At 69.4% G+C, this 83,246-nt stretch carries 70 protein-coding genes and 5 pseudogenes; 46 read left to right on the forward strand and 29 right to left on the reverse strand.

Annotation, left to right across the window (positions count from 1 at the left end; translation table 11 throughout):
- Positions 1-95: 95 nt before the first annotated feature.
- From ACZ7OO_RS32910 to ACZ7OO_RS32920, 3 genes are all read right to left on the reverse strand, one after another.
- Positions 96-527, reverse strand: a complete 432-nt coding sequence (locus ACZ7OO_RS32910) for a universal stress protein (protein WP_471510420.1) — start codon at positions 525-527, stop codon at positions 96-98.
- A 295-nt stretch (positions 528-822) separates the two neighbouring features.
- On the reverse strand, positions 823-2,352 hold the full coding sequence (glpK, locus tag ACZ7OO_RS32915) for a glycerol kinase GlpK (protein ID WP_471510422.1): 1,530 nt from the start codon (positions 2,350-2,352) through the stop codon (positions 823-825).
- 45 nt (positions 2,353-2,397) lie between these two features.
- Positions 2,398-3,165: an IclR family transcriptional regulator gene (locus ACZ7OO_RS32920; protein WP_471510424.1), complete on the reverse strand. Its 768-nt coding sequence runs from the start codon at positions 3,163-3,165 to the stop codon at positions 2,398-2,400.
- A gap of 197 nt (positions 3,166-3,362) precedes the next feature.
- On the opposite strand from ACZ7OO_RS32920, the gene ACZ7OO_RS32925 reads away from it, so the two are divergent.
- Positions 3,363-3,797 (forward strand): ATP-binding protein, encoded by a 435-nt coding sequence (locus tag ACZ7OO_RS32925; RefSeq protein ID WP_471510426.1) that lies wholly within the window; start codon positions 3,363-3,365, stop codon positions 3,795-3,797.
- Here ACZ7OO_RS32925 and ACZ7OO_RS32930 read toward each other — a convergent pair.
- Together ACZ7OO_RS32930 and ACZ7OO_RS32935 are read right to left on the reverse strand one after the other, a co-directional pair.
- On the reverse strand, positions 3,794-4,975 hold the full coding sequence (locus ACZ7OO_RS32930) for a PP2C family protein-serine/threonine phosphatase (RefSeq protein ID WP_471510428.1): 1,182 nt from the start codon (positions 4,973-4,975) through the stop codon (positions 3,794-3,796). The two genes, ACZ7OO_RS32925 and ACZ7OO_RS32930, sit on opposite strands and share 4 nt — an antisense overlap.
- 98 nt (positions 4,976-5,073) lie before the next feature.
- Positions 5,074-5,832 carry an IclR family transcriptional regulator gene (locus tag ACZ7OO_RS32935; protein ID WP_471510430.1) on the reverse strand — a complete coding sequence of 253 codons (759 nt, stop codon included), beginning with the start codon at positions 5,830-5,832 and terminating at the stop codon, positions 5,074-5,076.
- A gap of 433 nt (positions 5,833-6,265) precedes the next feature.
- On the opposite strand from ACZ7OO_RS32935, the gene ACZ7OO_RS32940 reads away from it, so the two are divergent.
- The 4 genes from ACZ7OO_RS32940 (at position 6,266) to ACZ7OO_RS32955 (ending at position 13,492) form a co-directional block, all read left to right on the forward strand.
- Positions 6,266-6,970 carry a VanZ family protein gene (locus tag ACZ7OO_RS32940; RefSeq protein ID WP_471510432.1) on the forward strand — a complete coding sequence of 235 codons (705 nt, stop codon included), beginning with the start codon at positions 6,266-6,268 and terminating at the stop codon, positions 6,968-6,970.
- A gap of 68 nt (positions 6,971-7,038) precedes the next feature.
- Positions 7,039-7,713 (forward strand): response regulator transcription factor, encoded by a 675-nt coding sequence (locus ACZ7OO_RS32945; protein ID WP_471510433.1) that lies wholly within the window; start codon positions 7,039-7,041, stop codon positions 7,711-7,713.
- Positions 7,706-9,010: a sensor histidine kinase gene (locus ACZ7OO_RS32950; RefSeq protein WP_471510435.1), complete on the forward strand. Its 1,305-nt coding sequence runs from the start codon at positions 7,706-7,708 to the stop codon at positions 9,008-9,010. Before ACZ7OO_RS32945 ends, ACZ7OO_RS32950 begins: the two co-directional genes overlap by 8 nt.
- 399 nt (positions 9,011-9,409) lie before the next feature.
- Positions 9,410-13,492, forward strand: coding sequence for a beta-galactosidase (locus ACZ7OO_RS32955; RefSeq protein WP_471510437.1), 4,083 nt, complete (start codon positions 9,410-9,412; stop codon positions 13,490-13,492).
- A gap of 169 nt (positions 13,493-13,661) precedes the next feature.
- On the opposite strand, the pseudogene ACZ7OO_RS32960 reads toward ACZ7OO_RS32955, so the two are convergent.
- Positions 13,662-13,900: pseudogene (locus tag ACZ7OO_RS32960) on the reverse strand (helix-turn-helix domain-containing protein); the annotation flags it as partial.
- 311 nt (positions 13,901-14,211) lie between these two features.
- Between ACZ7OO_RS32960 and ACZ7OO_RS32965 the strand changes: the two are divergent.
- The 7 genes from ACZ7OO_RS32965 to ACZ7OO_RS32995 all read left to right on the forward strand — a co-directional run bounded on the left by ACZ7OO_RS32965 (position 14,212) and on the right by ACZ7OO_RS32995 (position 21,573).
- Positions 14,212-14,520 carry an ABC transporter ATP-binding protein gene (locus ACZ7OO_RS32965; protein WP_471510439.1) on the forward strand — a complete coding sequence of 103 codons (309 nt, stop codon included), beginning with the start codon at positions 14,212-14,214 and terminating at the stop codon, positions 14,518-14,520.
- A complete protein-coding gene (locus ACZ7OO_RS32970; protein ID WP_471510441.1) occupies positions 14,517-16,526 on the forward strand; it encodes a CocE/NonD family hydrolase in 2,010 nt (669 codons plus the stop codon). Before ACZ7OO_RS32965 ends, ACZ7OO_RS32970 begins: the two co-directional genes overlap by 4 nt.
- Complete coding sequence (locus ACZ7OO_RS32975; RefSeq protein ID WP_471510443.1) at positions 16,523-17,191, forward strand: TetR/AcrR family transcriptional regulator; 669 nt, start codon at positions 16,523-16,525, stop codon at positions 17,189-17,191. Before ACZ7OO_RS32970 ends, ACZ7OO_RS32975 begins: the two co-directional genes overlap by 4 nt.
- A gap of 463 nt (positions 17,192-17,654) precedes the next feature.
- Entirely contained in the window at positions 17,655-19,133 is a 1,479-nt protein-coding gene (locus tag ACZ7OO_RS32980) for a glutamate-cysteine ligase family protein (RefSeq protein WP_471510445.1), read from the forward strand.
- A gap of 153 nt (positions 19,134-19,286) precedes the next feature.
- Positions 19,287-20,513 carry an aminotransferase class V-fold PLP-dependent enzyme gene (locus ACZ7OO_RS32985; protein WP_471510447.1) on the forward strand — a complete coding sequence of 409 codons (1,227 nt, stop codon included), beginning with the start codon at positions 19,287-19,289 and terminating at the stop codon, positions 20,511-20,513.
- Positions 20,514-20,906 carry a hypothetical protein gene (locus ACZ7OO_RS32990; protein ID WP_471510449.1) on the forward strand — a complete coding sequence of 131 codons (393 nt, stop codon included), beginning with the start codon at positions 20,514-20,516 and terminating at the stop codon, positions 20,904-20,906.
- Between the two features lie 16 nt (positions 20,907-20,922).
- Complete coding sequence (locus ACZ7OO_RS32995) at positions 20,923-21,573, forward strand: DUF4097 family beta strand repeat-containing protein (protein ID WP_471510451.1); 651 nt, start codon at positions 20,923-20,925, stop codon at positions 21,571-21,573.
- Between the two features lie 72 nt (positions 21,574-21,645).
- Here ACZ7OO_RS32995 and secY read toward each other — a convergent pair whose 3' ends face one another.
- The 4 genes from secY to ACZ7OO_RS33015 form a co-directional block, all read right to left on the reverse strand.
- A complete protein-coding gene (secY, locus tag ACZ7OO_RS33000; protein ID WP_471510452.1) occupies positions 21,646-22,959 on the reverse strand; it encodes a preprotein translocase subunit SecY in 1,314 nt (437 codons plus the stop codon).
- A 453-nt stretch (positions 22,960-23,412) separates the two neighbouring features.
- The gene (fmdA, locus tag ACZ7OO_RS33005) at positions 23,413-24,663 is read right to left on the reverse strand and encodes a formamidase (protein WP_471510454.1); all 1,251 of its coding nucleotides are present in this window, start codon (positions 24,661-24,663) and stop codon (positions 23,413-23,415) included.
- A gap of 26 nt (positions 24,664-24,689) precedes the next feature.
- On the reverse strand, positions 24,690-25,334 hold the full coding sequence (locus ACZ7OO_RS33010; RefSeq protein ID WP_471510456.1) for an AmiS/UreI family transporter: 645 nt from the start codon (positions 25,332-25,334) through the stop codon (positions 24,690-24,692).
- 180 nt (positions 25,335-25,514) lie between these two features.
- Positions 25,515-25,793, reverse strand: a complete 279-nt coding sequence (locus tag ACZ7OO_RS33015) for an FmdB family zinc ribbon protein (protein WP_471510458.1) — start codon at positions 25,791-25,793, stop codon at positions 25,515-25,517.
- Positions 25,794-26,249: 456 nt separating this feature from the next.
- Between ACZ7OO_RS33015 and crcB (ACZ7OO_RS33020) the strand changes: the two genes are divergently transcribed.
- The 5 genes from crcB (ACZ7OO_RS33020) (at position 26,250) to ACZ7OO_RS33040 (ending at position 29,551) form a co-directional block, all read left to right on the forward strand.
- A complete protein-coding gene (crcB, locus tag ACZ7OO_RS33020; RefSeq protein ID WP_471510460.1) occupies positions 26,250-26,702 on the forward strand; it encodes a fluoride efflux transporter CrcB in 453 nt (150 codons plus the stop codon).
- The gene (locus ACZ7OO_RS33025; RefSeq protein WP_471510462.1) at positions 26,699-27,046 is read left to right on the forward strand and encodes a DUF190 domain-containing protein; all 348 of its coding nucleotides are present in this window, start codon (positions 26,699-26,701) and stop codon (positions 27,044-27,046) included. Before crcB (ACZ7OO_RS33020) ends, ACZ7OO_RS33025 begins: the two co-directional genes overlap by 4 nt.
- On the forward strand, positions 27,043-27,417 hold the full coding sequence (crcB, locus tag ACZ7OO_RS33030; RefSeq protein ID WP_471510464.1) for a fluoride efflux transporter CrcB: 375 nt from the start codon (positions 27,043-27,045) through the stop codon (positions 27,415-27,417). Before ACZ7OO_RS33025 ends, crcB (ACZ7OO_RS33030) begins: the two co-directional genes overlap by 4 nt.
- A 279-nt stretch (positions 27,418-27,696) precedes the next feature.
- Positions 27,697-28,860, forward strand: coding sequence for an NAD-dependent formate dehydrogenase (locus tag ACZ7OO_RS33035; RefSeq protein ID WP_471510466.1), 1,164 nt, complete (start codon positions 27,697-27,699; stop codon positions 28,858-28,860).
- A 361-nt stretch (positions 28,861-29,221) separates the two neighbouring features.
- Entirely contained in the window at positions 29,222-29,551 is a 330-nt protein-coding gene (locus ACZ7OO_RS33040) for a hypothetical protein (protein WP_471510468.1), read from the forward strand.
- 375 nt (positions 29,552-29,926) lie between these two features.
- Here ACZ7OO_RS33040 and ACZ7OO_RS33045 read toward each other — a convergent pair whose 3' ends face one another.
- A complete protein-coding gene (locus tag ACZ7OO_RS33045) occupies positions 29,927-30,760 on the reverse strand; it encodes a PIG-L family deacetylase (RefSeq protein WP_471510470.1) in 834 nt (277 codons plus the stop codon).
- Between the two features lie 491 nt (positions 30,761-31,251).
- Between ACZ7OO_RS33045 and ACZ7OO_RS33050 the strand changes: the two genes are divergently transcribed.
- Positions 31,252-31,593, forward strand: a complete 342-nt coding sequence (locus ACZ7OO_RS33050; RefSeq protein WP_471510552.1) for a hypothetical protein — start codon at positions 31,252-31,254, stop codon at positions 31,591-31,593.
- Between the two features lie 512 nt (positions 31,594-32,105).
- On the opposite strand, the gene ACZ7OO_RS33055 is transcribed toward ACZ7OO_RS33050, so the two are convergent.
- A complete protein-coding gene (locus tag ACZ7OO_RS33055; protein WP_471510472.1) occupies positions 32,106-32,414 on the reverse strand; it encodes a helix-turn-helix transcriptional regulator in 309 nt (102 codons plus the stop codon).
- A gap of 1,308 nt (positions 32,415-33,722) precedes the next feature.
- On the opposite strand from ACZ7OO_RS33055, the gene ACZ7OO_RS33060 reads away from it, so the two are divergent.
- From ACZ7OO_RS33060 to ACZ7OO_RS33075, 4 genes are all read left to right on the forward strand, one after another.
- Positions 33,723-34,745 (forward strand): hypothetical protein, encoded by a 1,023-nt coding sequence (locus tag ACZ7OO_RS33060; protein WP_471510474.1) that lies wholly within the window; start codon positions 33,723-33,725, stop codon positions 34,743-34,745.
- A gap of 414 nt (positions 34,746-35,159) precedes the next feature.
- Positions 35,160-36,482, forward strand: a complete 1,323-nt coding sequence (locus ACZ7OO_RS33065) for an MFS transporter (protein ID WP_471510476.1) — start codon at positions 35,160-35,162, stop codon at positions 36,480-36,482.
- A gap of 873 nt (positions 36,483-37,355) precedes the next feature.
- Complete coding sequence (locus tag ACZ7OO_RS33070) at positions 37,356-38,549, forward strand: PP2C family protein-serine/threonine phosphatase (RefSeq protein ID WP_471510554.1); 1,194 nt, start codon at positions 37,356-37,358, stop codon at positions 38,547-38,549.
- Between the two features lie 545 nt (positions 38,550-39,094).
- Entirely contained in the window at positions 39,095-40,159 is a 1,065-nt protein-coding gene (locus ACZ7OO_RS33075) for a YihY/virulence factor BrkB family protein (RefSeq protein WP_471510478.1), read from the forward strand.
- A gap of 772 nt (positions 40,160-40,931) precedes the next feature.
- Here ACZ7OO_RS33075 and ACZ7OO_RS33080 read toward each other — a convergent pair.
- On the reverse strand, positions 40,932-41,087 hold the full coding sequence (locus tag ACZ7OO_RS33080) for a DUF6131 family protein (RefSeq protein WP_393354719.1): 156 nt from the start codon (positions 41,085-41,087) through the stop codon (positions 40,932-40,934).
- Between the two features lie 282 nt (positions 41,088-41,369).
- Between ACZ7OO_RS33080 and ACZ7OO_RS33085 the strand changes: the two genes are divergently transcribed.
- The 6 genes from ACZ7OO_RS33085 (at position 41,370) to ACZ7OO_RS33110 (ending at position 44,693) form a co-directional block, all read left to right on the forward strand.
- Complete coding sequence (locus ACZ7OO_RS33085) at positions 41,370-41,765, forward strand: phage holin family protein (protein WP_471510555.1); 396 nt, start codon at positions 41,370-41,372, stop codon at positions 41,763-41,765.
- Complete coding sequence (locus ACZ7OO_RS33090) at positions 41,762-42,244, forward strand: DUF3618 domain-containing protein (protein ID WP_471510480.1); 483 nt, start codon at positions 41,762-41,764, stop codon at positions 42,242-42,244. Before ACZ7OO_RS33085 ends, ACZ7OO_RS33090 begins: the two co-directional genes overlap by 4 nt.
- 5 nt (positions 42,245-42,249) lie before the next feature.
- On the forward strand, positions 42,250-42,516 hold the full coding sequence (locus ACZ7OO_RS33095; protein WP_471510482.1) for a DUF4235 domain-containing protein: 267 nt from the start codon (positions 42,250-42,252) through the stop codon (positions 42,514-42,516).
- A 1,012-nt stretch (positions 42,517-43,528) separates the two neighbouring features.
- Positions 43,529-44,002 carry a GNAT family N-acetyltransferase gene (locus ACZ7OO_RS33100; protein ID WP_471510557.1) on the forward strand — a complete coding sequence of 158 codons (474 nt, stop codon included), beginning with the start codon at positions 43,529-43,531 and terminating at the stop codon, positions 44,000-44,002.
- A gap of 102 nt (positions 44,003-44,104) precedes the next feature.
- Entirely contained in the window at positions 44,105-44,371 is a 267-nt protein-coding gene (locus ACZ7OO_RS33105) for a hypothetical protein (protein ID WP_471510484.1), read from the forward strand.
- 25 nt (positions 44,372-44,396) lie between these two features.
- A complete protein-coding gene (locus ACZ7OO_RS33110) occupies positions 44,397-44,693 on the forward strand; it encodes a cytochrome P450 (RefSeq protein ID WP_471510486.1) in 297 nt (98 codons plus the stop codon).
- A gap of 188 nt (positions 44,694-44,881) precedes the next feature.
- On the opposite strand, the gene ACZ7OO_RS33115 is transcribed toward ACZ7OO_RS33110, so the two are convergent.
- Positions 44,882-46,588, reverse strand: coding sequence for an MFS transporter (locus ACZ7OO_RS33115; RefSeq protein ID WP_471510488.1), 1,707 nt, complete (start codon positions 46,586-46,588; stop codon positions 44,882-44,884).
- Positions 46,589-47,078: 490 nt separating this feature from the next.
- Between ACZ7OO_RS33115 and ACZ7OO_RS33120 the strand changes: the two genes are divergently transcribed.
- Positions 47,079-47,228: a hypothetical protein gene (locus ACZ7OO_RS33120; RefSeq protein WP_471510490.1), complete on the forward strand. Its 150-nt coding sequence runs from the start codon at positions 47,079-47,081 to the stop codon at positions 47,226-47,228.
- Here ACZ7OO_RS33120 and ACZ7OO_RS33125 read toward each other — a convergent pair.
- The 3 genes from ACZ7OO_RS33125 to ACZ7OO_RS33135 form a co-directional block, all read right to left on the reverse strand.
- A complete protein-coding gene (locus ACZ7OO_RS33125; protein ID WP_471510492.1) occupies positions 47,225-48,265 on the reverse strand; it encodes a LacI family DNA-binding transcriptional regulator in 1,041 nt (346 codons plus the stop codon). The genes ACZ7OO_RS33120 and ACZ7OO_RS33125 overlap by 4 nt on opposite strands.
- Positions 48,266-48,348: 83 nt before the next feature.
- Positions 48,349-50,109, reverse strand: coding sequence for a discoidin domain-containing protein (locus ACZ7OO_RS33130; RefSeq protein ID WP_471510494.1), 1,761 nt, complete (start codon positions 50,107-50,109; stop codon positions 48,349-48,351).
- Between the two features lie 11 nt (positions 50,110-50,120).
- A complete protein-coding gene (locus ACZ7OO_RS33135; RefSeq protein WP_471510495.1) occupies positions 50,121-51,215 on the reverse strand; it encodes a DUF1996 domain-containing protein in 1,095 nt (364 codons plus the stop codon).
- Between the two features lie 757 nt (positions 51,216-51,972).
- On the opposite strand from ACZ7OO_RS33135, the pseudogene ACZ7OO_RS33140 reads away from it, so the two are divergent.
- Positions 51,973-52,522 (forward strand): annotated as a pseudogene (locus ACZ7OO_RS33140) (RNA-guided endonuclease TnpB family protein); the annotation flags it as partial.
- Positions 52,523-52,580: 58 nt separating this feature from the next.
- Here ACZ7OO_RS33140 and ACZ7OO_RS33145 read toward each other — a convergent pair.
- Together ACZ7OO_RS33145 and ACZ7OO_RS33150 are read right to left on the reverse strand one after the other, a co-directional pair.
- The gene (locus tag ACZ7OO_RS33145) at positions 52,581-55,805 is read right to left on the reverse strand and encodes a TIM-barrel domain-containing protein (protein ID WP_471510497.1); all 3,225 of its coding nucleotides are present in this window, start codon (positions 55,803-55,805) and stop codon (positions 52,581-52,583) included.
- Positions 55,806-56,210: 405 nt separating this feature from the next.
- Positions 56,211-57,224: a LacI family DNA-binding transcriptional regulator gene (locus ACZ7OO_RS33150; protein ID WP_471510499.1), complete on the reverse strand. Its 1,014-nt coding sequence runs from the start codon at positions 57,222-57,224 to the stop codon at positions 56,211-56,213.
- Positions 57,225-57,382: 158 nt separating this feature from the next.
- Here ACZ7OO_RS33150 and ACZ7OO_RS33155 point away from each other — a divergent pair, with 158 nt between their 5' ends.
- From ACZ7OO_RS33155 to ACZ7OO_RS33165, 3 genes are all read left to right on the forward strand, one after another.
- Positions 57,383-59,986, forward strand: a complete 2,604-nt coding sequence (locus ACZ7OO_RS33155; RefSeq protein WP_471510501.1) for a PA14 domain-containing protein — start codon at positions 57,383-57,385, stop codon at positions 59,984-59,986.
- Positions 59,987-60,821: 835 nt separating this feature from the next.
- The gene (locus ACZ7OO_RS33160) at positions 60,822-62,489 is read left to right on the forward strand and encodes a tetratricopeptide repeat protein (protein ID WP_471510503.1); all 1,668 of its coding nucleotides are present in this window, start codon (positions 60,822-60,824) and stop codon (positions 62,487-62,489) included.
- Positions 62,480-63,601, forward strand: coding sequence for a protein kinase domain-containing protein (locus ACZ7OO_RS33165; protein ID WP_471510505.1), 1,122 nt, complete (start codon positions 62,480-62,482; stop codon positions 63,599-63,601). Before ACZ7OO_RS33160 ends, ACZ7OO_RS33165 begins: the two co-directional genes overlap by 10 nt.
- Before the next feature lie 377 nt (positions 63,602-63,978).
- Here ACZ7OO_RS33165 and ACZ7OO_RS33170 read toward each other — a convergent pair whose 3' ends face one another.
- Positions 63,979-64,602 carry an NADPH-dependent F420 reductase gene (locus tag ACZ7OO_RS33170; RefSeq protein WP_471510507.1) on the reverse strand — a complete coding sequence of 208 codons (624 nt, stop codon included), beginning with the start codon at positions 64,600-64,602 and terminating at the stop codon, positions 63,979-63,981.
- Positions 64,603-64,635: 33 nt separating this feature from the next.
- Positions 64,636-65,370: an SDR family NAD(P)-dependent oxidoreductase gene (locus tag ACZ7OO_RS33175; protein WP_471510509.1), complete on the reverse strand. Its 735-nt coding sequence runs from the start codon at positions 65,368-65,370 to the stop codon at positions 64,636-64,638.
- Between the two features lie 145 nt (positions 65,371-65,515).
- Here ACZ7OO_RS33175 and ACZ7OO_RS33180 point away from each other — a divergent pair, with 145 nt between their 5' ends.
- The 3 genes from ACZ7OO_RS33180 to ACZ7OO_RS33190 are packed head-to-tail and all read left to right on the forward strand — an operon-like array spanning position 65,516 to position 67,532.
- Complete coding sequence (locus tag ACZ7OO_RS33180; protein ID WP_471510511.1) at positions 65,516-66,127, forward strand: TetR/AcrR family transcriptional regulator; 612 nt, start codon at positions 65,516-65,518, stop codon at positions 66,125-66,127.
- Positions 66,124-66,558 carry a hypothetical protein gene (locus tag ACZ7OO_RS33185; RefSeq protein WP_471510513.1) on the forward strand — a complete coding sequence of 145 codons (435 nt, stop codon included), beginning with the start codon at positions 66,124-66,126 and terminating at the stop codon, positions 66,556-66,558. Before ACZ7OO_RS33180 ends, ACZ7OO_RS33185 begins: the two co-directional genes overlap by 4 nt.
- Entirely contained in the window at positions 66,555-67,532 is a 978-nt protein-coding gene (locus ACZ7OO_RS33190; RefSeq protein WP_471510515.1) for an L-threonylcarbamoyladenylate synthase, read from the forward strand. The genes ACZ7OO_RS33185 and ACZ7OO_RS33190 overlap by 4 nt, the downstream gene beginning before the upstream one ends.
- Positions 67,533-67,578: 46 nt before the next feature.
- Here ACZ7OO_RS33190 and ACZ7OO_RS33195 read toward each other — a convergent pair whose 3' ends face one another.
- Positions 67,579-68,220: a carbonic anhydrase gene (locus ACZ7OO_RS33195; protein ID WP_471510517.1), complete on the reverse strand. Its 642-nt coding sequence runs from the start codon at positions 68,218-68,220 to the stop codon at positions 67,579-67,581.
- A 158-nt stretch (positions 68,221-68,378) separates the two neighbouring features.
- Here ACZ7OO_RS33195 and ACZ7OO_RS33200 point away from each other — a divergent pair, with 158 nt between their 5' ends.
- Complete coding sequence (locus ACZ7OO_RS33200) at positions 68,379-68,639, forward strand: PAS domain-containing protein (RefSeq protein ID WP_471510519.1); 261 nt, start codon at positions 68,379-68,381, stop codon at positions 68,637-68,639.
- A gap of 1,088 nt (positions 68,640-69,727) precedes the next feature.
- Here the strand turns inward: ACZ7OO_RS33200 and ACZ7OO_RS33205 are convergent.
- The gene (locus ACZ7OO_RS33205; protein ID WP_471510521.1) at positions 69,728-70,645 is read right to left on the reverse strand and encodes a helix-turn-helix transcriptional regulator; all 918 of its coding nucleotides are present in this window, start codon (positions 70,643-70,645) and stop codon (positions 69,728-69,730) included.
- Between the two features lie 226 nt (positions 70,646-70,871).
- On the opposite strand from ACZ7OO_RS33205, the gene ACZ7OO_RS33210 reads away from it, so the two are divergent.
- From ACZ7OO_RS33210 to ACZ7OO_RS33235, 6 genes and pseudogenes are all read left to right on the forward strand, one after another.
- Positions 70,872-71,198: a carboxymuconolactone decarboxylase family protein gene (locus ACZ7OO_RS33210; protein WP_471510522.1), complete on the forward strand. Its 327-nt coding sequence runs from the start codon at positions 70,872-70,874 to the stop codon at positions 71,196-71,198.
- A gap of 72 nt (positions 71,199-71,270) precedes the next feature.
- A complete protein-coding gene (locus ACZ7OO_RS33215; protein WP_471510524.1) occupies positions 71,271-71,675 on the forward strand; it encodes a (R)-mandelonitrile lyase in 405 nt (134 codons plus the stop codon).
- A 69-nt stretch (positions 71,676-71,744) separates the two neighbouring features.
- Positions 71,745-72,762: pseudogene (locus ACZ7OO_RS33220) on the forward strand (zinc-dependent alcohol dehydrogenase family protein).
- 50 nt (positions 72,763-72,812) lie between these two features.
- On the forward strand, positions 72,813-73,580 hold the full coding sequence (locus ACZ7OO_RS33225; protein ID WP_471510526.1) for a glucose 1-dehydrogenase: 768 nt from the start codon (positions 72,813-72,815) through the stop codon (positions 73,578-73,580).
- A gap of 76 nt (positions 73,581-73,656) precedes the next feature.
- On the forward strand, positions 73,657-74,031 hold the full coding sequence (locus ACZ7OO_RS33230) for a DUF2255 family protein (RefSeq protein ID WP_471510527.1): 375 nt from the start codon (positions 73,657-73,659) through the stop codon (positions 74,029-74,031).
- Between the two features lie 63 nt (positions 74,032-74,094).
- The gene (locus tag ACZ7OO_RS33235) at positions 74,095-75,066 is read left to right on the forward strand and encodes an aldo/keto reductase (RefSeq protein ID WP_471510529.1); all 972 of its coding nucleotides are present in this window, start codon (positions 74,095-74,097) and stop codon (positions 75,064-75,066) included.
- Between the two features lie 363 nt (positions 75,067-75,429).
- Here the strand turns inward: ACZ7OO_RS33235 and ACZ7OO_RS33240 are convergent, their stop codons facing one another.
- The 3 genes and pseudogenes from ACZ7OO_RS33240 to ACZ7OO_RS33250 all read right to left on the reverse strand — a co-directional run.
- Entirely contained in the window at positions 75,430-76,404 is a 975-nt protein-coding gene (locus ACZ7OO_RS33240) for an SMP-30/gluconolactonase/LRE family protein (protein ID WP_471510531.1), read from the reverse strand.
- Between the two features lie 183 nt (positions 76,405-76,587).
- On the reverse strand, positions 76,588-77,487 hold the full coding sequence (locus ACZ7OO_RS33245) for a helix-turn-helix domain-containing protein (protein WP_471510533.1): 900 nt from the start codon (positions 77,485-77,487) through the stop codon (positions 76,588-76,590).
- Between the two features lie 398 nt (positions 77,488-77,885).
- A pseudogene (locus ACZ7OO_RS33250) lies at positions 77,886-78,146 on the reverse strand (NF041680 family putative transposase); the annotation flags it as partial.
- Positions 78,147-78,659: 513 nt separating this feature from the next.
- On the opposite strand from ACZ7OO_RS33250, the gene ACZ7OO_RS33255 reads away from it, so the two are divergent.
- Together ACZ7OO_RS33255 and ACZ7OO_RS33260 are read left to right on the forward strand one after the other, a co-directional pair.
- Positions 78,660-79,358 (forward strand): hypothetical protein, encoded by a 699-nt coding sequence (locus ACZ7OO_RS33255; RefSeq protein WP_471510535.1) that lies wholly within the window; start codon positions 78,660-78,662, stop codon positions 79,356-79,358.
- Positions 79,355-79,639, forward strand: coding sequence for a hypothetical protein (locus tag ACZ7OO_RS33260; RefSeq protein WP_471510537.1), 285 nt, complete (start codon positions 79,355-79,357; stop codon positions 79,637-79,639). Before ACZ7OO_RS33255 ends, ACZ7OO_RS33260 begins: the two co-directional genes overlap by 4 nt.
- A 332-nt stretch (positions 79,640-79,971) precedes the next feature.
- Here ACZ7OO_RS33260 and ACZ7OO_RS33265 read toward each other — a convergent pair whose 3' ends face one another.
- The 3 genes and pseudogenes from ACZ7OO_RS33265 to ACZ7OO_RS33275 form a co-directional block, all read right to left on the reverse strand.
- Positions 79,972-80,463, reverse strand: coding sequence for a JmjC domain-containing protein (locus ACZ7OO_RS33265; protein ID WP_471510539.1), 492 nt, complete (start codon positions 80,461-80,463; stop codon positions 79,972-79,974).
- Positions 80,424-80,597, reverse strand: a complete 174-nt coding sequence (locus ACZ7OO_RS33270; RefSeq protein ID WP_471510540.1) for a hypothetical protein — start codon at positions 80,595-80,597, stop codon at positions 80,424-80,426. Before ACZ7OO_RS33270 ends, ACZ7OO_RS33265 begins: the two co-directional genes overlap by 40 nt.
- Positions 80,598-80,667: 70 nt before the next feature.
- A pseudogene (locus tag ACZ7OO_RS33275) lies at positions 80,668-80,846 on the reverse strand (ALF repeat-containing protein); the annotation flags it as partial.
- A 232-nt stretch (positions 80,847-81,078) separates the two neighbouring features.
- Here ACZ7OO_RS33275 and ACZ7OO_RS33280 point away from each other — a divergent pair.
- Positions 81,079-82,677, forward strand: coding sequence for an RICIN domain-containing protein (locus ACZ7OO_RS33280; RefSeq protein ID WP_471510542.1), 1,599 nt, complete (start codon positions 81,079-81,081; stop codon positions 82,675-82,677).
- The last annotated feature ends 569 nt before the right edge of the window (positions 82,678-83,246 follow it).

Genomic DNA, 83,246 nt, shown 5'->3' on the forward strand with positions numbered 1-83,246 from the left:
GCTAGGCATCTTTTGGGGTCACCCCCCCCCCCGTGCCTAGATCCTTCTTCGCTTCCCCACCCCCACCCCCCATCCCCCCCGGGGCTCATGTCAGGTCAGCCCTGGTCCTGGCTCTCCGGGGCGAGCAGGATGGCGGTGTGGGTGTGGTGTGCGACCGCATCGCTGACCCGTGGGTCGAACAGTGCCTGAGCGGCGCTGCGGTGGTGCGGGCTCAGCACGATGAGATCGGCGCCGAACTCCTCGGCGGTCTCGGCGATGGCGGCCGCGACCTGGGTGGTGAGCCCCCTCAGGAGGGTTCCCTCGGCCTTGACGCCCTCGTCCCGGAGGGCGGCGAGCGCCTCGTCGAGAACGGCGTGGGCCTCGGTGTCCTCCTCCAGCGGGACGATCGCCGCGGTGGAGGCGGCGGAGGCGATGACATGGACGACGCGGACCTCGGCGTTCGTCAGCTGGGCCAGCTCGCCCGCCAGCCGTACGGCGGAGCGGCGGGCGGGGCTGGGATCGACGGCGACGAGGATGCGCTGGAACACGGACACTCTTCTTCCCCTTTCGGGGCGCGGAAGGTCGACTCGCTGGTCGGGACGCCGGGTGTCGGCGTGACGGGTCGGCGCGTCCGGCGCCGAACGAGTTCTTCCGCCCCCACGATGTGATCATCTCACCACTCGCGGGCGCGGGGGACAGCGGTCCATGTAACAGCCACTGAACTGCGCGAAGCCGACCGGTGCCGGGCGGGCGGCGTCAGGGCATGGTGAGGTCGATGGCGCGGTCGAGGGCTTGGGTCGTCGCAGAACCCCACAGCGACGGCAGCAGGGCCACGACCGCCGGTCACGGCGGGCCCGAGCCGGCAGATCGCGGCGGGCGGGCCCACCCCAGGGACCGTTCGACGGCCCGCTGCCAGTCGGCGTACTCCGCCTCCCGCAGGTCGGGGTCCATGTCGGGCAGCCACTGCGCGGCCCGGTGCCAGTTGCGGCGCAGCACTTCCAGGTCCGGCCAGTAGCCCGCGGCCAGCCCGGCCGCGTAGGCCGCGCCGAGGGAGACCGTCTCGGCGACCATGGGCCGTACCACGGGCACGTCGAGTACGTCGGCCACGAACTGCATGAGCAGGTTGTCCGAGGTCATGCCCCCGTCCACCTTGAGTTGCCGCAGGGAGACCGAGGAATCGGCGTTCATGGCGTCGACGACCTCACGTGTCTGCCATGCGGTGGCCTCCAGGACGGCGCGTGCCAGGTGTCCCTTGGTGATGTACGAGGTGAGGCCGACGATGACCCCACGCGCGTCGCTGCGCCAGCGCGGCGCGAACAGACCTGAGAAGGCGGGGACGATATAACAGCCGCCGTTGTCCTCGACCGTCCGTGCCAGGGTCTCGATCTCCGGCGCGCTGCTGATCAGCCCCAGGCGGTCACGGAACCACTGGACGAGTGCGCCGGTGACGGCGATCGACCCTTCCAGGGCGTAGGCCGGCCGTTGGTCCCCGACCTTGTAGGCGACGGTGGTGAGCAGCCCGTGCCGGGACCGCACGATGTCGCTGCCGGTGTTGAGCAGCAGGAAGCTTCCCGTACCGTACGTACACTTCGCCTCGCCAGGGGAGAAGCAGGTCTGGCCGAAGAGCGCGGCCTGCTGGTCGCCGAGCGTGGCCGTGATGGCGACACCCGGGAACAGTGAGCGCGCTTCGCCGTACGTTTCGGCGGAAGGCCTGATCTCGGGCAGCATCGAGCGGGGCACCCCGAAGAAGGACAGCAGCTCTTCGTCCCAGGTGAGCGTGCGGATGTTCATCAGCATCGTGCGACTGGCATTGGTGGGGTCGGTGATGTGCAGGCCGCCGTCGGCTCCTCCGGTGAGGTTCCAGATCAGCCAGCTCTCCATCGTCCCGAACAGCACCTCGCCGTCCGCGGCGCGCTGCCTCAGACCCTTGACGTGGTCGAACAGCCAGCGGATCTTCAACGCCGAGAAGTAGGTCGACGGCGGCAGACCGCACCGTTCCAGGAAGAACTCCTCGCCGGGCCGCTGCCTGAGTTCCTCCACCAGCGACGCCGTGCGGGTGTCCTGCCAGACGAGCGCCCGGCCGAGCGGCGCCCCGGACCGCCGGTCCCAGAGCACGGTCGTCTCGCGCTGGTTGGCCAGGCCGATGGCGGCGATCTGTCCCGTGTCGACACCGGCGTCGGACAGCGCCTCGGGCCCGACGCGCCGTAGGTTCTGCCAGATCTCGACGGCGTCGTGCTCGACCCAGCCGGGCCTGGGGAAGTGCTGCTGGTGCTCCTTCTGCGCGACCGAGACCAGTCGGCCACGGTGGTCGAACAGAATGCATCGGGTCGAGTTGGTGCCCTGATCGATGGACATTACATACCGTTCAGCCATGATCGGGTCTGCCTTCCGACGGGTCGACGTGGCGGCCGGCCTGGCCTACCAGCGGGCGGCTCCCAGATCTCTGGAGATCGCCCGGGCGGCCTCACGGATCAGGGTGATCAGACTCTGCCGGGGGCGGCCCTGGCCGTCGCAGATCCGCTCGACCGGCCCGGACAGCCCGATGGCACCGACGACGAGGCCGCCGTGCCCCCGGATCGGTGCGGCGAGCCCGGCCTCGCCCATGGTCATCTCCTGGATCTCGGCGGCCCAGCCGAGTTCCCGGACCTCGGCGAGCGCTCGGGTGAGCTGCTCGCGATCGGCGAGGGTGTGCCGGGTGTACGCCTCCAGTTCCGGATTCCTGGCGGGCTCGATCGTCGCGGTCCCGTAGGCCAGCAGTACCTTGCCGAGCGAGGAGGCGTGCAGGGGCAGCAGCGAGCCCACATCCAGCGTCTGGAAGGTGTCGTCCGGCCGGAAGACGTGGTGGACGACGAGCACCCTGCCTTCCAGAGGTGTCCCCAGACGAACCGCTTCCCCGCTGCGGGCGGCGAGCGCGTCGGCCCAGTTGAGGGAGCGCGAGCGCAGTTCGTTGACGTCCAGGTAGCTCGTGCCGAGGCGCAGCAGGGCGGCACCGAGCTGGTACTTCCCGGTCGCCGCGTCCTGCTCGACGAAGTCGACGTGCTGGAGCGTACGCAAAATGCCGTGGGCTGTGCCCTTGGCCAGGCCGAGCGAGGCCGCCACCTCGCCGAGCCCCAGTCGGCGGGGGCCACCGGCGAGCAGGCGCAGAATCGCCGCCGCCCGTTCGATCGACTGGACTGGGCCGGCCATGAAGCGAGCCTATTACCGCCACGGACGCTTCGCTTCACGTGCGGACGGCCGCCGCGGAGTCGTAGGAGAAGTTCTGCGTTCGGTAATGCCGACCGTCATTCATTGACCGCCCCGTTTTGAGTCCATAACTTGCAATGAGGCCGGAATGCGTGGAGACGTGGCGCCGGACCGGTAGCACGGACCACCGGGAGAGACCAATGGCGGTACAGCTGAAGGCGCCCCTTCGGGCGGCATACGAACACGTGTGTCCGGTGCCGCCCGTTGCCGGGGCCGTTTCGGCCGTACGACGACGGGCGGCGGCGGAGCTCGCCGACTGGAACGTGTCTTCGGAGATCGTCGAGGACGCGCTGCTCGTCGTGTCGGAGCTGGTGACCAACGCGATCATCCACGCCTGCCCTCCGGCAGTGCTGCGGTTGTCCTGGATGCCCGGTGACGGCGCCGGCGTCCTGCGCGTCGAGGTCACCGACGCGGGACCCGCGCTCTCGGTGGGTCGGTGCCCCGCCGGGATCGACCCGGACGAGCACGGCCGGGGCGAGACGATCGTCCATGCCCTGGCGACGCGTCATGGGATACGTGTCCACCCCGGCGGGGTCACCCGGTGGGCGGAACTCGACGCGGGACAGCGCCTCTAGAGCACGGCCTGTGCCGGGGACGGCACCGATACCAGCTCGTCCGTGGTGAGCTTCCGGAGCAGAAGCAGGGCGGCGTCGTCGTGCAGCCGGCCGCCGACGTGCGCCAGCAGCTCGTCATGGAGCGCGGTGAGCGTGCGTGCCGGGTCGTCGGACACATGGCGGGCGACGCCCTCGGCCAGCGGATAGAACTCGCGGGCGTGATCGCGGGCCTCGGTGACCCCGTCGGTGTAGAGCAGCAGCTGTTCTCCCGCCCTGAAGGACAGGTGCTGAAGGCGGGGCGCCTGCCCCGAAAGGGCGCGCAGCCCGAGAGGCGGCGCGTGACGAGTGGGCTCCACCGGCCTGACGTCTCCGGAAGCGGTTATCAGCAGCGGAGGCGCGTGTCCGCAGTTCACGACCTCCAAGTGGCCCGACCGGGGGCATCCGGCGACCACGGCGGTGACGAAGTCGTCCGGACCGAGGTTGCGGGCCAGGCTGCGCTCGATCCTGCCGACCACTGCCAGCAGGTCGGGCTCGTCGTAGGCGGCCTCGCGGAACACCCCGAGTACCAGTGCGGCGGTTCCGACGGCGGGCAGCCCTTTGCCGCGCACGTCGCCGACCATCAGCCTGACGCCGTACGGGGTGGGGACCAAGGCGTACAGGTCGCCGCCGATCCGTGCCTCGGCCGCCGCGGCGCTGTAGCGGACGGCCACCTGGAACGGGCCGACGGTCTCCGGGACGGGCTGGAGCAGCGCGTGCTGGGCGGCCTCGGCGACCGAACGTACGGCCGCGAGTACGCGCTCTCGACGGCGGCGCAGCCCGCTGGCCAGCGCGCTCGCCGCGGTGACGGCCATCAGGGCGGACAGTACGGCCGCCAGTTCACCGGCGGGAACGCCCTGCTCGTGCACCAGCCTCGCGCCCAGTGCCGCGGCGAGGAGGCCGACGCCGAGCACACCGCGCGGCCCGCTGGTGGCGGCGGCCAGCGCAGGTCCGGCCGCCATCAGGTGCAGCCAGAGCATCCCCGCCCCGCCGGTGATGTCGACGACTACGACGCCGGCGACGACCAGAACCGGCAGCAAGGACAGTCCTGGGGCCGGGTGCCCGGCGGCACGCCGGCGCGCCGGCCCCCAGGCACCGGGCATCCGGTTCCCGAACAGCCGCCTCGACGAGTGATCGCCGTCATGGTGTGGGGCCTGGCTCATGTCTCGCCGCAGTCCTTGCCTGTACGGAGGTGTGCACCCGGAATGTCCGTTTCATCAAGCAAACGGGTTGGGCGTGGGCAGCCACAAGGAGCGGAATTTCAGATAGTGAGCGAGAGGCTTCTGGTCACACGGCTCGCGGTGGGGAGCAGGTGCGTCAGGATGTCCCCCAACTGTGCCTGCCGTTCCACCGGCAAGGAGACTCCGAGCGAGCCGAGCGTGTCCCCACTGTAGACGGGTACCGCGACGCACACCGTGCCGAGCGCGTACTCCTCCAGATCCGTGACGGCCGGTGCCAGGGGAGACGACTCGATCCTGCGCAGCAGCTCCGGAACACTGGTGATCGTGCGCGGTGTGAGATCGGCGAGGTGGTGTCTGGACAGATAGTCCCGGCGGGCATCCACGTCCAGCTCACGCAGCACGGACTTGCCCAGGGCAGTGGCATGTCCGGCGTCCTCGAACCCCACCCACAGATCCACCCGCGGCGTACGGGGGCCGTTCACGATCTCGGCGACCCGGATCTCACCGTCCTCGTAGAACGTGAGGTAGGCGGCAGCGGACAGCTCGTCCCGCAGGGCGGCGAGCGCCGGGCGGACACGGCTGAGCAGAGTCTGCGCGTGGCCCGCGGAGTGCAGGGACTTCACTTTGTCGCCCAGGACGAAGCCGCCGTCGTCCAGTTTCCGCACGTATCCGTCGTGCACCAGCGTGCGCAGCAGGTGGTATGCGGTGGCCAGGGGCAGCTCGGTCTCGCGTGCCAGTTGTTTCGCCGGCGCGCCGTTCTCGTGCGCACTCACCGCCTCCAGCAGGCGCAGGGCCCGCTGCACGGAGGTGATGAGAGTGGGGCCGTCCTGAGCGCCCATGCGACCAGAGTGCCCCGGCTACGGAACACGGGCAAGGCCAGGCCGCTCAGGTGCCCGTGTTGTCGCTTTCCCCGGCGGCGGTTGCGGGCACCGTGCCCGTCAGCCCATGGCGTCCGGTTCCTCCTCGTGGGCCGCGTCGGCGCGGCCGGCGAGGTGCCGGCGGATCCGTACGGCGTCCTCCGGCAAGAACTGGGGCAACGGCGTTCACCAGGCCATGCTCGGTATCGGCCGACTTCACGGCCCGGGGCAGATGTGGGGGCATGACGGCGAGCTCGTCCCGGATGCTCGGCGATGCGATGTTCACGGATCTCCGGAGGCGGGACCGTCTCACTGCCGGCTCGCCTCAGTTCCTTGGTGCCGGGGAATCCGTGTATCACGGGCGTATCGAAAATCGCATACGGTGCCGCAACGGCCCTCGGTCTCTCATGGGGGCATGAACCATGACGCATCCTTGGCGGCACCGTCCCGCCGCACGCGCAGGGTCGTCCTCCTGGCCCTGGCGATTCTCGGCGTGGCGAGCGCCGTGTTCGTCCTGCGGCGGCCGCTCATGATGTCCGCCCCGATGTGCATGGCCGGGCGGTGGCACGGCTGCTACGACACGTTCAACGGTGTGGTGTTCATGATGTTGGTCGCGCTGCCGTTGGCCGCGCTGGTGGCGTGGGCGCTGGCGTGCCTTCGGCGTGCCGCCGGCGTCACATCGGCGTGGCGGATGTCGCTGGCCGAGGTGGGCATGGTGTACGGGACGGTGCCGCTCCTGTGGTTGACCATGATGCCGGGCGGCGAGGCCGGCACCGCTCCCGCCCGGGTGAGCCTGGTACCGCTTCGGGACCTGGTCACCATGGGGCCGGTCGGGATCGTGGGCAATCTGCTGATCTTCGCGGCGCTGGGGTTCTTCGCTCCGATGCGGTTCGCGGCGCCGGCGTCCGTGCCGCGGATCCTGGCGCTCGGGGCGGGCTGCTCGGTCCTGGTCGAGACCGCACAGTACGTCCTGCGCCTTGACCGGGTGTCCTCCGTGGACGACGTACTGGTCAACGCCGCCGGCGCCGTACTGGCGGGGCTGGCGTCGCGCCGCTGGTGGCGCACTACGGCAAAAGCGCCGTCGGACCGGTCTCGCCCCGCGCCGGCACCGGCAGGCTGAGTCGTATGTCCGGTGTGTGCACGTCGTTGCATACGTCGGCGACATGTTCTGCTGTTTAGGCTCCGGACATGCGCGTACTGATCGTGGAGGACGAGCCCTACCTGGCCGAAGCCGTCCGTGACGGCCTCCGGCTGGAAGCGATCGCCGCCGACATCGCCGGCGACGGCGACTCCGCCCTGGAACTGCTCAGCGTCAACTCCTACGACATCGCGGTCCTCGACCGTGACATCCCGGGCCCCTCCGGCGACGAGGTCGCCCGGCGCATCGTCGCCTCCGGCAGCGGCATCCCGATCCTCATGCTCACCGCCGCCGACCGGATCGACGACAAGGCCTCCGGGTTCGGGCTCGGCGCCGACGACTACCTCACCAAACCGTTCGAGCTGCGGGAGCTCGTTCTGCGGCTGAGGGCGCTCGACCGCAGACGCGCGTACGCCCGGCCCCCGGTCCGTGAGATCGCGGACCTGCGGCTCGACCCCTTCCGCCGGGAGGTCTTCCGCGACGGCCGCTACGTCGCGCTCACGCGCAAACAGTTCGCCGTCCTTGAAGTCCTCGTCGCCGCCGAGGGCGGGGTCGTCAGCGCCGAAGAACTGCTGGAACGGGCCTGGGACGAGAACGCCGACCCCCTCACCAACGCCGTGCGCATCACCGTCTCCGCACTGCGCAAACGGCTCGGCGAGCCATGGCTCATCGCCACGGTGCCCGGCGTCGGCTACCGAATCGACACCGGCACTACGCATGCGTAGACGCCCAGGGCTCAGCGCCCGGATGAAACTCACCCTCAGCTATGCCGGATTCCTCGCCGGCGCCGGCGCCCTCCTGCTGGCCGTGGTGTGGGTGTTCCTGCTGCGCTACGTGCCCGACAACTCCCAGGGCCTTCTCGGGGTCTCGCCCAACCGCTATCTCCTGGTGCACACCTTCGCCCCCGCTGCGGCCGCGGCGATGCTCTTTCTGCTCCTCTGCGGCCTCGCCGGGGGATGGCTCCTCGCCGGCCGGATGCTCGCACCACTCACACAGATCACGGATGCGGCACGGAAGGCCGGGAACGGCTCGCTGTCCCACCGGATCCGTATGAAGGGCCGCCAGGACGAATTCCGCGAACTCTCCGACACGTTCGACTCGATGCTCCAGCAACTCGAGTCCCACGTCGCCGAGCAGCAGAGGTTCGCCGCGAACGCCTCCCACGAACTGCGCACGCCGCTGGCGATCTCGCGGACGCTTCTCGACGTGGCCCGCAAGGACCCCACCCGGGACCGGGGCGAACTCATCGAACGCCTGCACGCTGTCAATACGCGGGCGATCGACCTCACCGAGGCCCTCCTGCTGCTCAGCCGCGGCGACCGTGGAAACTTCACCCGCGAGAGCGTCGACCTCTCCCTCATCGCCGAGGGAACCGCCGAAACGCTGCTTCCCCTCGCCGAACAGCGCCGGATCACGCTCGACGTCACCGGCGGGGCGGCCCGTACCAGCGGCTCCGCGGAACTCCTGCTGCGGATGGTGACGAACCTCGTCCAGAACGCCATCGTCCACAATCTCCCCGCCGGCGGCACCGTGACGGTCCACACCGAGGCGCACGGCGGCATGAGCGTGCTGCGGGTCGAGAACACGGGCCGTCGGCTCCCACCCGAACTGGTACCGACCCTCACCGAACCCTTCCAGCGCGGAACGGAACGCGTACGCACCGACGAACACGCCGGCGTCGGACTCGGCCTGGCCATCGTGCACAGCGTCGTCCGCGCCCACCACGGAACCCTCGACCTCGTCCCCCGACCCGACGGGGGTCTCCTCGTCACCGTCCGGCTTCCCGGCACGCCGTGGGCATCGTCCTCGCGCGCGGCGTTGGGCGGCCAGGGCGCACGGGCGGGGCGCAGCCGGGGCGGGGGCGCCCAACCGGCCGACGGTCCCGCCTGCACTGCCGGCGGATCTCCCGGCTCAGCCCTTGATCGATCCAGCAGCAGCGCGGCCATCGCCCACCAGGTGGCCACGTTGAAGCCGTGCACCGCAACCCGTCGAACGGGGTCTGCCGAAGCGCACTTGGCGTGACATGGGGAACGTTCCGGGCGCAAAGCGTACGGTTCGGCTGACGCCCCGAGGCCGGCGCGCAGGGGGTGTTACGGCTGTGCGTCGGCCAGACCTTGCACCTGCTCCTCCCCGCCGGAAGCGGGGCGGCGTCTTTCCTTGGGCCACCAACGCATCGCCAGCCGTCGAAGGACACCAGCAGCGATCATTCAGCGGCCAGTACTTGTCGCCCGCCCCATTGTGTTGGACCTTGTGTCCCCCTACTGTTCGGCTTTGCCTGAGTCTGTTCGATGCTGATTGCTCAGGCGGATGGAGGCCGCAGTGCGGGGTAGTTGGATCCGTTCGGAGGTCGCGAGACCTGGTCGCCGTCGGTGGGGGAGGGGGATCCTCGCGACGGCCGCGACCATCGCTCTGGCCGTGGGCATGACCGCGCCCGCCGCGGCGCGGGACGCCGGCAGGCAGACACCCGCCGCCGCACGCGCCGCCACACCTGCCGTGAGTCCCCAGGCGCACACCGTGAGTCTCGACGGCTACTCGTTCCTCGTCGACGGCCGGCGCACCTACCTGTGGTCCGGCGAGTTCCACTACTTCCGGCTGCCGAGTCAGGACCTGTGGCGCGACATCTTCCAGAAGATGAAAGCCGCCGGGTTCAACAGCACGTCGCTGTACTTTGACTGGGGATACCACTCGCCCAAGCCAGGTGTGTACGACTTCAGCGGGGTGCGGGACGTCGACAAGCTCCTTGACATGGCCCAGGAGGCCGGCCTCTACGTCATCGCCCGCCCGGCGCCGTACATCAACGCGGAGGTGGACAGCGGGGGCCTGCCCGGCTGGATGACCACCAAGGCCGGGCACAACCGCAGTGACGACTCGCGGTTCCTGAAGTACGCGGACGAGTGGCTGACCCGGATCGACCGGATCATCGCCCGCCACCAACTGACCAACGGCACCGGGTCGGTCATCGCCTACCAGGTCGAGAACGAGTACTACAACGGCTCGGCCGCCGGCCGCTCCTACATGCAGCACCTGGAGGACAAGGCCCGCGCCGACGGCATCACGGTACCGCTGACCGGCAACAACAACGGCACCTTCAACTCCGGCACCGGCGCCCTGGACGTCGACGGTCCGGACTCCTACCCCCAGGGCTTCGACTGCTCGAACCCCTCGAAGTGGAACGGCGTCCCCGACATCAGCTACGACCACCCGGCCGGAAAGCCGCTGTACTCGCCGGAGTTCCAGGGCGGCGCCTTCGACCCCTGGGGCGGACCGGGCTACGACAAGTGCGCCCAGCTGATCAACGACCAGTTCGCCGACGTCTTCTACAAACAGAACATCGCCGTCGGCACCACCGCGCAGAGCTTCTACATGACCTACGGCGGCACCAACTGGGGCTGGCTAGGCATGCCCGAGAACTACACCTCGTACGACTACGGGGCCGCGATCCGCGAGACACGCCAGCTCGATCCGAAGTACTACGAGGACAAGCTGATCGGGTACTTCACACAGTCGGTCGCTCCGCTGACCGAGACCGAGGCGATCAGAGCGACACCGCCGGACGACTCCGCCGTCGTCGACACCGCCCGGATGAACCCCGACACGAAGACGCAGTTCCACGTTCTGCGGCACGGGAACTCCACGTCCACGGCCGTCGACAGGACCCATGTCTCGCTGGACTTCAACGCCCAGCCGTCCGCGGACACCACCTACACCTGGGACGACCCCGACTCCGCGCTGCAGTACACCGGTTCGTGGTCGCACGTGGCCGACCAGAGCTACACCGGCGGCGACTACAAGCACACCGAGTCCTTCTCCAACAAGGCCGGCGACTCGGTCACCGTCCCCTTCGACGGTACCGCGATCCGCTGGATCGGCTCGAAGACGAACAACCACGGCTACGCCGATGTCTACCTCGACGGCACCAAGGCCGCGACGGTCGACGACTCCGGCAGCGAGAACCAGGCGGTGCTCTTCCAGAAGACCGGCCTGGCACCCGGCGCACACACACTGAAGATCGTCGTCGACGGGAACCACGGTTCGGGGTCCACGGACAACTACGTGGCCATCGACGCCGTCGACGTGCCGACGACCGCAGCCGCGGAGCCGACCTACCCGGTGGTGCCGCAGCAGCCGGGCACGGCTATCACGCTCGACGGACGCGACTCGCACGTGATCGTGGCGAACTACCGGCTCGGGGACGCGCAGTTGCAGTACTCCACCTCGGAGATCATGACCAGCGCGACGATCGGCGACCGGGACGTCGCCGTGCTCTACGGCGACCAGGGCAGCGACGGCGAGACCGTCCTTCGCTACGCGTCCAGGCCCACCGTGGTCACCACCGGCGGCACGGTCACCACCACCTGGGACGCGGCCACCGGTGACCTGCGGCTGAACTACACCCACAAGGGCCTGATCCGGGTCAGCATCAGCGGCGGAGGGAAGCGCCCTCTAATGCTGCTCGTCGGCGACAAGGACACGGCGAAGACCTTTTGGCGTCAGGACACCGCGACCGGCCCGGTGCTCGTGCGCGGCAGCCATCTGCTGCGGACGGCGACCAGCCGGGACGGCGGCCGCACCGTGGCGCTCACCGGCGACAACGCCGACGACAAGCACATCGAGGTGTTCGCCTCGGCCGCCCATGTCACCTGGAACGGCAGGACACTGGGTACCGAGGCGACCGACACGGGGAGCCTGACCGGCACCATCCCGGTGGCCGCCCCGATACACCTGCCGGCGCTGACGAACTGGAAGCACGCCGGGGAATCCCCCGAAGCGGCGCCCGGCTTCGACGACTCCAGCTGGCAGGTGGCCGACAAGGCGACCACCAACAGCGTCTCCGGCGCAGACTCGCTGCCCGTGCTCTACGCGGACGACTACGGATTCCACACCGGCAACACCTGGTACCGCGGCCGCTTCCGCGCCACCGGCAAGGAGACCGGCATCCACCTGGTCTCCGACTCCGGCGGAGCCGCGCAGGCGTTCTCCGCCTGGCTCAACGGCACCTTCCTGGGCAGCTCCACCACGGGCAGCGCCGACTTCACCTTTCCGGCCGGCGCGGTGAAGTCCGGGGGCGACAACGTCATCTCGGTGCTCACCGTGAACATGGGGCACGAGGAGGACTACAACTCCACCAACGGCAACAAGACCGCGCGCGGCCTGACCAGCGCCTCCCTCGTCGGGGCGCCGCTGACCTCCGTCACCTGGCGGCTGCAGGGCGTACGCGGCGGCGAGGACCTGCAGGACAGCGTGCGCGGCCCGCTCTCGACGGGCGGCCTGTACGGCGAGCGGGCCGGCTGGTCCCTGCCCGGCTACCCCGACGGCGACTGGGACCGGGTGACCCTGCCGACGACCGACACCCGTCCCGGGGTCTCCTGGTACCGCACCGACGTCAGCCTGGACCTGCCACACGGTCAGGACACCTCGCTGGGGCTGACCTTCACCGACGACCCGGCACGCAAGTACCGTGCCACGATCTTCGTGAACGGCTGGCAGGTCGGCAACTACGTCAACTACCTCGGTCCGCAGAAGACCTTCCCGGTCCCCGACGGGATCCTGAACCCGAACGGCCACAACAGCATCGCCATCGCCGTGTGGAACCTGGACGGCAGCACCGGCGGCCTCGGCAACGTCTCACTCACCGACTACGGCAGCTACGCCTCGCCCCTGCGCGTCGCGCAGAACGACAGCCCGCGCTACGACGCCCGGACCTACGCGATGCCGAAGCGCCCGGGAACGGACGTCACCCTGGACGTGCCGGACACCGCCCAGCCCGGACAGGCCTTCACGGCCCGGGCGACGGTGCGGGTGCCGGAAAACCGGCCGACCGCCTCCCGGCTGACGGCGTCGCTCGCCGCGCCCGACGGCTGGAGCGTGACTGCCACGAGCCCCACATCGGTCGACCGCCTGCGATCCGGCACGTCGGCCACCTTCACCTGGCAGGTCCAGCCGCCGGCCGGGACGCTGCCGTCCGCCTCGGCGCTCACCGCCACGGTCCGCTACCGGCAGAGCGGGCGGCAGGCCACCGGCGGCGACGAGCGCATCGTCGGAGGGATCCCGCCGGCTCCGCCGGCCGGGAAGAGCGAGGTGAGCGACCTGTCGTTCCTGTCGTCCACCAACGGGTGGGGCCCGGTGGAGCGTGACAGCAGCGTCGGCGAGCAGGCCGCCGGCGACGGCCGCCCGATCACCATCGCCGGGGTCGGCCACGCCAAGGGCCTGGGCACCAACTCCGTCAGCGACGTCGAACTCTATCTCGCGGGAAAGTGCTCGCGGTTGACGGCGGACGTCGGTGTCGACGACGAGACGGGCGGGGCGGGCACGGTGACGTTCTCCGTGATCGCCGACGGCAGAACCCTTGTGACCACGCCGACGATCCGCGGCAAACAGGCCGCCGTGCCGGTCGACGTCGACGTCAGCGGTGCCCAGGTGATCGACCTCAAGGTCGGTGACGCGGGCGACGGCAACGGAAACGACCACGGAGACTGGGGGACACCGACACTGACGTGCGGCTAGGCCGTACCCGTCACTTGGCCTGGGCGGCCGGACCGCGTCGGGGCCGGCCGCCAGTGAACTCGTCCATGGCCTTCTTCGCCCAGGGCACGTAAGCCGCGTAGGGCGCCGGAATCAGTTCGTCCAGGGGGGTGCCGTTCGTCGCCCGGGCGGGGTCCGCTCCCCGGTCTGCTCAGGGCAGGACGCTCGCGGCCGCCCGGTTGGGGCCGCGCAGTCGCGCGGCGTCCCGGCTCGGGGCGCGCCGAACTGGCGGCGGTACTCCCGGCTGAACTGCGAGGCATTGTCGTAGCCGACGCGCTGGCCGACGCCGGTGACGTCGCCGGGGTGGGTGGCCGGCAGCAGCCGGGCCTCCTGGAGCCTGATCTGCTTCTGGAACTGGATGGGGCTCATCGCCGTCACCGCCTGGAAGTCGCCGACGGCAGGTAGCGGCGCACGGCACGGCACAGCGGGAACCTGCCTTGACTCCGTAGGGCACGGCAGGTCCGGCGGTCACCTCGTGCCCTGTGTCCAGATGTCACATGACGTGCTCTCCGACGTAGTGGGGTGAGCCGTCCCGCTGTTCCGCCGGGGGAGGGGGATGGGCGCCCGCCGGCCGGTCCCGTGGCGGGCTGACGACGAAGACGCACCTCGTCTCCGCTGCCGCGAACGCCCCGGCAGGCAGCCGTGTCCGATCCTGCCGCCCACAAAGCCGCAACCTCGTCGAACATCCTTCACACGACGGCATGGACGCGCCGGCCCGCACCGGCGGGTTCACCCGCGGTGGCACTCCGCGACCGCCACGCGACCGGCACGGAGTCGTCGTCGAGGAAGGCCCCACGGAGACCGTCTTCGACGCGCCCGGCCACCCCTACACCCGCCGGCTGATGGCGGCCGCCCTCGAACCCGACCCCGACGCACCGCCCCTGACCGACGACGCCCCGGACTGGGCGGACGCCGCCGAGGCGGACGACATCTGGACGGACCTCGGCGACGGCCATCGCGTCCGCCGCTGGCAACCCGTCAACGCCCTCGTGGCCGAAGGAGTTTCGTGAAGTACCGCGACCAGTTCGAGCGCCAGGTCGTCCACGAGGACCTCTGGATCCCCACCCGAGACGGCCGCACCCGGCTGCACGCCCGCGTCTGGCGGCCCGTGGACGCCGGGTCCGACCCCGTGCCCGCGCTGCTCGAATACCTCCCGTACCGCAAGAGCGACTGGACCGCACCCCGTGACGCCCAGCGCCACCCCTGGTACGCCGGACACGGCTACGCCTCCGTCCGCGTCGACATCCGCGGCCACGGCGACAGCGAGGGCACTCCCGGCGACGAGTACGACGCACAGGAACTCGCGGACGGCGTCGACGTCGTCAACTGGCTTGCCGCACAGCCCTGGTGCACCGGCAAGGTCGGCATGTTCGGCATCTCCTGGGGCGGCTTCAACGCCCTCCAAACAGCGGCCCTCGCCCCCGAGCCGCTCAAGGCGATCGTCACCGTCTGCTCCACGGACGACCGCTACGACAACGACGTCCACTACACCGGCGGCGCCGTCCTCGGCATCGACATGCTCGCCTGGGCCGGCACCATGCTCGCCTTCGCCTCCCGGCCCCCGGAACCGGCGAACGTCGGCACCGACCGCTGGCTGCCCATGTGGCGCGAGCGCCTCGACGCCCTCGAACCCCTCCTGCACACCTGGCTCGACCACCAGCAGCGCGACACCTACTGGAAGCACGGCAGCGTCTGCGAGGACTACACCGCCATCGACGCCGCCGTCCTCGCGGTCGGCGGCTGGCACGACCCCTACCGTGACACCGTGCTGCGCCTGGTCGAGCACCTCCCCGCCGACCGGGTGCGCGGACTGATCGGCCCCTGGTCCCACCAGTACCCCGACCGCGGGCTGCCGCCCGGCCCGGCGATCGGCTTCCTCCAGGAGACCCTGCGCTGGTGGGACCACCACCTCAAGGACACCGACACCGGGGTGATGCGCGAACCGCTGCTGCGCGCCTGGATCAACGACCCGGTCCCGCCCGCCACTTCGTACGACACGATGCCGGGCCGCTGGGTGGGGGAGACCGACTGGCCCTCCCCGAAGGTGACATGGACCGAGCGCGCCCTGGCACCCGGCACCCGTACCCCGGTCCTCGTCCGTTCCCCGCAGCACACCGGCCTCGACGCCGGCCGGTTCTTCCCCTTCGGCAACGCCGGCGACCTGCCGCCCGACCAGCGCGAGGAGGACGGCCGTTCGGTGTGCTTCGACTCCGAACCCCTCGCGGAGCGAGCCGAGATCCTCGGCCGGCCGCGCGTCCGGCTGCGCCTGGACAGCGCCACCCCGCGCGCCCACGTGATCGTCCGGCTGTGCGACGTCGCTTCCGACGGTTCCTCGACGCTGGTCACCCGCGGTGTGCTCAACCTGCTGAGCAGGCATGGCCGCGACAAGGCGGTCGAGTGGACCCCCGGGACGTACGAGGACGTCGAGGTCGAACTCACCGGCATCGGCTACGCCTTCCCGCCCGGCCACCGGGTCCGGGTCGCCGTCTCCGACGCGTACTGGCCGTGGGTGTGGCCGCACGGCGAGCGCGGCGAGCTGCGGGTCGTACCCGCCGACAGCGCCGTACTCCTGCCCGTGCGAGCGGCCGTCGAGGAAACGCCGATCGTCTTCGAGGAACCGGAACAGGCGCCACCGCTGCCGGTCACCTACGACCAGCCCGCCGAGCCGCGACCCGAACGGCTCGTCACGCACGACGTCGCGGCGGGGGAGTGGACCCTGGAGGTCGACCCCAACTACGGCGGATCACGGACGTACCCGGACGGGCTCCGCTACGAGGAGAGCGCCCGGGAGACGTACCGCATCCGCGGCGACGACCCGCTGTCCGCGAGCGCCGTGTCCAAGTGGCGGATCCGGCTGCGGCGCGGCGACGGCTACGACGCTGAGATCATGACGCGGACGGAGCTGCGCGCCACGGCCGCGGACTTCGTCATGGACAGCCGTATCGAGGCACGGGCGAACGGAGAGACAGTGGTCAAGCGCTCCTGGCACCACACCAGCGCGAGGACGTCGGGATGACCGCCGCGAAGCCACAGCGCCCCATGAAGGCCCCGCGCCGTGCCGTGGCCGCCGCCGACCGCACCCGTCAGCCCACCGAGGTCCGCCGCCGGCTGATCGTCGAGGCGGCCGTCCCGCTGATCGCAGAGCGCGGCTACGCCTCGGTGGGCGTCCGGGACGTGGCCTCGGCGGCCGGGGTCTCCGTCGGGACGGTCACCTATCACTTCGGCAGCGTCCAGGAGATCCTGTCCGAGGCCATGGTGCTGCACATCGAGCGGTACTACGCGGCGCTCAGCGAGGCCGCCGAGCAGGCCGGCAGTGGTGCCGAGGCGCTGCGGCTGCTCGTCGACGCGCTCTTCACCGAGGACACCGACCGGCACTGGCGGATGTGGTTCGACTACTGGAACGCCGGTGACCCCGACACCGACGAGGCGTTCGCCCGTGGCCAGGCCCAGCGCTACGCGGCCTGGCACCAGCAGATCCGTGCCCTGGCCGAACGGGGTGTCGCCGACGGGGAGTTCGCCGCCGACGACCTCGACGGCTTCACCGTCCGCTTCGCCGCGCTGGCCGACGGCCTCGCTCTCCAACGGCTGCGCCAGTCGCCGCCGCTCAGCACCCAGGACGCCCGCCGGCATCTGAACCGGCTGGTGGAGACCGAACTGGTCGTCCGCCCCGACCGCGACTGAGGTCCACGGCCGTTTCGACGGGCCCTGTTCAGGACGCGTCCGGAGGGCCGTCGGGTCGTGGTCCGGACGGTTGCGCGAGGTTCCGGCGCGCCGGACCGAGCGGACGATGTCCGGGGGGCAGACGCCTCGGGCCGAAGGGCGGCGTCCAGGGCGACGCCGTCGAGCCAGACGGCCCTCGGGGACCCCGGTCCGTACGCGCGGAGATCGCCTCCTCCACCGGCGACGGGGAACATCCGCGGGGGCTGCCGTTCCAGCCCGGCCCCCACCCCCCGGCTCGGTAGAACCACCGATCCACGACGTTCTTGGCATGCGCAGGCTGAAAGGCGGCCGGAGCTCGGCTGGTCACTCTGCGCCTCCCCGCCGAGCGCACCCCGTGAGCCGGCGGCTCGGCGACTGTCCGGGACACCCGGGAAGTGCGACGCTGGGACGGCAGGTATCCGCCGAGGGGACTCGGGAGGGCCCGATGGGACGTGATGTGCCGGCCCGGGTGTTCACACGCGAGGACCGGCGCCGGTACCGCGAGAAGATGCACACCTGTCTCGACGTACTGGCGCAGATGCTGCGCGGGACGGGCTTCGAGAGCGAGCGCCCCCAGGTCGGCCTGGAGATCGAGCTCAACCTGGTGGACGACGACGGGCTGCCGGCGATGCGGAACACCGAGGTACTGCGAGCGATCGCCGACCCCGCCTGGTCGAGCGAGCTCGGCCGCTTCAACCTCGAGATCGACATCCCGCCCCGGCAGCTGACCTCCGGCGGCCCCGGCGCCTGGGAGCAGACGATCCGCGACGCGCTCAACCACGCGGAGGACCGCGCCGCGACGGTGGGCGCCCACCTGATCATGATCGGCATCCTGCCGACGCTGGGGGAACCGGACGTGGGCGAGAAAGCCCTGTCCGGTGATCCGCGCTACCGGCTGCTGAACGAGCAGATCTTCGCGGCGCGCGGCGAGGACCTGCGGATCGGGCTGGAGGGCGTGGAGCGCCTTTCGATGTACGCCGACGTGATCACCCCGGAGGCCGCCTGCACCAGCACCCAGTTCCATCTGCAGGTGGCCCCCAAGGACTTCGCGGACTACTGGAACGCGGCCCAGGCGGTCGCGGGCGTGCAGATCGCCCTCGCCGCCAACTCGCCCTTCCTCTTCGGCAAGGAACTGTGGCGCGAGACCCGCATCCCCTTGTTCGAGCAGGCCACCGACACCCGTCCCGAGGAGATCAAGGCCCAGGGCGTACGGCCGCGGGTGTGGTTCGGGGAGCGGTGGATCACCAGTGTCTTCGACCTGTTCGAGGAGAACGTGCGCTACTTCCCGGCGCTCCTGCCCCTGTGCGACGACGAGGACCCGCAGCAGGCCCTCGACGCCGGTGAAGTGCCACAGCTCGGGGAACTCACCCTGCACAACGGCACGATCTACCGCTGGAACCGCCCCGTCTACGCCGTCACCGGCAGCGGGCCACACCTGCGCATCGAGAACCGCGTCCTGCCCGCCGGCCCCACCGTGGCCGACACCATCGCCAACGGCGCCTTCTACTACGGCCTGACGCGCGCCCTCGTGGACGAGGACCGTCCGGTGTGGTCACGGATGTCCTTCGCGGTCGCCGGGGAGAACCTGCACGCGGCGGCCCGTGACGGCATCGACGCCCGTCTGTACTGGCCGGGGGTGGGCGAGGTACCGGTCACGGAACTTGTGCTGAGACGCCTGCTGCCGCTGGCACACCGGGGCCTGGAGCTGGCCGGCCTGGACGCCTCCTGGCGCGAGCCCATGCTGGGCATCATCGAGCAGCGCTGCGTGAACGCCCGCAACGGCGCCCTGTGGCAGGCGGAGACGGTCCACCACCTGGAGCGGACCGGCACCTCCGACCGCCGGGAGGCGCTGCGGCGGATGACCACCACGTACATGGACTACATGCACCTCAACGCGGCGGCACACACATGGCCCGTGGAGTGAACGCATCAACAGGCTGAGCAGGCGGTCCGCAGTTCCCCGCGCCCGCCTCGGCCTCACTGACGTCAGGGTCCCACCGTCGACCCGGCCCAGGGAGCACGGTCACCGTCGTGTCAGGATGCCGAGTGATCGCCGTGCTCCCGGAGGCTTCCTGACGTGAATGAGACCGAGGTGGCCGTCGCGCCGCACCCCCTGATGCTGGCCGACGGCGGACCCGCCGCCGACGCATGGTCCCTGGACCCGGCGCTGAAACACCTGAACCACGGCTCGTTCGGCGCCGTTCCGCTGGTGGCGCAGGAGCGGCAGGCCGAGCTGCGCACCGAGATGGAGCGCGCCCCGGTGGTGTGGTTCCCGGAACTGCCGGGGCGGCTCGCCGCCACCCGCGTCGAGCTGGCCGACTTCCTGTGCGTCGACGCCGGTGACCTCGCCCTGGTGCCCAACGCCAGTGCCGGCGCCAGTGTGGTCTACGCCGCGCTCGGACGCCGCCGTGGCGGGGAGATCGTCGTCACCGACCACGGCTACGGGGCCGTCACCATGGGAGCCGAAAGGCTGGCACGCCGCTGGGGCGGCCGGGTGCGCACGGCACGGGTACCGCTCGGCGCGGGCGAGGACGAGGCGTACGAGGCCGTGGCCGCCGAGATCGGCGAGGCCACCGACCTCGTCGTGGTCGACCAGATCACCTCGGCGACCGCACGCAGGCTGCCGGTCGAGCGGATCGGCGCGGAGGCACGCCGGCGGGGCATACCGATGCTCGTGGACGGCGCTCACGCGCCGGGTCTGCTCGCCACACCGCTCGCCGACGCGACGTACGACTTCTGGACCGGCAACCTCCACAAATGGGGCTGCGCCCCGCGTGGCACCGCGGTCCTGGTCGCCCGCGGGCCCCTGCGGGACCGGCTCCACCCGCTGATCGACTCATGGGGCGCCCAGGAACCGTACCCCGACCGCTTCGACCAGCAGGGCACCCTCGACGCCACCTCCTACCTCGCCGCTCCCACGTCCCTCGACTTCGTCGAGCACACCTGGGGCTGGTCCGCCGCCCGCCGGTACATGGACCGGCTGGCGGACTACGCCGCCCACGTCATCGGCGCCGCCTTCACCCGGCTCACCGGTGACGACAGCCGGGTCGACGTCGGGATGCCCGTCCCCGGCATGCGCCTGGTTCGGCTGCCCGACGGTCTCGGGCGCAGCCGGATCGAGGCCGACGCGCTCCGCGACCGAGTGGCCCGCGAACTCGCCGTCGAGGCGGCCTTCACCAGTTTCGACGGCATGGGCTGTCTGCGCGTGTCCGCCCACGTCTACAACACCCCGGCCGACTACGAGTACTTCGCCGAGATGTGCGTCCCCGTACTCGGCGACTGGGCCCGGGAGCAGCACCGCTGAGTGACCACCACCAAGGAGGCGACCGTCGTCGGGGGCGTCACCGGTTACGACGCCGTCCGCGTCAGCGGCGCCACCGAGACCACCACGGATGCCGCCTCCACCACCCACGGCGTCACCGAGACCACCACGGATGCCGCCTCCACCACCCACCGCGTCACCGTGATGGGCCTGACCGCCGAGACCGCGTACACCTTCGCCGTCTACGCCCGTCACCACTGCCATGACAGCGCCCGGGCCGGGCATCCGACAGTGCATGAAGAGGATGCCTGCGAGGCGGCTGCGAGGTCTGGCCGTGGTGCTTTCCGTGCTCCCGCTCGCCGCCGTGGCATGCGGCGGCGACGACGGCGGTGCTCATGGAGGTCCCGAGTCGGCCGGAGCTCTCTCCGCCGGTGACACCGGAAGGCACCTGGTGATCACGACCGACAACGGTCTGCGACTGCGGGCAACCGACGGCCAGGTGGCGGTCGTCGACGACGGGGTGAGACGCCACTGGTCGCACCACGACGACACCTGGACGCTGGACCTGTCGTGCGACGACCGGACCGGCCAGGACGGATCCTGCCCCCGTATGCCGCGCGTGGAGGTCCCCGACGGTATGAGCGTCACCGTGACGGCACGCAACGCGGGGATCGATGTCGCCGGTGCGGCGGACGCGTTGGACCTGACGACCGTCAACGGCGACGTGACGGTGACCCGCTCAGGACGGGGCGACGGCTCCGTGCGACTGACGACCCGCAACGGCTCGGTACGCACTGTGGCGCTCGAAGCGGGCCGGCTCCACGCGGCAACCGTCAACGGCGACGTGCTCCTCGACTGCGTGACCTCACCGTCGGGCGTCACCGCGACCACGACGAACGGTTCGGTCGACGTCACCGTGCCCTCCGACGCGCCCGCCTACCGTGTCGACGCGACCACGGACAACGGTGCTACCACCGTGACCGTTCCCACGACGAAGGACGACGCCGGCCACGACCGCACCATGACCACGGCGCTGATCGGTTCGGGGCCGCCCATGTCGGCTCCTTCGGCGACGGAACGACTGAAGTCGCAGCTCGGATGATGCTCTGTGCCGACATCACCGGCTATGTCCGTCGTCGTGATGCCAGCAGGCCCCCGGCCCCGGCGCCCGGGGTCAGCGGAGGAAGCCCTCGTAGTTGCGCTGCTGGAGCTGGCTCTCGATCTGCTTCACGGTCTCCAGGCCGACACCCACGATGATCAGGATGCTGGTACCGCCGAACGGGAAGTTCTGACTCGCCCCGAACCCGACCAGCGCGATGGTGGGGACGAGGGCGATCACCCCCAGATACAGCGAACCCGGCCAGGTGATCCGGTTGAGCACGTACGACAGGTATGTCGCGGTAGGCCGCCCGGCCCGGATGCCCGGGATGAAGCCGCCGTACTGCTTCATGTTGTCCGCGACATCCTCCGGGTTGAAGGAGATGGAGACGTAGAAGAACGCGAAGAACACGATGAGCAGGAAGTAGAGCGCGATGTAGATCGGATGGTCGCCCTTGGTCAGGTTCTGGGTGATCCACCGTTTCCAGACGGAGTCCCCGCCCGAGAACTGTGCGACCAGGGCCGGGATGGAAAGCAGCGAGGAGGCGAAGATGACCGGGATCACGCCTGCCTGGTTCACCTTCACGGGGATGTAGGTCGAGGTGCCGCCGTAGGACCGGCGGCCGATCATGCGCTTGGCGTACTGGACCGGGATCCGCCGCTGGGCCTGCTCGACGAACACGACCAGGCCGACCATGGCGAGGCCGACGAGGATGACGGCGCCGAACTCGATCCAGCCGCCCGCCAGGGTGCCCTGCTTCTTGATGGCCCACAGCGCGGACGGGAAGGAAGCGGCGATCGAGATGAACATCAGGATCGACATGCCGTTGCCGATACCGCGGTCGGTGATCAGCTCACCGAGCCACATGACGACGGCTGTGCCCGCGGTCATGCAGATCACCATCGTGACGGTGGTGAAGACCGACCGGTTGGGAATGATGCTGGAGGCGACCGTGCAGCCGGAGAAGAGGGCGCCGCTGCGGGCGGTGGCGACGAGGCCGGTGCCCTGCAGGACGGCGAGGGCCACCGTCAGGTAACGGGTGTACTGGGTGATCTTCGCCGTGCCGGCCTGGCCCTCCTTCTTCAGCGCTTCCAGACGCGGGATGACCACGGTCAGCAGCTGAAGGATGATGCTGGCGGTGATGTACGGCAGGATGCCGAGCGCGAAGATCGTGATCTGCAGCAGCGCGCCCCCACTGAAGAGGTTGACCAGTCCGAACAGCCCCTGGTTGCCGGAGGCCTCGCCCACACAGGCCTGGACGGCTTTGTAGTTGACGCCGGGGATCGGGACGTGGGTACCGAGCCGGTAGACCACGATCATGCCCAGCGTGAAGAGCAGCTTCTTGCGCAGGTCGGGCGTCTTGAAGGCGTGGATGAACGCGGTGAGCACGGTGCCTCCTGAAACCCTGCGCGCGTGGGCCGTCGGGGTCGGCTATGAGGACAGAACATCGATACGACGGCGGGCGCTGCCGTCCTGATCGATTCGGGCCACAGATGAATGACTCTGCATCCGTTGCTCCACACCCCGTTCAACGGGAATTGCGGCAGACGTGTTGCTATGTCACTTTATGCTGGCTCTGGCCACTTCCTGCGGTAACGCACTAAGTGTGACGCCAGAGGAGGTCGGGACCGGCCTGGCCGGCGGCGCAGCCGACGCTGCTGGTACTGATGGCCCCGATCGTCCCGTGGGCTGACGGTGACCGCCGCACCGCCGTCCCCGTCGAGCGCCAGGACGACCGGGACCACGATGCTGGACTGGCCGCTGCAACGCCCGTCTCGCCCGCCTCGCCGACGCGGCGGGCCCGCGCAGCCGACGGAACTGCGCGGGCCGGGGGTGTGCGTTTCAGGCACCGGCCAACGCGCACTGGCCGCGGTCGGCCTTCGCCGGACCGGCTGTGCTCGGCCGGACCTCGAAATCGAACATGGCGGTGGGTACGTACAGCGAGCAGCACGCGTTGGGGATGTCGACGATGCCGCTGATACGTCCCTCTATGGGGGAGGAGCCGAGCAGCAGGTAGGCCTGCTCTCCGCTGTAGCCGAACTTCTTGAAGTACTCGACGGCGTTCAAGCAGGCCCGGCGGTAGGCCAGCGTGGCGTCCAAGTAGTAGTTCGTGTCCGTGTCGTGGTCGACGGAGATCCCGATAAAGGTGAGGAACTCCGTGTACCTCGGCTCGACATTGCCCGGAATGAAGACAGGGTTGGTGGAGATGCCGTATGTCTCCATGCCGCCCTTGATCAGGTCGACGTGGAAGTCGATGAAGCCGCCCATCTCGATGGCGCCGCAGAATGTGATCTCTCCATCGCCCTGACTGAAGTGCAGGTCGCCTCCGGAGAGCTTCGCGTCCTTGACGTGTACGGGGTAGAAGACCCTCGATCCCCGGGTGAAGTTCTTGATGTCGTGGTTGCCTCCGTTTTCGCGGGCCGGCACCGTGCGTGCGCCTTCCTCGGCGATGCGCCGTGCGAGGTCTCCGGTGGCCGTGCCGGCGAGCGCGTTGGTGGCGTCCGGCGGTACGGCGAGCGGCGGGACGCGGTTCGGATCCGTGTCGATCAGTGCCTTCTCGCGGGCGTTCCAGCGGGCGAGCATTTCGGCGGACGGGGCGGTGCCGAACAGTCCGGGGTGGGTGATTCCGGTGAAGCGGATGCCGGGCAGGTGGCGGGAGACTGCCTGTTGGCCGTGGAAGTCCCATATCGCCTTGTAGGCGTCCGGGAAGTAGTCGGTCAGGAAGCCTCCGCCGTTGGCCTTGGCGAAGATGCCGGTGTAGCCCCAGCCCTGGCCCGCCGCGTCCCCGGTCTGCTGGGGCACGGGACCGAGGTCGAGGATGTCGACGACGAGCAGGTCGCCGGGTTCCGCGCCCTCCACGCCTATCGGGCCGCTGAGCATGTGGGGGATGGTCAGGTCGATGTCACGTACGTCGTCGGCGGTGTCGTTGTTGCCGACCTGGCAGTCGGTCCAGTCACGGCACTCCATACGGAACTCCGATCCTGGCTTCACCATGGCGGCTATGGGGACGTCCGGGTGCCACCTGTTGTGTCCGGGAACGTCTTGGTCACGCATGGACTTGCTGTGGTCCACTTTGAAGAGAACTTCGGGCATGACAACTTTCCTCGTTTCTGATCCGGTCAGGACGTTGTGCCCGTGCCTCCGGTCGATCCGGTCGATCCGGTCGTGGCCGGCTGCCGCGATTTCCTGGTGAGCGGCCACAGCGCCGCGAATACGACGACACCGAAGGCGCCCAGGGCGATCGCGATCTCCGTGGTGTGCTTCCAGTAGCCGGAAAGCAGCAGCGCCGCGGGAATGACACCGGTGACCCAGCCTTCGATCGCCGTCACCCAGCCCACATACGCGGACAGGCCTGTCTTCTTGAGACCGAGCAGCAGGAAGAACAGGAACCACAGGAAGGCCCAGTAGAGCCAGATGACTCCGAACGGGTAGTCCTTGAAGAGGTGGAAATTGGCGAACGAATACCCTAGGGCGACGATGGCCACGAAGAGGGAGTAGTAGCCGACGCAGATGGCGTCGATGTCGGCGAGCAGGACAATTCCCACATACAGATAGGTGAATCCGAACAGGTAAATCCCGGATGCCGCCAGAATCTTCATGGGGTCGTTGCCGGCCGTGAAAATGAGGTAGGTCGGCGTCAGTACCTGCAGCCCACCGACGAAGAGGTTGAACACTGCTGCGGACTTGGCATCGACCTTCTTCAGCAGCAACAGCCCGTTCACGAACAGAACGGCACCGACGAAGAGCAGTCCCACATTTGCCATGGGACGCACCTCCTAAGTCCGCGGGGGGAAAGGCGGCTTCGCGCCGCCTCCGGCCGTCGACGAATTGCGTCTCGACTCCCGGCCGGCCTGGCACGATGCGCATCCCTCGCACCGCTACGGGAACGACATCCTTGTTCGGACGTCGGCTCAGGAGACGTTCTGCCTTGTCGACCACCGCCCTCAGGGACGCGGCAACCGCGAGAGCGCGGGATGCACGTGCCGTTCCACCCTGCCGCGTGGTGGCACATCGGAAACTACTTCCGGTGCCTCACTGGCCTGCTCTTCCCGAGCATGGAGAGCGGCCACCCCGTGGGACGTCCGAGGGAAACCGGGCGAGGAGTACACACGTCTCGCAGTGCCTGCACAGACAGGGCAGCCGTGCGCCGTCGGCGCCGTCCCGAGCGCCAACTTCACATCAAAAGGTCCACAGCGGCTGCATAGATATTCATAGGTTGTCATCAGCAGCCTCCCTGCCGGGTGGGTGCTGGCCAAGCCCGGTCATCTGCGGCACCCCCAAAAAGGGGCGCACCAGAGAGTTTTTGCTTCCTCTCTTCCAGGAGACGTCTCGCGAATCCACGTGTCAAGTCGTTGCACTACGTGGCACGGATCTTCCGGTCTGTCATGTCTCACACAGGCGGGCAACTCGTAATTCAATATGGGGGAGCCGTATAGCCGCCGCAGAAACCGATCCCGAGAGAACTGGCACGACCTGCCCCGACAGCCGGCGCACTACGTCGCGGCCCACGTGACCGCCATCTGCCGCACTGTCCGCCCCAAGGCTTAGGGTGGGACCCATCAGTAGAGCGGCCGGATGACGGTGCAGAGCAAGCCCTGCAGGGCAGATGGTGTGGCGTCGTCTGGAACGGACGACGTGGGTGACCCTTCCCTTCCACGAAGCATTCCCTGGCGACCGCAATGGTGGAAAGTCCCGCAGTGGTAGAAGCGCGGCTGCGCCGGGACGCCCGGCGCCGGCAATATGTGCTTGCCGTGATCGCCGCGGGAGGGGCAATAGGCGCTTGCGCCCGGTATGCGGCGGCATTGCTGTGGCCGACAGGCAAGGCGGACTTCCCGTGGACGACGCTGTGCGTGAACGCCGTGGGTTGTCTGATCATCGGCGCGTTCGTGGTGGCGATCACTGAGGTGTGGGCGGTGCACCCGTTGCTGCGCCCGTTCTTCGGCACCGGGGTCCTTGGGGGCTTCACGACCTTTTCCACGTACTGCGTCGACATCGAGCGTCTGGTGCGGGAGCAGAGGGCCGGCCTCGCCTTGGCGTACCTGGTTGCGACCGTCGTCGTAGCGATGGTCGCCGTGAAGATCGGCGTGGTCGGCGCACGCCGGGTCGTCATGGTCATGAGGGGATCGAGATGAGACTCACTGGACGCGCGCTGCGCATGACCATTTTCGTGGACGACAGCGACACTTGGCATCACAAGCCCCTGTTCACGGAGATTGTGCACCGTGCCCACGCGGCCGGGCTGGCCGGGGCGACGGTGTTCCGAGGTGTGGAGGGGTTCGGGGCGTCTTCGGTCGTTCACACGACCCGGTTGCTCTCCATGGCCGACGACCTGCCGGCTGCGGTCGTCATCGTCGATCAGGAGGAGCGGATCCGCTCCTTCGTGGCTCAGTTGGCCGAGTTGCACATCGAGGGCCTGGTCATCGTGGAAGACGTCGAGGTGGTCCACTACCAGGGCCGGGAGGGCGTGAGCACATGAGGTTCCTGCTCGTCGCACTCGGCGGCGCCGTCGGCGCCCCCTTGCGGTACCTCATCGACCAGACGGTCCAGGCCCGCCACGCCACCACCTTTCCATGGGGCACCTTCGCAGCCAACGTCACCGGGTCGCTGATCCTGGGCACGCTGACCGGGGCGGCCATGGCCTCGGCCGCCTCGCGGGATGTGCAGCTCCTTCTGGGCACCGGCTTCTGTGGCGCCCTGACCACCTACTCCACGTTCTCCTACGAGACCTTGGGTCTGGCCGAGGCCGGAGCGCGGTTTCTCGCGGCGGCCAACGTGGTCGCCTCGGTAATCGCCGGGCTCGGGTCCGTTTTCGTCGGACTGGCCGTCGCACAGGCTGTGTTCGGATAGTCGGCATCACCGGGATGCGAGACAGTGTCGAGACCCCTCTTCAAGCCCATACACCGCCCTGCGGCCTGCTGTGGTCGTCCGCGATGCATGGCCGTGACTCGATTTCCTTGGGTCTGAAGACCCTCATACCTATCCAGTTGCTACCGGCCGCATTTCGCGTGGGGTGCAGCGCCGAACTACGACGGGGATTGCAGCTCCGGCGAACGGTCGACTAAAATTGCGAGATCATCGGTACTCGGCCGGTTTACCGGACTGTGGCCTCACCGATGGAGGACGGCCATGGCAAAGATCCTTGCGGTGCTCTACCCCGACCCCGTGGGCGGTTACCCTCCGAACTACGCCCGCGACGAGATTCCCAGCATCACCGGCTATCCGGGCGGACAGACCGCGCCGACCCCGCAAGCCATAGATTTCACCCCGGGACAACTCCTCGGTTGCGTCTCGGGAGAACTCGGACTGCGCAGGTTCCTGGAGGACCGAGGCGATACCTATGTGGTGACCAGCGACAAGGAAGCGCCCGACTCCACCCTGGACCGCGAGTTGCCCGACGCCGACGTGGTGATCTCGCAGCCCTTCTGGCCTGCTTATCTGACCCCGGAGCGGATAGCAGCGGCTCCCCGGCTCAAACTCGCGATCACCGCGGGGATCGGGTCGGACCACGTCGACCTGCCGAGCGCCATCGCCCACGGCATGACAGTGGCGGAGGTGACCTACAGCAACAGCATCAGCGTGTCCGAACACACAGTCATGCAGATTCTCGACCTGGTGCACAACTTCGTGCCCGCCCACGAGTGGGTGACCACCAAGCAGGGCTGGAACATCGCGGACAGCGTCTCGCGCGCCTACGACATCGAGGGCATGGAGGTCGGTGTCCTCGGCTCCGGCCGCATCGGCCAGGCGGTACTGCGCCGCCTCAAGCCGTTCGACGTCCACCTGCACTACCACGACGTGCACCGCCTGCCCAAGGAGGTCGAGGAGGAGCTGGAAGTCACCTGGCACCCCGACGTGCGTTCGCTGGCCTCCGCAGTCGACGTGCTGTCGATCCACACTCCGCTGCATCCGCAGACGCGGAACCTCTTCGACGAGGACCTGCTCGGCGTCATGAAGCGCGGCTCGTACATCGTCAACACCGCACGCGCGCTCATCGTCGACCGGGACGCCGTGGTGCAGGCGCTCAACAGCGGACAACTGGCCGGTTACGCAGGTGACGTCTGGTATCCCCAGCCGCCACCGCCGGACCACCCGTGGCGCACCATGCCGAACGAGGCGATGACGCCCCATGTCTCCGGTTCGACCCTCTCGGCGCAGGCCCGCTACGCGGCCGGTACCCGAGAGATCCTGGAGTGCTGGTTCGACGGGCGCCCCATCCGCCCGGAGTACCTGATCGTCGACGGCGGCGGCCTTGCCGGGACGGGAGCGCGCTCCTACACAGTCGCCGGATAACGAATAACACCCGGCGGACAAGTAACCAGCAGAAGACTCATAGGAAGATCCACCAGCTGAATGAGCGGTGGGTCTTCCTCATATGCCATCGCTGCTTGAGGACACACCTGCTGTGAGCCGATTCACCCCAAACTCACTGGACGAGTTCAACCAATACCTTTAGCGTCCTTGAACAGAGTGATTTTTCCCTGTGCGAAGGCGCCGGCGCCGCGCATACTGTCCCGCACATAACCAAGGTGTACGCCGGGAAGGTGGATCAGTGAGCAGCATCGACGCCGTATGGGTACGAGGCGTGAACGGCATTCAATTGCATCACGTGACCGACCTTCAGGATGCCGGCAGGTTTTTGGGTAACGCAGCAATGGCACTCCGGGCCGCACACGTAAGGACTGGCGCCGACCAGTACTCCGACATCGCCGCCGAGCTCAAGAGCTTGGTGGAGCGAGTGCGGGAGTTGGAGGACGCGGCGCGGTCGAACATGCACGACCTGCACTCCACCGACCCCGAGCGGTTCGCCCGCTGCAGGGACGGACACGAGCCGTGGCCCGGCGAGATCCCGGCAGGATTCATCCCGCGCCACACCTGCCGGGACGAATGCCTCTACCACGACCGCGAGGTCCTCGACGCGCTCATGCAGTGCACCTGCGGCCGACCGCCGTGCCAGGCGTGCGAGATCGGCGGGAAGCTCTGACGAGCCCGAGCGAGGGGTGAGGAAACCCCTCGGCTGGGTGGCCTTGCGGGTCGTCGACAGCCTCTTCCGCAGCCTGAGTAAGGCGCACGGCGCCGCCCTTCGGGCTCCGACCCGCAGTCTGCTCGCCCATCGCGCGGAAAGTAAGCGACCCCGGCCCGCTCCCGCAGCCGTGACCCTGCCCGGCGGCCGCGTGCCGCCCTTCTGCCGCGGCGTCGGCGTGCGGGCACACGCCGGCGCCGCCGACGAGGGCCTGCCCGCCTCCTGGGCGCCGGCTGCCGGAGCGGAACCCGCGTGGACAAGCCCTCCGGGCGTGCGAGCAAGCTCGATCGCGCCGGGCGGCCGATGAGCCTTCCCGGGTCCCGTCTGACGGGCGGGTCAGCGCAGTCCGGCGAAGAGATCGTTCTCGGGTACGGCCGCGCCGGTGGCGTCCTGGACTCGTACGAAGGTCTCCGTGCCCATCAACTCGGCGAACCTCTCCTTGCCCATTTTGAGGAAGAAGATGTTCTCGCCCTGACTGGCGTGCGCGGCCAGGGCGTCGAACTTCTGATCGCTGAACGCGGTGGTGTCCACCCACGTGGTGATCTCATCGTCGGGGAGGCCGATCTCGGCCATCGCGGCGGCCTCGGCGGGATCCGGCTCCGGCATGTCCTCGTGAAACTCGCGCATGATCTCACCGAACCGCTGCATCATCGAGCGAGGCATCGTCGTCCAGTACACCTTCGGTGTCAGCCCGGTCATCTTCAGCGCCTCCATCGTGATGCGGTGGGCCTGGATGTGGTCGGGGTGGCCGTAGAAGCCGTTCTCGTCGTAGGTGACGACCACATCGGGTCGGTAGTGCCGCATGAGTTCCGCGAGTCGGGCGGCGCCTTCCTCCACGGGGGTCTGCCAGAAGGATCCGGGGGCGTCGTTGCTCGGCCAGCCCGTCATCCCGGAGTCGGCATAATCCAGCATCTCCAGATCGCTGACCTTCAGGACGTCACAGCTCGCTTCGAGTTCTTGACGGCGCATCAAGGCAACAGCTGCCGGGTCGTGCCCGGGATCGCCCGGCTTGACACCTCCCGGTCCATCCCCGCAACCGCCGTCGGTACACGTCACGAGAACCGTGCGGATGCCCTCCGCCGCGTACTGCGCGAGTACCCCTCCGGTTCCTGTGGCCTCGTCGTCGGGGTGGGCGTGCACTGCCATGAGCGTCAAGGGCCGGTCAGTCATGAAACAGTCCTCCTGCAGAGTCACGTCTTGGTCCGAGTGCGCGGCGGGCGTACCGCGATCCCGAGGGCCCGGATCCTGCCAGAGCGACGACCTTGTGGTCTCCGTGTTCCTCGCCCGTGCGGCGCCGGTCCCTCGGTCGATGCAACAGTGCCGACCGGACCGGCTGTTCCCGGCGCGCACGGAACACTGTTCCCGCGCGCACAATTCGACGGCAACGGCGCCCGTTTCGCCGTGACCGACGACGGACAGGTCGGGATGGCCGTTCAGCTGCGCCGCGACGCCCTCGCGGACGACCGGGTCATCGTCCACCGGTCACGATCCGGCCCGGGGTCTGCCCGTTCGGGCGCCGGTGTGGGAGAAGTGTCGGCGCGCCGGAGCCGCGTCGGGTGATCTTGTCCCTGTCCGGGTGGCGGCCGTCGGGCGCCGCGCCGGCAAATGGCTCTGCGGATCCTCAAGTTGCTTGGCGTGCAGTGCGCTTGGCGATCACAATTATGCGCATTACTGGTATCGGGGAACTGAGCGACAAGCATAACTTCGTGCTGATGATCCGGGATGCGGATGTGATCGGAGCGGCGGTGCGTGACGCGTTGGCCGGGCCGTCGCCTGAGGAGCGCCCAGGCCTGGAACGTGCCGCCGCCCTCATCGCCTCCACCGCCGCCGACACCGACGCCCGGCTGCGCGCCCGCTGGGTCCGTTCCCGGCTGGCTGCCGCCGGTTTCACCGGGGATGTCGCCTCGGTCGCTGCGGTGAAGGCGTTGCGTCAGGCGGAGTCGAAGCTGAGTCTGCTGGCGGCGGTGGAACTGCAGAAGGATGCAGTGGCCTGTCCGAAGTGATCCGGCATGCTGCCACGCTGTGAAGGAAGGAGCGTCCGGGGGAGTGGCGTATCGACGGCCTCTTGGTGATCTCGTGTCTGAGGCTGCTTCGAGGCTGTGCGGTGCGTGCGGTGGGCAGGGCGGTCTCGTCGGTTCTGGCTCGCGGGTGAGGGCGGCCCTTGGCGCGGCAGGTCGATTTCCATGTTGCGCGGGCCTCAGTCCGTCCGTCGTTCTGCTTGTGTCACGGCTTCCGCGAGACGCTCACCGGCTCGTGTCGATGTTCCGCATGAAGTCGCCGAACACGAAGGGGACGTCGGTGAGCTGCGAGCGGCCGACGCGGTTGATCGTGCCGCCGTCGCGGACCACGGGGGCCATCCTCGGCCGGGTGGTGTACCGGCCGGTGACGCGCAGGACGTGGCCGAGTCGGGGGAGGCCTGGCCTTCCAGCGGTCTGAACGGTACCGACGGGGTTCGCGGGTCTGCGGGAGGATGCCGGGTGCAAGCGCCCTGCCAACGGCCGTACTTCTCAAGCGGTCAGGCCGGGGCGCGCAAGGTCTGGGAGGGGCAAGTGCCGTACACCTTCCTGTAGACGTGGCTGAAGGTACGCGGCGTCCCCCATCCCCACCGTGCCGCGACAACGGCGATGGTCTCCCCGTCGCCCGGCCGTGCCGACCGAAGGTCCTGGTGGGCGCCTTCCAGGCGCACGCTGCGCAGGTAGGCCATGGGGGTCGTGTCGTGGTGGTGGCAAAAGCCGTACTGAAGGGCTCTGGTCGAGACGCCGGCCGCGGAAGCGATGTCGTTCAGGGTGATGGGCCGGTCGGCGTGTGCATGGATGAACTCCACCGCCCGGCGTACCGTCTCCGCCCCACGTGACCTGGGCCGGCCTGCAGCGGATCCGTGACCGCATGTTGTTCGGGAAGGCTGTGAGGGTGACGGCGGCCAGCAGCCGGGCCGCCGCGTCAAGGACCAGTGGCGTCGTCGGCGCTTCGGTGTCGTCCAGTAGATCCCAGGCGTCCTGGCGCGCCACCCGCCACAGTGCCGTATGGGTCGGGGAAGCCGCCTCGCGCGGCCGTAGCAGGCGCAGCGGCGGGGCCCCACCGTTCCCATTGTCCAGACCAGCGACGGCACGCAGGAAGCTGAGGTCCAGGACTGTTATCTCGGAGAAAATGCTGTCCACGTCGGTGTGGTAAGGCATTCCCGGCGGGGCCGGCACCATGACGCTGCCCGCAGGAAAGCCCGCGTCGCCGCGCCCGAATCGGACGCTGATGCGCCCATCAAGCACCTCCTGCACCAGGACCCGGTCGAGCGGCTCGATGTCCACCGCCACCGTCATGGGCATGGCCACTCTGTCCAGGCACAGGCGACTGGCCGTTCGCCGTTCGTGCCGGAACGTCGCATGGCGTTTTGAGGGGCGACCCTACGCATTCCCGTGCCGTACATGGAGGCCAGGTAGGCCCGGCTCTGATCGGGATCCGAGGTGCAGAAGAGGGTCTGCTGTACCTCGGTTCGCTGGTCGCTGCCTCTGGCCACAATGCCTCGCACTCAAGCCTTCGATCCCGGCGGCGGCCGGGGCTGCCTAGGGACGACGCTACGCCGGTGGATGGACACCCGCGCTTTCGGCTGACTGGTGACGCGGGGTGATGACGGTCAGGCTGCCGTCCCTGTGCTGTCGCCGGCCTCACGTCGGGTAGGTGACGGACCGGACTCCGGAGCCCCGGCGCTCGGCCTTCCCGTCGCTCGGGTGTCTGGCTTGTGCTTCGGGGGCGAAGGCCGGCGCCACACGCCAAGGCTGCCCCACCGGGAGAGGCAGTGACTGTTCCCCGCGGGCCGTCCCTTTGATCGACTCTGCTTCATTCCTCGTTTGAGCGCGTGAGCCTCGTGGGAGAGGAAGTTCATGAAGGCGGTGCCGATCACGGGTCATCTCACGTTCCCGGGGGCGATGGTCCAGCCGGTGGGCGTTGCGTGGGGCGCACTTGCGGTCGGCTCTGTGTCGTGGTGGGGGTGCGTACGGGCCGTTCTGCCTGTGGGGTGCAGGGGGCGATGACGCCGGTGTCTGGTCGGCAGCGTTTGGTTCTTGTCGCTGATCCTGGTGTGCCTTCGGAGATTGCTCGGGCTCTGGCTCCTCGTTTGCCGCGGTATCTCGCCCGGGGTGTGAGCAGCCGGGTCGAGTGGCAGGTGGACGTTTTCACCGCTCCGCTGGTGGGTGCCGAGCAGGTGGCCGTCTCGGACATCGCGGATGCCGTCAGCCACCACCTGCAAGGCATCAAGTGGGACATCGCCATCTTCCTGACGGATCTCCCGCGGCGTGCGAGGCTGCAGCCGGTCAGCGTCGAAATCGACACCGAACACCGTGCTGCGGTGATTTCCTTGCCGGCTCTGGGATCTCGTCGGCTGCGGCGCCGGGTTCGACAGGCGGTGGTGGACATTGCCCGGCAGCTCGTCGTGCAGGACGGTGCTCTGCGGCATCCGGAGGTTTTCGGCCGTCCGCCTCGCCAGGGTGGCCCCAGCGCCGGTGACGCTTCTGACATGCTACGGCGTTACGTCGTGCCTGGTCTGCGTGGGCATGTCCGTCTGGTTGCTGGGATGGTGCATGCCAACCGTCCCTGGCGGCTGTTCGGTTCCCTGTCACGCGGGCTGGCGGGTGTGTTTGCCACGGCGACGGTGTTGTTCATGAATACTGCCGCCTGGAATCTCGCTACCGCGCTGGGTACCTGGCGGAACGTGGTCACCACGGTGCTGGCGGCGTCGGCGCTGACCGCGTGGGTCATCGTCGACCACGAACTGTGGGAACGTGCCGGTGACCTCCCTGGCCGCCACCATCCCTTCTATCCCTACAACCTGGTCACTCTGATCACGGTTGCGCTGGCGGTTGTCGTTCTGGCCACTGTTCTCTTCGGGGTTCTGGTCGCTGTGTCGTTCCTGTTGCTGGCCGCTTCCGTACTTCACAAGTTCATCGGGCGCCCGGTGGGTGTGGGCGATTACATCTGCCTGGCCTGGTTCGTCACCTCCATTGCGTTGGTGGGGGGTGCTTTTGGCACCAGTCTGGAAACAGACGACCAGGTGCGTTATGCGGCCTACGGACGACGGCAACGGGCACGTCAACGGCAGCTCAAGGAGATGCAGGCAGGGCCGGACGAAGGCACGGTCACGCCGCCGGTCGGCCCTGCACGGTGATGCCGCCTGATTCGGCTGCTGCCTGGGCGGCAGACCGGTCGGTAGCGTTTCCTGCGTGTGAACGGCGTGCAGCGGCTGCTGCCGGGCCCCCCTTCGTCGCCCGCCCTGCCGGAGGCGGACTGCACAGGCCGTGCCTGGCTCATTCAGATCGTGCCGTGGGTGGGGTGCGTGCGAATCGGTGATCGGAATGCTGCGGCCGGCTCCGGGATTCCGGCCAGTGCAGGTTCGCGAACTGCAGCCGGGCGATCTTGTAGTCTGGCAAATGTTCCTTGTTGTGGCTTTTGGTGTGGTGTTCGGTGGAGGGGACGGAGTGGGGGCGTGGCGTTCGCGGAGTCGGCCGGCGGTGGTGAGCCGGCCTCCTGTCCTGGGTCTGCCTCGGGGTGCGGGCGAGGGTCTTGGGCAGCGTTGCTGGCGGTGTGTGCCGGGTATTTCATGGTGATCCTGGACGTGACGGCCATCAACGTCGCCGTGCCGGTGATCGGCCGGGAGCTGTCGGCCTCGCTCACCGGTATCCAGTGGATCACCGATGGGTACACCCTGGTCTTCGCCGGGTTCCTGCTGACCGGTGGCGCGCTGGGTGACCGGCTGGGCAACCGACGGGTCTTCTGCACGGGCGTGGCGGTGTTCACGCTGTCCTCGGCCGCGTGCGCGCTTGCGCCGGGCGTCCTGTTCCTGGTTGGGGCCAGGCTGGCGGAGGGGTTCGGTGCGGCTCTGATCGTGCCCGGTTCCCTGGCCCTGCTCCAGCAGGCCTACCCGGCGCCGGCCGCACGCTCGCGGGCTTTCGGACTGTGGGGTTCGATGGCGGGCGTCGCGGCCGCTGCAGGGCCGCTGCTGGGCGGGCTGCTTGTCTCCACTGCGGGCTGGCGCTGGGTGTTCCTGATCAACTTGCCTGTCGGTGTGGGCTGCCTGGTGCTGACGCTGCGGCATGTAGCGCGCTCGCCCCGGCATGCCGCCCGGGCCCTGGACTGGCCGGCGCAGTGTGCGGTGGTGGCGGCGGTGGCGCTGCTGACCGCGGCGCTCAACGAGGCCGGAAGGCGGGGCTGGTCCGATCCGGCTGTTTTTGCCGGTGTGGGCCTGGCCGTGCTGGCAGCCGGGGCGTTCGCGGTGCGCGAGCGGCTGGCGCGCTCTCCGGTCCTTCCGCCGGGCCTGTTGCATTCTCGTGGGGTGAGCGGGGGAGCCGTCGTCGGCCTGCTGTTCAACTTCGGCTTCTACGGCATGGTGTTCACCGCCAGCCTGGAATTCCAGCACCAGCGTGGCTTCAGCGCCCTCGGTACCGGGTTGGCGCTGTTCCCGGCGGTGGCGATGACCATGTTCGCCTCCGTCCTGTCCGGGCGGCTGGCCCGTCGCACCGGCGATCGTCCGCTGGTGGTCTGCGGCATGCTCCTGGCTGCCTTGGGGCTGGCGGGCTGGGCCACGGCGGGGGACGATCCCGCCTACCCGCTGCTGGTCGCCCCGATGATGGCCGCGGGATTCGGTACCTCCTTCGCCCTCACCGGTTCGACCACCACGGTGATGAGTGCCGTGCCTACGGCGTACGCGGGTGCCGCTTCTGCCCTGTTCAACACCGCCCGCCAGATCGGCAGCGCCGCCGGCGTCGCGCTCGGCGGCAGCCTGCTCGCCACAGCCGCCGACTACAGCACCGGGCTGCGCGCCAGCATGGCCGTCGGCGCGCTCGCCTTCCTGGCCGCCGCGGGCGTCGCGTGGCTGCGGGTACCCACGGTGCCGGAAAGGACCTAGGACGTCCCGGCCGTGGGGCAGGTGTGGCATGCCGGCCGGGAGGCTGGACGCGGAGTCCGGGTCCGCGGGTTTCCCGGGAGTGGCGAGGCTGGCATCGTGTGTTCGGCGGGTGAGGGTGACGGTGGCGGGCTGGTCGCGGCGCGAAGCCACCCGTCACAGGACTGTGCCGGCATACGGCTGGGCGGCCATGACGTCGGTCCACAGAATTGCGCCAGAGCCGGTTCTCGTGGACATCGATTCCGGCCCGGAACGGGGGCGCGGAATCGGCAGCCTGACAGCAGGCGGGCGGCAGACCAAGCTGACCGTCCCCACACGCGGCCCGAGCCTGCCCCGACACCGGCTCCCGCCCAGCCGCCCGCACGGGAATGCCTTACCGGCCGACTGCGTTGTCAACGGTGTGGTTGCGAAGGGGACAGTGTCCCCGGGCCTCACCTATTGCCCATGAGGACGATCGTTCGGCTGAAGCCTCATGGAGCCTTTCGCCGCGCAGGCGACCGCCCTTCGGGACCACGCGCACATCTGTGGCCTGCCCAGTGATGTTCTGGGCGGGCCACGGCTGCGTACGGTCGTTCCACTACCAGCGCATGTCGAGTGCATGGAGATCGCCAGGACGTCATGCGCGACGGAACCCGCGCAACCTCCCTCTGGCTCCCGTCCTCGACCTCACCGACCGTCCCTACCGGGCTGGTCGCGGCCGGACGGCTGGCAACAAACGGCGACACCCTCCCCGTTGCCCTGCGGGCAGCCGTACGCCGGCCAGGCATCGTCCGGCGTATCAACCAGCAGCAGATCGCTCTCGGTGCAAGACGGGCACAGGGAGGTGAGGTTGCGGAGACTCGGGGAAAAAGTTGCAGCAGCCGATGGGAGGTTGCTGTGGAGGGTGGAGATCTGGAACTGGGCGAGTTGCTGACCGCTGCGGAGGCGGCGCCGCCCGGGGAGTCCGTCGATGTGGTAGCACACGACCTGCACAAGCGATTCGGGGCGGAGCGTGTGTCCTTCCTGTTCGTCGACCTCATCGGTCAGAGGCTGATACGACTCGCCGCGGCCGGCGGTGGTTTCGCGGACCATAGCGAGACAATCGACTTGCGGGGCAGCGTCTACGACAGCGTTCTGCAGAGCCAGCGCCAGCATGTGGAACCGGACGGCCAGGGCGGACGGCGCGTCATCACACCGGTCAGCAACCGTGGCGACTGCATTGGCGTCCTGGAGGTGACCTTGCAGTCCGCCGACGACACCGTGCTACGACAGGTCCGCGACGCGGCACACGCGCTGGCCTACATCATCGTCACGGACCGCCGCTTTACTGATCTGTACCATCTGGGCCGGCGCACCACGGAGACCAGCCTGGCCGCGGAGATCCAGCACCAGCTGCTTCCCTCGGCCCCATGCTGCGAGGCGGACCAGTTCACGCTCGCCGCCGGACTGGTCCCGGCCGACGACATCGGTGGTGACACCTACGACTACACCCTCGACCGCGACAGCCTCCACCTGTCCATCACCGACGCCATGGGCCATGACACGAACTCCGCTCTGCTGGCCACCTTGCTGGTCGGCGCGTTGCGGCGGGCACGCCGCAGTGGCTGTGACGCCCTCAAGCAAGCCAACCACGCCCACCAGGCCCTGTTGAGCCACAGCCGTGGCCTGGCCACCGGGCAGTTGCTGTGCGTCGACCTCGAAACGGGCCTGTGTGAACTGGTCAACGCCGGTCATCCCTGGCCGCTGCGGCTGCGTGACGGCACCGTCGAAGAGGTCAAACTCGCCGTCAACCTGCCGTTCGGTGTGGCGGCACCCGCCTCCTACCGGATTCAGGAACTGCAGTTGCGTCCCGGCGACCGCTTGATCCTGCTCACCGACGGAATGCAGGAGCGCGGTGCCGCAGCCGTCGACCTGGCCTCGGTCGTTCACGACACCCGCGCGCTGCATCCAAGGGAAGCTGTCCGAAGCCTGACCAACGCGGTGCTGGACGCCTGCCATGGCAACCTCAAGGACGATGCCACAGTTCTGATACTGGACTGGCACGGCAGTCGTCGGCCACCGGCCGAAACCAGACCAGGCCCGCAGCGATGAGCCGCAGCGCGCCACCGTGAGTCCGCACCGAGGGCAACGCCCGGTGACATTTCTCCCGACGGGGGCGGCTCGCGCATGGCTGAAGCGCGCCGCCTTGCATTCCCCTTCCCGCCCCGCTCCACGGCCTCGGGGTTGGTGACCACTTCCCGGGTGTCACTTGCTCGGTGCCGCCTGGGCGCCATCCCGACCGATCGGTCGTGTCCAGGCATTCGCGCCCAGCTGGCCATTACCGGCAGGTCGCCCGTCCCAGTCAAGCTCGCGTGAATGCATTGCGGCCGATTCGGGTCGCAGCGCAGGTATGGGCGCAAGGTTAAGGCAGGCATGGGCCAAGGTAAGAGGGAAGGCGACCCACGCCGCTCGCGACGCCGACGGCTGGCTGCGCGTGCGGCCCCACCGAGTCCGTGCTGTGGACGATGCGGCTCGTCGGGCTCGACTAGATCTTCGACTGCGACCCCACCCTCTGCCACGCCCTGAACTGACACCCACTGCGCACGCGGCGCGCTCCTCCTGGCGTAGGTGGGGCCCGAGAGGGTTACCCGGAGGATATGACGAGGTTGCATCTTCCAGGGCGTAAAGCACACCAGGGCGGCGACGAGGCGCAGGCGCGCCAAGCGCCGGCAGCTGAGGACGTCGGGCCGGGGCCCGAGGTGGAGCGCCGGGCACCGGACGCACCGACGAAGCTGCCCAGGCGGGCCTGGACTGCCGTGTTCAAGGGCGCCCTGCGGGAGTTCAAGGACGATGAGCTGACCGATCGCGCCGCGGCATTGACGTATTACGGGGTGTTGTCGCTGTTCCCGGCGCTGCTGGTGCTCGTGTCTCTGCTGGGCATCACCGGCAAGTCGGCGACCGACTCGCTGCTGGCCAACATCAACAAACTTGCTCCCGGCTCGGCCAAGGACATCATCACCCGGGCTGTGGAGCAGTTGCAGAGCAACGCCGGTGTCGGTTCCGTCATGGCGGTTGTCGGCATTGTGCTGGCGGTGTGGTCGGCCTCCGGCTACGTGGCTGCGTTCATTCGCGCTGCGAATGCCGTCTACGACATGCCGGAGGGCCGCCCGGTGTGGAAGATCCTTCCGGTGCGGGTCGGTGTCACCGTCGTGCTGATGGTGCTGGCGGTGGCCAGTGCGCTGATCGTGGTCTTCACCGGCGGTCTGGCCCGCCAGGCCGGAACCGCGCTCGGGATCGGGGACACGGCGCTGACGGTGTGGTCGATCGCCAAGTGGCCCGTCCTGGTCGTCCTGGTCACCATCATGATCGCGATCCTGTACTGGGCGAGCCCGAACGCGAAGGTGAAGGGGTTCAGGTGGATCACCCCGGGCAGCTTCCTCGCCCTGGTGATCTGGCTGATCGCCTCGGCCGCCTTCGCGTTCTACGTCGCGAACTTCGCGTCCTACAACAAGACCTACGGCACCATGGCCGGCGTCATCGTCTTCCTCGTCTGGCTGTGGATCACCAACCTGGCCATCCTGCTGGGACTGGAGTTCGACGCCGAGACCGTACGCCAGCGGGCGGTCGCGGGCGGCCTGCCACCCGACGCCGAGCCCTACACCCAGCCACGCGACACCCGGAAGTGGGACGAGGAGGACCGACGCCGCCTGGGTGACGTGTGACCCGCCGCCGTTGATCTTGAAGTGTGGGCAGGGTGGCCTGCGGATACTTGCCGCTCATGAGGTTTCTGGCGTGGCTGCGCGAGGCTGATCGGTCGCTGAGCAGTCAGGCGGCCGCCCGCATCCAACCCGGCGTCGGCACGGTGCTCTCGGCGGTGGAGGAAACCGCTGAGAAACGCGAAGCTGTGGTGCGGTGCGGTGCGGTGCGGTTCGATGCGGCCGCGACAATGGCCCGGCTGGGCGGGTGGCGCGGCCGCAAGGCTGCGGTTAGTGGGCTGGTCGTCCTGGCCGTGGCGCAACTCATCTCCAACGGTCTGTGCAAGCAGCTGGCCGAACGGCCCCGGCCACCGAAGGAGTGGTTCCCGCACGACGACGTCGACGACCGCCCCGCCTCCTCGTCCTTCCCCTTGTGGACACACCGCCGCCGCGGTGGCGGCCTCCCGGCCGGCCGCAGGCGCAGCGTGTCCGCTCCCGGCCGCCATGGTGGCGGCCGAGCGGGTGCAAAGCGGCGCCCACTGTCCCAGCGAGGTAGCCACCGGCGCCGCCATCGGCCTGGCCAGCGCATGGCACACCCGACATGCCTCCCGCCCGATCCTGCGACGCCGGCTCTGGCGGTTGGGGCAGGCCGGGGTGTGACCGCCGCACTTCTGTCGGTGCCCACCGTGACTTCAGTCAGCAGCGCAGATCGGCGGCGTGCCGGCCCGCGATGCGGGCCGGCCGCCGAGGCTGCTGTTGGAGCGGTATGTGGACGGTGCAGTGCCCTGTGGGAGGCAGGTCACCAGTAGTGTCGGCGGCCGGCGACCGCATGTCCCATGGAGCCCAGGATCCAAAGGATCGCGCCGATGACTGCCAGAATGATCCCGATCGTCCACAGGATCGATATGCCGGTGACGAATCCGACCACCAGCAGGATGATGCCCAAGAGGAGCATGATCGCCTCCTGTCTGTGGTAAGGCTGCTGCTTTCACTGTGGCCCTCAGCGCGGCGTTAGGGAAGTACCACGGCCACCGCCACCGCAGGACGAGACGGTGCAGGGCCGGCCCGCAACGGACCAAGCGGACCGTGCCGCGTGTTGACCCCCGGGTTCGGGGTACTCGCGCGCTCATCGGAATGGTCGGGCGCATGGCGCAGCCCAGCCTGCAGCAACTCAGAGGGAAGGTAGGTGACCTCCGTGTCGGGCACGCAGCCGCGCAATGGCGGATCCGACCACAGCATGGACCGCTCCGGCCAGGAGCCGGTGAGTGAGCTGGTGCAGCGGGCATCGCAGCAGTTGACCGAGCTGGTGCGTGGCGAGCTGAGGCTGGCGCAGGCGGAGATGAAGCAGAAGGGCAAGCGTTACGGCAAGGGTGGTGGCCTGTTCGGCGGGGCGGGCATCGTCGGTTTCCTGATGCTGCAGGCGCTGGTCGCCACTGTGATCGCCGCGCTGACGGTGGCACTGCCGGTGTGGGCGGCGGCTCTGATCGTTACCGCGGTGCTGGGCGTGATCGCTGCGGTGCTGGCCGTGAAGGGGAAGAAGCAGGTCGACGAGGCCGCGCCGCCTACGCCCGAGCAGATGATCGAGAACGTGAAGGCCGACGTGGCCGAGATCAAGGAGAGTGCGCACCGATGACCCAGCCGCCTCACGACGAGCCCACCGCCTCCAGCACCGAGGACCTGCGCGAGCGGGTCGAGCAGACCCGGACCGAGCTCGGGAAGACGGTGGAGGCGCTTGCGGCGAAGACCGACGTCAAGGCCCGCGCCGAGGAGAAGGCCGCAGAGGTCAAGGAACAGGCCGCCGCGAAAGCCGGTGAGCTGAAGGAGCAAGCCGCGGTCAAGGCCGGGGAGCTGAAGGCGAAGGCCGCCGGTCTTGCACACCAGGCGCAGGACAAGTTGCCCGACCCGGTCAAGGACAAGGTGGCCCAGGCTGCTGAGCAGACCCGGCTGAAGGCGGCGCAGGCCGGCCGGACGTGGGAGAAGAAGGCACCTGAGCCGGTGCGGCAGAAGACCGCCCAGGGGGCGCAGCTGGCGCGGGACAACCGCACTCTGCTGCTGGCGGCAGCCGGCGCGGCCGCCGTTGCGTGGGTAGCCTGCCGCCGCCGGAAGGGATGAGCCAGGTGAAGGCAGCGAAGATCGCCTACAAGCCGATCGGTCTGGCACTCGGTGCCGTGAGCGGTATGGCCGCGGGAGCGCTGTTCAAGCAGACGTGGAAAATGCTCGGCCACGACGAGGACGCCCCGGACGCCACCGACGAAGAGCGCTCCTGGCGTGAGGTGCTGCTCGCCGCCACGCTGCAAGGCGCGGTCTTCGCCGGAGTCAAGGCGGCCGTCGACCGCGCCGGCGCCACCGCCATCCGCCGCCTGACCGGAACCTGGCCCGGCTGACGCGCATAAGGAGGCGGAGGGCCGACAGGACACGGACACCGGCCCTTTCATCTCCCGCCCAGTACCCACGCGAAAGACTCTTCATAGCCATGTCCGATCAGCATGCGGCTGCCGCGCTTACAGCGGCAGCGTTCATCACCACGGTCTTGGTTGCCCGGGCCGTCGTCCTCGGCCAGGACGGACGAGGACGCGGCGCCCGCGTCGTCCACCCTGTACGCGGTCGCACCACACTCCGCGCGGACAAGGTCACACCATCTGCAGTCGCGCTCTCAACCGACGCCACCCCCTCCGCCGTGCGAGAGGCGGAACAGCACGTCCACCACTTCTGGGAGCAGCTCCAAACACGGGTCGAGCCGCCCGAATGACCCGCGCCAGTGCTGTGACCGCGTAGGTTCGCCCGGTTGGTGGTTGGAACGGTTGGATGAGCGGCCACGTCCGTTCCGACCGCTGGAAAGGTCGGTCTTGTAGGACTTGCGCTCGCTCACAACAACCAGTCCAGCACGCCCATGGCCGCCGACCGGCCGGGATACCGTCCTGCCGCACGTTCAGTTGACGGCAAATAACCTGTGCACTCACATTCCGCCCTCTCGACACCGGTTTTCGACACGGCCTCGTCTGGGCTTCGGCAGGTCAGGCCGTAGGTTCCTCTTACCGCCTGCCTGGGCGGACCGGCCGGAGGCGCCCGGCCGCGAACAGGTCGTCCAGGTTGCGGCCGTAGCCGGTCGGTGAAGACCAACTGCGTCGTGCGTCCGGCACCCTGGGGCCGCTTGCGGGGTCCGCCCGTCATACCGTGCAGGGCCGACGCGCGGGCTGCCGTGCCCAGGGCGGGGCGAGTTCTTCGAGCAACTCCCCGAGGTGTGCGCGGGAGACCCCCGACAGTGCAAGACGGGTACAGGCCGTACTGGCCCAGGTCAGCCTCACAACTCACCCAACCCGTCGGGCCCTTCCCATGTCACGGCTGACCCACTCCCGTACTTCCTCCCAGGTCGTTAGGGTCGGGCCCATGGCTTCCATGGATGTCTCCCTGCGTCCCGTGCACCCCAGCGATCTGCCTGTGTTCTTCCGGCACATGAGCGACCCCGAGTCGAATCGGATGGCCGCCTTCACTGCCGAGGACCCGAACGACCGGGCCCACTTCGACGCCCATTGGAAGCGCATCCTCGCCTCGCCCGACGTCGTCACCCGCACCGTGCTCGCGGACGGCGATGTGGTCGGGCACGCAGCCGTGTACGGCGAGCCGGGCGAGCGGGAGGTCACGTACTTCATCGATCGCTCCCACTGGGGGCGAGGCATCGCGACCGCGGCGCTGCGGGGGCTGCTCGCCGAGGTCCCCGAACGCCCGCTGCACGCCCGGGCGGCGGCGGACAACACCCGATCGGTGCGGGTCCTGGAGAAGTGCGGCTTCAAGGTCGTCGGCAAGGGCCGGGGCTTCGCGAACGCGCGGGGTGCGGAGATCGACGAACTGGTGCTGCGGTTGCACGGATAATTTTCCCCACCCGACCTCGGGCTTTCACGAGCGGTGCCGTCCACCACTTGATTAGAAACTCGAGACGGCGCGAGTTGGTGGCGGGGCTACGCCACCGTCTGCATGCCGATCTGCCGTCCGGCGGTGTCCACGGTCGCGATTCTCACCTTCATCGGCTCCCGGAACTCGTTCCTGTGGCCGCTGCTGGTCCTCAGCCAGACCAAGTCCCAGACCATCCCGGTGGGCCTCGCCTCACTGGTGGACCCCTCCAGCCCCCAGTACGCCGAGATCATGGCCTCCTCGGTCCTCGGCTTCATCCCACTCATCGCGGTCTTCCTGGTCTTCCCATGGCAGATCGTCCAGGGAATCGCCACGACGGGCATCAGGTGACCCACCCGGCCCCCCGAGCGCGGCGGTGCCACGCGTCCCGCGCCGGAGGCCCGAGCGGAGAACGGCACCGTCGCAGCGGCGTTCGAGGCCGGGAGCGGGAAACTGCGCCGGGAATCTATTCGCACACACTGCTCGCACGACGTCGTCACAGCGTTGGCGGTGCACGCCCTCCACCGGCACTCGAACTCCCTGTCTGGTCCACCGGGACCCCCAGTGGAGGTCCCGGCCGGACGAGTTCGACCCCGCGCGGTGGCTGGACGGACGACCGGCCCCTGGATCGGCCTGCCTCCCCTTCGGCGCCGGATCACGGGCGCGGCGCTGACCATGGGACAGCTGACGCTGACTACCTCGTCTCGCGCGCAGCTTCACCAGCGAATCACCGAACGCCGCGTCGCTGACCCAAGTTCGTCGACCGGCTGGTTACCGCAACCCTCAGAGCCCGATTCCTGCCGGTCGAAGTTGACCGCCGCTCGCGGGCCGGACCTGGCCGCAGCCCGGCTCCGCGTCTGATCACTGCTTGGCGGTGGCGAGGGCGGCCAGCTCGCGGTTGACGGCAACTTGGTGCGCCTCAGCGTCCATACGCGCCTTTTTCGGGCTCCAGCGACCCGCCATCACGAAGACGAAGGGCAGGAAGAGGACTTGGCCGCCGACGCAGATCCACCACCAGGCGCGCCATTCGCCGGGGCCGTCCTTCGACGCTTTCTGGACCTTGGCGCCGTACTCCTGCAGCAGCTTCAGCTGCGGCCCCGCCTTCTGCACGACGGCGAGGTTCTCCGCCCCCACCTCCTTGACGGCGCGGGCGCCCAGCGCGGGTGGCACGGTGGCCGGCGTGTACCTGTTCAGCTCGGCGAAGAGCTCCGGGTGCGCATTGACGATGGCCAGCGCGGGCGCCGCCTGCGCCGAGGCGGCCTTGACCTCGGCGCCGTGCTCCACGAGCGGGGTCACGGAAGTGACCAGTACCGGAATGAAGGCCGCGGACACGGCGACCACGATGCGCACCGTCCAGCCCCACACCGCCAGACCTGCTGCGGTCGCGGCCGGGTTGTGCTTTTCCACCGTTTCGGTGAAGCTCGCCATCCAGGGCGCGTAGGCGATGGCGCTGAAGACGCCGATGCCGATGAACAGCCAGGCGAAGGTGTAGTAGTCGGTCGTCAGGTGGGTGGCGCGGGTAGCGAAGATCGCGGTCACCACGATCGAGCCGACCGCGCCGACGATCATGAAGGGCTTGCGTACCTTCAGCCGGTCCGAGAGCAGGCCGACCAGGACCAGGGCGATGGCGTTCGCCCCCCAGTACCAGTTGGCCAGCGCGTTGGTGCGCTGCTCGCTGTAGCCGAAGACGGTCGAGAAGTAGACGACGAAGTTGCCGACCGCCGCGTAGTACAGCAGCAGGAACACGGCGATGGCGAAGGCCGAGCCCAGCGCGTCCAGGCGCATCATCTGCCGCCACTCGCCGCGGCGTAGCGCCTCGGTGTCCAGCCCCTTGGCGCGCGCCTCGACCAGTGCACGGTCCCGCAGCGTCACCATGATCTGGTCGCGCAGCGCCGGGGACAGCTCGCGCAGTGCGAAGACCGCGACGATGAAGACGACGAACCCGGCGATCGCCGAATAGTGAAGTTCGTCCTGCCAGGTGGCGCTGTCGAGGGTGTTGCTGGTGACGGTGGTGACCACCAGGGAGCCGATGACCGGGCCCATCGTCCAGTACCCCATCGCGGTGGCCCGGCCGAGCTGCGGGGAGAAGTCCCTGATCAGCGCGGGGGTGGCGACCAGCACGATGCCCTCGATGAAGCTGACGAGCGCGAAGAGCACCAGGTAGGTGGTCTTGTTCGCCGCGTTCGGCAACCCGAAGAAGACCAGCAGCGCGGCGATCAGCAGCCCGTAGACCACCAGATTCGCCCGGCCCCAGCGGTCCGCCAGACCCGCCACGAGCGAGGCGAAGGCCCCGACCGCGTTGCCGATTACCGAGACCCAGATGAAGTAGCGGTATGTCATACCGAAGTGTGTGATGATCGACGTCGCCACCGCGTACTGGATGTACAGCATGTAGTACAGGACGACAGTGGTGACGACCACGATCGCGAGATACACCATACGGCGACCGGTGGGCGGGTAGTCCGCCAGTTCGCGGCGGTACAGCCAGGCCAGCGGGCCGGAGGCGTCTGCAGAGGGCACATCGGGCGCGGGTCTGTCGGCGTCGGACGGTGTCGTAGCAGCGGACATGCGGCTCCTCCCAGGGATACCCGGAAACCGGGTGTTTCGCGTCGGTGCGACGAGGCCTTGCGTCGGCCCGGCTCCGAGAGCGTGGCCAGAGGGTAGTACCGACTAGTCGGTACGCCTAGAGGGCCGGCACGAGGTCATCCACCGGGTTCATCCCGGGCCGACAGTTTCGCCGGACGGGGCGTCGCCCAGGGCGGTCAGGGTGCGGTCGGCCAGGCCCCGGCAAGATCGGCTGACTGCCGGAAGAGCCCGGTTCTCCAAGTACGCACGACGATGTCAGGAGCCCGTAGAGGTGCGGGTGATCGGCTGCTCAGGCGGCGGATTCCGCTGTCAATTCTGGTGGGAGGACGGCGTCGGCGGCGTCTTCGGACCTCACTTATGACCCACGAGGATGCTTGTTCGGCCGAAGTCTCATGCAGCGCTTCGCCGTGTGGGCCACCGCCCCTTCACGACCAACGCACGTCCGCCCACCCCGAACATCACGGGCCAGTGCATGCCGCCACATGGGCATCAGCCCCCGCTGGACCAGGCCGTCACGGCCCAGACCGATGCCAAGGTCGAACGCTTCCACCGACCTGACATCGGCAACGGCGGGCACACACCGGCCGGCCGCGTCACCGACCTGCCCGAACAGCACAGCTAGGCCGAGTCGCGCACCACCAGCTCCGGGTCGAAGATGACCGACGTCGCATCGGTGCGCGCGCCGTGGATGTGCTCGTCGAGGAGGCGGGCCATCTCCGCCGCCATCTCCTCGACCGGCTGGCGGATCGTGGTCAGGCGGGGCCGACAGGTCACGGCGATGCTGGAGTCGTCGAACCCGACGACCGCGACGTCCTCGGGCACCCGGCGTCCGCGCTCCCGTACGACCTGACAGGCGCCCTGCGCCATGAGGTCGTTGGCGGCGAACACGCCGTCCGTGTCGGGGTGACGGGCCAGCAGGTCCGACATGGCCGCGAGACCGCTGTCCAGGGTGAACCCGCCCTCGGCGACCGGGACGTAGGGGTGGCCGTGGCGGGCGAGCGTGTCACGGAACCCGGCGAGCCGCTCCTGGCTCGCCGCCACGTCCAGGGGGCCGCAGACCGTGGCGGGGCGGCGACAGCCGCGCGCGAGGAGGCGCTCCGCGGCGAGGCGCCCGCCGTCCCGGTGCGCCAGGTCCACGTAGCTGAGCGGGACCGGACGGGAGGGGCGGGCGAAGAGCACCGCGGGAAGCCGGGCGTCGGCGATGAGGGCGGGCAGCGGGTCGTCCGCGTGGGTGGAGACCACGAGGGCGCCGTCGGCACGGCCCTGGCGCAGGTAGGTCAGCACCTCCTCCCGAGCCTGGGCGGACTCGGCGAACATGAGGACGGGGTGCATCGAGCGGGGGCGCAGGAAGCCGACGATCCCGCTGACGACCCGTCCGAAGAAGGGATCCGCGAACACTGATGCGGCGAAGGCGTTCTGGCCGGCGTCCGTGGTGTCCCCGGCGCCGGACATCACCAGGGCGACGGTCTCGGCCCGCCGGATCACCAAGGAACGGGCGGCCCGGTTGGGCGCGTAACCCGTCCGCTCGATGGCCCCGCGGACCACCTCCTGTATCTCCGGATCCACGTTGCGGATGCCGTTGACGACCCGGGACACGGTCGCCCGAGAGACACCGGCCTCCCGGGCGACGTCCTCCAGCGTCGGGGCCCGTCTGCTCATGCAGGCACCCTAACGGACCTGCGAATCCGGCAATAGAGCGCTCTCCCGGAGCGGGGTGTGCCACTCCGGGAGAGATGCGTTCCTCAGGCGTAGACGCCGAACTCGTACAGCGAGTAGCCCCAACCGGTGCCCCGCGCAGTGCCGTTGATGCGGACATAGCGGCCGGTCCCGGTGACGTCGAAGTCGTCGATCCCGCCGTTGCCGTCGGACACCGTGCGTACGGTCTGCCAGTTCTGGCCGTCGTCGGAGGTCTGGATGGTGTAGGCCTTGGCGTACGAGGCCTCCCAGGACAGCTGGACGTGGCGGAACGTGGTGCGGGTGCCGAGGTCGACCTGGAGCCACTGGGGGTCGCTCCAGTCACTGGCCCAGCGTGTGGCCTGATTGCCGTCGACCGCGTTGGCCGCGGTGCACGGGCAGTCACCGTAACTCGCCTGATAGGACGAGGCGGTGGCGGGTTTGCCCCGTGCCACATCGGTGCCGGACGGAACCGGCGGGACGACTCGGATCGAGCGGGTCTCGACCCCGACGTTGCCCCGGCCGTCCGTCGCCTTGACGTAGACCTTCCAGACGCCCGGGCGGTCGGGTGCGGTGATCTTGAGACGGCCGCCGCCGAGGTCGGTGGAGGGCAGCGAGGCCAGGTTCTTGCTCTGGTCGACGTACATGCTGTTGTCGAGGACCTCGTAGGAGATCGGGTCGCCGTCGGGGTCGGTGGCCTTCACGGACACGACGAGGTCACGTCCGGCCTGCACCTGGCCCGCGCCGCCCTCCACGGTCAGGTCGGATATGACGGGCGGAGTGTTGTCGTGGCTGGTGTCGCCGCCGTAGGCCTTCTTCACAGCGTAGTACGACAGGCGCTTCTGGCCGGCGGGCAGCAGGTTGAACCAGATGCCGCCGAAGTCGTACTCGGTGCCGTAGTGGAACATCGTGGCGCCGAGCGCGACCCCCTTGTGCCCGGTGACACAGCCCCAGGCCCTCGTGTAGCCGTCGGCCTTGGCCTGGTCGGAGGGCTCCGACGGAACGCCGTTGGCGTCGTCGGGGACCTCCCATTCGCCGGCCGGGCCGGTCTCGGTGACGATGTAGGGCTTGGTGTAACCCCCTTGCTGCCAGGTGGATTTGATGTCGCAGACGGCGTTGTAGGAGTTCACGGCGTACAAGTCGAGGTCCGGCGCGTTCTTCTTGAAGTAGGGCCACGCGCCGACCCAGGCGTCGGTGGACGTGACCGGGTGGTTGGGATCGACGGAGTGGATCTTCTTGGTGATGTCGTTGACGAGGGTGGTGTAGGCGTCGCGCTGCCTTTCCAGCTCGTCGCCGCTGTAGCAGTTCTGCAGCCCGAGGACCGACTCGTTGCCGACGTCCCACATGAGCACGCCGGGGTTGTCCTTGTAGGTCTGGACCCACTTGGGGAACTCGTCGAGCACTTGGTTCTTGTAGGCGGTGTCGGTCAGGTAGTTGACGCAGCCGCCGCTGCCGGGTCCGCCGCCTGGCGGTAGCCAGAAGCCCGCGACGACCTTGATGCCGTGGGCGGCCGCGGAGTCGAACAGCGGCTTACTGGTGGCGTCGGTGCCCCAGGTGCGGATCGTGTTGACGCCCATGGACTTGAGGTCCGGCATGTACTTCTCGGCGTCCGCGACGCTCGGGCCCCAGGTCAGGCCCTTGATCTGGTACGCCTGCCCGTCCACCGTCAGCTGCCAGGCGCCCTGGCTGCCGGTGACCTTGACGACGCTGCCCGCGGCGTGGGCCTGGGTGGCGGGCAGAGCGGCGAGGAATCCGGCGGCCAGCACGCCGGCGGTGAGGGGTGCCGCGATCCGGCGGGTGCGGCTGCGGGTGCGGGGTCGTGAGGTCATGCGCGCACTCCTCAGGGCAGTCGGTAGTGCTCGTCGAGCGCGGCGCCCGCCTCCGGGTGGGTCTCGTCGTAGCCCCGCGCGTCGCACTGGAGCCCCCCGACGACGCAGTGGTCGACCAGGGCCTTGAGCGTGGCGTCGTCCCAGGCGTTGAAGAAGTCGTAGTGGAAGCTGTGACCCGTTCCGCTGGACAGCCGCACCTTCGACATGTCGCCGTTGACGGGGAAGGCCATCTTGAACTCGATCATCGGCAGCGCAACCGGGTGGTCGGCCGGGCACATGTTGTCGTTCGTGCCGGGCTTGACCACGGGATAGGCCATGTGGCTCTTGTGGTCGGGGGTGTCGAGGTACTTGCCGTCCCAGCAACTGGGCGCCTGGAAACGGATGTTGAGCTGAACATCCGCGCGGTTGGGACAGGTCGCGGGGAACTCCGTGTTGAAGTAGCTGTCGCCGCACTCCCAGCCCTCGACGAAGCCGGGGTGGTGCCGGAACTCGTCGGCGCTCTGCATGGGGCTGCCGACGACGAAGCGCAGGCCCTTGGGGAAGGGCCGGACGCTGGTGTAGTCGGTGACACCGGACTTGTAGTAGATGACCTGCGGGCCGACGGGCAGGATCTGCTGGTCGCCGTTGTACAGGGTGGGCATCCAGTAGCCGGACAGGTCGGCGGGGGCCTTGCATGTGGTGCCGCCGGCCGACAGCGAGGCGGTGGTGCTGTTGGCGTCGGTCGTCGTGTTGCCCATGAAGGTGTGATCGTGGGACTTGCCCGGCTGCTGCGGGTAGACGATGGGGTCGTCCGGCCTGGTGTGGGTGACCGAACAGTTGGCCTGGAACTCGTGGAAGTAGCGGTGCGGCGGGTCCTGGGTGGACGGCGTCACGCCGGTGACCGGCGGGTTCGCGAGGATGTAGCCGTCGCCGTCCGGATCCTCCGGGGAGTTGGCGGTGGACGCGGCCATCGCATGACCGGAGTGGGTGGCCGCGAACGACTGCGCGGCGGCGCTGTGCGGGGCGGGCGGCCCGGCGCTGACGGCGATGCCGCCGAGGCCGAGCGAGGTCAGCAGGAGCGCGCCGGTGATCAGCGTGGCTGACAGGCCTTTCGATCTCCGTGGCATGGAGACCTCCTCCTGAACGGTGGGGGTGTCAGAGGCTTTCGCAGGGCGACCCCATGACGTGACGTCAGGCGAGCTGATGTGGGGGCGCCGGGAGACGTTCGGGAGAGCGCTCTCCCGCCGAGGAGTGTTGAGGGCATGCCATCGAGGTGTCAAGGGATCCGGCAGAAGAGGCCGCGGAAAGATTTCAACTTCAAAGGACTTGCCGAGCGTTGAAACTCACTAGTTAAATCAAGCTATGAACTAAGCGCTGTGGCAGTGTCCTTGGTGCGCCCCCCCCGGTCTGCCGTGGCGCCATACAGGCTCCCTTCCCCATGCATCCGCAGAGGCCGCCGTGAGACTCGGATCCCCGGGCGTCGCCCTCGCCGCCATGCGGCGATGCCCGCCCTGCCCGCTCGCCGGCCAACCACCGCGGCCGAACTCCCCTTGACCCAGGGCAGAACCGCGACGCTTTGCTGGCGAAGAACTTCGGTGACGAGCTCGGCTCGAACCTCTTCTACGACGGCGATGCCAGCGATCGGCTTCTCGATCACGACCTGTCCCGCGGTCTATGGCCGTCGTCGCGGCGAGGCCCGCGCGGGCACAGGCGCACCTGCGTGGGCCCCTCGGTCGCCGCCGGCTACCGGGGTCCATTCGCAGTGCTCCGGCCTTCGGGCCGGGGTGAAGCGAATCCTGGGGTTGCGACGTGGAGTCGCGGTGGTGTTCCGGCGGAGCCGGACCCTGCTCGTGACGGTGACGGGCCGCTCGCATGTTCCCGGCGAAGGCCCAGCAGGAACTGTCCCGCAAGCAGAAGGGATCAAAGAACCGGGCCAAGGGCCGTCTCAAGGTCGCCCGCGCCCACGCCAAGGTCGCCGACGCGCGCCCCGAGTTCCACCACCAGCTCTCCACGAAGCTGATCTCCGAGAACCAAGGGATCGCCGTGGAGGGCCTGTCGGTGGCGGGACTGGCCCGCACCAAGCCGGCCAAGTCCGTGCTCGACGCCGGATGGGCACAGTTCATCAGCATGCTGGAGTACAAAGCGGAACGGTACGGCCGAGCACTCGTCAAGACCGGCCGGTTCACACCGACCTCCCCAGACCTGTTCCACCTGCGCTGCCGTGGACGGACCCAAACCCCTGAACGTGCCGGAATGGACCTGTACCGCCTGCGGAACCGGCCACGACCGGGACACCAACGCCGCGATCAACGTCAAACAGGCCGCCGGACTGGCGGTATCGGCCTGCGGAGCGCCGGTGAGACCAGGAGCGGTCCCGGCACAGCGCGAGGAAACAGGAAGCCACGGGTTCCCGACCGGAAACCGTGCCGCGTAGCGGCACAGCAACCAGTCAAGGAAGGCCGGAATCCTCGCCCTTCAGGGCGAGGAGCATGTCAGTGGTAACCCACTGTCGTCGCGCTGCGAATGCTGTGCGCGGGGAGGGTGATCCGTAGCACGTGACTGTCGGCGTCCCAGTGCCAGGCGCTGCCGGCCAGCCGCTTGCCGCTCGCGGCCACCTGCTTCGGCGCGTGGTCCACGCCGAGGAAGGACACGGTCCAGGTCCGCCGGCTCACCTGGCCTCGGAAGGAGCCCTTGGTGGGCGCGATCCGCAACAGGTGCGCGTGCTTGTCGTCGGTGTAGCTGATCCGGGTCGTCGCCTTGCGCCCGCGGGTGGTGCTGGTGCCGTCGTCCTCGTAGAGGGAGAAGGCACCGGGCGCCCCGGGAACGACCGTGACGGTGACCTTGTCCAGCGCGTTCTGCGCGTCGTTGGGCACGTAGTCGGACCGTGTGGCGACGATGCCGCCCGCGCGCACGAACACCGGCATGGTGTCCAGCGTGGTCGAGACGTCGTGCGTGGCGCCGCCGGCCGGTGCCGTGTACGTCTGCCCGGTGAAGTAGTCCGTCCACCGCCCCGGGGGGAACCACACCGACGTCGTCGTCTTCGTACCCGGTGCGGTGACGGGTGCGACCAGCATGTCCGGCCCGTAGAGGTACTCGCTGTCCGCTTTGGTGTAGGCGCTCTCCTCCTCCGGATACTGCAGGTACAGCGGGCGGGCGATCGGGGTGCCGGTGGTGTTGGCCTCCTGCGCCAGGGTGTACGTGTAGGGCACGAGCGCCTCGCGCAGCCGCAGGAACTTCTCCGCCGACGTCTGTGCGTCGGTGCCGTACTGCCAGGGCAGCCGGTCGCTGTGGTTGCTGTGCAGCCGGTCGATGGGCTGGAAGGCACCGAACTGCACCCATCGCGCGTACAGGTCGTCGGGGAGCTTGGTGGTGCGGTGGGTCTGCCCGTTCGAGGTGTACGTCTCCGCCCCCGGGATGCCGTACCCGTCGTTGTGGCCGCCGATGTCGTGGCTGACGGCGGCGAGACCTGTCGCGGCGGACTCCCCGGGCGTGTAGCCGATCTCCGCGCGCAGGGTGCCCCAGTTCGACGTCGTGTCACCGGAGAAGTGGAGTGTGCTGCGCTTGTCGGCCCAGGGCCCGGTGGGCAGGCCCACCCCGCCGCTGTAGCCGCCCGCCTGGAGGGACCCGTAGGCACGGGACAGGACGAAGCCACGCTCGCTGGTCTCGGAGGTGAGGTCGGCGTACTTCTGGTTGATCCACGCGTCCGGACTGACCCCTGCCTCAGACGAACGGGAAGCGTCGCAGCACCAGTCGAGCCACCAGAAGTCGTTGCCGGCTCGGTCCATCGGCCGGTGCAGGTCGAGGTAGGCCTCAAGCTGGTCGGGATCGCCGAAGTCGAAGGTGTAGCAGTCCGAGCCCGCACCGGAGGCACAACCGCCCTGGCGCAGCTTGCCCTTGGCCGTGCTCTGCGCCGCCGCGAACTGCGGGTCGGTCCCCAGGATGCTCGGGTGCACGTTCAACGTGTTGTGCAGCCCCTGGCTGGTGGACCAGTCGAAAAAGCCCTTGGGATCGGGGAACTTGGCCGGATCGAAGTTCCAACCGCTCCAGGTGTTCGGCGACTTGAAGTCCGTGTCCGTGACCAGCACGTCCAGTGGCACGTCAGCGGCGCGGAACGCGGGCAGGATCGTCTTCTCGTAGTCGCTCGCGGTGCGGTCGATGTACTCGGAGTACCACACCCCGTAGGCCCAGCGCGGCAGCAGCTGCGACGGTCCGGTGAGGGTCGCCAGATCGGACAGACCCTGCTGGTAGTCGTGTCCGAAGCCGAAGAGGTAGCCGTCCTGGTAGGCCTGTCCGCCGTGCGTGGGCCGCGGCGCGGTCTCCTTGGTGCCCGGGTCGTAGACCGCGGAGGGCGTGTCATCGAGCAGGTACCAGCCGTCGCGGTGCAGCAGTCCGGGCGTGGTCCAGGGGGTGGGGTCGTTGTCGCCGTTGAAGCCGTCCAGGCTGCGCCGGTAGCCGCCGAGAGCCAGATGCGCCGCAGGGGCCGGCTCCTGCTGCCGGGCCAGGGCGAGGGTGTCCACGTTGACGTGGCAGCTGGTGGCCTGCGGGCAGGACAGGGTGACCTCGTCGGTGCCTGCCTTCAACTCCACGGGCACGGACGCCGCTTCCCAGGCGTCCCAGTTGTCCGTGGCCGGCAGGGTCAGGGTGCGGGAGGTGCCGCTGCCCGTGGCGACCTCGACCGTCCGCGGCTGGTGGAGACCGTCGCTGCCGGTTCCGTTGGCGTAGCGCAGGTGCAGCAGGTACGTGCCGTCCGCGGGCACGCCCGTGATCCGGTCCGCCACCCCGGATCCCTGGTTGAGTTCGGCGGTGAAGCCGTAGCCGGCGTGGCCCTTGTGGTCGGTGGCGATCGTCGCCGAGCCCGACAGCAGAGCGTTCTCGGCCTCACAACTGGTACCGAACCGGCAACCGGGAACGGTGCTCGCCGCCCGCCCTGGGTAGTCGGCACCGGAGGTGAGGAGAGCGAGGCTGTCGATGTTGACGCTGCCCGAGTCGCCGGCGGCGCGGTGCAGCTTGACAGTGTGGGGACCGGCGCCGAGCGCCAGCGGCAGCCGGGCCACCCCCCAGCTGTTCCAGTCGGACGTCGCCGGGAGCTGGAACGTCCGGTCGGCGCCGCCGTCCACGCTGAGACTGAGCTTGCGGGTCTCGTGGCGGCCGTCGCTGCCGACCGCGTTGGCGTACCGCACCGCGAAGTCGTACGTGCCCGCGGCCGCCGTCCGCACGTCCGCGGAAAGGGAGTCGTTGTCGACCTCGAACCCGGCGAGGAACCCCTTGCCCGTGAACCCACCGTGGTCCACGGCTAGGCCGGGGCCGTCGTACAGCTGGTCCTCGGCCTCGCACAGAGCCCCGACAGCGCACACGTCGTGCTGCCAGGGCGCCGCCTGTACCGGCGTCTGCCCCGCCGTGAGCGACGTCGTCAGGTTGTCCGCGGTGAAGGGACCCGAGCCGACGCGGTAGCGCAGTGTCATGGCACTGGTCGTGATAGTCAACAGGCCGTCCTTGACGGACGAGTTGTAGTGGGGCGGAGTGAAGGAGTCCCGGCCGACGGCATTGAACGTGGGCCGGTCCTCGAAGCGATGGTCACCGGCGTACTCGGTCCGGATCAGGGTCGGTGACAGCACCTCGAACCGGGCGCCCTGCACGGTCACCGCCGTGGAGGCACGGGCCGGCTGCTTCACGGTGGCCGCCGTCGCGACACCCGGGGAGACCAGGCTCAGGGCCACCGCGGCCCCGGCCAGTGCGTGAACAACGGCAGGCGTGTGCAGTTTGCCCTTGGACCTACGGGATCTCGACGATCTCTGTTTCACCACACGCTCGGTCTCACCTGCGACGTCGGAAGCCTTCGGGCCGTCACAGGACCCTCCGCCTGTGGCCCAGCCACGTCTGCGCGACGTGCATCCGGTCGCGAGCGCCAGGCCCGTCGCGAGGGAGGCGGCGAGGAGGTGTCGTGCGGCGGTGCGGCGGACAGGTGCTGTGGGCTTCATGGGAGTCCCCAAACGGCGGCGGCCCTGGAGCTGAGAGCGCTCTCGGGGAGGCTGGCTCTTGCGGTCAACTCAGTTTGCGCAGCGTTCAGATGAGGGTTTTACATCGTTGAAAGGGCTCTGTAAACCCTCCCGTCCGAAATCTCGTCATCGCCGCCCCAGGGTGCTCTCCCGCTCCACGAGCCGGAAATCCGCGGTCAGTTCACGTCCGCCGGGCTCCCCGTGGCCCGACAGACTGCGCAGCAGCGAGCCCACGGCCATCCTCGCGATGGCCTGCTTGTCCGGCGAGACGGTGGTCAGGGTCACCGCGCCGAACCGGCCCTCCGCGAGGTCGTCGAACCCCACCACCGCCACGTCCCACGGAACCCTGAGTCCCCGCTCGTGCAGCACCCGCAAGGCCCCTATCGCTATCAGGTCGTTGAAGGCGAACACGGCGTCCGGGCGCACACCGGAGTCCAGCAGGTGGGCCATCGCACGCGCTCCGTCGTCCCGGTCCCAGCCGCCCACCGGCACCACCAGGCTGTCCGGCGCGGGGACCCCGGCCGCCGCCAACTCCTCGCGCCAGCCCGCCAGTCGCAGGTGGGCAGGCCGGTTGGCGGAGTCGGTGCGCGCGCCGAGGTAGGCGATCCGGGTCCGGCCGCGGCCGAGAAGGTGACGCACCGCGCACCGGGCCGCCGCCACGTTGTCGATCGCGATGTGATCGAAGGGCAGGCCGTACTCGCGCTCGCCGAGCAGCACCAACGGCACATCGTCGGAGCGTCCCTGCAGGTCCTCCGCCTCCAGGGCCAGCGGGCTGAGGATCAGCCCGTCGATCACCCGGGCCCGGAAGCCCTGGCTGACCAGGATTTCCCGCTCACGCTCGCCGCGGGTGTGGTCGAGCAGCACGGTGAACTCGTGCTCGGCGGCGGCGTCGATCACGGCGCCGGCCAGCTCGGCGAAGTACGGGTTGCCGAGCTCGGGAACGGCCAGGGCGATGATCCCGGTGCGCCCCTTGCGCAGGTGCCGCGCGGTGAGGTTCGGCCGGTAGCCGAGCTCGTCGATGGCCTCTTGCACCCGGGCCCGCAACGCCGGTGTGACGTGCGGATAGTTGTTCACTACGTTGGACACGGTCTTGATCGAAACGCCCGCGCGTTCCGCCACGTCCTTCAGGCTGACCCGCAAGGGATCTCCTCAGCGTCGATGCGGCACCTGGCCACGAGGCTTTGTCATGACCCTGGACAGAGGATCCAGAGCCGTGCTCTCATGCCAACTGCCGTTCCTTCCAACGTTGTACAGACTGAAGCAACGAGCCGCCACCCTTCCTCAGCCAAGGAGGATTCGTGCGCATCAGACCTGTCAGACAACGCCTTGCCCTGCTCCTCGCCGCGGCGCTCGGCACAGCCGGTCTCGCCGCGAGCCCGGCCGCCGTCGCCGCCGACGATCCCGTCGAGGTCCACGGCCTCAAGGGCGAGTACTACACCCAGTCCGCACCCGGCGCCTTCGACTTCGACCAGCTCAAGGCCACCGGATTCGACCCCAAGCTCGACTTCGACACCCTGGAGCCGCGCCTGAACTTCGCGACCGGCCGCTCGGACGACGTCAGCGTCCGCTGGACCGGCAAGATCGTGCCCGAGAAGACCGGAGCCACCACCTTCTCGATCATCGGTGACAACGGCTTCCGGCTATGGGTCGACGGCAGACTCGTCATCGACCACTGGGTGGACGACTGGGACCGCGAACAGACCGGCGCCCCGGTCGAGTTGACGGCGGGCAAGGCCTACGACATCAAGGTCGAGTACTTTGAGCACTACGGAGGATCCAACCTCCACCTGCGCTGGACCCCGCCCGGCGGCACCAAGACCGCCGTACCGCAGTCGGCGTTCCGGCTACCCGACGGCTTCGACTACGACGGAGCCGTGTCCACCGACGTCCTCGCCTCCGGCCGCACACTCGCCCTCGAGTTCACGCAGCCGCTCAGCACGCCTCCGGCCGGTCTCACCGGGCACTTCGACGCGGTGATCGGTGGCGCGACCTGGCCGCTGGGCAACGCCCGGCTGGACCCCGGCGACCGGCGGAAGCTGCTGATCACGCTCAAAGAGCCCGTGGTCGGCAACAAGACCGGCACCGCGCCAGGCCTCGCCGACATCCGCTACGACGGCCAGGGCGGCCTGTCCGGCACGGACGACAACGTTGTCAACTCCTTCTGGAGCAGCGGCGCGAACAAGTCCACCTACGAGCTGAGCACCAAGTGGGCCGACGAGGTCGGGCCGCGCAACGCCCACCCCGAGTACCCGCGGCCCCAGCTCGAACGCGACGCCTGGCAGAACCTCAACGGTTCCTGGCAGTTCGCCGCCGCCAAGGCGGGAGAGGCGCCACCGGTGGGCAGGACACTGGGCGAGAAGATCCTCGTCCCGTACCCCGTCGAGTCCCAGCTGTCCGGCCTCGAGCGGCACGAGGACCGCATGTGGTACCGGCGCACCTTCACCGTGCCCGCCGGCTGGAAGGTCGGCTCCGGCAAGCGCCTGCAACTGAACTTCGGCGCGGTCGACTGGCAGTCCGAGGTGTACGTCAACGGCTCCAAGGTCGCCGAACACAAGGGCGGCTACGACAAGTTCAGTGCCGACATCACCGACGCACTCAAGCCCGGCCGGACCCAGGAACTGATCGTCGGGGTGTACGACCCCACCGACGCGGCCTCCGGCGAGAACCCGCCCCTGGGCAAGCAGCGCCTCGACCCCAGCGGCATCTGGTACACGCCGACATCCGGCATCTGGCAGACGGTGTGGATGGAGCCGGTCGCGGCGGACCACGTCGATCAGCTCAAACTTACGCCGGACGTGGACGCCGGCACCCTGACCGTCGAACCGCAGGGCGTGCGCGACGGCCTGCCGGTCACGGCGACCGCGTACGCCGGCAAGCACAAGGTGGCCACCGTCACCGGCCGCACGGGCGAGCCGCTGACCCTGCACATCCGCAAGGCGCACCTGTGGTCGCCCGACGACCCCTTCCTGTACGACCTCAAGGTGAACGTCGGATCCGACCGTGTCGCGAGCTACTTCGGCATGCGGTCCATCAAGGTCGAGAAGATCAACGGCGTGCCGCGCACCGTGCTCAACGGCAAGCCGATCTTCATGATGGCCACGCTCGACCAGGGCTTCTGGCCCGACGGCCTGTACACGGCGCCGACGGACGAGGCCCTCGCCTACGACCTGAAGCTGCACAAGAGCATGGGCTTCAACTCGGTGCGCAAGCACATCAAGGTGGAACCCGACCGCTGGTTCTACTGGGCCGACCGGCTGGGCCTCATGGTCTGGCAGGACATGCCCGCGATGACGGCCGGAGTGAACCCGAGCACCACGGCCCGCGCCGAGTACGAGCGCGAGATGAAGCAGATGATCGACGAGCACATCAGCAGCCCGTCGGTCGTCATGTGGGTCACGTTCAACGAGGGCTGGGGCCAGTACGACATGGCCCGCATCGCCGACCAGGCCAAGGCCTGGGACCCGACCCGGCTCGTGAACTCCATGTCCGGGCTCAACCTCGGGGCCGACGGCGGCACCGGGGACATCATGGACGAGCACGGTTACCCGAGCCCGGCCCTGCCACCGCACCCCGACGGCGAACGCGCCCTGGTCAGCGGGGAGTACGGCGGTCTCGGCCTCGCCGTGCCCGGTCACGCCTGGTCGGTCCAGCAGTCCTACGTCGACGTCGACCCCTCGACGTACACGGACGACTACCTGGAGAAGCTCACCGAGGTCCACGCGCTCGCCTGCAAGGGCGGCAACGGCGCGGTCTACACCCAGATCTCGGACGTCGAGGGTGAGCTCAACGGCCTGCTGACGTACGACCGCAAGGTGGTCAAGCCCGATGTCAAGCGGCTCAGGACGGCCCAGCGGGCGTTGATCTCCGACGCCTCGCGGGCGACCCCGGCAGGGTGCGCCTGACACCTGCCCGGACCCGGCGAACGCCTCCCCGCGCCACGCCGAGGGCCCTGGCCCAGCCCATGGGAAAGGGGTGATCCGCCCGCCGTCCCAGCGAGACGGCGGGCGGACCGCACCCGCCGCGATCGGGCGACGGGTCACGCGGCGAAGACCTGGGAGTCGTCGGCGAACGCCTTGAACTCCAGTGCGTTGCCCGCGGGAGCGACAAGGAACAGGGTCCGGCGGCACGCAACCTCTCCGCGAACTTGCGCAATCCGGCGAGGTCGTGGCCGTCGACGGGGTTGTGGGCTCAGCAGGGGCGGGGATTGACGCGGTGGCTGCCGCCGGAGCCGTCCTTGACGGCCCGTCAGGGCAGCCCGGTCCCCGTCCGCCACTGTGGCTGGGCCGCCACTCCGCCTGTGCGGAACCACCGCGCTTCAGACCGTGCGCGCGGTCAGGCACTTCAGGTCGCACCGACGGCGATGGCCTGACCCGGGCCTGCGCCACGGCAACGGCACGTCGCTGCACTGCCTGTTGGGCGGCGTGCGTGCACACCATCCCGACGCCGGCGTCGCTCTCATCGAGCTCGCCCACGACGAAGCCGCCCGTTGGCACGAGGGGCAAACCCGCTACAGCGGTGACCCACTGCCTCGCCGTCGCCCACATTGTCGCCGAAGTCGGCATGGCGGCAACCGTGGTCTGTGCCGCCCTGCTGCACGACATCGACGGTGGCGGAGTGAACAGCAGGGTCAGATCTGGGAAGCGATCAGTTCCAACCAGAGTGTCGGTACCTTGGAGTGGCACGGATGTCCGTGCGCGTGGCGCGGGTTCGCGCTTCGACCCTGGGGGTGGCTCTGTGGTGAAGTGGGGCAGGCGCAAGACGAAGGAGACTTCGCTTTCCGGGGATCTCCCGTCACCCCCGGCCGACAGCGGAGCGGCTGAGCGAGCGGGTCGGCAGGGGAACGCCGCCGAGGCCGCGCACCGTTACGAGGCCGCAGTCGCCGAAGCCGTACGCGAGTTCGCGCCGCAGGCCCTCGAGACACTGGCGGTACGCCACCAACTGGCGCACTGGACGGGCGAGTCAGGCCGCCCCGAGGACGCGGTGGAGCTGTTCGCTCGCTTGCTCGCGGACCGGGAGAGGCTCCAGGGACCGCACCACCCGGACTCCGAACTCGCCCGGCACCAGTTGGCGCACTGGTACGGCAGGGCCGGCCGCTTTCAGGAGGCGGTGAACCGTTACGAGATCATGCGACGGGTGGCCGTCCAACAGGGCCGCCCCGACACGGCGTTGTCCCTGATGTGTGAGGTCGGCTACTGGCAGCAGCAGGCCGGTGACACCGCCGCAGCGCTGCGTACGTTCGCCGAGATGCTGCGCAGCGCACAGCAGGAGCTGGGGCCGACGCACGAGCTGACAGGAATCGCCCGGCAGCGGTATGCGGAACTCGCCGGCGATCTGCCCTTCGGCAACGAGGGCGGTCACGACGGTCTGCAAAACCTCATCGCGGCGGCGGCGGAAGTGGAAGCGTCCGGTGACTTCCGCCGGGCCGGGCGCCTGTACGGGCAGATAGCGGCCCAGTCCGAACGGCTCTACGGGCGGGCGAGTTCGCAGACCCTCTCCGCGCGCGTCGCGCAGGCCAAGGCCGCGGTGAACGCGGGGGACCACACGGAGGCTGTCGGCTGCTTCGACGCGGTCCTCGCCTGCATGGACCTGCAGGGGCGGGGGCCGGGAACCCGCGAGTACGAGATCCTGCGGGGTCAGCGGGAAGAACTGGCCCGCAGCGCCGGACGCGTCACCTTTCGCATCGGGCAGCGAACCGGAACGCTGTTGGGGCAGAAGGTGCAGGCGGCGCCCGAGAGCGCGTGTGGCGTGTTGGCCCGTCGGCCGGAAGCCTCGCACGCCACCTGTGTTGCCGTCGTCCTCGACGGCACGGATGACGATGTGCCTGCCGAAGTCCCTGTGGAGCGGTGGTCGGCCGTGATGCGTCACTTGGCCGAGCAAGACTACGAAGCGATGGCTCTCTACTTCGCTCGTGAGGACCGACGGCCCACGGCTGGCGAAGCGGAGATATGCCGGCGCTTGGGGCTGCTCGGCGTGTACGTGTCCTGCATGAACTCCGAGAACGTGCAGGTCGAGGCCTACGCTTTCACGGGGACGGAACCGGTGTACGCGCCAGTCGTCGTCGTACCGGAGGAATCGCCCCAAGGACAGCAGGCATCCGCACAGCCGTTGGCCGGCGGGGTGGTGTTCCACCCGGGAGCCGAGGCTCTTGGGAAGTGGCGAGAGGTGGGCCGTGTGCGGCCCGCCAAGGACGCGGACGGACCGTCGGCGTTCGGCACGTACGAGGTGCTGGAGCGCGTCGGGAAGGGCGGGTTCGGCCACGTCTATCTCTGCCAGGACCCCGACGGAGTGATGGTCGCGGTGAAGACCCTGCACTCGCAGTACGCGCACGTCCCCTCGATCAAGCAGGGCTTCGCCCACGAGGTCCAGGCGGCCAGCGCGTCAGCGGACGCTTCACCGTGCCGGTGATCGCCGCCGACCCTGGCAGTGACACGCCGTGGATGGCGGTGCCGTATGTGGCCGCCCCCTCGCTGCAGGAACTCGTCGAGCACTGCGGCAAACTCGACGAGCCGACCGTACGCGGCCTGGGGGCGGGCATAGCGGTGGCCTTGACCGCTATTCACGCGCAGGGCATCGTCCACCTCGATCTGAAACCGGGCAACGTCCTGATCACGGCGGACGGTCCACGCGTCATCGACTTCGGCATCGCCCAGATCGAGCGGCTCACCGAGCCGCGCCGCGGGTTCGCCGGAACCTACGCCTACGCATCTCCCGAGCAGTTGCGCGAGCAGCCGGTCTTCACTCCGGCCAGCGACGTGTTCTCCCTCGGCACCGTTGTGGCTCGGGTGGCGCTCGGGCGCAGCCCGTGGGGTGAGGACACGGCGACCGTGGTCGCCAACATCCGGGCCGGCACACCTGACCTGCGGGGGCTGCCACCCGGCCTGCAGGATGTGGTGCGGTCGTGTCTGCGCCTGGATCCGGCTCGGCGGCCCACGCCCGGCGAGGTGGCCGAAGCTCTGGTTCCCGGGGCGGCAGAGGGCGAAGTCGGCCCCCTTCCGCTGTCCAAGGACGCCCGGGACCTCGTCGCCGCGCACGCCACGACGCCTGCCACCCGCTTCTACGAGACGCTCGCCTACACCGGCGAGACGCCAGAGGGCGACGCGGCCCTCACGCGCCCGCTCCCGACCGGTGATCTCGCCGCCACCATCGCCGAGGGCGCGGAGGAAGACGGTGACCAGCGTGCCGTACCGTCCGGCGACGCGAAACCCGGCCGCGCCGCCGGAGACCTCGAAGCCCGGATCCATGCCTGGGAGCGAGAGGGGGACGGCAGATCGATGATGCAGACACGCCGCGAGTGCGGTGTGTTCCTCGAGGAGGCCCGTGCCCGCCTGGGTGCGGCTCACCCGCTGACGCTACGACTGCGGGTCTCGCACGCCATGCTCGGTTTCGACCAGCCCGGCGGGGTGGCGCACGCCGAGCAGGTGATAGGGGAAGCCGCCACACACCTCGGTGAAGGGCATCCCACCGTCCGGGACGCCCGCACGCTGCTGGCCGTGGTGAAGTCGACCGGAGCGCGGTGAGAAAACAAGGAACGTCCCGGCACCGAGTTCACCGCACCCCTGATCGTCCGGAACGCCGGCGAGGTGCCGGTGCACGGCTTGGGAATCCCAGTCAGAGCCGATCGCCGTCCTGCGCCCCGGACTGATTCGCTGAGGGTGGAGTGCCGCCGCCTTCGCGGTCAGGTCCTCGGCAAAAGGCCGGAAGACCACCGGCACGAGCTACTGCTCATAGGCCGTCGGCATGGACTCGGACCACCGCTGGTCGGCATTGATTCCCGTCACCCTCATGACGGTGGTGCCGCGCCCGGAGACCTCTGTCCCGCCGCGCCGCCATGCACCCTGGAGCTAGCTCTGCCTGACAACGGGGCAGGGCACACGTTCTCTGACGCGGCACCAGCTCAGACGGGAAGTTCGGTGATGCTGAGGGCGAAGTCCAGGTTCCCCACCCCGTGGTTGGCGAGGCCCACCGTGACCACGCCCGCTCCTTCCAGCCAGTGCGCCATTTTCAGGCCGCCGACGTCCAGCGGGCGCAGTCCTAGGCTCTCGACGAACGCCTCCACGCTTGCCTTGGCCTGCGCATTGTCGCCGGCGATGAAGACGTCGGGCCGACCCTTCTCCAGGACATGACGGAAGATGGTGTTGAACGCCTTCACCACGCTGGCGCTTGCCGGGGCCGCCTTGGCGACTTCCTGCGCGATCGAGGTCTCCTCGCGGTGGGCCAGCCCGTCGAACGTGGAATTGAAGGGATTGCTGATGTCGACGATGACCTTGTCCGCGAGCGCGTCTCCGTACTGGGCGACGACCGGCACGACACCGTCGTACAACAGGGCCACGATGACGATGTCCCCGGCCGGGGCGGTGCCCCATTCTCCCGTCGTGGCGCCGCCGCCGAGAGCCTTGGCCAGGTCAGCGGCCTTGGACTGATCGCGGCCCATGACCTCGACGGTGTTGCCGCCCGCTACCGCCCGCGCGCCGATGGTGCGGGCCATGTTCCCGGTGCCGATGATGCTGATGTTGCTCATGAGATGTCCTGCCCTGGTTGTGTGTTGTTCGGTTCAGATGGCGGTGGTGCCGCCGTCGGCGACGAGTTCCATGCCGTTGACGTAGCTGGAGTCGTCGGAGGCGAGGAAGAGGGCGGCGGTGGCTATTTCGTCGGGGCGGCCCATCCGGCCGCGGGGAATGAGGGACTCGAACTGGCGCTTGGTGGCCTCGTCGAAGAGTTCTTCCTGCTTGGCGGTGGCGACCTGGCCGGGGGTCAGGACGTTGACGCGGATGCGGCGGTCCTTGAGTTCGTTGAGCCAGATTCGGGCCCAGGCCTGCTGGACGGCCTTGCTGCCGGCGTAGACGCTCCAGCCGGGGAAGGCGCCGAGGGAGGCGTTGGAGCCGGTCATGAGGATGGAGCCGCCGTCGTTGAAGAGCGGGAGGGCCTTCTGGACGGTGAACAGGGTGCCGCGGGCATTGAGCCCGAACCAGGTGTCGAACTGGGCCTCGGTGATCTCGCCGAGCGGGGCGGGCTCGCCTCCTCCGGCGCTGGCCCACAGCACGTCGAGGCTGCCCTTCTCCCGCTTGACGGTGTCGTACAGGCGGTCCAGGTCGTCCAGGTCGGCGGCGTCGCCCTGGACGCCGGTGACGTTGCGGCCGATCTGCTTCACGGCCTCGTCCAGGGCGTCCTGGCGGCGGCCGGTGATGAAGACGTGCGCTCCCTCGTCGACGAACAGCTTCGCGCCGGCCAGCGCCAAGCCGGTGGTGCCGCCGGTGATGACCGCTACCTTGCCGTCAAGCTTTCCCATGGTCGCTCCGTTGGGTCTGTGGTGCCGTGCGCACCTGGGGGGTGACGGTGTTATGTACACCGCCCTGTGTGCTTACGGTACGGGGCGGACGATCAGGGCGCAACTATGTACACCGGCCGTTACCCAATGGAGGTAGGATGGCGCCATGACGGAGTTGGAGAAGGGCCCCAAGGGCCGCCGCCGCGGCCGGGGCGCCCGCGAACGCATCCTCAGCGCGTCCCAGCAACTGTTCCGCGAGCAGGGCATCAACCGCACCGGCATGGACCAGCTTTGCGCGGCGGCCGAGGTGTCCAAGCGCACGGCCTACCAGCACTTCAACGGCAAGGACGAACTCGTCGCCGAGTACCTGCGCCGGTTCGACCCCTCCGTTCTGTCCGGCGTGTTCGACCGCACCGACCTCACGCCCCGCGAACGGCTCCTCGCCGCCTTCGACATCCCCCCCACCACCCCCCTGTGCCCCTACATCGCCGCCGCCGTCGAACTCCACGACCCGCAGCACCCCGCATCCCAGTACGCACGCGACTACAAGAAAGCCGTCGCCGCGCGGCTCGCCGACACCGCCCGCGAAGCCGGCGCCGCCGACCCTGAACAGCTCGGCGAGCAGCTCGCGCTGCTCATCGACGGCGCCGCGGCCCGGACCCGTGTCCTCAACGCCGACGCCTTCCCCACCGCCGCCGCCATCGCCGCCGTCCTCATCGACAACGCCATCCCCGCCACAGCCGGCGATGACCGGCGACGGGAGGAAGTGCCAAGTTGACTTGGCACTCCGCGGCCGGGCTGGACGCGCTGCCGGTCGCGCGGCTGCACCCGCTGGTAACCGACACCAGTGTGTTCGTGGACGCATGCGGTGCCGTAGGCGCGGGCGCAGATGCCGACGGAGAGCTTGCGGCGCTCGAAGTGGCCGAGGAAGTCCTCCCACTCGGCTGCAGTGGGGGTCCGGTTCCCCTCGGCGGGGTGCCGGGTGCGGCGACGGGTGATGAACGCGCGGTGGGCTTCGATGGTCGAGCCGACCCCTTGAGCGAGGACACCCGGCTCACCGACCGAATCATCGTCATGCACGAAGGGAAGATCACAGAAAGCGGCACGTGTCGAGAACTGTTGGCACGCCGCTGCGCCCTCGGGGGCAGGCCGCTGGTCGCCCGCTGCAACCAACCTGATGACCGGGCACGCCTAGGATTGCGAGGGTGACAGCAAGAACCAGTGACATCGAGAAGGCGGCCGAGGTGCTGCGTGCCGGAGGGCTGGTGGCCCTCCCGACCGAGACCGTCTACGGTCTGGGCGCCAACGCCGAGGATCCTGCCGCGGTCTCGCGCATCTTCGAGGTCAAGGGACGCCCGCCCTCCCACCCACTGATCGTCCACATCGGCGGCGCGGAGCATCTGGACGACTGGGTCCAGGACGTGCCCGGAACCGCGCGCCTGCTGGCCGAACACTTCTGGCCGGGGCCACTCACGCTGGTCCTGCGGCGCGGTCCCCGCGTTCCCCTCGAAGCGACGGGTGGCCTGGAGACGGTGGCAGTGCGCGTGCCCGACCACCCCGTCGCACTCGCGCTGCTGTCCGCCTTCGGCGGCGGGGTCACGGCGCCGTCCGCCAACCGCTTCGGCTCGGTCAGCCCCACCACGGCGGACCATGTCCGTGCCGAGCTCGGTGACGGGGTCGACTTCGTGCTGGACGGCGGCCCCTGCGAGATCGGCGTCGAGTCGACCATCGTCGACGCCACCGGTGACACCCCGACCATCCTTCGGCCCGGCGGGGTGACACGCGAGGACCTCGAAACGGTGCTGGGACGCCCGCTCGCGGTGCCCTCGACGAGCCGCGTTCGGGTGCCGGGCCAGCATCCGTCCCACTACGCGCCGCGTGCGCGGGTCGTCCTCGTGGGGCAGGAGAAGGTCGTCGCCGAAGCGGAGCGCGCCCAGGAACTGGGGCACCAGGTGGGCGTCTTTCTTCCCCCCTCCTTCACCGACGCTCCGGTGAAGGCGCACGCCGTGGTGACGGTTCCCGCTTCGATGGCCGCCTACGCACGCGGGCTGTACGGGTTCCTGCGCGAGCTCGACCAGCAGGGGTGCGACCTCATCGTCGCCTCCCTGCCGGTGGAGAAGGGTCTGGGACTGGCGATCGCCAACCGGCTCCGCCGCGCCGCGGGGCCCCGGCCTTGCGAGTAAGCAGCATCGGATGGGTGGCGTGCCCGAGCAGCCAGGGCCGTGGCGGTCAGGACGCGGCGGGCACTGCCACATCGAGGCCGCGGGCCGCGACGAGCTGTGCGCTGCCGTCGGCGAGGCGGTAGCACAGGCCCACCACGGCGGCCTGGCCGGTGGCGACCTTCTCGGCGAGCACTCGGGAGCGGTCCAGCAGCAGGTCCACGGTGTGCCTTATGTGCTCGGCGAGGATCTCTTCCGGCTCGACCCGTCCGGCGGCCCTCGCGGCCAGCACGCTGGGGGTCACCCGCTCGACGACGTCCCGGATGTAGCCGGCCGGTGCGATGCCGTCCTCCAGCGCGGCGCAGGCCGCGCCGACCGCGCCGCACGAGTCGTGACCGAGCACCACCACCAGCGGGCAGCCCAACACGTCCACCCCGTACTCGACGCTGCCCAGCACCTCCGCGCCCACGACGTGGCCTGCGGTGCGCACCACGAACAGGTCGCCCAGGCCGCGGTCGAAGATGATCTCGGCGGCCAGCCGGGAGTCGGAACAGCCGAACAGCACGGCGAAGGGCTGCTGGGACGGTGCGATCTCGGCGCGGCGGGTGGCGTCCTGGTTCGGGTGCTCGGGGGCGCCCGCGACGAAGCGCTGGTTACCGGCCAGCAGCAGCTCGAAGGCGTCGCGGGGCGTCGGGGTCTGGATCTCGGTCATGTCCGTAGCCTAGGACCCGGCACCAGCTGTCGCATCGCCTGGCCATGCGTAGGCCTCTTCCTGCGACGCCGTCACACACTGCAACCCACTGCCCACGAGCGAGGTCGGCGCGCGGGAGCTGGACCTTCCGTAGATTGAAGAGGAGCGACTGGCAGGGAATGCCTGTGACACCGAAGATCGACTACCCCGGGGTGTTCGCCGCCCTTCCGAGCCCGTGCCTGGTGCTCGGCGCGGACCTGGTGATCGCCGACGCCAACCCCGCCTTCTGCGAGGTGACCGAACAGAGCCGGGCCGAACTGCTCGGGCACTACCCCTTCGACACCTTCCCGGACAACCCCGCCGACCCGGAGGCCGACGGGGTGGCAACGCTGCAGGCCTCACTGCACCGTGTCCTGTCCACCGGCCAGACCGATCACTGACGCGGGCCGAGGCGTGGGTGGTCGTGGCGTCCGACGATTCCAGACTGGCCGTCAGCGGCCCGGTGAACTTCTCGCTCGCCTTGGCGAAGAAGGACACCCAGTAGGTCCGGCCGGTTACTGCGGGCACGCCGAAGTAACCGCCGTTCGCCATGCCCGCCCGCTGCCCGGCGGTGACGGAGTGCAGGTCCAGCCGCAGCGTGACGCGTACCCCTCCGGCTGCCAACAGCTGCTGGGCATACGGATGTCCACGGTGAAGTCGTCTTTGGGCGGCGTCCGAGCGGAGCGACCAGAGCATGTGGCGGGGTTGATGCTCCGTCAAGTCACCGGCGCCTTTCGAAAGTTTCCGCCGCGGGTGCCGCCGCTCCTTGCCGCTGAGATCTGGCCTGACGGCGGGCGAAGGGGCGTGCGTTGCAGCCGATGGCCTTGCTGACCTGCGCCATCGACGGTCCGGCACTGTGTACCTGGCCGAGGTCGACTGTCTGTGCTAAGGCTCCTCCACCCCCGCACCGCGCGCGCTCATCAGGGTGTTTCACTCTTCTTGACAGCGTACAGACAGACGGGGATCGTCTGCATTCGAGGTATCTCGGGCGCCCTTTCTCGACCGCCGTGCAGGCGGTCCGGCGCGGAATGTCAGCCGCTATCAGTGTGATTCGTGCTCAACCCAGAGCAGGGAGACGGCATGAGAGCAGGCATGTGGAAACGCGGAGGGTTCGGTGCGAGACACCGGGCACCCGCCGCATCCGGAAGCGAGGAAAGGCCGCACACGCGGGACGCGAGCCCCGTCCGTCGGCCGGTGCGTTTATCGCGCCGTACCCGGTTCGCCCGTCTGGGAGCCGCGTTGGCGGTCGCCCTCGGCGCGCTGGGCGGCAACGCGGCGGCAGTCCAGTCGTAGGCGATCCGCGCTTCGAACAGCCGGATGGCCCGCACCACGGCCGGATGGGTCGGCTCCGGTCAACCGGACAGGCGACCGCTCGCCACGTCGGCGCCTCGCGCCAGATGCCCCAGAACTAGCGACAACCGGCCCACGATGTCCGCGCGGTGGCGGCTGGGCGGCGCCGTTCGGAGGTCCTCCAGGGCGTCGAGGTGAATCACGCAGTCCGCGAGGCGGTTCCGGTCCAGGTGCATGCGTTGCCGGCGGCGGCTCGTGACGCCGGTTCGTCGTGGTCGACGGTGGCGAACCAGGTGACCAGGAGTTGCAGGGCGTCGTGGTCGCGGGTGCCGGGCTCGGCGCTGAGGGCGGTGAGGGTGAGGCCCGGGTCGTTGGGTACCGGCAGGGCCTCGAAGGCGAGGGTGAGGTCGCCGACCGCGGGATGGCGAAAACGCTTGAGGCCGGTGTGGTGCAGGCGCACGTCATGCGCCGCCCACAGCGCGCGGAAGGCTTCGCTACGGGTGGACAGTTCACCGATCAGATCGCTGAGATCGCGGTTGTAGGGGTCCTGCCCCGCCTCGGTGCGCAGCAGTGCCGCCGCCGTGGCGCGCTGGGCGTCCAGCCCGGTCATGTACTCGGCCGCGCCGGGGTTGAGGAACTGGAACCGGGCGAGGTTCACCGGTCGGGCCGGGTCCTGGAACACCGGCCAGTACAGGGCGCGGCCGAGCCGGTTGGTGGCGAGGATGTCGAGGCGGCCGTTGCGGATGAAGGCGGGCGCGTCGGTCATCGCGTCGAGGAGCTGCTGCAGGGCCGGGCGGGTGGGCTGCGCGGAGCGGCGGCGTGCGGGGCGCCGGGTGGTGCTGGCGGTGCGGGCCAGGTCCATCAGGTGGGCGCGTTCGGCGTCGTCGAGCTGGAGGGCGCGGGCCAGGGAGTCAAGGACGGCCTCGGAGGCGCCGGAGAGGTTGCCGCGCTCCATGCGGGCGTAGTACTCGGCGCTGACGCCGGCCAGCATCGCGACCTCCTCGCGGCGCAGCCCCTTGACACGCCGGCTGCCGGAGGCGGGCAGACCGGCCTGCTGCGGGGTGATCTTGGCGCGGCGGCTGGTGAGGAACTCGCGTACCTCGCTTCGGTTGTCCATTCTTCGAGGCTACGACGATCCCCGGGCGCGAGGGGTGTACTGCCAGTACACGTATCAACGGGTCCTTCCGCGCGCGCCTGACCTGCCGTTCCCTCGATACGAGGCCGGAACCGGCCGAGCGCCCGCTCCGGTCGCGCCCGCTCCGGTCGCCGGTCGGAATGGAAACCGATGCCCGTGTACGCCACCCGCCGGGGACGTGCCGGGCATCCACGGAAAGGAGCCTTCAATGCCGCAGAACCAGCAGCCTGACGGGCCTCGACAGCAGTTCGGGGACATCGCCCCGGCACTGGCCGGATACAGCGAGGACGTGCTGTTCGGGCAGGTGTGGGAGAACCGCGACCTGTCTCCGCGGGACCGCAGCCTGGTCACCGTGGCCAGCCTCGTCACCAGCGGCAGCACCGAGCAGCTCGCCTTCCACCTGGGCAGGGCCCGCGAGAACGGGGTCAGTGACAAGGAGCTGATCGAAACCGTCACCCACCTGGCCTGCTACGCCGGATGGCCCAAGGTTATGTCCGCGTTGACGGTCGCCCGGACCGTCCTCACCGCCGCCTGAGCCCCTCTGACCTTCCCAGGCCGCCTGCATGGCGCATCCGGCCTGCTACAGCACGAATTGAAGGAGTCCGTAGTGGAGATCGTGCAGCCGCAGCCGACCATGAAGTTGCCGGCGGACATGTTCACCGGCGACGCGTGGGCCGATGTGCTCTACCGGGGTGAGGATCCGTCCCGGGCGAGGATGAACATGGTGCGCTTCGCGCCTGGTGCCCGGACCGCGTGGCACTCCCACGGTCTGGGCCAGACCCTCTACATCGTGGAGGGCGTCGCCCTGATCCAGTCGCGCGGCGGCGAGATCGTCGAGGCCCGCCCCGGGGATGTGATCTTCACCCCGGCCGGTGAGGAGCACTGGCACGGCGCGGCCCCGGACCGGTTCATGGCGCACATCGCGCTGTGGGAGGGCGACGACGTCGACTGGCTGGAGCATGTCACCGACGCCGAGTACAGCGGCCCCTTCCGCCCCGCGAGCACCCCCTGACCCCATGCCCGCGAGGCCGGACCACCGTGGCCCGGCACCCGTCCACCTCTCCCGAACACGGAAAGAATCATGCGCTCTACCGTCATCCACGCCCCCCCCGTGACATCCGCGTCGAAGACCGCCCCAAGGCCGCCGTCCAGCAGCCGACGGACGCGGTGATCCGCACCGTCGCCACCTGCGTGTGCGGCTCGGACCTGTGGGACTACCGCGGCGTCAACGACATCGCCGAGCCCACCCCCGCCGGTCACGAGTACGTCGGCATCGTCGAAGAGGTCGGCAGCGACGTACACACCGTCAAACCCGGCCAGCTGGTGGTCGGCTCCTTCTTCGCCAGCGACAACACCTGCCCGAACTGCCGCAACGGCTACCAGACGTCCTGCCTGCACCGTGAGTTCGTCGGCGGTGCCCAGGCCGAGTACGTCCGCGTCCCGCTCGCCGACGGCACCCTCGTGCACGTACCCGGGAACGTCGGCGAGGAGCACATCGCCGACCTGCTGGCCTGCTCCGACGTGATGGGCACCGGCTGGTACGCGGCCGTGGCCGCCGAGGTCGAGCCCGGCGACACCGTCGCGGTGGTCGGGGACGGCGCCGTCGGCCTGTGCGCGGTCATCGCCGCGAAGGAACTGGGCGCCACCCGGATCATCGCCATGTCCCGCCACGAGTCGCGCCAGAAGCTGGCCCGCGAGTTCGGCGCCACCGACATCGTCGCCGAACGCGGCGAGCAGGGCGTCGCCCGGGTCAAGGACCTGACCGGTGGCATCGGAGCCGACGCTGTCCTGGAGTGCGTGGGCACGCCCGACTCCATGCGGCAGGCCCTGCACTCCACCCGCCCCGGCGGCAACGTCGGCTTCGTCGGCGTCCCCCACGACGTGCGGATCGACGGCGAGGAACTCTTCTTCTCCCACGTCGCCCTCCGCGGCGGCCCCGCCCCCGTCCGCGCCTTCCTGCCCGACCTCATCCAGAGTGTCCTGGACGGCCGCATCAACCCGGGCAAGGTCTTCGACCTCGAACTTCCCTGGACCAGGCCGCCGAAGGCTACCGGGCCATGGACGAGCGCCGCGCCATCAAGGCCCTGCTGCGCCCGTGACCCCCACTCCTGCCCCACGTCGGCCACAGCACAGAACGGATTTTCCTTTCATGAACCCGCAGTACGACTTCGAAGGCCAGGTCGCCCTGGTCACCGGCGCAGGCTCCGGCATGGGTCTGGCCGCCGCCCGCGCCTTCGCCGAGGCCGGCGCCGCCGTCGTCCTCGCCGACGTCAACCAGAGCGCCGTCGAGACGGCCGCCAAGGAACTCACCGAAGCGGGCCACCGGGCGATCGGTGTCGTGTGCGACGTCACCGACGAGGAGCAGGCGGCCGCGATGGTGGACCGCGCGGTCGCGACGTTCGGCCGCCTGGACATGGCGTTCAACAACGCCGGAATCCAGGTGCCGCCCAGCGACGCGGCTGACGAGAGCGCCGAGAACTTCGACCGCGTCAACGCGGTCAACCTGCGCGGTGTGTGGGCCGCCCAGAAGCACGAGCTGCGCCAGATGCGCGAGCAGGGCTCCGGCGCCATCGTCAACTGCTCCTCCCTCGGCGGCCTGGTCGGCCTGCCCGAGCGCGCCGCCTACCACGCCTCCAAGCACGGCGTGATCGGCCTGACCAAGAGCGCCGCCGTCGAGTACGCCCCCAAGGGCATCCGTATCAACGCCGTATGCCCCGGCGTGATCCACACCCCGATGGTCGCCGACATGCTCGAAGGCCAGGCCGAGGCCATGGCCGAGATCATGAAGCAGCAGCCCGTCGGACGGCTCGGCACAGCCGAAGAGGTCGCCGCCGCCGTCCTGTGGCTGTGCAGCCCCGGCGCCGCCTTCGTGATCGGCGTCGCCCTGCCCGTCGACGGCGGCTACACCACCCACTGACCCCGCCGCTTCCCACGACTGTCCTGCCTCGGGCGCGCTGAGCGGCGCGCCCGTACCGGACACGGAGAACCCCACGATGAGTACCTGGGACGAGGCGCGGCTGCGTTCGTTCGCGCCCGCCGACGACCTGCACATCTCGCCGTTCCGCGAGGACGGTGTCACCTACGGCACACCCACCTGGATCTGGTCCGTCGTCGCCGACGGCAACCTCTACGTCCGCCCCTACAACGGCCCGGCCTCCCGCTGGTACCGGGCGGCGATGTCCCGGAAGGGCGGACGCGTCCGCATCGCGGGCACCGAGCACGAGGCCGCCTTCGCACCCGCTGAGGACAGCGTCCTCGACGCGGTCGACGACGCCTACCGCACCAAGTACGCCACCAGCCCCTACCTGGAACCGATGCTGCGTATCGGGCCGCGCTCGACAACCGTCCGCGTCACCCCCGCCGCCTGACCGGAGCCGCACGGAACAGCAACGGAACTCGTGCCGGCGGCGCGACCCGTAAGGAGTCTCACCATGGAGTACACCCGTCTCGGCACCACCGGTCTGAAGGTGAGCCGGCTCGCCCTCGGCTGCATGAGCTACGGCGATCCGACCGTTCCCGGCGCCCACCCGTGGGCCCTGACCGAGGACAAGGCCGCGCCGCTCTTCCGGCAGGCCGTCGAGCTGGGCATCACCTTCTGGGACACCGCCAACGTCTACCAGGCCGGCACCTCGGAAGAAATCGTCGGCCGGGCCATCACCGAGTACTCCCGGCGCGCGGACATCGTGCTCGCCACGAAGGTCCGCGGCAGGATGCACGACGGCCCCGGCGGTGAAGGCCTCTCCCGCAAGGCGATCCTGGAACAGGTCGAGGCCTCCCTGACCCGGCTGGGCACGGACTACATCGATCTCTACCAGATCCACCGCTTCGACGACGACGTACCGGTCGAGGAGACGATGGAGGCCCTGCACGACATCGTCAAGGCGGGCAAGGTCCGCTACCTCGGCGCATCGTCCATGTACGCCTGGCAGTTCGCGAAGCTCCAGCACGCGGCCGACCTCGGCGGCTGGACCCGCTTCGTGTCCATGCAGAACCAGTACAACCTCCTGCGCCGCCAGGACGAGCCGGAACTCATGGCCATGTGCGGCGACATGGGCGTGGGCCTTGTCCCCTACTCCCCGAACGGCAAGGGCCGCCTCGCCCGCCCCGCCGGCGAGCAGAGCACGCGCTCCAGCACCGACCACGTCGTACAGGCCTTCGACAGCCCGCACGACGAACCGGTCATCAACGCCGTGCAGCAGCTCGCCGAGGCCCGCGGCGTGACCATGGCCCAGGTCGCACTCGCCTGGGTGCTGCGCAACCCGCTGGTCTCCGCGCCCATCGTCGGAGCGACCGAGCCGCACCACCTTCATGAGGCGGCAGAGGCTCTCAACCTCCAGTTGTCGGACAAGGAAGCGGCCACGCTGGAGGCGCCGTACACCAACGTCGGACCGTCCTGGTTCTAGGAGCAGGCGGGGTGTCGGGCTCACCAATCCGCCTCGCCGCCGTCGCGCCGTACGTCGACCGCGATGTCCTCGCCGAACAGGGCGTCACTTGGGTGCCCCAACAGTGGCCGTTGCGGGTCCGCGTGGACTTGGTAACGCCTGCGGATTCGTTCATGGCCGGGCAGACCCCAATCCAGGAGGCGGGATGCCCGGTGGCGCACTGGGCCATGTCGCCGCCGGTCCCGGCGATGATGACCTGGGCGCCCGCGGGGCTGGTGGGGCGTCCCGGAGGCCGGCGGCACGGGCCGCCCTCCGGGACGAGGAGGCGGTGTGCTCTGCCTCGGATCTGAGGTGTGTCTGCGGTCTCAGGGTGTGGGTCGTGCGCTACGCACCTTGGTCGTTCAGGTGGGCGAGGATCAGGTTGGGGTCCGTGGCGGTGACATAGGCGGCGCTCGGCACGTAGACGGTGTCGCCGCGCAGGGCGACGGAGGTGGGGTTCTGGAGACCGTCGGCTGCGGTCAGCACGATGGAGTGGCTGCCGTCGGGCTGGACGAGCGCGATCTCGCTCGGGCCGTTGAGGGCGGCCAGCAGCCGGTCGCCGCGGCCGGTGAAGGCGAAGTCGTCGATCCCCGCCAGACCGGTGGCCTTGGTCTGGACTTCGCCGGCGCTGCTGTCGGGGAGGATCGGGATGCGCAGGACGGTGCCCTTGTCGAGGTTGGTGGCCCACACCGCGCCGTTGTGGATCTTCAGCCCGTTGGCGCCGAGGAAGCCGGTGGAGGCCAGTTCGGGCGCGGTGGACCAGGCGGTGGGGGTGCCGCCGGTGGTGGGCACGCTCCAGATGGTGCCGCGCACGGAGTCGGTGATGTAGAGGGTGTGGGTGCGCGCGTCCAGCGCCAGGCCGTTGGGCAGGCCGTCGGCGGGCAGCGCGGCGATCCGCTGTGGCCGGCCTGCGGGGCGCAGGCGCCATACGCCGGTGAGGTCGGAGGTGCCGGTGGCGTAGAGGAAGTACAGGGTGCCGTCGTCGGCCCGGACGATGCCGACGGTCAGTGGGAAGCCCAGGACCGGGGTGTGGACACCGCCGTCTGTGGGCTTGGGCAGGGTGGCCAGGATCCGGGTGGTGCCCCTGGGGGAGGTCTCGGCGATCTGGCGGCCCCCGGCGAAGGTGAGGTACGCGGTGCCGCACGGTGCCAGGGCGATGTTCTCCGGCATCTGCCCCTTGGACAGGTCGAAGTGCATGGCGATCCGCGCGCTGCTCAGCGGTGCGGAGGCGGCCGACGCGGGAGCCGGACTGAGCGTCGTGGCAGCAGCCGCGACGAGGACGGCCACCGGCGCAACGGACATGGAGAGCTTCTTGAACATGGTTCCTTCACTGGTTTTCGGGCATGCGGCAGCAATTCGCCGACGCGCGAGTGGGGACAGGTGCGTTCTGCTCGGGGCCGTGCGGCCCCGAAGTCACTCCCGGCGGTGGCCGGAAGCCGGCCGCGCTCGGGCGCCACGGGTGCTCGCAGGTGCCTGCGGAGCGCCCGGTGGAGTCGTGTGAGGTCAGCCGGTGCCGGCTCGGGGCTTCGTCTGCGCCGGGTAGACCGGGACGGTGTCCTGCGTGACGGCCTGGGCGAGCAGGGCCAGCGCGGCCCGCGAGGTCGAGTCCGCCTCCGTGGTGGCGACCACGACGTTGGGGCCCGGCCCGTGGCTCAGGGTCTGCTGGACGACGGTCAGCGATCCGACCAGCGGGTGCCGCATCTCATAGGCGGCGACGGTGCACGCCCTGACCCGGTGATCGGCCCACATCGAGGCGAACTCGGTGCTCTTCGCGCTCAGTTCGCCCACCAGCGTGTGCAACGCCGCGTCATCAGGATACCGGCCCGCCACCAGGCGCAGATTTCCCACCACGGCCCGGGCCTTGTCCGTCCAGTCCGTGTACAGGTCGCGGGTATGGCAGTCGAGGAACACCAGCCTGGCCATGTTGGGACGCTGCACCGAGACGTACGGGGCACGGGGGTCCAGGTGCCCGGCGAACAGCGCGTGGCCGAGGCGATTCCACGCCAGCACGTCACTGCGCCGACCGAGCACGAGCGCGGGGACATCCGCCAGCACGTCCATCAACTGCCTTGTGGCTTCCGTCATGCGCTCCGCCGCAGGCCGCCGGTTCCGAGTGCGGTGCCTGTCCATCCGTGCCAGGTCGTGCAAATACCGCCGCTCGGACTCGTCCAGCCGGAGAGCCCCGGAGATCGCGTCCAGCACCTCAGCAGACGCGCTCAGCGAGTGCCCCTGCTCCAGCCTGGTGTAGTAGGAGGTGCTCACACCCGCGAGCAGCGCCAGCTCCTCGCGCCGAAGCCCCGGCACCCGCCGGCGCTCCCCGAAGGTGGGCACCCCGACGTCCTCGGGACGAAGCTGGGATCGCCGCGCCTGCAGGAAGTTCGCGAGCTGCGATTTTCCGTTCATGGATCCGAGTGTGGTCCATCTCGAAACACATAGCCTGCCCCAGCTGTGGATAGGCACCAGCGGGTCTGTCACCCGGGCAGGACCGTGGATGAAGTGAGTGCAGCCGATCCGGCATCCCGCACCCACCCAGGAAGACGCCTTGAACGCCACGACCGGTGACCACGACCCCTTCGAGGCTCTGGACGCAGCCGATTTCGCCTTCACCAGACGCACATGGGTCGACGCCTCACCCCACCGCGTCTACGAGTTGGTCAGCGGCGTATCCGCGATCGGCGGCTGGAGTCCCGACGCTGCTCGCCCGCTACCGGGCCGCCATGGACGGGCAGGCCGTCGGTCGGATGGGGCCGAGCCTGCCTTAGCTTGATCATTCCTCGCTGCTGTTTCAGGCGGATGTGTTCGGTGAGGGCTTCGATTCGTTTCACGGTCTTCCCAGGCTCGTGACGTGGGGCTGACCTGCGGTTCTGCGAGCCGGGTGGGCGTCCGGGCCCGGGCTTGGAGGGTCTGGGCACGTCGGTGGGACGGGCGGTCTTCACGCGGAGGTGGCGGATCCCCCGGCGGACCCGGGCGGGGGTGAGCCGACGCGGCTCGGCGGGCCGTTCCCAGGGCCGGCGGAGGTCCTCGGCGAGGGGCCGGGCGAGGCGGAGTTGGGTGTGGGCGGCGCGGTTCCAGCCAGCCGTGGTTGATGGCGTCGTACATCGCTCCGTGCCCACGCCGGTGCTCGGCCGTGAGCGTCAGCTCGACCAGCGAGGTGACCGGGCCGTCCGAGCACAGCACCGCGTCGGTGAGCTCGAAGAGCGCATCCGTCCGCGTGTAGAGGCAGTCGTAGAACTGGACACGAGAGTGGGACAGGACGTCCAACGCGGCGTCAGCGGACTGTTCAGCGCCGAGACTCTAAAGCGTGGCCCGGACTCAGCCCTGCCTTTGCCGGCCACGGAGGCGAGGAAGGCCACCTGCATGAGAAGTTCCGCCGCGCCGGCCACACCACCCTCTGCCTGCCCGCCCTGCGCTGGACGCACCGCTTCAACGTCCCCCGCACGAAAAAGGCTGCCGCCCCGACCTGGTACCAGAGCCTGTTCAACTACCTCATCGGGTACGACGAACTCGGCCAAAACCCCCACGAGGCCATCGCCCACTTCTCCACCTTCATCGGGGAAAAAGCCGCCAGCCAGGCCGTGGCCGACTACGAGACGGAAAAACGCAACCCCTTCACCGCTTTCGACGGCATCACCTGCATCAACCTCGACGAACGCCCCGACCGCTGGAAGGCCATGCAGGGACGCCTGAGCGCGCTGGGCCTGCGCCCCGAACGCATCCACCGCCAGGCCGCCGTCGCCACACCGGGCAACCACCACATCGGCCGTGCACTGTCGCACCGCCAGGCCCTCCAGCAGGCCCACACCGACGGCCTCGACTCCCTGCTCGTCCTGGAAGACGACGTCCTCTTCCTCCCCGGCACCACCCGGGTACTGCGCCGCGCCATGACCGAACTCACCGGCCGAACCTGGTCACTGCTCTACCTGGGCGGGGCCGACGGAGGCCGGACCTTCCCCCAGGCCGAGGGCTGCCGCCACCTCGAAACCGTCACCGGCGTCACCACCACCCACGTCATCGCCTACCACCGCAGCGCCTTCACCCACCTCCTCGACGAACTACCCGACACCATCGAGGGCATGACCGCCTGGATCCAGCGCCACACCGCCATCGACCAGTACCTCGCCCGCTGGGACCGTCCCGACCTCTTCCGCACCGTCCCGGTCATCGCCGCCCAGACCAACCAGATCGAGCTGGTGGCGGAAAGCCTGCGTGACCAGTTCGCCTCCCACACCGTCACAGGAATCGACGCGCCTACGCTCGAAGGAGCCCCCCGATGAACGACCCCCGTGCCCGACGTGAGGGACTACGCGCCAAGAAGACCACCGACGGCCGCCTGGCCGTCTACGACGAACACACCGAACAGGGACACATCCTCAGCCCGCTGAGCGCCACCGTTTTCCACCTCGCCGACGGCACCCGCAACCTGACCGACCTCACCGAGGCCGCCACCCACACCCACCCGACAGCCGACACCCCCCTCGTCCGACTTGCCCTCACCGAACTCAACACCGCCCACCTGCTGGACACACCCGCCCAAGAGCCCGACAACGCCCTTTGAACCCGTGCCCTGCAGCACTACCAGGTCGAAGGACTTGGTTGGGCCGGTGCTGGTCGTGAGCACGGCGGGAATTGGGACAGCGTCACCGCGTCCTCGCCGACCTCCAGCACCGCGCGGGCGGTGGTCAGCCGCACTCGCAGACCGCCGTCGACGGGGACGGTGTCGATCTACGGCAGGCTCGGCACCATCCGGCCCACGGCCTGCCCGTCCATCGCTGTCCGGTAGCGGGCGAGCAGCCCGGGGTCGTCCAGCAGTTCGGCGAGCCGCTTGCGCATCCCGTCCACGGCGTCAGCCTGGACGTCCAGTGCGGCGAGCAGTGGCAGGTCGCGCCGTCAGTCCTCGTGCGTGAGCAGCTGCTCGGACACCCACGCCATCAGGTCGGTCGCGGAGCGGGTCTGCAGACCGCAGGTGACGTGCAGGGAGCGGGTGCCCTGGTCGGCGGAGACCGCGTGCCACACGCCGCGCGGCACGTACAGGACGTCACCCGGCCACAGGACCAGGTCGGCGACCGGCCCGGTGGGCGCCTCGCCCGGGTCCTCGATGTCGCGGTAGAGCGGGTAGGGGCGGGTGGTGCCGTAGATCCTCCAGCGCTTCGCGCCGTCCAGCTGGACGATGACCGTGTCGTGGTCGTCCCAGTGGATGCCGAAGCCCTCGGTGGCGCTCCATGAGGCGTAGAGGTTCGCCTGCACGCGGGTACGGAGGTCACGCTCGATCGCTTCGGCGAGGCGGGCGATCGGCGGGTGGAGTTCGTCGACGCTGTCCAGGGCGAGGGAAGCGCCTACCTTCAGGCGGGCGTGGAGTTCGGCGGGTGGAGGCGGTGCCACACGGTGTCCCGGCGCGTGGCCACCGGGGCGGTGTAGCCGCCGACCCGCAGCATCTCGCCGTCGCGGGACAGCCTCATCCGGGGCGGCTCCAGCCGGTGGCCGGCCAGGATCTGGTTGAGGTCGTCCCAGGTCATCACCCGGCCACGTCGATCGCGCCGTCTTCTCCGCGGGCGGGCAGTACGGCTGCCGGCGTCAGCGGGTCGGTCAGACCTGGTACTGACCGACAGTGATGAAGTAGCGCAGTTCCTCCGGCGTTGCCGTCGATGGCCTTTTCGGCCGCGGCGCGCAGGGCCTTGCTGATGCCGGGGCGGGCCAGAATCCGAGCGACGGCGACGCGGTCAATCCTCGGCCTGGGCGAGCCGCAAGCCGCTCTTCAAGAATGCGGCCCGATCAGTGACCGATCCCGCTGGCAACCAGACGGAGATGATCGTATGTCAGCTGATGGTTCGTCATCGAAAGTATTTGTTCTCTGCGTTGACGACGGCGTCGGGTCCACGCTGGAGCTGCCCGGCCACGATGACACCGCGGTCACGAGCGTCGTATGCGACGAGATGCTTCACGCCCGGTCAGGCATGTCATGATCATGCGATGCACTATTCCCTTCCTCTTTCCCGCATGCATACGAAAGTCGGGCTGCTGGCCCGCCTGACGGCGATCTGCTCGCTGCTGCTGGGAAGCATGTACGTGATGGCCGGCCCGGCACAGGCGGCCAGTGAGATCGCCCCGATCCCGGCGGGCGGGTTCGAGCTGTCGCTCGACAGCGACTCGACCTCGGCCGTCAACCAGGGGGAGGCAGCCAACCCCCAACTCGGCAAGGTCGGGCTGACCACCCTCTCCGGGAGCGGCACGGCGGGGCAGGACGGTCTGTGCTACCCGGCTCCTTTCAACCCGGGTGTCGACGCCGACGGCTACTGCTGGAAGAACGACGGTGACGACAGCGGCACGAACGGCTGGAGCCCGCAGGGGCTCTCCGTGCCGCACAACGACGTGGCCGACGGCTCGTGGGAAGGCCACCTCTGGGACGTCGTTTCCTGGCACAACGAGGACAACACGCTGGCGAAGCTGCGCTTCGTGAGCCACGCCGCGGCCACCCCCCGGTACACCGACGTGCTCCTGACGACCCTGTCCGCGGACGGCAAGCTGACCCCGCTCGCCTCCCACGCCGACAGCGTCGTCTGGTACAAGGACAACCTCCTGGTCGGCAACGGCCGGTATCTGCACGTCTTCCGCCTCACCGACCTGATGCGCGCCACCAACCGACCCTCCGGCTTCGACTACGTCCTGCCCAGGTCCTACCTCTACCGGACGCCCTCGGACAGCAATTCATCCTGCCAAGCGGTCACTGGCGACGCTCCCTGCCTCACCTCCCTCAGCTTCGACCGGTCCACCGGAGCCTTGCTGTCCAGCGAGTACGTCCAGAATGCGGCGGGCGGCCGTCTCGTCGAATGGCCGCTCGACCTGACCGCCGGCCTGCCGAGGACGGGGAACGGCAACTCGGTCACCGCCTCCGCCGCCTGGACCTCACCGGTCTGGGGCATGCAGGGCGCGGTCTACACGCAGGGCTCCTTCTTCCTCAGCGGTCTGTGCCCGTCGTCCTTCGACACGGGGTACCGCGAGAGCGCCTGCGTCCACAAGGCCGGCCCCGGCGAGGCCCCGCACGTCCTGACGGCGGTTCCCGACATGACGCAGAACCTCGACTGGGACGGCTCCAGCGGGCGTGTGCGCGGGATCAACGAGGTGGCCCAGTCCGACCGGGTTCTTCCCCAGCGTCTGGTCTTCAACTTCTCGCCCACGGCTCGTTCCATCGAGACGGTCAGGTTCCGGAACGTCAACAGCGGCAAGTGCCTCCTGCCGTACGGCTCCAGCCTCAATGACGGGGCGAACGTGGTCCAGTGGGACTGCAACGGTACGAGCGCGCAGAACTGGTACTGGGACGGATCCCGCATCCGCAACTTCCAGAGCAACCGCTGCCTTTCCGTGTACGGCAGGAGCACCTCCGACGGCGCCCAGATCACCCAGTGGCGCTGCAACGGCGACGCAACCCAGAACTGGTCACTGGCCACCGGAACGGCCGGCGGATCCGTGCTCGTCAACGGCGGCAGCAACCTCTGCCTCACCATCTACGGACGGAGCACGTCCAACGGCGCCAACACCGTGCAGTGGACCTGCCAGCCGGACCACACCGACCACAACTGGACGGGCTCCGGCACCTGACGCCATCCCCGCCGACATGGACCAACTCGCCGAGCCGGGCTCGTTCGTAAACGAGGCGACCTAAAACGGAGACAGCGGCTCCGCGGTGAACCGAAGCAGTTCACCGCGGAGCCGCTCTGCTCTGCCCCAGGGCGCGAGCAGCTGTGGCCGGCGCGGCTGCGCGCGCTTGGGACACGCAGGTGCCGTGGGAGACGTGGCAGGTGGTGGCGCGGGAGCCCCGCCGACGCGGAGGTGCTACCAGACGATCGGCGACGCCGGCACAGGCCAGAGCTCCGGCAACGGGACCGCACCGATCAGCGAGGTCATCTACACGACCGTGCCGACCAGGATCCGACTGCAGGCGAGGCTCACCAACGCCTCAGCTTGACGTTTAACCTCGGCGGTTCACCTGACCCGCTGATCTTGGTTCGTTCCCGGGACAACAGGGCGGCCGTTCTTCACGCTTCGAGGTGTCGAGCAACGTCGCGTGAAGGGACGGCCGCTGGTGAAGAGTCTCGCCCCTGAACAGTCCGCTGACGCCGCACTGGGCATCCTGTCCCACTTTCGTGTCCAGTTCTACGACTGTCTTT

The sequence above is a fragment of the Streptomyces sp. NPDC111744 genome (assembly GCF_055634995.1).

Excerpts from the sequence above, each read along its gene's own strand:
- glpK (WP_471510422.1), bottom strand. The coding sequence starts at position 2,352 with ATGGCTGAACGGTATGTAATGTCCATCGATCAGGGCACCAACTCGACC.
- ACZ7OO_RS32920 (WP_471510424.1), bottom strand. The coding sequence starts at position 3,165 with ATGGCCGGCCCAGTCCAGTCGATCGAACGGGCGGCGGCGATTCTGCGC.
- ACZ7OO_RS32925 (WP_471510426.1), top strand. The coding sequence starts at position 3,363 with ATGGCGGTACAGCTGAAGGCGCCCCTTCGGGCGGCATACGAACACGTG.
- ACZ7OO_RS32930 (WP_471510428.1), bottom strand. The coding sequence starts at position 4,975 with ATGAGCCAGGCCCCACACCATGACGGCGATCACTCGTCGAGGCGGCTG.
- ACZ7OO_RS32935 (WP_471510430.1), bottom strand. The coding sequence starts at position 5,832 with ATGGGCGCTCAGGACGGCCCCACTCTCATCACCTCCGTGCAGCGGGCC.
- ACZ7OO_RS32940 (WP_471510432.1), top strand. The coding sequence starts at position 6,266 with ATGAACCATGACGCATCCTTGGCGGCACCGTCCCGCCGCACGCGCAGG.
- ACZ7OO_RS32945 (WP_471510433.1), top strand. The coding sequence starts at position 7,039 with ATGCGCGTACTGATCGTGGAGGACGAGCCCTACCTGGCCGAAGCCGTC.
- ACZ7OO_RS32950 (WP_471510435.1), top strand. The coding sequence starts at position 7,706 with ATGCGTAGACGCCCAGGGCTCAGCGCCCGGATGAAACTCACCCTCAGC.
- ACZ7OO_RS32955 (WP_471510437.1), top strand. The coding sequence starts at position 9,410 with ATGACCGCGCCCGCCGCGGCGCGGGACGCCGGCAGGCAGACACCCGCC.
- ACZ7OO_RS32965 (WP_471510439.1), top strand. The coding sequence starts at position 14,212 with ATGGACGCGCCGGCCCGCACCGGCGGGTTCACCCGCGGTGGCACTCCG.
- ACZ7OO_RS32975 (WP_471510443.1), top strand. The coding sequence starts at position 16,523 with ATGACCGCCGCGAAGCCACAGCGCCCCATGAAGGCCCCGCGCCGTGCC.
- ACZ7OO_RS32980 (WP_471510445.1), top strand. The coding sequence starts at position 17,655 with ATGGGACGTGATGTGCCGGCCCGGGTGTTCACACGCGAGGACCGGCGC.
- fmdA (WP_471510454.1), bottom strand. The coding sequence starts at position 24,663 with ATGCCCGAAGTTCTCTTCAAAGTGGACCACAGCAAGTCCATGCGTGAC.
- ACZ7OO_RS33010 (WP_471510456.1), bottom strand. The coding sequence starts at position 25,334 with ATGGCAAATGTGGGACTGCTCTTCGTCGGTGCCGTTCTGTTCGTGAAC.
- ACZ7OO_RS33015 (WP_471510458.1), bottom strand. The coding sequence starts at position 25,793 with ATGACAACCTATGAATATCTATGCAGCCGCTGTGGACCTTTTGATGTG.
- crcB (WP_471510460.1), top strand. The coding sequence starts at position 26,250 with ATGGTGGAAAGTCCCGCAGTGGTAGAAGCGCGGCTGCGCCGGGACGCC.
- ACZ7OO_RS33025 (WP_471510462.1), top strand. The coding sequence starts at position 26,699 with ATGAGACTCACTGGACGCGCGCTGCGCATGACCATTTTCGTGGACGAC.
- crcB (WP_471510464.1), top strand. The coding sequence starts at position 27,043 with ATGAGGTTCCTGCTCGTCGCACTCGGCGGCGCCGTCGGCGCCCCCTTG.
- ACZ7OO_RS33035 (WP_471510466.1), top strand. The coding sequence starts at position 27,697 with ATGGCAAAGATCCTTGCGGTGCTCTACCCCGACCCCGTGGGCGGTTAC.
- ACZ7OO_RS33040 (WP_471510468.1), top strand. The coding sequence starts at position 29,222 with ATGGCACTCCGGGCCGCACACGTAAGGACTGGCGCCGACCAGTACTCC.
- ACZ7OO_RS33045 (WP_471510470.1), bottom strand. The coding sequence starts at position 30,760 with ATGACTGACCGGCCCTTGACGCTCATGGCAGTGCACGCCCACCCCGAC.
- ACZ7OO_RS33050 (WP_471510552.1), top strand. The coding sequence starts at position 31,252 with ATGCGCATTACTGGTATCGGGGAACTGAGCGACAAGCATAACTTCGTG.
- ACZ7OO_RS33075 (WP_471510478.1), top strand. The coding sequence starts at position 39,095 with ATGACGAGGTTGCATCTTCCAGGGCGTAAAGCACACCAGGGCGGCGAC.
- ACZ7OO_RS33080 (WP_393354719.1), bottom strand. The coding sequence starts at position 41,087 with ATGCTCCTCTTGGGCATCATCCTGCTGGTGGTCGGATTCGTCACCGGC.
- ACZ7OO_RS33085 (WP_471510555.1), top strand. The coding sequence starts at position 41,370 with ATGGACCGCTCCGGCCAGGAGCCGGTGAGTGAGCTGGTGCAGCGGGCA.
- ACZ7OO_RS33090 (WP_471510480.1), top strand. The coding sequence starts at position 41,762 with ATGACCCAGCCGCCTCACGACGAGCCCACCGCCTCCAGCACCGAGGAC.
- ACZ7OO_RS33100 (WP_471510557.1), top strand. The coding sequence starts at position 43,529 with ATGGATGTCTCCCTGCGTCCCGTGCACCCCAGCGATCTGCCTGTGTTC.
- ACZ7OO_RS33105 (WP_471510484.1), top strand. The coding sequence starts at position 44,105 with ATGCCGATCTGCCGTCCGGCGGTGTCCACGGTCGCGATTCTCACCTTC.
- ACZ7OO_RS33115 (WP_471510488.1), bottom strand. The coding sequence starts at position 46,588 with ATGTCCGCTGCTACGACACCGTCCGACGCCGACAGACCCGCGCCCGAT.
- ACZ7OO_RS33120 (WP_471510490.1), top strand. The coding sequence starts at position 47,079 with ATGCCGCCACATGGGCATCAGCCCCCGCTGGACCAGGCCGTCACGGCC.
- ACZ7OO_RS33125 (WP_471510492.1), bottom strand. The coding sequence starts at position 48,265 with ATGAGCAGACGGGCCCCGACGCTGGAGGACGTCGCCCGGGAGGCCGGT.
- ACZ7OO_RS33130 (WP_471510494.1), bottom strand. The coding sequence starts at position 50,109 with ATGACCTCACGACCCCGCACCCGCAGCCGCACCCGCCGGATCGCGGCA.
- ACZ7OO_RS33135 (WP_471510495.1), bottom strand. The coding sequence starts at position 51,215 with ATGCCACGGAGATCGAAAGGCCTGTCAGCCACGCTGATCACCGGCGCG.
- ACZ7OO_RS33170 (WP_471510507.1), bottom strand. The coding sequence starts at position 64,602 with ATGAGCAACATCAGCATCATCGGCACCGGGAACATGGCCCGCACCATC.
- ACZ7OO_RS33175 (WP_471510509.1), bottom strand. The coding sequence starts at position 65,370 with ATGGGAAAGCTTGACGGCAAGGTAGCGGTCATCACCGGCGGCACCACC.
- ACZ7OO_RS33180 (WP_471510511.1), top strand. The coding sequence starts at position 65,516 with ATGACGGAGTTGGAGAAGGGCCCCAAGGGCCGCCGCCGCGGCCGGGGC.
- ACZ7OO_RS33195 (WP_471510517.1), bottom strand. The coding sequence starts at position 68,220 with ATGACCGAGATCCAGACCCCGACGCCCCGCGACGCCTTCGAGCTGCTG.
- ACZ7OO_RS33200 (WP_471510519.1), top strand. The coding sequence starts at position 68,379 with ATGCCTGTGACACCGAAGATCGACTACCCCGGGGTGTTCGCCGCCCTT.
- ACZ7OO_RS33205 (WP_471510521.1), bottom strand. The coding sequence starts at position 70,645 with ATGGACAACCGAAGCGAGGTACGCGAGTTCCTCACCAGCCGCCGCGCC.
- ACZ7OO_RS33210 (WP_471510522.1), top strand. The coding sequence starts at position 70,872 with ATGCCGCAGAACCAGCAGCCTGACGGGCCTCGACAGCAGTTCGGGGAC.
- ACZ7OO_RS33225 (WP_471510526.1), top strand. The coding sequence starts at position 72,813 with ATGAACCCGCAGTACGACTTCGAAGGCCAGGTCGCCCTGGTCACCGGC.
- ACZ7OO_RS33230 (WP_471510527.1), top strand. The coding sequence starts at position 73,657 with ATGAGTACCTGGGACGAGGCGCGGCTGCGTTCGTTCGCGCCCGCCGAC.
- ACZ7OO_RS33235 (WP_471510529.1), top strand. The coding sequence starts at position 74,095 with ATGGAGTACACCCGTCTCGGCACCACCGGTCTGAAGGTGAGCCGGCTC.
- ACZ7OO_RS33240 (WP_471510531.1), bottom strand. The coding sequence starts at position 76,404 with ATGTTCAAGAAGCTCTCCATGTCCGTTGCGCCGGTGGCCGTCCTCGTC.
- ACZ7OO_RS33245 (WP_471510533.1), bottom strand. The coding sequence starts at position 77,487 with ATGAACGGAAAATCGCAGCTCGCGAACTTCCTGCAGGCGCGGCGATCC.
- ACZ7OO_RS33260 (WP_471510537.1), top strand. The coding sequence starts at position 79,355 with ATGAACGACCCCCGTGCCCGACGTGAGGGACTACGCGCCAAGAAGACC.
- ACZ7OO_RS33270 (WP_471510540.1), bottom strand. The coding sequence starts at position 80,597 with ATGACCTGGGACGACCTCAACCAGATCCTGGCCGGCCACCGGCTGGAG.
- ACZ7OO_RS33280 (WP_471510542.1), top strand. The coding sequence starts at position 81,079 with ATGCATACGAAAGTCGGGCTGCTGGCCCGCCTGACGGCGATCTGCTCG.